The organism is Vibrio sp. SCP2 (assembly GCF_059295395.1).
Genome location: NZ_JCAFVV010000004.1, coordinates 1 through 115,343, shown reverse-complemented (window position 1 = coordinate 115,343; position 115,343 = coordinate 1). Strand labels below are relative to the sequence as shown.

Genomic DNA, 115,343 nt, shown 5'->3' with positions numbered 1-115,343 from the left:
TCTGCTAGAAGAGGTCAATGACCAGATGTCGACCTATCGCAAAGATTCTGAGTTAAGTCGCTTTAATCAACTGCAATCTTCTGAGTCATTCGAAGTGTCGCCTCAAACTGTCACTGTAGTGAAAGAAGCGATCCGTTTAAACGGTCTTACTCAAGGTGCGTTAGATGTGACAGTTGGTCCATTGGTTAACCTTTGGGGGTTTGGTCCTGAAGCTCGCCCTGAGGTAGTGCCAAGTGACGAAGAGTTGGCAGCACGTAAAGCGATGACGGGTATTGAACATCTTTCTGTTGAAGGCAATACACTCAGAAAAGATATTCCTAACCTTTATGTTGATCTATCGACAATTGCAAAAGGGTGGGGCGTAGATGTGGTTGCAGACTACATTCAATCTCAAGGCATTGAGAACTACATGGTTGAAGTCGGCGGTGAAATGCGTCTGAAAGGTTTAAACCGTGAAGGCGTGAAATGGCGAATCGCCATTGAGAAACCATCGACTGACGAGCGTGCAATTCAAGAGATTATTGAACCAGGCGATATGGCGGTAGCGACATCGGGTGATTACCGTATCTATTTTGAGCGTGATGGCGTACGATACTCGCACATCATTAACCCACAGACGGGTAAGCCTATTCGCCATAAGGTGGTGTCAGTCACTGTATTGGACAAGTCATCCATGACGGCAGATGGCTTGGCGACTGGCCTTATGGTTCTTGGTGAAGAGCTAGGTATGCAGGTGGCCAATGAAAACAATATTCCTGCGTTTATGATTGTTAAAACCCAAGATGGCTTTAAAGAGTTAGCTTCTGAAGCTTACAAGCCATTTATGAATCAATAATAAAATTACGAGCATGTCATTATGAGTACATTTTTAATTACCTTTGGTGTGTTTATGGCTGTGATTGCCGCTATGTCAATCGGCTATATCATCCAAAAGAAAGTGGTAAAAGGCAGCTGTGGCGGTCTGGGGGCAGTTGGTATCGACAAGGTATGTAACTGTCCTGAACCATGTGATGCACGTAAAAAGCGTGAAGCGCGTGAAGCGGCTAGAGCTGAAAAGCTAGCAGCATGGGAAAAAGATCGTATCGCCTAATGTAAGCGCTTTATTCCAAGTTAAACACCGACGTTATGTCGGTGTTTTTGTTTTTAGAGAAACTAGTTTTAGCTATAAATCGTGCAGTTTCTTCCTGCTGCTTTTGCTTCATAAAGCCTGTCATCTGCTAACTTTATTTGCTCGTTCAAGCTCGCGTTACTGTTACATACTCCAATACTGACAGTGACTTGAATACTATTGGAGTCATGCTTGATGAGTGTTTTTTCGATACGTAACCGCACATTTTCAATCCGGGTAATGAAATCATCAAAGGGGATATGAGATTGAATACAAAACTCTTCTCCACCGAATCTTGCCACTACTTCATCTGGGAAATAGATCTTTAGAATATTGGCAATGACTTTCAGTGCAGCATCTCCCCCATCATGACCATAGGTATCGTTAACTGCCTTGAAGTGGTCAATATCCAGCATTGCAATGCAACGATCTGTACACGTAGAGCAAGCTTGAGCAAACAGAAAACGCCGATTCCAAAGCCCGGTAAGCGCGTCTTGGTTAGCGAGCTTGTACAGCTCTTCCGTCGCTTCTCGCATATTGAGCAGTTGATGTACCCGGCAATAAAACTCTTCTTGGTTAAAGGGTTTAGTTAAAAAGTCATTAGCACCCGCTTTTAGAAACTGAGCAGTGAGAGTTTTAGAGTCACTGCCTGATAATCCTATGATACCTAAGCTGTTGTTGTCATGAGACTGACGCATTTCTTGGATCATGGTGATGCCATCTTTTTCAGGCATATCATGGTCAGTAATCACAAACGTGATGGAGGGATCTTGTTTCAACTTTTCTAGCCCTATGAGGCCATTTTCCGCTTGCGTCGTTTTGATGTACTGATGCTCCAGTAGCTGGGTAACATGTGCACGAACGGTGGGAGAATCATCAACAATCAAAGCATGATGCTTATCGTTGTTGAGTAGTCGCTTAGCGAGAGGGATGAGGTAAGCAACTGAAGCCATACTATTTTTTAGTAGGTAGTCGACAACACCTTTAGCAATGAAGCGTTCGCGCGTTTCATCATTGAAGGTTGCAGTTAGGACGATTACTTTATGCTGGTGTTCAAGTACGAGGTCTATAACTTCGCCATTCTCAGCATCCGGTAAACAATAGTCTAAAACGGCGAATCGGAACTCGCGATGCTGTTGGAGTAGCAGCTTGGCTTCTGCTAATGTTTCCGCGCTATAAACCTGACAACCAATCGCGGTTAACTGTTGGTTAAGGTAGTTTTGATACGCACGGCTATCTTCCACAACCAGTACTTTATTGTTCAAAGTCGTGCCTCTTGATCATAGTTATAGTTTTAATAATAAACCTATCTAACAATCTTGCTCGGATAATTTATCAACAATTTTTTCTATGAGAACCAGCTAAGATAAATTAAACTGTATTTATATACAGTTATGTATCAGGTGTATTGTCGGTAATGTCAGGTGAAAAAGTACGAAAAATCATCCATGTCGATATGGATTGTTTTTATGCTGCGGTAGAAATGAGAGACAACCCTTCTTATCGTGGGCGACCGCTTGCCGTAGGCGGCCATGAGAAACAGCGTGGTGTCCTAAGTACCTGTAATTATGAGGCAAGAAAATTTGGTATTCGTAGCGCTATGCCAACGGCTCGTGCATTGCAACTATGCCCACAGTTACTTGTCGTGCCAGGTAGGATGCAAGTCTATAAAGAGGTTTCAAAACAGATCCGCGAAATCTTTTCTCGCTACACTTCATTGATCGAGCCTTTATCTCTGGATGAAGCTTTTCTCGACGTGACAGAAAGTACTCAGTGTCAGGGGTCAGCCACTCTGATAGCTGAAGCCATACGCCGTGATATTTGGCATGAACTTTCGTTGACTGCTTCGGCTGGTATTGCTCCAGTTAAATTCTTAGCCAAAGTTGCCTCTGACATGAATAAACCCAATGGGCAATTTGTGATCCCGCCAGATAGCGTGCAAAAGGTGGTCGATAAATTGCCTCTAGAGAAAATACCTGGCGTCGGCAAAGTGAGTTTGGAAAAACTGCATCAGGCCGGTTTCTATACTGGCGAAGATATTAAAAATAGTAACTATCGTGATTTGCTGCTTAGGTTTGGTCGATTGGGCGCTTCACTGTGGAATAAGAGTCACGGCATTGATAACCGAGAAGTGGTTGTTGAGCGCGAGCGTAAATCGGTCGGCGTCGAGCGAACCTTTAGCCAAAATATTTCTTCCTATCAGGAGTGCTGGCAGGTTATCGAAGAAAAACTCTTTCCTGAGCTCGAAAAACGTTTAGAAAAAGCCTCGCCTGAAAAAGCCATCATTAAGCAAGGAATCAAGCTGAAGTTCGCTGATTTCCAATTAACCACTATTGAACATATTCACCCGCAGCTTGAACTGGAATATTTTAAACAGTTATTGAGTGATATTTTGAAGCGCCAACAGGGCAGAGAGATCCGCCTGTTGGGGTTAAATGTAATGCTTAAACCGGAAGAACAGGCGAAACAACTTAGCTTCTTTTAGTCTTAACTGTCTCTAGCTCTCTATGTGCTTAACTTGTGCTAGGACATCAGCGAATGGGGTCGACTCCAGTTTGGCAAATCCAGGCAAAGAGCGAGCTTTGATCTTAGTGAACAGTGGGGTGGTGATACCGCAAAGGAACTTAGTTTTCAGATGAGGTGAGAGTTTTTGTTTGGCTTTATCTTCGAGCGTCTTTAACCATGTCGATACCTGCTCAGGGTTGTACTCTTCTACGACTGGCCGAGGCAAAGTCGCGATAGCGCCACGACAAACACTACAATGACCGCATTCAGTCGGGGCGTTGTAATCTGAGAAATAGTGTGCAAGCCCTGCACTTAAACATTGCTCAGATTGAAAGTAGTTGAGTAGGTTGTGAATTCGTTCTACATCACTGCGTTCTTTATCTTTAAACAGTGACCACAAGCTTTGGCACAGCGTTTCTAGACTTTGCTCGGGTTTGTTGACTGTATAGACCTCGGTCATCAGCTTGCTTTCGAGCTCTATCCAACCTTTTTCATTAAAGTAATCGAGGGCGGCAACTGCGCGGTGTCGTTCACCTTGAAAGTGATTCCATAAAGCATCAAAGTCGACCTGGCACCAGATCTTTGCTTGGCTTGAGCAATCAAACAGAGCGGATACAAATTGCTGACGAGCTGGATCAAACTGATTGATGATAAATTGCTTGTCTTTGATAAATTTGAATCGATAATCGGCAAAGTAACTGAACTTGGCTTGTATAACACCAGCCATCTCCATATAAACCAACAGCGTTTTTAATGGCAGTTGACGAATATTGGTTTCCGCAGACAATCTTGAAAGGACCACTTCCCACTGTGGACTGTTGCTTAATGCTTGTTCGAGTACAGAGTGAATATCGCCTAATTCAGGAGTATCGCCATAGACAAAGTTTTCTAACGTGCTGAGTCCGTTTTGATTGGCGAGCAAAATACACTGAGACTGCTTGCCATCTCGACCAGCTCGACCAATTTCTTGAGCATAGTTCTCGATGGATTTTGGCAGGTCAAAGTGGATGACACGGCGAATATCCGATTTATCAACGCCCATGCCAAATGCAATAGTGGCAACAATGCAATCAATCTCACCGCGCATAAATTGGTCTTGGATCGATTCACGGATATCGGGTTTCATCCCTGCGTGATACGCGTGAGCATTGGCGCCGCCTTTGAGCAGCTGTTTAGCAACCGTTTCTGCGGTCTGTTGCAAAGTCACATAAACCACCGTTGGTGCGGTGGGTTCAGGGCCAATAAGGTTGAGCAACTGCTCTGCTTTGTCGTCCTCTTCACAAGGAACAACGCTAATATCTAAGTTTGCTCGGTAGAAGCCAGTCACAACCAGATCTTGCTCAGCGATCGAAAACTTATCGCGCATATCTTCAATAACCGACTGAGTCGCTGTTGCCGTTAACAGCAATGCTTGAGGAATTTGAAATTCTTTTAGGTACTGAGGTAGCTTTAGGTAGTCTGGACGAAAGTTATGTCCCCACTCTGAAATACAGTGTGCTTCATCGACAACCAACAGTGATATCGCCACTTGAGAGATAAACTGACGAAAACGTTCATTCTTCAGTCTCTCAACAGAGATCATGAGGATTTTAATCTCACCACGCCTAACTTGCTCCATCACTTGCAGCGTCTCTTCGCGGCTTTGGCTCGAATCGATCGAAGCCGCGGGTATTTGCTTGCTGTGTAAAAAAGCGAGTTGGTCTTTCATTAACGCGAGAAGAGGGGAGACGACTAAAGTGAGGTTTGGTAGCAGGGTAGCCGGTAGCTGATAACACAGAGATTTCCCTGAACCGGTAGGAAAAATCGCTGCGCAGGATCGCCCGTCCAAAATGGTCTCAATCGCTTGTTGCTGTCCACCCCTTAGGCTATCGAAGCCAAATGTATGTTGAAGGGTGTGTGCTATGGCTGAGTGGTGGGGCGAACTGTCCATTGGGCTATTCCTGCTATTCTCTTCTGCGTTGGTCACAGGTATTCTAATGGCTATAAGAGCAATGGAACACGATTTTAGTATGAATAAATTAGAGCTGCGGCAAGTAATACTCTCGCAACTGCAAAGTAAGTTAGAGATTGCAGTGAGCTCAGCACAAAGAGCGATCGAGTCCGCGACCGACGAAGAGACGGTCCCTGAGCACAAATATGATACGTTAGCGCTAGAGGCGTCTTATTTAGCGCATGGCCAAGCGATGCGGGTACAGGAGTGTGAACAAGAAATTCAGGCTCTGACCAATTTGGTACTACCGCAGGAACCGCAAGCCGTTGGGTTAGGTTGTTTAGTGTCACTGCTTGATGTAGAAGATGATCACCACTGGTTCTTTCTTTCCCCTTGTGCGGGTGGCCTCAAAGTCGAGTTTCAACAACATGTAATCGTGCTGGTAACGTTTGACTCTCCGCTTGGACAGGCTCTAAAAGCGAAACAAGTGGAAGATGAAATCAGTTATAGAATTGGTGACATCGAGCATAGCTACGAGATAGAAACCATCTGCTGACAAACTTTGAGCCATTTTTGATATGCTCGTGACCAATCAATTGAGTGGGATGACAATGAAGAAAGTAATACTTGCCTTACCGATACTGCTTTCAAGCCAAGCGTATGCTGCGCAATGTAAAGTGGATTTAAAAAATGAGATTCATCTCAATGGTGAGCGAATTGAAATCGTGCAGACCAGTGGTGAGAAAGCGATTGTCGATGCTGACAATAACTTACTTATTCACGGTGAGAAGATAGAACTGAACAATGAGCAGCAACAAGCGATTGCTCAGTATCGTGAAAATCTTAATGATTACTTACCGCGCGTGAGAAAGATCGCTCAGGACGGTTTAGCGCTTGCCAATGATATCGTTGATGACATGGCGGTGAGCTTTGATGCTCCAGAAGCGTTCGACAGCGTGAAGCAATCTATGAAGCAATTTTATGCGGATATGGAAGCGCGCTACTACAATGATGGCGATCTCGTACTGCCAGCAGATACTTTCGCTTCACTGCGCGAAACATGGGCAGAAGATTTTGAAAAAGCGAAAGCGCTGTTTAATGAAGAGTTCATTGCTAGCGCATTCGATGCGATGTCTGAAAAGATGAAAGCTGAAGGCGGCTTAAACTTAACAGAAATGGCGAATGCGATGAGTGAGCTGAAAGAGCGTATCGCGGAGCGCTTAAAGCAACATGCGGTTGAGGTTGAGCAGCAAAGCGAAGAATTTTGTGACTCGCTGGATCAGATGGCAGAACAAGAGCAGCAACTGCATAAGAAGATACCTGAACTTAAGGATTATCAGCTTTTTACGATCTAAGGTAACGATTGCTCAAGGTATGCGATCACATAACAGAGTGCTTATGGCACTCTTGTTATAGACAACTTGGTGAATAATGTGTTTAATTCTGGCTCTTGCTTTTAGGGTATGACGTTTAGATGCAGATATCCCACCTATCTCTCAAACAGTTAACGATCATTGCTTCGCTGATGATGGCGAGTGTTTTTGTTTTTTGTTATCTCTCTTTCCGCTATATCTGGACCTATGATGAGGCGGTTGAGCGTTTTGAGTTTCTGCAATCCGAGGAAGTGAATCGAGTTAAAACTGTCATCGATCTACAGAAATCTGAACTTGCCCGTTCGTTAATCAACTATGCGGCATGGGAAAGTATCACTGACTTTATTCATTCGCCTAATCAAGCGTTTACCGATCGCAGTATCAGCCCTCATACCTTTACCTCTCAGCAACTGAGTGGTGTATTCATTTTTGACCCCAATGTGAGTTTAATCTGGGGTCGTCATTACGATGTAAAGGCCCAGCAGGATCGTTCTTACGATGAAATCCGTTATAAATTTGGTGCATTGTTAGCCGATAGTTTGAAATCCAGAACCGACAAGATCACTCCGTTTGTTAAGTTTCTTGTTTTTGATGATCAGCCCGCTCTCCTTGCAACGTCAAGGATCTGTGATAGCGATGGTGCGGACTGTGACCGCGGTTATATGATGTTTATAAAGCCGATTGGCGGTAGCTTTGTACGAATGCTAAAGCAAGCAACGGGCATCAATGTCGAAATTTACACCAAGCAACAAGCAGAAGCTGCCGAGGTTGCTAATCGAGAGAATATAACCATTCTCGAACGGTTGGATTATCAGAACAATTCAACGGTTTGTATTGTGATTAATCACTCGGTCACTATGCCTCCGTTTATCACATGGGGTGAGTTGTCAGCTGTGCTCGCTTTTGCTGTATTTATGTTTGGTTTTAATTTGTGTGTTGTGCATGTGATGATTAAACCAATCAAGCAGGCGAGATTTGCGCTGTGTAATCTCAATAAAGATAGCCAAACTATCACTGAAGAAGATCAGTTTATTTCCCATGAAATGCGTGATTTTGCTAGTCGAATCAATGAGGTTTTTGGTGAGCTAGAACGAAATCGCAGCGAACTAGAATGGCTTTCGACCCATGATGCTCTGACCAAAGTCGGCAATCGTCGTCGACTCCAAGCCTATTGGCAGCAACTCAAGTCATGCTCTCAAAATCAGTATGTTAGTGTCGTCTTAATTGACATCGACCACTTTAAATCTTTCAACGATAACTATGGTCACCTTGAAGGGGATTTTATCTTAAGTGAAGTGGCGACCCATTTATCTAACGCCAAATCGAGTTGTGACAAGTTTATTGCTAGGTACGGCGGAGAAGAATTTTGTATCCTCCTTTCCTCCGAGCAACCGATTAACAATAAGCAGGAAGCGGATGCGTTGCTCTCGGCGATAAATACCCTCGCCATTACCCATGAACATTCGCCTACTGCGCAATATGTCACTGTGTCAGTGGGAGTCGCGGATTGCGCGTGTCAACCTCTCGATAATCAGCACGATATTTTCCTTGTGGCCGACAGTGCGCTCTATGAAGCTAAACACAGTGGAAGAAATAGAGCGAAGATTAAACCTTACTTAGTAGAGTCAACGCGTAAACTGAACGTTACGAGTTAAATCGGCTATAATTTAACCTTATCTACCTAACGATTTGCTATTTTAATTGTGAATATTGGCGTTTTGTATTAATGTACTAGTCAACTAGTTCATTGGTGCGATTTGAGTGGTATGGCACAAGTAGACAATTCTCAATCTCGCGAACATTTTGGTTCGCGTCTCGGATTTATTCTTGCCGCAGCAGGCGCCGCGGTTGGTTTAGGCAATATATGGGGTTTCCCTACTCAAGCGGCAAGTAACGGTGGCGGTGCCTTCTTACTGGTTTATCTAGTGATGATCCTAGTGGTCGCTTTTCCTATGTTGGTTGTAGAAATGGCGATAGGTCGTCATGGTCAAGCTAACCCTGTTGACAGTATGCGCTCTTTAACGGCGAACCCGGCTGGAAAACGCGTCGGTGCCGCTGTTGGTTGGATTGGCCTAAGTGTGCCAAGTGCCGTGCTAGCTTTCTATAGCATCGTCGGCGGTTGGTTGATTTGCTTCTTACTTGGTGCCATTACAGATGTTTTAGGTATAGAAGCCGCGACCGCTTGGTTTAAAGGCTTTAGTGTTGAGCGCAACCTTTTCGGTACGATTACTTTTTACGTCCTCACTGTGCTCATTGTTCAAGGCGGTGTTAAGCAGGGGATCGAAAAGTGGTCAACTCGACTGATGCCTGCACTATTTGTTTTGTTTGCTCTGCTATTCATCTACATCATGACGCAAAACGGTGCGATGGAAGGCTTGAAGCACTACTTGATTCCAGATTTTGAAAAAGTGATGGACCGTAAATTGATCTTAGCGGCGATGGGGCAGGGCTTTTTCTCGCTAACCATCGGTGGTTGTTCGATGCTGATCTATGGTTCTTATCTAAGTAAAAAAGAGAACCTGCCTAAGATGGCAATGAATGTCACTTTGGTTGATACCGCTGTTGCCTTTGTTGCTGGCCTTGTGGTTATGCCTGCCATGTTTGTCGCGATGCAAAAAGGGGTACAGATATACGCTGAGGACGGCTCACTGCTTAGTTCAGATACCCTAGTGTTTACCGTATTACCACTCATGTTCGATAGCTTGGGCTTGCTTGGCCAATTGTTTGCGATTGTATTTTTCTTACTACTGACCATCGCAGCACTAACATCGTCTATCTCTATGCTGGAGTGTCCGGTTGCTTTAGTTAGTGAGCGCTTTAACACCAAGAGAACACCAACAAGCTGGGTGTTGGGTGGTTTGATTGCATTGTTCAGTGTGGTGATTGTCTACAACTTTGCGGCCATGTTTGGCTTGGTGGCGATGGTCGCAACCCAATACCTTCAGCCAGCAGCGGCGCTCTTGTTCTGCCTATTTGGCGGTTGGGTATGGAATCGTCACTCTAAGATTAAAGAGCTAAAGCAAGGCTGTCCTGAATTTACTCAAGGCTGGTTTGGCAAACTGTGGCCTGCCTATGTGAAGTTCGTTTGTCCTATCTTAGTCGCCACAGTGATTTGGGCCTCTTTTGGTTAAATGAATAAATAAGATAGCCCGCAAAATGCGGGCTATTTTTTTACTCATTACACAGATTAAGACGGTGAGTTAATCTGGCCTGTGGTTAAGGGCTCCAAATCAGCATCGATCATTTCTTCGATAAACTCTTCAACCACCTGCTCAACTTCTTGATCGTCATGCTCAAAGTAAGCCAAATGGAAGATGGCGTCACCTTCGTTAACCAAAGGTAAAGTTTGCTGACCGATAACAATCCCGCCTTTGCGTGCGGTGAGTTCAATCTCACTGTGGCCTAATGGCGCACTGATGTAAGCCAGCACCTGACCTTTTTCTACTTTTTCGCCTAACGTCACCACAGTCCGCAGAATACCGTCACTTTCTGCGCGCAACCAGCTGGTGGACTTAGCGATCATCGGTGTTGGCAACTTTTTGCGACTTGAACGCAGCATACCAATTGCCTGCATGACACGCTGAACCCCGATAAAGCCAGCACTGATACAAATAGGCTCAAACCTTAGCGCTTCTCCCGCTTCATAGGTTAAAACCGGAATGCCCAGGCGTTCAGCCTCGCTACGCAGAGAGCCGTCTCGTAGTGGTGCATCAACGATCACTGGCGTAGCGAACGCCTGAGCAATACGAAGTGTTTCTGGATTACTTAAATCTGCGCGAATCTGTGGCAGGTTGGTGCGGTGAATGGCACCTGTGTGTAAGTCCAAAATGTAGTCACAGCGCTTAGCGACCTGAGAGAAAAAGGTGTTTGCCATACGTGAAGCAAGCGAACCTTTTTCACTACCCGGGAAGCAGCGGTTTAAGTCTCGTCTATCTGGCAGATAACGAGACTTATGAATAAAGCCGAACACGTTAACAATGGGGACAGCAATGATGGTGCCTTTGAGCTTGTTAGCATCAAGGGTGTTGATTAACTGTCTAACAATCTCAACGCCGTTAAGCTCATCACCATGAATCGCTGCGTTGACCATAAGAACGGGCCCAGCTTGTTTACCGTTTATGATCTCGACCGGGATCGATAAGGGTGAGTGGGTGTAAAGCTTTGCCGCTTCTAACTCAATCACCTTACGCTCTCCCGGCGAGATAGACTCGCCGAGAAATTCGAATGCGCTATTTTTTTTAGCCTTTGCCACGAGTTTTAGTCCTTTTGCTTGCCGCATTTTTCTCAATAAATTCGACAATCATTCCAGCAATGTCTTTACCAGTTGCGGCCTCAATACCTTCAAGACCTGGAGATGAGTTTACTTCCATGACTAATGGACCACGATCTGATCTTAGTAGATCAACCCCAGCCACATTTAGACCCATTATTTTCGCAGCCGCGACCGCAGTGCGTCGCTCTTCTGGAGTAATCTTAATTAACGATGCGCTGCCACCACGGTGGAGGTTAGAGCGAAACTCGCCCTCTGCACCTTGACGTTTCATCGCAGCGATCACTTTGTCACCAATCACAAAGCAACGAATGTCAGCACCACCCGCTTCTTTAATGTATTCCTGAACCATGATATTGGCTTTCAGGCCCATAAAAGCTTCAACTACACTTTCTGCCGCCTTACGAGTCTCAGCTAGTACAACGCCGATGCCTTGAGTCCCTTCTAGTAGCTTAATTACAACAGGCGCACCGCCAACCATCTCAAGCAGGTCTTTCACGTCATCAGGTTTACTCGCAAAGCCAGTGATTGGCATGCCGATACCCTTGCGAGATAGCAACTGCATAGAGCGAAGCTTGTCGCGTGAGCGAGTGATGGCTACCGACTCGTTGACTGGGTAAACGCCCATCATTTCAAATTGACGTAGTACCGCTGTGCCATAGAAAGTGACAGAAGCGCCAATACGAGGAATGATGGCATCGAAACCAGACAGCTCTTCACCTTTAAAGTGAATTTCAGGCTTGTCTGAGTTGATGTTCATGTAGCAACGAAGTGCATCGATGACTTTTACCTCATGGCCACGGTTTTTTGCCGCTTCAATCAAACGCTTGGTTGAGTACAAGCTAGCGTTACGAGATAAAATACCAATTTTCATTATTTGCTTTCCTCGAAAGGGACTAAAAACGATTCAACAGGGTCAACAACGATGCGGTTGTGCATTGCTGTACGGCCTAACAACATACGAAAAGCCATGTTTTCGCGATTGGTTAAAGTAATTTCAATTGGCCAAGTTTCGCCTCCGATGCTCAAATCAGAGCTGATCACATAACGCGATTCTTCATGGCCACCTGAGTCGCGAACGATACGCTCATCAATGACTTCAGACTCACACATAATTTCTACGTCCGTATTATGCTGAATTGGGTGGATCCAGAAGCGAACCCATTGAGCTTCGTCCTTCTTAAAGCTCTCTACTTTGAATGCGTGTAAACACGAGGTCTTGGCTCCGGTATCGATTTTTGCATTAATTTTGTCAATACCAAGGCTCGGTAGGCTGAGGGTCTCTCGCCAACCAACAAGTAGTTTTTCTTTCATCGCAGTAATAATAATTTAGAGAGTATTTAAGATGCTCGATTGAAGTGAGCATCCCCAACTTAACACGGTCGTTTTATGCCGAGTGTAGTGCCTGAAGAGGGCAGAGAATTTACCCTTAGGTGCTTCAAGGAGGGCGACTGTAGCAACCATGATTCGCGCTGACTAACGAAAAGAAATCACCGTGACGACAAAAAATATTTATGGTTTAGTGAGGGACAGAAATAAAAAAGCCAGCTTATGCAAGCTGGCTTTTAGGATTAGATTTAGTAATGGAAATTACGCTTTTTCAGGAATCGCTTCTAGTAGAGCAACCATTTGATCCCAGAATAGGGCAACCGTATCAATTTTCACTTTCTCATCTGGTGAGTGTGGGAACTTGATGGTAGGGCCAAATGATACCATGTCCATATTCGGGTAAGGTTCTTTGAACAGACCACATTCAAGACCAGCGTGAATAACCATGATGTTTGGCTTATGGCCGTAGATGCCTTCGTACATGTCACGGAAGATAGCCATGATCTCTGAGTCTGCGTCTGGTTTCCAACCTGGGTAAGCACCAGAGAACTCAATTTGAGCGCCTGCCAGTTCAGCAACAGAAGTCAGCATGCCTTCTACTTGTTGACGGCCAGAGTCAATCAAAGAGCGAACTAAGCACAACACTTGGATTTGGTTTGCTTCAGTGGTCACGACACCCACATTTAAAGACGTTTCAACTACGCCTTCAATTTCATCGCTCATGCGAATCACGCCATTAGGGCATGCATTTAATGCTGCGATGAAACGTTGCTGATCGGCAACCGCTAGTACCTGTGTCTCTGTGTCGATCGCTTCGTTGAATGAAACGATGTCTGTTTCTACTTTACCTAGTTCAGTGCGAAGTAGGTTAGTGTAGAACTCGAACAACTCAGCAAGCTTGGCTTCATTTTCTGCTGGTACTGCTACCGTTACGAACGCTTCACGAGGAATAGCGTTACGTAGGCTACCACCTCGGAACTCGACAAGACGAAGGTCAAGTTCTTGTGCGTGACCTGCTAGGAATCGAGCAAGTAGTTTGTTGGCATTGCCACGACCAGTGTGAATGTCACAGCCCGAGTGACCACCTTTTAAACCTTTTAGGATCAGTTGGCGAGTTGTAAAGCCTGCTGGAATCGCTTCGCGTTTGATATCGAAAGTCATTTCACCATCAATACCGCCAGCACAGCCCATGTAGACTTCGCCTTCTTGCTCTGAGTCAGTGTTAAGAAGAATATCACCTTCTAACCAACCCGCTTCAAGACCGAATGCACCTGTCATACCTGCTTCTTCGTCTACCGTTAGCAGCACTTCAATTGGACCATGCTTGATTTCTGTTGAAGCCAGTACCGCAAGACAAGATGCCATACCCATACCATTGTCGGCACCGAGTGTGGTTCCTTTCGCTGTTACCCATTCACCGTCAATGTACGGTTGAATCGGATCTTTTGTGAAGTCATGATCTGTGTCTTCATTCTTCTGTGGCACCATATCGATGTGTGCTTGCAGAACGACACCTTTCTTATTTTCCATACCCGGTGTAGCTGGCTTCTTGATGAAAACGTTGCCTGTTGGATCACGGCGAACATCTAAGCCTTGCTCTTTAGCCCAATCAACGATGTATTGTGCTAGGGCTTCTTCGTGTTTTGAAGGGTGAGGGATAGAACAGATCTTATCGAAAAATTGCCAAATTGGAGCAGGTGATAAGCTGCTGATTTCAGAATGGAATTCAGACACGGATGACTCCTTAAAAAGAATAACGCCAGATTATGTGTTTGGTTTCTGCCATTAATCTGGCACAAAAACCTAAATCTGACCTATTGGGTAGAGGAGCACAGAATAGCACTCCCTGACTAAAGGGTGTAGTAAAAGCGGCAAGCAAATGTTTCGGTGCAATCACAAATTGTAGATTCTGGTTGACACGCCCTGTGCAACTGAATGGGTAGTGTTTGTACTAAATCCAAACAATAAATTGATATAACTGTAATTAAATTACAATATTCATTTGATCTAAGTCAGTTTTTAAACTTTTTGTGACTTTTGTCACTTTTATGCTTGTAATTAAATTTCTTTGAGGTATATTTGTAACCAACTTCGAAAGCGAAGAGAAAATGCTCAAAGGATGAGTCCGATTTGTCGCCTCCACGGAACTGAGAAATCAATATTTGTAATCTGTTTTAATTGATTTAGAAGGTGATAGTTATGAAAGGTTTACCAAGTGCAGCGTTCTGGCTAAACAGCTCTGTTTACACAGGCAGCTTTACTTACCCAACAAGCTTCGGTTACTAAACTCTAGCTTGTGACACTCGAACAGTTTGTTCACCCCTATTATTGGAATTTTTTTACAGCCTTTAGTTGCTGACATGATTCAACCGCCACTCAAATTGAGTGGCGTTTTTTTATCTAAGCAAAAGTGCGCTCACAATTTGCCCACAAACTCTGTGGTTTCCCGTCGCTAACTCCTATCTCTCTATTTTATTCGCATAAACACATATTGCCTTACGCATAAATATCCCAAATGCCATTGAAAGTTTATGACATGGTATAAAAAAACACCTTTTTGAAATTCAAATCATCAATGATTTTACTTTATGAAATATAAAGTATTTTTCTTTATGCCATCATCTAGCCCTTGTTTGAAAGCGGCAATGAACAGTAGAAATATTGATTAGAGTCTTAATTCTATCTGGAATTTACTATTTGATGACTTTATAATTCGAGCCAATCGATTACGCAACCGTTTACTTTTTACCCTTTTAGGATTCGATTATGTTCGAAAAACTGTTCAAACTCAGTGAAAACGGCACAAACGTCAAAACTGAGATCATTGCAGGTGTGACCACCTTCTTGACGATGGCTTACATCATCTTTGTCAACCCTGCGATGCTTGCAGACGCTGGTATGGATAAAGGCGCTGTATTTGTTGCAACCTGTCTTGCTGCGGCGATTGGCTGTTTCATCATGGGCTTCGTTGCTAACTACCCAATTGCACTTGCACCTGGCATGGGACTTAACGCCTTCTTTACCTATGGCGTTGTTCTCGGTATGGGCCACTCATGGCAAGTCGCTTTAGGTGCCGTTTTTGTTTCCGGTATCATCTTCATGGCTTTGAGTATTTTCAAGGTTCGTGAGTGGATCATTAACTCGATTCCTATGTCATTACGTACGGGTATCTCGGCTGGTATCGGCTTGTTCCTTGCGTTTATTGGCCTACAAAACTCAGGCATTGTGGTTGATAACCCAGCGACATTAGTTGGTCTTGGTCATATCACTGGCCTGCAACCTGCCTTAGCGGCATTAGGCTTCTTCCTAACGATTGGCTTGGTTTACCGTGGTGTTCGTGGCGCGGTAATGATTGCGATTCTAGCGATCACAGCTTTGGGTTTGATCGTTGGTGACGTTCAATGGGGCGGTATTATGTCAGCGCCACCAAGTGTTGCTCCGACCTTTATGCAAATGAACATTGCTGACGTCTTCGAAGTTGGCATGATTTCAGTTGTATTCGCTTTCCTATTTGTCGACCTATTTGATACAGCGGGTACTTTAGTTGGTGTTGCGACAAAAGCGGATCTGATTAAAGAAGATGGCAAACTGCCTCGTCTAAGCAAAGCGCTACTTGCTGACTCGACAGCGACCTCTGTAGGCGCAATGATTGGTACGTCTAGCACCACTTCTTATGTTGAGTCTACGGCAGGCGTTGCCGCGGGTGGTCGTACAGGTCTGACTGCTGTTGTCGTTGGCGTGCTATTCCTTCTGGCTCTGTTTTTCTCGCCACTGGCTGGCATGATTCCAGCGTACGCTACCGCAGGCGCACTTTTCTACGTAGCTATTCTAATGATGTCTGGTCTGGTTAGTGTTGACTGGCGTGACTTAACAGAAGCGGCACCGGTTGTTGTAACTTGTCTACTTATGCCACTGACTTACTCAATTGCAGAAGGTATTGCGCTTGGCTTTATCTCATACGCTGCAATTAAACTACTGAGTGGCCGCGGTCGTGAAGTGTCGATCAGCGTATGGGTACTATCAGCAGTATTCATCATTAAGTATTTAGTGGCTTAATTTCCGCCTTAGCGAAATCGTTCGCTAAATGTCGGCAGCACACTATTTTTCGCCATAACGGAGTCTCTGTTATGGCGATTATTTTTGCCACAGGGATAAATTCCCCATTGGTATTGTATAGCGCCTGCGTTAAAATAAACGTTTGCGTAGCTTTTCCCCAGACTTGCCTGTTGCAATCGTCCAAACTTCAATGACGTGTTGAGGGGATGCAGATTTTAAAACTATTAGGTTATTACAATGAGTAAAAAATTCATTATCACTTGGGACCAAATGCACACACTTTGTCGTGAGTTGGCGGAAAAACAGATGCCAGCAGAGCAATGGAAAGGAATTTGGGCGGTTAGCCGTGGCGGTCTAGTACCGGGCGCAATCTTGGCTCGTGAGCTAGGTATTCGTCATGTTGATACTATCTGTATCTCAAGCTACGACCATGACCATCAACGTGATATGACTGTTGTAAAAGCACCAGAGGGTGACGGTGAAGGTTTCCTAATCGTTGAAGACCTAGTAGATAGCGGTGATACAGCACGTAAACTGCGTGAAATGTACCCGAAAGCAAAACTGATCGCAGTATGTGCTAAGCCAGCAGGTGTTGAGCTACTTGACGACTACGTGGTTGATATTGCTCAAGACACATGGATCGAGCAGCCATGGGATATGTCAATTCAGTACATTGAGCCAATCAATCGCAAGCAAAAGTAACTGATTGAGCAACATAGCGACACTTTCTTGATAAATGACCCTTTCTTGGGTCATTTTTTTTATTACTATTTAATAAACGTAATTATTTAGGTCATCGCCCATGTCTGAGGAAGTCAGTAAGAACCTCTCGGAGTCTCTGTTTGCTAATCATAAACAAGCCAAAGAGACTTCGGCGCTCACGCAATATATGCCAACCAGTGAAACCTTTTTAGATCAAAAGCGAGAAGAGGATGGCTTCAAGTGGTATCGCAACTTGCGTCGTATGCAATGGGCTTGGCAAGGCCTTGATCCTATCGAGATTGAAGCTGTGCTGGCCAAAATTGCTGCTTCCAAGCATTCGCGTACCCATGATGAGTGGCTCGATACCGTGATGGGGTACCACAGCGGTAACTGGACTTATGAGTGGATTAAATTGGGCATGCTGCACCAAAAGCGCTCTGCTAAGCTAAAAGGCGAAGAGGCCGCTGATGAAATGTTTAATGCCTCTTTGTGCTTTAGTATTGCGGGCTACCCACACTTAAAGAACGATAACTTGGCGACTCAGGCTCAAGTGTTAGCAAGCAGTGCTTACACCGAAGCGACAAACAAAACCAAGTACATAGTTAAGCGCATTGAAATCCCGTATCAGCGAAAAACCATCGTCGCTCACTTACACTTAACCAGCACAGATAAGCCTCAACCTGTGGTCATGGTCAGTGCAGGATTAGATAGCTTGCAGACGGATCTGTGGAACCTGTTTAAAAACTACCTCGCTGAAAAGAACATCGCGATGTTGACGGTTGATATGCCCTCAATAGGCCATAACACTCATTGGAATATGACTGAAGATACCTCTTGCCTTCATCAAGTGGTGTTAAATGAGTTGTACAACATTCCTTGGGTTGATCATCATCGTGTAGGCTTGATTGGTTTTCGCTTTGGTGGCAATGCGATGGTGCGTCTATCGTTTATCGAGCAAGAGAAAATTAAAGCCTGTGTCTCCCTTGGCGCGCCTATTCATGATGTGCTCTCTTCACCAGAAAAACTTAAGAAAATGCCCAAGATGTATTTAGACATGTTGGCATCACGTATAGGTAAGAATGCGGTCGATATTCATAGCTTGGCTGGGCAGCTAATGGCTTGGTCGCTCAAGGTGCAAGGTATTCTTGGTAGCCGTAAGACGCGCGTGCCGATCCTAGCGATGAGTTTAGAGAACGATCCTGTGTCACCCTACAGTGATAACCAAATGGTGGCGCTGTTTAGTGACTATGGTAAAGCGAAGAAAATTAGTGCCAAGACAATTACACAAGGATATGAGCAATCCCTCGATTTAGCGATCAAGTGGTTGGAGGAGGAGCTAATTAGATGACATTTCGACTAATTTAGACAACACTTAAATATACGGGCTACCCAGACTTTCTAGTCCGGAGTCGCTCTGTATAAAAATAAGGAAATGAATATGGAGATTCATTATGTCTGAACAGACGAAAAGTCCGACCCATTACCGCTTATTGTCGACACTGAGAGCTATTGGTCCTTACTTACGAGAATCACAAAGTAAGGAAGACGCCTATTTATTTGACTGCTTATCTGTATGCGTCAATGACAAGAAATCACCAGAGCAGCGTGAATTTTGGGGCTGGTGGTTAGAGCTGGAGCGCAATGGTGAAGCGTTTGAAGCGCGTTATCGCTCTGGCCTATACGATTCAACCGGTGACTGGCAAGAGAAGTCTCTGCCCAAGAAAGCGATTGAAGATGTGACTCGAACTCAAGAGGTGTTTCACCAGAAACTGGTCGATACACTAAACAACGAGTTTGAAATCGCCGTCAATATGCACGAAGAATCTGTCGAATTCGTCTAAATTTCTTTGCTTATCATTCTTCTTGACCAAAAAGGCGCTTTTTAGCGCCTTTTCTGCTTGTGAATTTATCAGTAGATTGCTAAAACATCAGGTCTAATCAATCTTTCTCGCCAATGAATGCGATTCTTGATTGTGACGATTTTTATTTTTTTCATAGTAGAAAGGCAATGACTAAACAAAGCGGAAAAGCCTCTCAGTCTCAGACTGTGGTGGTTAAACTAGGTACTAGTGTTTTAACTGGTGGCACATTGGAGTTGGATCGCGCTCATATGGTTGAGTTGGTTCGTCAATGTGCTGAGCTGAAAAAACAAGGCCACTCAGTGGTTATGGTTTCGTCTGGTGCAATTGCAGCCGGACGTGAGCACCTAGGATACCCCGCACTGCCCAACTCTATGGCAAGCAAACAGTTGTTGGCGGCGGTTGGCCAAAGCCAACTTATTCAAACGTGGGAATCATTGTTTGCTATTTATGGCCTAAAAATCGGCCAAATGTTGCTAACTCGAGCCGATCTTGAAGATCGCGAGCGCTTTTTGAATGCACGCGATACGATCAATGCACTGGTAGAAAATGACATTATTCCAGTGGTTAATGAAAATGATGCGGTCGCAACCAGTGAAATCAAGGTCGGTGACAACGATAACCTTTCTGCATTGGTTGGCATCTTATGCGGTGCAGACAAGCTTCTGCTGTTAACTGACCAGAAAGGGCTATTCACCGCGGATCCACGCAAAGACCCGAGTGCAGAGTTGATCAAGGAAGTAAAAACCATCGACGATACCTTACGCAAAATTGCCGGTGGCAGTGGTACTACGCTAGGTACAGGCGGTATGGCGACCAAACTACAGGCGGCAGACATTGCGCGTCGTGCGGGGATTGAAGTGATTATCGCTGCGGGTAGTGCACCAAATGTGGTGTTTGACTCACTGGGTGACAATCCACAAGGCACACGCTTCTTACCTTGTGCTGAAGCATTAGAAAACCGTAAACGCTGGATTCTTGCAGGCCCTGCGGCTTCTGGTGACATCGTGATTGATGATGGTGCGGTTAATGCTGTGGTGGGCAAAGGAAGTAGCTTACTTGCCAAAGGCCTAACCAAAGTCAGTGGACAGTTTGCTCGCGGTGATGTTGTACGCGTGACCGATAACAAAGGCACCTTGATCGCTCGTGGTATTGCAAGCTATTCAAGCCAAGACATGGCGAAGATAGTGGGTAAGCATAGTAAAGATATTATTGGAATTTTAGGCTACGACTACGGCAATGAAGTGCTTCACCGTGATGATATGGTCGTAATCCAAGAGTAAGGAAAGAGAAAGTGGAACTGATTTCAATGGGTAAAGCGGCTAAAGAAGCGGCTTTCCAACTAGCAACAGCGTCAACAGCGCAAAAGAACCAAGCTCTGGCAATTATCGCCGATGAACTAGAAGCGAATGCTGAAACCATCTTAGCCGCTAACGCAAAAGATATTGAGAAAGGCCGCGAAGCAGGGCTGACAGAAGCGCTACTTGATCGCCTATTGTTAAATACCGAACGCTTAACGGGCATCGCGAATGATGTGCGCAATGTAATTAGCTTAAATGATCCAGTAGGCAGTGAACTAGACAGTAAAGTGCTTGAAAATGGCATGTCCTTGTCTCGCCGCCGCGTGCCACTTGGCGTGGTTGGGGTTATCTACGAAGCGCGTCCAAATGTGACAATTGATATCGCAGCTCTGTGTTTGAAAACCGGTAACGCCAGTATTCTTCGTGGTGGTAAAGAGACCTTCTTCTCTAACATGGAGTTGGTTAAGGTTATTCAGTCTGCTTTGGCAAAAGCGGAACTGCCAGCGGCTTCGGTTCAGTACATCGAAAAACCAGACCGTGAATTGGTCTCTCAGCTACTAAAACTGGATGACTACGTGGATATGATTATTCCGCGTGGCGGAGCTGGCCTACACAAGATGTGTAAGGAAAACAGCACGATTCCGGTGATTATTGGTGGCTTTGGTATTAGTCATATCTTCGTTGATGAAAGTGCTGATCTCGCTAAATCTTTAGAAGTAGTCGAGAACGCGAAAGTACAGCGTCCTTCAGCATGTAATGCACTCGATACCTTACTTGTTCATGAGCAAGTCGCGGCAGAGTTCTTACCTATGTTAGCGGCGCGCTTAAATGACAAGGTGGTATTGGTCGCAGAGCCAAAAGCTAAGGCTCTACTTGGCGATGCAAAAGAGTTGCGTGATGCGGCTGAAGGTGACTTCGATACGGAATGGTTAAGTTTCACTTTAGGCGTAAAGGTCGTTTCTGGCGTTGAGGAAGCGATTGATCATATGCGTGTACACAATGCGAGCCACTCTGATGCGATCATGACTAACAGCCTAGAAAACTCGGAGCTGTTTATTAACTCGGTTGGTTCTGCTGCCGTTTATGTCAATGCATCAACGCGCTTTACTGATGGCGCTCAATTCGGTTTAGGGGCTGAAGTCGCGGTATCTACTCAGAAACTTCATGCTCGTGGTCCTATGGGTTTAGAAGAGTTAACCAGCTACAAGTGGGTAGGTAAAGCGAACTACTTGCCGCGCAGTTAACAAATCTTGCTACACATTGATTGAAAAAGGGGCTATCTAGCCCCTTTTGCTTTTGCTAGCTTTGTTTAATCCGGTAAACTGTCTGTCACTTATATGGAGGTGATATGCATTGTCCTTTTTGTTCCGAGAATGACACTAAGGTGATCGATTCTCGTTTGGTGGCTGATGGCCATCAGGTTCGCCGTCGTCGTCAGTGCTTAGCGTGTAGTGAGCGCTTTACGACTTTTGAAACGGCTGAATTAGTGATGCCAAGAGTGATCAAGTCGAATGGAAATCGCGAGCCGTTTAATGAAGATAAAATGGTCGGTGGTTTGCAGCGTGCTTTGGAAAAACGCCCAGTGAGCGCAGATGCCGTAGATGTTGCCATTAGCCTGATTAAATCTCAGCTACGTGCAACAGGTGAGCGTGAAGTGCCGAGTGAAATGATTGGCAACTTAGTGATGGATCAGCTTAAAGAGCTCGACAAAGTTGCTTATATTCGTTTTGCATCGGTCTATCGTAGCTTTGAAGATATCCGCGAATTTGGTGAAGAGATCGCCCGACTCGAAGATTAGACACGGACTCTTATGGCACAGTTTACTCCCCAAGATATTCAAATGATGTCGCGCGCGATTGACCTTGCGAAAGGCGGCATTTATACCACTGCACCTAACCCTAATGTCGGCTGCGTGATCGTTAATAATGATCAGATTGTTGGTGAGGGCTTCCATTTCCGAGCCGGTGAACCTCACGCTGAAGTCCATGCAATGAGAATGGCGGGTGAGAAAACAATTGGTGCAACTGCCTACGTGACTTTAGAGCCTTGTTCTCACTACGGACGCACTCCTCCATGTGCTGAAGGTTTGATCAAGGCGAAAGTGGCGAAAGTCATTTGTGCGATGCAAGACCCTAATCCTGTTGTTGCAGGACGTGGGATCAAAATGTTACGCGATGCCGGTATCGAGGTTGAGGTTGGTCTTTTAGAGCAAGATGCATTGGCGCTTAACCCTGCTTTTATCAAGAAGATGAAAACAGGCATGCCATTTGTGCAGCTAAAAATGGCTGCTAGCTTAGATGGTCAAACCGCTTTGAAAAATGGTCAAAGCCAATGGATTACATCGCCTCAAGCGCGTCAAGATGTGCAGAAATTTCGTGCCCAAAGTGGCGCTATCTTATCGACAAGCAAAACAGTGATTGAAGATAATGCTTCACTCAATGTTCGTTGGGATGATTTACCGCCTTCTCTCCAATCTCATTATGACCAAGCAAACCTACGCCAACCTGTTCGTGTTATCTTGGATCGACAGCAAACCCTGACTCCCGATCTTAAACTGTTTAAGGTGGATGGAGAGATCATCACAGTCGCACCAAATGGAGAGCTCACACCAGAGCTTGACGCGAGTCAGCAGTTGGATTTGAGCGCGACGTTTAAAGCACTTTCTCAACAGCATAATATCAACCACTTATGGGTTGAGGCTGGGGCAACATTTGCAAGCAGCTTGATTAAACAGAACCTTGTTGATGAGCTAGTTATTTATCTCGCACCCAAAATAATGGGAAGCGATGGTCGTGGTCTATTTGGTGCTCTAGGCTTAGAGTCTATGGCACATGTCCTTGACCTAAATATTCAAGATGTAAGGCAGGTGGGGAAAGATATCCGCATCATTGCCACGTTAAACAACAAAGAATCGTAATCATGTTTACAGGTATTGTAGAAGCAGTAGGCACTCTAACTGCGATAACGCCAAAAGGCGAAGACATCAGTGTGACGGTTGAAGTCGGCAAACTGGATATGTCAGATGTAAAATTGGGTGACAGTATCGCAACCAATGGCGTTTGCTTAACTGTGGTCGACTATAACGCAACAAGTTATAGCGCTGATTTGTCACTCGAAACCTTGCAAAAAACAGGTTTTACTGACTATCAAGCCGGCGACAAAGTGAACCTTGAAAAAGCCATGTTGCCAACCACACGATTTGGTGGACACATTGTCTCTGGTCACGTTGATGGTGTGGGTGAAATTGTTGAACGTAATATGGTTGGCCGCGCGATTGAGTTTTGGGTTGCGATGCCAGCGGACATTGCTAAATACGTTGCCGAGAAGGGCTCAATCACTGTTGATGGTATCAGCCTAACGGTCAACGATTTACGTAAAAACGCATTTAAGCTGACCATTGTTCCACACACTGGCGAAGAGACAACTATTGCGGACTTCCATGTTGGGCGTAAAGTTAATCTAGAAGTAGATGTACTTGCACGCTATATGGAGCGCCTGCTAACAAGCCAACAAGAACAACCTGAGTCCCGTATTACCATGGACTTCTTACAACAGAACGGTTTTGCGTAAAAAGTCATGTAAGCGTCGCCGACAATAAAACATATTCGCTCAAGCTATAACAATAGGAATACCAAAATGCCAATTAGTACGCCTCAAGAAATTATCGAAGATATCCGCTTAGGAAAAATGGTCATCCTAATGGATGATGAAGATCGTGAAAACGAAGGCGATCTGATCATGGCTGCCGAGCATGTTACCCCTGAAGCGATTAACTTCATGGCGACCCATGGTCGTGGTTTGATTTGTTTAACCATGACTAAAGAGCGTTGTGAGCGTTTGGGCTTGCCGCCAATGGTGCAAGACAACAATGCTCAGTACACAACCAACTTTACGGTATCTATTGAAGCAGCTGAAGGTGTTACCACGGGTATTTCTGCTGCCGATCGCGCGCGTACTGTGCAAGCGGCTGTCGCAAAAGATGCGAAGGCTTCCGATCTTGTACAGCCGGGTCATATCTTCCCGTTAGCAGCGCAAGAAGGTGGCGTGCTAACTCGCGCAGGTCACACTGAAGCGGGTTGTGATCTGGCAAAACTTGCTGGTTTGGAACCATCAGGGGTGATTGTTGAAATCCTAAATGATGATGGCACTATGGCGCGTCGCCCTGACTTAGAGATCTTTGCTGAAAAGCATGACATTATGCTCGGCACGATTGCTGACCTTATCGAGTATCGTAACAACACTGAGACAACCATTGAGCGCGTAGCAGAGTGTAAACTGCCAACGGAATATGGTGAGTTCGATCTTGTTACTTACCGTGACACTATTGATAACCAAGTTCACTACGCCCTGCGCAAAGGTGATGTGGAAAATGAAACGCCACTAGTCCGCGTGCACCTGCAAGACACCTTTACTGATTTACTGCGTAGTGACCGCAATGCTGAGCGTAGCTGGACACTAGATAAAGCCATGACTCGTATTGGCAAAGAGGGCGGGGTACTGGTCATTCTTGGTAATGAAGAATCAACCGATCTACTTATTCATCGCGTTAAGATGTTCGAAGCTCAAGATAAAGGCGAAGCGCCAACACTGGCTAAGAAACAAGGCACGTCACGTCGTGTCGGTGTCGGCTCGCAGATTCTGCAAGACCTTGGTGTACACGATATGCGTTTACTTTCGTCAACCAATAAAAAGTATCACGCATTGGGTGGCTTTGGTCTCAACGTTGTTGAGTACGTTTGCGAATAACAATTTACTTAAGGGAGCTTCGCGGAATCAAAACTTTAGCCGAAGCTCTTATTTTGTTGCTTCATTGTCAGGCAATGAAGCGAGACTTAATCTCTCGCTTGGAATTATTCGGCAACCCCATTTGTGCTAATTTCTATTAGATATTGCTCACAGATTTATGCTAGAATCCGGCGATTCTCACTTGATGAACATAGTTAAAGGAAGGCTTATGAAAGTGATCGAGGGTGGCTTCCCAGCGCCAAACGCAAAAATTGCTATCGTTATTTCTCGTTTCAACAGTTTTATTAACGAAAGTCTATTGTCTGGTGCAATCGATACTTTAAAACGTCATGGCCAAGTTAGCGAAGACAACATCACTGTTGTTCGCTGCCCAGGTGCAGTTGAACTTCCACTTGTTGCTCAACGTGTAGCTAAAACAGGCAAATTTGATGCAATCGTATCTCTTGGCACTGTTATTCGTGGCGGCACTCCGCATTTCGACTATGTTTGTAGTGAATGTAACAAAGGTCTTGCGCAAGTTTCACTGGAATACTCACTTCCAGTTGCTTTCGGCGTACTGACTGTTGATACAATTGACCAAGCAATTGAGCGCGCAGGAACCAAGGCTGGTAATAAAGGTGCAGAGGCTGCACTAAGCGCACTTGAGATGATTAACGTTCTTTCAGAAATCGATTCCTAATGGGGGCCAGTGTGAAACCAGCCGCACGTCGTAATGCACGTCGATTCGCTCTACAAGCGATCTACTCTTGGCAAATTACTAAAGAAAATGTTGCTACTATCGAGGAGCAATTTTTGTCAGGTGGTAAGTATGATGAAGAAGAACATCATGCTTCAGAGCCGGCACTTTCTACTCCAGACACAGACGTTGCATACTTCCGTGACCTACTAACAGGTGTTGTGCTAAGTCACACAGAGCTAGATAGTAAGATTCGTCCATACACAGCGCGTCCAATGCAAGACTTGGACATGATGGAGCTAGCATTGCTTCGTCTTGCTATGTATGAAATGACTCGTCGTGAAGACGTACCTTACAAAGTGGTAATCAACGAAGCGATTGAACTTGCAAAAGTATTCGCTGCAGAAGAGAGCCACAAATTCGTCAATGGTGTGCTAGATAAAGCAGCACCACACGTACGTAAGAAATAGTCGATTCAGATTATGAAAAGGTCAGCATTTGCTGACCTTTTTTATATGCAAAACTAATTCAGAAAAAGAAAGTTATGTCAGGTGAGTTTAATTTAATCGACAAATACTTTGTTGGTCGCCAGAGTCAGCGTAAAGACGTCTTGCTGGCTGCAGGTGATGATTGCGCTTTGGTTAAAGTGCCACACAGTCTTTCTGTCGCTATTAGTACCGATACTTTGGTGGCAGGAACCCACTTTCTTGCCAGCGCAAACCCTGCATGGGTAGCGCACAAAGCACTTGCTTCAAATATTAGTGATTTAGCGGCGATGGGAGCGACGCCTGCTTGGGTTTCATTTGCCCTGACAATGCCTGAGCCCGACGAAGCTTGGCTCGCGCCATTTTGTGACGCCTTTTTTGCGCTGGCTGATTATTTCGGTATCCAGCTGATTGGCGGCGATACAACCAAAGGTCCATTGAGTTTAACCTTAACTGTACAAGGCCTAGTTGATGCGGATAAAGCGCTGCGCCGGGATGGAGCGCAAGTCGGCGACTGGGTTTATGTAACAGGAAATTTAGGGGATAGCCAAGCTGGGCTAGATGTTATTCTTGATTCCAACCTGCGCAGCAAGCCCTTTGCGCAAGAGCTAGAACAGCGCCATTACCTGTCAGAGCCAAGAGTGCTCGTCGGTCAGGCTCTGCTTGATCTAGCCAGTTCGGCGATCGACATTTCTGACGGTGTTATCTCAGACATCAAACACATTTTGCAACGCTCTCAGGTTGGCGTTAGTCTTGACGTTTCAAGCTTGCCTATTTCTAATGAACTTGTTCAATTCTTAGGTTCGTATTCTCAAGCTCAGCAATATGCTCTGTCGAGCGGTGAAGAGTATGAGCTGTGTTTTACCGTACCAGAGCAGAACAAGGGTTCAATTGAGAGTGCTTTGGCCCACTGCGGCGCTAAGGTTACCTGTATTGGGCAAATTCGCCCACAAGGAACATTTGAACTCCATAACAGCGGCCAACCGATTGATTGGGATCTGAGTGGCTATGATCACTTCAAGTAAACAGTATTAACTATGACTAACCCTTTAACTCTTATTTCTCTAAAGAACCCGTGGCACTTATTGGCAACCGGATTTGGCAGCGGATTATCGCCCATTATCCCGGGCACAATGGGCACCTTAGCAGCTATTCCTTTTTATTTATTACTTGTTCAGCTGCCACTACCACTGTATGTGATTGCCGTTATTGCCTCGTGCTTTATTGGTATTAAAATTTGTCAAATCACCTCTGATGATATGGGCGTGCATGACCATGGTTCGATTGTCTGGGATGAGTTCGCAGGGTTTTGGATCACCATGCTGGTGGTGCCACTGTTTAATCATTCTGCGACTGATTGGAAGTGGTTACTGACAGGCTTTGTTCTCTTTCGTTTCTTCGATATGGTAAAACCTTGGCCTATTGGCTGGCTAGACAAGCGTGTTCACGGCGGTTTAGGCATTATGCTTGATGATATCGTCGCAGGCGTGATGGCTGGCGTGGCTCTTTATCTGGTCGGTAAATACGCGGGCTGGTTGATGTAAGGGAACGGGCGTTGCCCTATGGAACACTTCGTTTCTGGAAAACGGGATCGGGCTTCGCCCTGCTGGAAAACTAGAGTTGACTACTCTGCCATCGCGGAGCAACTTTAGTTATCCAGTTATCCAGTTATCCAGTTATCCAGTTATCCAGTTATCCAGTTATCCAGTTATCCAGTTATCCAGTTATCCAGTTATCCAGTTATCCAGTTATCCAGTTATCCATAGCGAAGCGTTCGCAAACAAAAAGGGGTGATGCTCTTACATCAACCCTATGAAATAATTAGATTTCTCGAAGCGAAGCGCTCTCGAATCCCGGAGCGCAGCGTTCCTTTACTTCAGCTTATCTAAATCCGCTTCAATCTCTGCAATCTTACTTGAAACAACTTTCTCTAGATGACGTAGGTCAGACAGTATCTTCTCTTTAACATCAACTTCGACCGCTTTTTCAGGTTTCGTCAGTTTGTTTAGCTCATCGATAACGAGGGTGAGGTTACGGTTAATTTCCGTGACTTCTTTGTACTTGTGACTGCCGCTGTCGACGAGGACATTTTTCACCTGTCGTGGGTACTTGAACTTGACGCTTTTCGCAAACAGCTCACCTTTTTGCTTACGAAAATAGATTTTTAACACATCCTTGTGCGCTTCTTGACGAAGGGAATAGCGCTCAATTTGTTTAGGATCGTGAATACCTAAACCAGTGAGGTGTGGATACATAGGCTACCTCTATTGTGTTGCAGTAATTATCCCTACCCCAAAAATGAGCAGGGAATGAACAATTCACTATTAATGTAGCAGCCTATGATCGTGGTAGATAGCGCTTTTTGAAACAAGTTAGCAACTTGTGGTCGAGATCGCTTAAGGTGCTAGTTCTGCGACGTTTTTTATGAGCTTATCTCTGAGCTCTTGTTGCTGCTCTTCACTCAACTTACCGCCACTTTCACTAGTGATGATGAATAAATCTTCAGCGCGTTCACCTATGGTGGTGATTTTCGCGGCATGCAGGTGAACGCCCGAGTCGGCAAAAGTCGCACCCACAGTGGCCAGTAAGCCTGGCGTGTCTAGGGCAACAAACTCGAGTAGGGTACGCTTCTTACTTTTAGTCGGTAAGAAATCGACCTTAGTTTTGACCTTAAAGTGCTGTAGGTTTCGAGGGACACGACGCGTCTTGATTTTGGTTGGTCGACCATCTTCAAGCACATGAGCAAGATGTTTGATAACCGCTTTATGTCGGCTTTCCTCCACCACATCACCATTTTGGTCGAGTACCATGAAAGTATCGAGAACATAGCCATCTTTACTGGTCATAACTTGTGCGTCATGGACGTTAAAGTTTCTTCGGTCGAGCTCTGCAACCACAGTGGCAAACAGCGCGTGCTGATCTTTGCTATAAACAAATACTTCTGTACCGCCGCGTGTCGCTTTCTTTGAAATTAAGATCAGAGGTTGTGAGTGATCGTCGTGACGCAGTAAATGAGAACAGTGCCAAGCGATTTGCTTATGGGTATGGCGTAAGAAGTAGTCAGCCTTGAATCTTTGCCACAGCACTTCAATTTCGCGCGCGTTAAACCCTTCTTTGCGTAATAGCGCTGACGCCAAGTGCTGGTTGTGGCGAATACGCTCTCTGACATCAACAGGATTTTCTAAGCCGCGGCGCAGCGCACGTTGGGTTGAATAAAAGAGCTCAGCAAGCAAGGTTCGCTTCCAACTGTTCCACAGCTCAGGGTTGGTGGCGCAGATATCGGCAACAGTTAGACAGACCAAATACTCTAAGTATTCTTCATCGCGAACTTTCTTGGCGAACTCAGTAATTACCTCAGGATCGTAGATATCACGACGTTGAGCGGTCACTGACATCAACAAGTGATGCCTAACTAACCAAGCAACTAGCTTAGCTTCCGGTTTAGATAACCCATGTTCGATACAGAAATCGTAGGCTTCACCTTCACCAATTACCGAGTGGTCACCGCCGCGGCCTTTACCAATATCATGGAAAATAGCTGCGATGATCAGCAGTTCTTTTTTCTGAATACGCGGGTAGACCTCGCAACAGATTGGGTGCTTACCATGATTGTTCGGATCGCTAAAAGTATTGATGTGTTTGAGTAGACGAACACTGTGTTCATCAACGGTGTAAACATGGAATAGGTCGAACTGCATTTGACCGACGATTTGGCTCCACTGAGGCAGGTAAGCAGCCAACACCCCCAGTTTGTGCATCAAGCTAAAGGCTTTATGCAGCGCATTAGGGTGACGGCATAAATCGAGAAACTTCTCTCTTGCTTCAGGAATCGTATGCAAGAACTTATTCAGTCTGCGCCTTGCAGTACGTAGCTGGCGCATGGTAGGAGGAGCAACGCCTTCTATGGTGGAATCGTTGGCGATATGTAGGAACATATCCAAAATCGTTTCCGGGCGAGCTTGGAACAAGGCAGGTTTGCGCGCTTCAATCAAATGGCCGCGGCGCTGGAAATCTTCGCTGAGAACGACTGGTTCAGCCTCGACGCCATTTTCTAAGATCGCTTGGTCAAATAGTTTGAGCAGCATTTTGTTGAGCTCTGCCACGCGGCGCAACGTGCGATAGAACTCTTTCATCATCATCTCAACGCCACGGTTGCCTTCGCCAGCAAAGCCTAAGCTTTCGGCGACTTGTGCTTGGTGAGCGAAGGTGAGGCGATTATCGTAACGTTTAAGCTCAATATGCAGTGCAAAGCGGACTCGCCACAGGAAGTCCTGACACTCTACGAGCTCACGATATTCTGCATCTGTTAGAAAGCCGTACTGGCTCATCTCAAGTAATGAAGTAGCTCCGAAATGGCGACGTGCTACCCAGCTTAGTGTATGGATATCTCTCAAGCCGCCTGGCGTGGATTTGATGTCAGGTTCAAGGTTATAGGTGGTGTCATGGTATCGCGCGTGACGGTCACGCTGCTCTTTGACCTTTGCTTTGTAAAACACCTCACTTGGCCAAAACGATTCTGAGTGAATAACCATCCTTAGCTGATGGAAGGTATCCTCGCAGCCACAGAGTAGGCGCGCTTCCTGTAAGTTAGTCGCTACGGTTAAGTCGTCTTTACCAATCTCGGCACACTCTTCAACGCTACGAACGGCGTGACCAACTTCTAGTCGTAAATCCCACAGTAAGGTGATGAACTCACTGACCTTGCCTTTTAGTGAGCCAGGAAGTGCTTTACGAGAGACGACGAGAATGTCGATGTCAGAAAGAGGGTGTAACTCACCTCGACCATAGCCACCTACAGCGACAAGACTGATATTCGGTAGGTTAGAAAAACCAAAGTGATCCCAGAGGCGGTTGAGCAGTAAATCAATATATTCGGCTCGACCGAGTACTAAATTGGTCACAGGGTGGTGAGCGAGAAACTCTTGCTTCTGATAGTTGGCAAAATTTTCGAGTTGGCTTTTTAGCTCACCAATTGAAATTTGTTGTTCTTCGAGTGTGAGCGGCGATTGAAAGGGCATACAGCGAATCCATGCAAAATAGTCCTAGTGAGAACTAATCTAACAAAATGGCATCAATAAAAAAATATCCCCGACGATGCGGGGATATTGCAAGGAGATTACGCGTTGTTCATCATGCGTGGGATTGTGTCATCGCTACGCAGTGTTAGCACTTCACAACCCGTCTTGGTGACGAGAATAGTGTGCTCATACTGAGCCGATTTCTTGCCGTCGCCAGTGTAGACTGTCCAGTCATCTTCGGCATCTACGCTCACACCGAATTTACCTGCGTTAATCATTGGTTCAATGGTAAAGCACATGCCTTCTTTTAGAACGCGGCGGTCATTGTTCTTGTAGTGAACGATTTGCGGCTCTTCATGGAACTCGTTACCAATGCCGTGACCACAGAAATCTTTAACAATAGAGAACTTATTACGTGGGTTCTTCTTGTTGTTTTCTTTGATGTACTTTTCAATCGCAGTGCCGATATCACCCACAGTTGCGCCAGGTTTTACCTTACGCATACCAACATACAGTGCCTCTTGAGTCACCATGCATAGGCGCTTATCTGCTGGAGAAACATCGCCAACAAAGAACATTTTTGATGTGTCGCCGTGGTAACCTTGTGGGCGAACGCTTAGGTCTGCACCTTCATCATCTGGAATGATAACCGTAATGTCGACGTTGATGATGTCGCCATTCTTAAGGATCGCAGGCTTTAGTTGACCGTTGCTACCCACTTCGTCCTCAGAGGCAGGGATACCATGGCAGACGATATGGTTGATTGAAGTACAGATTGATTTTGGAAATCCGTGGTAATCAAGTGGGGCAGAGTATGCGCCTTTTTCAATCCCGTAATCGTGACAAATCTGGTTCAATTCATCTGTAGTCACACCCTCTTTGATGTGAGGTTCGATCATCTCTAGGATCTCAGCGGCCAAAGCGCCCGCGAGTCTCATACGTTCGATTTCTTCAGCTGTTTTAATCTTGATTGACATTGGTTTTCTCTACTTAATTTAGTTGCACTCTAGGGTGCGAATGGGCGCATTCTATCAGGAACACCTCATAATGAGAATGATTCATATAATACGTGCTGTATTGGCAATAGTGCACTCAATAGAGGTGGGAAAGTTTTTTTACTAGCCAGGATGGGTGAAAATATGGTATAAAGCGCGCCGGAAATGTGGTCAGTTCTCTCTGCTAAGTTCATCTCAGTGGCGAAGCTGGTTACTTCCAACTAACTTATATCTTTAAATCACACACATTCCGTCACATATTCCGGGGTGCTGGGCAGAAGCCTAGTCGGAGTTATGGGGGATGTGGAGGCCTAACCCCATAGAGGATTTTAAAATGGCAACTGTATCAATGCGCGATATGCTAAAAGCTGGTGTTCACTTCGGTCACCAGACTCGTTACTGGAACCCAAAAATGAAGCCATTCATCTTTGGTGCTCGTAACAAGGTTCATATCATCAACCTAGAAAAAACTGTACCAATGTTCAACGACGCTCTAGCTGAACTAGCTAAAGTTGGCGAGAAGAAAGGTAAAGTTCTATTCGTTGGTACTAAGCGCGCTGCATCTGAAGCTGTTAAAGAAGCTGCAATCGCAAGCAACCAGTTCTACGTAAACAACCGCTGGTTAGGCGGTATGCTTACAAACTACAAAACTGTTCGTCAGTCAATCAAGCGTCTAAAAGATCTTGAAGCTCAAGCTCAAGACGGTACTTTTGATAAGCTAACTAAGAAAGAAGCTCTAATGCGTACTCGTGAAATGGAGAAGCTAGAGAAGTCTCTTGGTGGTATCAAAGATATGGGCGGCCTACCAGACGCTCTATTCGTAATCGACGCTGATCACGAGCACATTGCGATTAAAGAAGCAAACAACCTAGGTATTCCAGTTTACGCTGTAGTAGATACTAACTCTAACCCAGACGGCGTTGACTACATCATCCCAGGTAACGACGATGCGATCCGTGCAGTACAGCTTTACCTAAACGCTGCTGCAACTTCAGTAACTGAAGGTCGTAACAAAGACGTAGCTGTTGCTGCTGAAAAAGATGGTTTCGTAGAAGCTGAATAATAGCGGCTCCGAGTCACACTTAGATTATGTGCAACCCAGTTGTAGCATAAACTGAGTTATAGTTATCAGCAGGGGCCGAAAATGTAGGCCCCTGTTTTTTACCAAATACAGAATCAACTGAGGAATAGAGAATGGCTGTTACTGCTGCTCTAGTTAAAGAACTGCGCGAACGTACTGGCGCAGGCATGATGGAATGTAAGAAAGCGCTTGTTGAAGCAAACGCTGACATCGAACTAGCAATCGAAAACATGCGTAAATCAGGTGCTGCTAAAGCTGCTAAGAAAGCAGGTAACGTAGCTGCTGAAGGCGCAATCATCATCAAAGAAGAAAACGGTGTTGCTGTTCTTCTTGAAGTTAACTGCCAAACTGACTTCGTTGCTAAAGATGGTAACTTCACTGCATTTGCAGAGAAAGTTGCAGCTGACGCTCTAGCATCTAAAGCTTCTGTTGAAGAACTAGTAGCTAAATTCGAAGAAGAGCGTGTTGCTCTAGTTGCTAAGATCGGTGAAAACATCAACATCCGTCGCGTTCAATACGTTGAAGGTTCTGCTATCGCATCTTACCGTCACGGCGAGAAGATCGGTGTAGTTGTTGCTGGTGAAGGCGACGCTGAAACTCTTAAGCACGTTGCAATGCACGTTGCTGCTTCTAAGCCAGAGTACGTTAACCCAGAAGACGTACCAGCTGACGTAGTTGCTAAAGAGAAAGAAGTTCAAGTTGAAATCGCTATGAACGAAGGCAAGCCTGCTGAGATCGCTGAGAAGATGGTTGTTGGCCGCATGAAGAAATTCACTGGCGAAATCTCTCTAACTGGTCAAGCGTTCATCATGGAGCCTAAGAAATCTGTTGGCGAAATGCTGAAAGAAAAAGGCGCTTCTGTTGCTACATTCGTTCGCCTAGAAGTAGGTGAAGGTATCGAGAAAGCAGAAGAAATGAGCTTCGCTGAAGAAGTAGCTGCTGCTCAAAAAGGTTAATCCTTAGAGATACGCACAAAGTTTAGACCGTAGCCAAGGCTGCGGTCTTTTTACGACTAAAGGCACTACCTTTAGCTGTGATGGATGCAGACTTTTGATAAGTCTTTATCCATGACTGTTAATCAACAACTCTCTTTTGGAAGGTAAACTCCATGACTACGAACCCTAAACCAGCATATCAACGTATTCTGTTAAAACTAAGTGGTGAAGCACTTCAAGGCGAAGAAGGTTTTGGCATCGATCCAGCAATCCTTGATCGTATGGCCCAAGAAGTAAAAGAGTTGGTTGAGCTTGGTGTTCAAGTTGGTGTCGTTATCGGTGGTGGTAACTTGTTCCGTGGTGCTGGCCTAGCTGAAGCGGGTATGAACCGTGTTGTTGGTGACCATATGGGTATGCTAGCGACGGTAATGAACGGTCTTGCGATGCGTGATGCGCTGCACCGTGCTTACGTAAACGCGCGTGTAATGTCAGCAATCCCTCTAAAAGGTGTCTGTGATGACTACAACTGGGCAGATGCGATTCGTGAACTGCGTCAAGGCCGCGTTGTTATCTTCTCAGCAGGTACAGGTAACCCATTCTTTACCACAGATTCTGCTGCATGTTTGCGCGGAATCGAGATCGAAGCGGACGTAGTTCTAAAAGCGACAAAAGTAGATGGCGTATTTACTGCTGACCCAGTAGCAAACCCAGACGCAGAGCTGTATGATAAGCTTTCGTTCAATGCTGTTCTTGAAAAAGAACTGAAAGTAATGGATTTGGCAGCATTTACACTAGCACGTGACCACAAAATGCCAATCCGTGTATTCAATATGAATAAGCCAGGCGCACTACGTCGCGTGGTTATGGGTGAAGCAGAAGGCACGCTAATCAGCGACGCTGAGTAATTCTAATCGCCGCAGCATAAATCAATTGTGCTGCGGTATTGCCTTTTGAAGACTCCCTATTAAGCTTTCTTGAAGAAAGATTTACACATTAAGGTGATATTGTGATTAACGAAATCAAACAAGACGCTCAAGAGCGCATGGATAAGAGCGTTGAAGCGCTAAAAAACAACCTTTCTAAAGTTCGCACAGGCCGTGCACACCCAAGCCTACTTTCTGGCATTTCAGTCGAGTACTACGGTGCACCAACGCCTCTAAACCAGGTAGCAAACGTCGTTGCTGAAGATGCTCGTACGCTTGCAATCACAGTATTTGATAAAGAGCTAACGCCTAAAGTTGAAAAAGCGATCATGATGTCTGACCTAGGTCTAAACCCTATGTCTGCGGGTACTATCATTCGCGTTCCACTTCCACCGCTAACGGAAGAGCGTCGTAAAGACCTAGTTAAAATCGTTCGTGGCGAAGCTGAAGGTGGCCGTGTTGCTATCCGTAACATCCGTCGTGACGCGAACGGCGAGCTAAAAGCGCTACTAAAAGACAAAGAAATTTCTGAAGACGAAGATCGTAAAGGTCAAGACGAAATCCAGAAAATCACTGATGCAGCTGTGAAACAAGTTGATGAAGTGTTAGCAGCAAAAGAAAAAGAGTTGATGGAAGTCTAATTCTCCATAAACTTTCTCTATATAGAGCGCTGTGCTCGCTGCACAGCGCTTTTTTATGCTACTCTCTGTCCCCTGCTGATTAATAATCAACGTTTTATGCAAAACTCACAACTCTCTCCTGATTTACTCCCGAAACATATCGCAATCATCATGGATGGCAACGGTCGTTGGGCAAAAGCTCAAGGTAAGCCGCGCGTCTTTGGTCACAAGAATGGTGTCGCTGCTGTTCGTAAAGCGATTTCGACGTCTGCAAAACTTGGTATCAAAGCGATAACACTGTTTGCGTTTAGTAGTGAAAACTGGCGACGTCCAGAAGAGGAAGTGGGTGTCTTGATGGAGCTGTTTATTACAGTTCTCTCTACAGAAGTTAAAAAACTGCACAAGAACAACTTACGCCTACGCGTTATTGGTGACACTTCGCGCTTTAATGAGCGCTTACAAAAGAAGATTGCTCAAGCTGAGGCTTTGACCGAAGGCAATACGGGCATGGTGATCAATATAGCGGCCAACTATGGCGGTAAGTGGGATATTATGCAGGCGACGAAAGCAATTTCAGCTAAGGTTGCCGCTGGTGAGCTGAGTCAAGATGAGATTAGTGAAGAACTCATCACGCAGCACCTCACAATGGCAGATTTACCTGAAGTTGATTTAATGATTCGAACCAGTGGCGAATGCCGCATTAGTAACTTTATGTTGTGGCAGATGGCTTACGCGGAAATGTATTTCACACCGATTTACTGGCCAGAGTTCGATGAAAATAGCTTGATAGAAGCTGTGACTTGGTTTGTTAACCGTGAGCGCCGTTTTGGCTGTACCGGTGAGCAAGTTAAAGCTCTAATGGAAAGCGAATAAAGGATCAAAGTTTGAAACAAAGAATTATAACGGCACTTATTTTAGCGCCATTGGTAATATTAGGGATATTCAAACTTTCTCTCCCTCTATTTATGATTGCCATCGCGGCAGTGACCTTGATTGGTTTTTGGGAATGGACTCAATTTGTTGATGCTCCTTCGCGAATGATCGCACTGATTCCAACCGTATTAGTGAGTGCTGCGACAATTTGGTTAGTGCCCTCAGATGCACTGAGTCTGAATCTTATCACTCAACCCCATTACATCATTTTAGCCTTGGGCTGCATTTGGTGGTTGGCTGCCAGTGCGCTTGCCATTACTTATCCTAAATCATCGAGCCTATGGCAAAACTCCAACTTGCTTCGCTATAGCTTTGGTATTTTGACTCTATTGCCGTTTTTCTGGAGCGTACTCATGCTACGTGCAGAAGCGATTGGGGCTGATCCTTATCACGGTGCTAGACTGGTTTTATACGTTTGCTTTATTGTTTGGGCAGCAGACAGTGGTGCTTATTTTGCCGGTAAGAGCTTGGGCAAGAACAAGATGGCGCCACATGTGAGTCCAAATAAAACCATTGAAGGTTTAATCGGCGGGATTATTACGGCAATTCTCGTTGGTTGGGGAACGGCTTATTGGTTCGATATTCAGTTTGCCAATGGCTTGGTCATGGTCGGTATTACACTTGTTACTGTCGTTATTTCAGTGCTTGGAGACTTGGTTGAGAGTATGTTCAAGCGAGTGGCTGGTATTAAAGACAGCAGTAACATAATCCCGGGGCATGGTGGCGTTCTTGATCGTATAGACAGTTTAACCGCCGCTTTCCCTGTGTTTGCATTCCTCTACTTCACATTTTAAGGCAAGCTTCGGCTTGCCCTATTCATTAACGGTTTCTTGCTATGCGTAAGTTAACGATTTTAGGTGCGACAGGCTCAATTGGAGCAAGCACATTCAAAGTCATCGAGCAAAACCCTGAAAAGTTCTCTGTGGTAGCGCTTGCTGCTGGGCAGAACGTCGAAAAAATGCGTCAGCTGTGTCAGAAGTGGCAACCTAAGTATGCAGTGATGGCTGATGAACAAGCTGCATTGAAGCTAAAAGCTCAGTTAATCGATCTAAAAATTAACACCGAAGTGAGATCGGGTGTTGATGCCATGTGTGAGATTTCATCTTGTGATGAGGTTGATACCGTTATGGCAGCGATTGTTGGTGCAGCTGGCTTATTGCCGACTATGGCGGCAGTTAAAGCTGGTAAGCGTGTACTACTTGCAAACAAAGAAGCGCTAGTAATGTCTGGCAAGTTGTTTATCGATGCAGTTGAAAAGCATGGCGCTGAGCTTCTCCCTGTCGATAGCGAGCACAATGCTATTTTTCAGTGCTTACCTAGTGATATTCAAACCAATCTTGGCCGTTGCGATCTAAACGCACATGGTATCTCTCATATCTTGCTGACGGGCTCTGGTGGGCCATTCCGCTATAGCGATATTGATTCGCTGTCTAGTGTGACTCCGGAGCAGGCGATTGCTCACCCTAACTGGTCAATGGGGCCAAAGATCTCGGTAGATTCTGCGACCATGATGAATAAGGGTCTTGAGTACATTGAAGCTAAGTGGTTATTCAATACCGCTCGCGAGCAACTTAAAGTCTTGATTCATCCTCAGTCTGTGATTCACTCTATGGTGCAGTATCGAGATGGCTCGGTACTTGCTCAAATGGGCGAGCCAGATATGGCCACACCTATTGCCCTCACGCTCTCTTATCCTGAGCGTGTTAATGCAGGTGTAGCGCCATTAGATTTCACTAAAGTCGGTGAGCTGACTTTCCTTGAGCCTGATTTCGCTCGTTATCCTTGTCTTAAACTGGCGATTGATGCTTGTTACGAAGGACAACATGCGACCACCTTGCTCAACGCGGCGAATGAAGTAGCTGTTGAAGCTTTCTTACAACGCCAACTTAAATTTACCGATATCGCAGTGGTTAACGAACAAGTGTTAACCAAGCTGAGCGCATCTGTTAGTCCGTCACACTGCCGTGACTTGGAAAGCATTGTTGAGCTAGATAGAATGGCAAGAGAGTTAGCAGCCAATACCATAAGTGAGCGTAAGCTATGACGGGTATCATCTGGAATTTTGTTTCTTTTATCATTGCTCTTGGCATTTTAGTTGCCGTGCATGAGTTCGGTCACTTTTGGGTGGCCCGCCGCTGTGGAGTTAAAGTAGAAAAGTTCTCGATCGGTTTTGGTAAATCCATTTGGAGCAAGGTCGGGAAAGACGGTACTGAATACAGTATTTCAGTCATTCCGCTAGGCGGCTATGTAAAAATGCTTGATGGCCGTGTTGATGAGTTGGCACAAGGTGAGCATGAGTTTGCGTTTGACCGTAAACCACTTTGGAAACGTACGGCTATCGTTGCAGCAGGCCCTGTATTTAACTTTTTGTTTGCGATCTTTGCATACTGGCTAGTTTTCTTGATTGGCGTGCCTGCGGTTAAACCTGTGGTTGGCCAAGTGACCCCTTATTCAATAGCCGCTGAAGCAGGTTTAGAGTCTGGGATGGAACTAAAAGCGGTTTCTGGCGTCAAAACTGCGGATTGGGAATCGGTCAATATGGGTTTGATTTCTCATATTGGTGATAAACAGTTAACCATGACGGTTGCTCCGGCAGATGGTATCGGCGTCGAGCAAACTAAGGTTTTTGACTTAACCAATTGGAACTTTGACCCTGAGAAAGAGTCTGCTATGTCAGCGCTTGGGTTTGTTCCCTTTACACCACAAATAACCGCTAAGCTGACCAATGTTTCAGAAGGTGGAGCAGGTCAAAGGGCGGGGCTGATGAGTGGTGACTTACTGACCAAGATCGATGGTGTAGAAATCACTCAGTGGCAGCAAGTGGTTGAGAGCATTCAGAACAACCCTAATACTCCGCTAGCGCTTGAAATTGAGCGTGACGGAGAGCGTTTAGACTTAACGATTACACCCGATAGCCGTGAGCTATCAAATGACCGAGTGGTTGGTTTTGCTGGAATCACACCTGAGGTCGCAGAATGGCCAGAAAATTATCGCTTCGATCTTCAATTTGGTGTAATTGAATCAATCGGAAAGGCGGTTGAGAAAACTGGGCAAGTCATCGATTTAACCATCAGTATGTTGAAGAAACTGATTGTTGGGGATGTCGGACTGAATAATTTAAGCGGGCCTATTTCGATCGCGAAAGGAGCCGGAACAACAGCCGATTATGGCTTAGTTTATTTCCTAGGGTTCCTGGCATTAATCAGTGTGAACTTAGGGATTATTAACCTTGTACCGTTGCCAATGTTGGACGGCGGGCATTTATTGTTTTTTGCTATTGAGGCTGTAATAAGACGTCCAGTTCCAGAAAAAATTCAGGAAATGGGTTACCGTGTAGGCGGTGCAATTATCTTCTCTCTTATGGCAGTGGCAATTTTCAATGATTTTGCCCGTCTGTAATCGGGTAAAGGTTGAAGAAAGGAATAACTAGAACAAAATGGCGATGAAAAATATTCTGTTTGCGACCCTGTTAGCGACAAGCGTGAGCGCAAACGGTGCCGAAAACTTTGTAATTCAAGATATTAAAATTGAAGGCTTACAGCGTGTGGCACTTGGTGCTGCGCTATTGAAAATGCCAGTACGTATTGGTGACTCTGTTGATAGCCAAGATGTCTCTGAGGTGATTAGAGCCCTGTATGCGACGGGTAACTTTGAAGACATTAAGGTACTTCGTGATAACGACGTGCTAGTTGTACAAGTCAAAGAGCGACCGACCATTGCCAGTATTTCATTTTCGGGCAACAAGGCAATCAAAGAAGAGCAGTTACAACAAAACCTCGATGCTTCCGGTATTCGTGTTGGTGAAGCGCTTGACCGTACAACGCTGTCGACAATTGAAAAAGGCCTAGAAGATTTCTACTACAGTGTGGGTAAGTACAATGCGACCGTTAAAGCGGTTGTGACGCCACTGCCTCGTAATCGTAGCGACCTGAAGTTTGTCTTCACTGAAGGTGTATCTGCCAAGATTAAGCAAATCAACTTTATCGGCAATGAAAAATTTGCTGACGAAGAGCTATTAAGCCGATTTGAGCTAAATGTGGATGTAGCATGGTGGAACTTCCTTGCCGACGATAAGTACCAGAAGCAAGTCCTTGCGGGTGATATCGAAGCACTGAAATCCTACTACCTAGACCGCGGTTATCTTAAGTTTCAAATTGACTCAACTCAGGTTGCGATCTCGCCAGACAAGAAAGGCGTTTACATCACGCTTGGTTTGAACGAAGGATTACCTTACACCGTTGAGGATGTGAAATTCCGTGGTGAGTTACTGGGTAAAGAAGCTGAGTTTGAACAATTAGTGACGTTTGAGCCGGGTGAAACTTACAACGGCTCAGCGGTAACAAGCCTAGAAGAGAACGTTAAGCGACTGTTAGGCGAAGCGGGTTACGCATACCCTCAAGTACGCACTATCCCTGAGTTCGATGATGAAAACCAATCGGTATCACTAGTGGTCAACGTTGAAGCGGGTAAACGTATCTATGTACGCGATATTCGCTTTGTGGGTAACAATGCTACCAAAGATGAAGTTCTGCGCCGTGAAATGCGTCAGATGGAAGGCAGCTGGTTAAACTCTAAATCGATCGAAACCGGTAAGAACCGTCTTAACCGTTTAGGTTACTTCGAAACCGTAGACGTACAAACCGTGCGTGTGCCTGGTAGCGAAGACCAGGTAGATTTGGTTTACAACGTTAAAGAAGCCAACTCGGGTAGTATCAACTTTGGTGTTGGTTATGGTACTGAATCAGGTATCAGCTTCCAAGTTGGCCTGCAGCAGGATAACTTTGCCGGTAGTGGTAACCGCGTAGGTATTAACGCGATGATGAACGACTACCAGAAAAATATCAGCTTAGACTACCGTGACCCATATTGGAACCTAGATGGTGTCAGCCTTGGTGGTAAGATCTTCTACAATCAGTTTGAAGCATCTGAGGCAAACATTGTTGACTATACCAACGAAAGTTATGGTGCGAGCTTAACTTGGGGCTTCCCATTCGATGAGCTAAACCGTTTTGAATTTGGTGTAGGCTTGACCCATAACAAGATCGGTAACGTACCAACATACGACCAAGCGCAGTTGTTTGCACAAAGTATCGGTCAACCAAACGGCGATATTATTACAAACGACTTTGATGTGAACGTCTCATGGACACGTAACAACTTAAACCGTGGTTACTTCCCTACAGCAGGTAACTACCAGCGTGCTTTTGCTAAAGCGACTGTACCAAGCTCTGATGCGCAGTATTTCAAGCTGCAATATGATGTTAGACAATATGTGCCGCTGACCAAGAAACATGAATTCACCTTACTGATGCGTGGTCGTTTAGGCTACGGTAATGGTTATGGCAAAACAGATGGCAACGATAACTTGTTCCCATTCTATGAAAACTACTATGCAGGTGGCTTTACTACACTACGTGGTTTCCGTTCCAATAGCGCAGGCCCGAAAGCGGTGTACACGGTTAACGGCAATCCAGGAAGTTGTAATACAGACTCTTGTTTGACCGCGACTGATGACTCAGTGGGTGGTAACGCAATCGCATTGGCAAGTATGGAGCTGATTGTTCCAACTCCGTTTGTTTCGGATGACTTTAGAAGTCAGATTCGTACCAGTATGTTTGTCGACGCAGCAAGTGTTTGGGATACAGAGTTTGTCTACGATCCTAAATACGCTGGTGATCGCTACTATAACGACTACTCAGATCCAACTAACTACCGCGCATCTTACGGTGCTGCGCTACAGTGGATGTCTCCAATGGGGCCGTTAGTCTTCTCGATTGCGAAACCAATTAAATCTTACGAAGGTGATGATGAAGAGTTCTTCACTTTCACCATCGGCAGAACCTTCTAAATTTAAAGGAAAATACAGTGAATAAAACAATTAAAGCGGCTGGTCTTGGCCTTCTAGTAATGACGTCTTCTTTCTTTGCTAATGCTGCTGAAGCTGCGCAGAAAATTGGTTATGTAAACACTGCTCAAGTATTCCAAGCTCTTCCACAACGTGAAGTGGTAGCGCAAAAGCTTCAAGATGAGTTCAAAGACAAATCTGCAGAGCTTCAAGCGATTCAAGCTAAAGGTAAAAGCAAGGTTGAAAAGCTAAAGCGTGATGGCGAACTAATGAGCCAAGATGATATCGACAAGCTACGTCTAGAAATTGGTCAATTAGAGAATGAACTTAAGCTAAAAGCCCAGTCTTTCGAAAAGCTACGACAGCGTCGCCAAGCAGAAGAAGAGCAAAAACTGTTTAAAACAATTCAAGATGCAATTAATAAGGTTGCTGAGAAAAAAGGCTTTGATATGGTTCTAGAGCAACAAGCAGTACGCTTCTCTAAGCCAGAAAACGATATTTCTAAAGCTGTTATTGACTCACTAAAATAAACGATTTATGACAACTCTTTCTTTGGCCGAATTGGCTACGATTACTGGGGGCGAGCTACATGGTGACGCGACAGCCGTTGTCACTATGGTAGCGCCGATGGACGCTGCGCAGGAAGGTCATGTGACTTTCCTGTCCAATCCAAAATACGCCAAACATCTTGCTGAGTGTAAAGCGACACTTGTGATGGTGAAGGAAGCACAACGTGAGCTTTGTTCAGGTAATGTACTTGTTGTTGATGACCCTTACGTTGCTTTTGCTAAAGTAGCGCAAGCGCTTGATACTACACCATCGCCAGCCGATGAAATTGCTCCTTCAGCGGTCATCGCTTCTGATGCCAAATTGGGTGACAATGTTTCAATTGGTGCCAATGCAGTGATTGAATCGGGTGTCGAGCTAGGTGATAACGTTGTTATTGGTGCGGGCTGTTTTATTGGCAAGAATGCTAAGATTGGAGCTAACACCAAGCTGTGGTCAAATGTCTCGGTTTACCATCAAGTGTCGCTCGGGTCAGACTGTCTGGTTCAAGCAAACACAGTCATTGGCTCTGACGGTTTTGGTTACGCTAATGAGAAAGGCGAGTGGATTAAGATCCCTCAGCTTGGTTCTGTGCGCATCGGTAATCGCGTAGAAATTGGTTCATGTACGACGATTGATCGCGGTGCGTTAGACGATACCGTAATTGAAGATAACGTCATTCTTGATAACCAACTGCAAATCGCTCACAACGTACACATCGGATATGGTACAGCTATGGCGGGTGGTACGATTGTCGCGGGCAGTACTAAGATTGGTAAGTACTGTATTATTGGTGGTGGTGCCGTGATCAATGGTCACATTGAGATTGCCGATGGTGTGACCATTACTGGCATGGGCATGGTCATGCGTGGCATTGAAGAGAAAGGTATGTACTCTTCCGGTATCCCACTACAGCCAAACAAAGAGTGGCGCAAAACAGCTGCGCGTGTTCATCGTATTGATGACATGAATAAACGCCTTAAGGCGCTTGAAAAGCAGCTTGAGAGCGATAAAGACGCTTAGCTCTAGGTTGGATCAAAAAGGCTCGCGTATTGCGGGTCTTTTTCATCTATAATGCCCGCCAGATACAAAATTAGCATTCAACATAGGAATATGACTTTGACTACTGAAAACAAAACGATGAACATCACTGAAATTCAGGAATTGTTGCCGCATCGCTACCCATTCTTACTAATTGATCGCGTGATTGATTTCCAAGAAGAGAAATACCTAACGGCGATTAAGAATGTTTCAGTGAATGAGCCTCAGTTTACAGGTCATTTCCCTCAACTACCTGTATTTCCAGGTGTACTGATCCTTGAAGCAATGGCACAGGCAACTGGTCTATTGGCATTCAAATCATTCGGTGCCCCTTCTGACAACGAGCTATACTATTTTGCAAGTGTAGACGGTGCTAAATTCCGCAAGCCAGTGGTTCCTGGTGACCAGTTGGTTATTGAAGTCGAATTCTTAAAAGAGCGCCGTGGCATTGCTGCATTCAAAGGCACAGCAAAAGTTGACGGTGAAGTAGTATGTTCTGCTGAACTAAAATGTGCTCGTCGAGAGTTTTAATATGATTCATGAAACGGCTCAAATTCACCCTTCTGCTGTCATTGAAGGTGATGTTAAAATCGCAGCGAATGTGACTGTTGGTCCATTCACCTATATCTCGGGAACGATCGAGATCGGTGAAGGTACTGAAGTGATGTCTCATGTTGTGATCAAAGGTCATACAACCATAGGTAAAGAGAACCGTATTTTCCCCCACGCTGTGATTGGTGAAGAGAACCAAGACAAGAAATATGGTGGAGAAGAGACTACGGTAGTGATCGGTGATCGCAACGTAATCCGCGAAGCGGTACAAATCCACCGTGGCACGACTCAAGATAAAGCAACCACTGTGATTGGTAATGATAACCTGCTGTGTGTTAACGCGCATATCGCCCATGACGTTATTGTTGGTAACCATACTCACGTTGGCAACAATGCTATCCTTGGTGGTCACGTTACCCTTGGTGACTATGCCGGTGTCATGGCTCTTTCAGCGATTCACCCATTCTGTAATATTGGTGCTTACTCATACACAGGCGGCTGCTCTGCTGTTGTTCAAGACGTACTTCCGTACGTACTTGCGCAAGGTAACCATGCAACACCATTTGGTTTAAACCTTGTTGGCCTTAAGCGTAACGGCTTTGAGAAGCCAGAAATCCGTGCTTTGCAGAAAGCGTATAAAGAAATTTACCGTTCAGGTAAAACGCTTGAAGACGCAAAAGCAAGCCTAGTTGAAATGGCGAAAGAGTTTGAATCAATCAAACCTATGCTAGAGATGCTAGAGATTTCTGAGCGCGGTATTATTCGCTAATAACACTTGTGCAGCTGCATAAAAGATCGCAATCTTACGGTTGCGGTCTTTTTTACTTTTTAAAGCAACAAATTAGGTAGGTCATTCAGCAATGGAAAAACCACTACGTATTGGCATTATCGCCGGCGAGCTGTCAGGAGATACTTTGGGTGAAGGCTTTATCAAAGCGATCAAAGCTCAATATCCAGATGCAGAGTTTGTTGGCATTGGTGGTCCGAAGATGATTGCTCAAGGCTGTGAGTCTCTGTTTGATATGGAAGAGCTCGCTGTTATGGGCTTGGTTGAAGTGTTGGGGCGACTACCAAGGCTGTTAAAAGTGAAAGCTCAGTTGGTAAAGTATTTTAGCGATAATCCACCGGATGTCTTTGTCGGTATTGATGCGCCAGATTTCAACTTACGCCTTGAACTTGATTTGAAGAAAAAAGGCATCAAAACCGTGCATTATGTCAGCCCTTCTGTCTGGGCATGGCGTCCAAAACGTATCTTCAAAATTGATGCGGCGACCGATCTTGTGCTGGCATTTTTACCGTTTGAAAAAGCCTTTTACGATAAGTACCAAGTGGCGTGTGAGTTTGTTGGTCATACCTTAGCGGATGCTATCCCGCTTGTACCGGATCAACAACAGGCGAGAGCCTTGCTTGGCATTGAGCAAAACAAACAGTGGTTAGCGGTGCTGCCTGGCAGCCGTGGTGGTGAAGTGGGCCTGATTGCGGAGCCCTTCATTCAAACCTGTCGTGAAATTAAGCAAAAGCATCCAGACATTGGCTTTGTCGTGGCTGCGGTGAATGATAAACGTCGCCAGCAGTTTGAAGAAATTTGGCAAGCAGTGGCACCAGAACTCGATTTTGTCATTGTCCAAGATACAGCACGTAACGTTATCACTGCCTCTGATGCCGTGTTACTCGCTTCAGGTACCGTGGCACTAGAATGTATGTTGCTCAAGCGGCCAATGGTAGTGGGTTATAAAGTGAATCGACTTACAGGTTGGTTGGTACAGAAACTGGCAATTACCAAGTACGTTTCTTTGCCTAACATCTTGGCAGGAGAAGAGTTGGTGAAGGAATTTATTCTTGATGAATGTGATCCTGAATACTTAGTTCCTGCCGTCGATAAGATGCTAACTAGTGATAACCAAGAACTTATCGACCGCTTTACTGATATGCACAAACTGATTCGCAAAGATGCCGATGTACAAGCCGCTAACGCTGTACTTAAGCTCATCGGCAGAGATAAACAAGATGACTAAACAAAATAAAGAATTGCCGCCTTTTGAATATCCTGAGGGATACCTTCGGATCGCTGGTGTTGATGAAGTAGGGCGCGGTCCTTTAGTCGGTGATGTGGTGACCGCTGCGGTCATTTTGGACCCGAATAATCCGATTGAAGGATTAAACGACTCGAAAAAATTGTCTGAGAAGAAACGTTTGGCGTTGCTGCCTGAAATTAAGCAAAAAGCACTAGCTTGGTCGGTAGGTCGTTGTTCTCCAGAGGAAATTGACGAACTGAACATTCTTCAAGCCACTATGGTCGCAATGCAAAGAGCTGTCGCAGGCTTAGAAGTTCAACCAGATTTGGTATTGATTGATGGCAACCGCTGTCCCCAATTACCTATGCAATCGCAAGCCGTGGTTAAGGGAGATTTGCGTGTTGCGGAGATCAGTGCTGCTTCGATTATTGCTAAAGTGGTTCGTGACCAAGAGATGGAGGAGCTAGATAAGCTTCACCCTGAATTTGGTTTCGCTAAGCACAAAGGCTACCCAACTAAAGCGCATTTTGAAGCGATTGAACAACACGGCGTTATTGATCAGCATCGTAAGAGTTTTAAACCCGTTAAGCGTGCGCTTGGCATTGAGTAGCAATACTGTTTCAGGGGTATATAAGTCGAAGTTTTTCACTTAAAATACCCCAAATATCTCCATCAATTATAACCGTTTCGGACTCTATCCATGTCAGACCCTAAGTTTATCCACCTTCGAGTTCATAGTGACTTTTCCATGGTCGATGGCCTTTCAAAAGTGCCACCCTTGGTTAAGAAAGTGGCCGAGTTGGGCATGCCTGCGATGGCGCTGACTGACTTTACTAACTTATGTGGTCTAGTGAAGTTTTACGGCACCGCCCACGGTTGTGGCATCAAGCCGATCATAGGTGCTGACTTCGTGATGCAATCACCGGAGTTTGGTGATGAGCTGACTAAGCTGACCGTGATTGCAGCAGATAACGTCGGTTATAAGAACCTGACTTTACTGATCTCAAAAGCCTACCTACGCGGCCACGTTCAGCATCAACCAGTGATTGATAAAGAGTGGCTGGCTGAGCTTTCCGAAGGGGTAATTATACTTTCCGGGGCTAAGAGTGGTGAAATAGGCAAAGCGCTGTTAAAGGGTAACCAGAAAGTTGTCGAGCAGTGCGTTGAGTTTTACCAAACCCATTTTCCAGACCGTTTCTACCTTGAATTGGTTCGTACTGGCAGAGCCGATGAAGAAACTTACCTTCACTTTGCGTTAGAGCTGGCAGAGCAACATGACTTACCCGTTGTAGCCACCAATGATGTGGTGATTCTTGATGAGACACTGTTTGATGCGCACGAGATTCGTGTTGCGATTCATGATGGTTATACACTAGAAGATCCTCGTCGACCAAAAAACTACAGCGCTCAGCAATATCTTCGTACTGAAGAGGAGATGTGCGAGCTATTCTCAGACATCCCTGAAGCATTAGAAAATAGTGTAGAGATTGCTAAGCGTTGTAACGTGACAGTCCGTTTGGGTGAATACTTCCTACCTGCATTCCCAACCGAAGGGATGGAAGAAACCGAGTTCTTGGTTAAAAAATCTGAAGAAGGTCTGGAAGAGCGACTAGAGTTCTTGTTCCCTGATCCGGCGGTACGTGCAGAAAGACGACCTGAATACGATGATCGTCTTAAAATTGAACTGGAAGTAATCAATAACATGGGATTCCCAGGTTACTTCTTGATCGTAATGGAGTTCATCCAGTGGTCAAAAGATAACGCCATCCCTGTAGGCCCAGGCCGTGGTTCAGGTGCCGGTTCTTTGGTGGCTTACGCGTTAAAAATCACCGACCTCGACCCACTAGAATACGATCTTCTGTTTGAGCGATTCCTTAACCCAGAACGTGTTTCCATGCCCGATTTCGATGTCGACTTCTGTATGGATAAACGTGACCAAGTAATTGATCACGTTGCAGAAATGTATGGTCGTGATGCGGTATCGCAGATCATTACTTTCGGTACTATGGCAGCGAAGGCGGTAATTCGTGACGTAGGTCGTGTACTTGGTCATGGTTTCGGCTTTGTTGATCGTATCTCGAAACTGGTTCCGCCAGATCCGGGCATGACGCTAGAAAAAGCATTCAAAGCAGAACCTGCACTGCCTGAGCTGTACGAAAACGACGAAGAAATTAAAGAGCTGATTGATATGTGTCGCATCCTCGAAGGGTGTACACGTAACGCAGGTAAGCACGCGGGTGGTGTTGTAATATCGCCAACCACTATCACTGACTTTGCGCCGATTTATGCTGATGCGGAAGGTCACTTCCCGGTAACTCAGTTCGATAAAAACGACGTTGAAACCGCGGGTCTAGTTAAGTTTGACTTCTTGGGCTTACGTACGCTGACCATTATTGACTGGGCGTTGGGCTTGATTAACCCACGTTTAGAGAAGGAAGGCAAAGACCCAGTCGCCATTGAGTCTATCCCATTGGAAGACCAAGCTTCCTTCAATTTGTTGCAAAATTCAGAAACCACTGCGGTGTTCCAGCTTGAATCGCGTGGTATGAAAGAGCTGATTAAACGCCTACAGCCAGACTGTTTTGAGGATATTATCGCACTGGTTGCTCTGTTCCGTCCGGGGCCGCTTCAGTCAGGCATGGTAGATAACTTCATCGACCGTAAACATGGACGCGAAGCGGTTTCTTACCCAGACGAACAGTGGCAGCACGAGTCTCTGAAAGAGATTCTAGAGCCAACCTACGGCATTATCCTCTATCAGGAGCAGGTAATGCAGATCGCTCAGGTTCTTTCTGGCTATACGCTTGGCGGCGCAGATATGCTTCGTCGTGCTATGGGTAAGAAAAAACCAGAAGAGATGGCCAAGCAGCGTGCGACGTTTGAAGAAGGCGCAGTCGCCAACGGCGTAGATGGCGAATTGGCGATGAAGATCTTCGACTTGGTAGAAAAATTCGCAGGTTACGGCTTCAACAAATCGCACTCGGCTGCATACGCATTGGTTTCTTACCAAACGCTGTGGCTCAAAACTCATTTCCCAGCGGAATTTATGGCTGCGGTAATGACCGCCGATATGGATAACACGGAGAAAGTCGTCGGTCTGGTCGATGAGTGTTTCCGCATGAAACTCAAAGTGTTGCCGCCAGATATCAACGCAGGTTTGTATCGCTTTAATGTCGATGAAGATGGGGCGATTGTTTACGGTATCGGTGCTATCAAAGGGGTGGGTGAAGGTCCAATTGATGCCATTCTCGAAGCACGCAACAAAGACGGCCACTTTAAAGACCTATTCGATTTCTGTGCTCGCATCGACCTGAAAAAGGTTAATAAGCGAGTCATTGAGAAACTCATTTACGCAGGCGCGTTGGATCGCCTTGGTCCGCATCGTGCTGCAATGATGGCTTCACTGAACGATGCTGTTAAAGCGGCGAGCCAACATCACCAAGCAGAAGCCTTTGGTCAAACCGATTTGTTTGGCGTGTTGACCGAAGCACCTGAAGAAGTTGAGCACAAATACACCAAAGTTGAACCTTGGCCAGAAAAAGTGTGGCTCGAAGGTGAGCGCGATACTTTAGGTCTTTACTTGACCGGGCACCCAATAAATGCCTACATAAAGGAACTTGGTAAGTACACCAGTTGTCGATTAAAAGACGCAACACCAACCAGACGTGATCAAAGTGTTACTGTCGCAGGCCTGGTAATCGCGGCTCGTGTGATGACGACTAAGCGTGGAACACGTATTGGTATTATGACACTGGATGATCGAAGCGGGCGTATGGAGGTGATGTTATTCTCCGATGCGTTAGATCGATATGCAGAATTGTTAGAAAAAGATAAAATTTTGGTTGTTTCTGGACAGGTCAGCTTTGATGATTTCAATGGTGGTCTTAAAATGTCCGCGCGCGAGGTTATGGATCTCGGGACTGCTCGTGAAAAATATGCACGAGGATTATCAGTTTCCATCGATCAATCGCAAATCAATGACCGATTTTTTGAGCGTTTTAGTCAAATACTAGAGCCTCATCGGGCGGGGAGCGTTCCTGTCCATGTATACTACCAACGCTCTGATGCACGAGCGCGTTTGACGTTGGGTACAGAATGGCGAGTGACGCCAAGTGACGCATTATTAGATGATTTAAAACAACTACTTGGGAAAGGCCAGGTAGAACTCGAATTTAACTAAGTTCGGTAAAACGCCACCGAATCATAAAGGATCTATAGATGAGCCTGAATTTTTTAGAATTTGAAAAGCCAATCGCAGAGCTAGAAGCAAAAATTGAAGCACTTCGTGACGTATCTCGTCATGGCGGTGAGTCTGGTGTTGATCTTGAAAAAGAGATTGAACAGCTAGAGAAGAAAAGCCTAGAGCTTAAAAAGAAAACATTCAGCGATCTTGGTGCTTGGGAAACTGCCCAGCTTGCTCGTCACCCACAGCGTCCTTACACGCTTGATTACATCGAGCACGTATTTACAGAGTTTGATGAGATGGCGGGTGACCGTCACTACGCAGATGACAAAGCGATCGTAGGTGGTATGGCACGTCTTAATGGCCGTCCGGTAATGATCATTGGTCACCAAAAAGGTCGTGAGACTAAAGAGAAAGTAAAACGTAACTTCGGCATGCCTAAGCCAGAAGGTTACCGCAAAGCGCTGCGTTTGATGCAAACGGCAGAGCGTTTTAACATGCCAATCATTACTTTCATCGATACAGCGGGTGCCTACCCAGGTGTTGGTGCAGAAGAGCGTGGTCAATCAGAAGCTATCGCGACTAACCTAAAAGTGATGGCGGGTCTTAAAGTACCAGTTATCTGTAACGTTGTCGGTGAAGGCGGTTCTGGTGGTGCACTTGCTATCGGTGTAGGCGACTACGTCAACATGCTGCAATACTCAACCTATTCTGTTATCTCTCCAGAAGGCTGTGCTTCAATCCTATGGCGTGATTCAGATAAAGCGCCACAGGCAGCAGAAGCGATGGGTCTGATTGCTCCACGTCTTAAAGAGCTAGAGCTGATCGATGAGATCATCGACGAGCCTCTAGGTGGTGCACACCGTGATCACCTGCAGATGGCGCAGAACATGAAAGCGACCCTAGTTCGTCAGCTTGAAGAGCTAGAAGCGTTTGATAACGACACCTTGCTAGAGCGTCGTTACCAGCGTCTAATGAGCTACGGTTACTGTTAATCGGCACAAATGTTAGAAAAAGGCTGAACTTAGGTTCAGCCTTTTTTATTGCCAGTGATAAACTAGCGCTAACAACTACAAATGTTACTCGCTATGAAGCTCGAATCTATTTTTCAACACTCTCTAGACCAACACTATCAAGCCGGTAGCCGAATTGTCCTTGCCCTAAGTGGTGGGCTTGATTCTCGGGTTATGCTTGAACTGATGGCAAGCTACTGTAAATCGCGCAAGCTCGAATGTCTGGCTGTCCATGTTCACCATGGTCTAAGCGAGAATGCAGACAGTTGGGCTGAGCAATGTGAACATTGGTGTCAGGAGCTTGGTGTCCCATTCGTGTTAGAAAAGGTTCAAATAGCGACTCAAGGCAGAAGTATTGAAGAGAGTGCTCGTGAAGCTAGATATACAGCACTTAAAAAACATCTGCAGGATAATGATTTACTACTCACTGGTCAGCATGCTGATGATCAGCTCGAAACTTTTTTCCTTGCTCTCAAGCGCGGCAGCGGCCCGAAAGGTTTGTCCTCAATGGCGCAGAGTATGCCAATTGGTCACGCGAATTTGCTCCGTCCGCTGTTGACTATCTCACGTCACGAAATTGAAGAGTTTGCTCACGCTAAGCAATTGGCTTGGGTAGAAGACGAGAGTAATCAAGACCAGAGATTTGAGCGTAATTTTGTTCGTCATTCACTAACGCCATCTTTAGTGGAGCGTTGGCCTCATATTAGGCAAGCAGTTCAACGTACAGCCGAACTCTGCTCTGAACAGGAACAGTTGTTAGATGAACTGTTGGCTGAGAAGTACCAGCAATGTATATGTGACGATGGCAGCCTATCTATTGCGATGCTGGAAAGTGCCTCAACTCTGATCCGCAGTCGATTAATTCGCATGTGGCTTGAGCAAAATCACCTGCGTATGCCTGCTCGTGAGCAATTGAGTAAGGTGTGGTTAGAGGTAGCGATGGCGAAAGCGGATGCCAATCCGCAGCTGCAGCTTCCTGAGGTGCAAGTACGCCGCTATTTAAACAAGCTCTACATCGTTAGAGATTGGCAATCACTGGCCGAGTGGCAGCAACCCCTCGATATTGATAAGCCTTATCCTTTGCCTGATGGATTAGGAAGCTTGGCGCTCGTCCCTTCGAGTAAGGGGAGATTGTCTCAACAGGCGTTAGCTCAGAGTCCGCTGCGCGTCACTTTTAACCCAGAAGGACTAAGCGCGCACCCAGCAGAGCGTGGGCATAGCCGTAAACTGAAAAAGCTTTTCCAAGAATATGGTGTGCCAAGTTGGTTACGACGTAGAACCCCTATCTTGATGTGTGGTGATAGGGTCGTTGCCGTCGGGGATTTGTTTATTGATCGCCACTTTATAGGTCAAGATTGTGAACTTGTCTGGGACAAGGGATCACGCTTTATGTAAAATTGTATACATAAAAACGTACAACTAGCATGGAATTATAAGGAAGAGCAATGAAGAAAATCGCTATAGGACTGGTAATTGGAATGGGTCTACTCAGTGGTAATGTGCTAGCGGCAGGTGATGTTGCAGCAGGACAAGCAAAAGCGGCTATCTGCGCTGCTTGTCATGGTGCTGACGGTATCGCTGTAATCCCTGGTTATCCAAACCTAAAAGGTCAAAATGAGCAGTATCTTGTTACCTCGATCAACGCATATAAGAACAAAGAGCGTAACGGTGGTCTTGCGGCCGTAATGCAAGCGCAAGCAGCGATGCTAAGCGATGCCGATGTTGCTAACCTAGCGGCTTATTACGCTAGTTTGAAGTAGTCGATGAGATAGATTGCGAGCCCGAGCAACAAAGCTCGGGCTTTTTATTAGCCATTTAACATGGGATAATGACGCTAGTTACAATAGTTTAAGGGAAGAACATGAAAAAGATTGAAGCCATCATTAAGCCGTTTAAGTTAGACGACGTACGTGAAGCACTCGCTGAAGTGGGCATTACAGGTATGACAGTGTCTGAGGTTAAAGGCTTTGGTCGTCAGAAAGGTCATACTGAGCTATACCGTGGTGCTGAGTACATGGTTGATTTTCTACCTAAGGTTAAGCTTGAAATCGTAGTTACGGATGACGTGGCTGATCAATGTGTTGATACCATCATCGAAACGGCGCAAACTGGAAAAATCGGTGACGGTAAGATCTTTATCACTGATGTGGAGCGTATTGTCCGTATTCGTACTGGCGAAGAAGACGAAGACGCCATCTAACCCATAAGTATTTTTTAAAAAGAGCCGTAAGGCTCTTTTTTGTTTAGGTAATGCAATGAAGAAAAGCGCTTACTTCATCATCATGTCTCTGATCTTATCCTTAGTGATCGTTGTCGGCTATCAATCGATTTTTAGCTTTACTCAGCAAGCTCAGATCGTGTCTATTTCAGGCAATAATGTCGCGTTATCTTTGCAATGCTATCGTAATGAACAAGCGCCTGTTTTGGATAATCGCGGTGAGCTCAAGCTACTGGTCTGGAACATCTATAAGCAAAATAGAGAAAATTGGCAGCAAAGTTTAGCCGAGCTGTCGGATGGAAAGCAGTTGGTCTTGTTGCAAGAAGCGAGCATGACACCTGAACTCATCGATTGGGTGGCGAAACAGGGTTGGTTCGGTAGTCAAGTTGATGCGTTTAAAGCGTTTGATACTTCTGCAGGGGTATTGAATTTGTCTCTGAATACGCCAAGCAAAGCTTGTGCTTACACTGAACTAGAGCCTTGGCTACGTTTGCCTAAATCGGCACTATACGCCCTTTATCCACTCTCTTCAGGGGAGCAGTTAGCTGTGGTCAACATTCATGCGGTTAACTTCACCTACGGTACCAAAGAGTACCATCGTCAGTTAACGGTATTGACTAAAGAGCTGAGTCAGCATCACGGCCCGATAATTGTTGCCGGAGACTTCAATAGTTGGAGTGAAGAGCGCTTTGCTGTGATGTCAAAAGCGCTAACGTCACTAGGATTAAAAGAAGTCGATTATCAACCAGATAATCGCACTCAGTTTGTGACTGGCTTGCCACTTGATCATGTCTTTTATCGTGGCTTAACGCTAGAAACAGCAGAGGCGCCAATCTCTGACGCCTCTGATCATAATCCAATTTTAGTTAGCTTTCGCTTAGCACTTTAGAATATCAGGATGTAAAGTGCCCAAATTAGGTAGTAAGCAAGCCAAGGCAGCGCGGAAATAACCAGTGCCTGGCCGCGTTCAAATTCAGTCCAAGTACCTACCGCAGCGTAACCTAAGGCAATGTACCAAGGCAGTAATAGTGGGAATGAGCTAGCAAATTGTGACCATTCGTTGGTTAGTGGCAGCTTTAACAACCCGTTGAGGCTATTTAAATCAGCGGCGTACACCATGACTTGGCCATGTTTTAGTAGCGCACTCACATAGCTTGCCAAGTCACCGATAATCGCAGGGAAAGTGATCACCGCGCTGGCTGCGAACCATTTCCAGAAACCATGCTGATGCTGGCTTGGTTTTGTCGCGAGATTGAACCAGAAAGCAAGCATCAAAACTGTCAGCGTTCTACCAGCAATATCACTAATGATTTCACTCGCCATCAAGGTATTGGCATCAAGCAGTTCTAGCTGTTTTGGGTTGGTTTCTGCCAGTTGCGCTGCAAGCCCTTGCCTTAGCCACTCGAAATCAACCATGTCGAAGTAAGCGCCCCAGAAAAGAAACGGGGAAAGTACCAAGAAAATGTACGGCTGCCAGCCCCAAGCACCACGTTGGTAGAGGGCTAAGAAACAGGCGCTAGGCGAACGGAAAATGTCGACTAGCATAATTAACGGGTTACTTGACGGGTTCATACACTTACCTTAGTTACGTCTACATACAGCTTAAGTTTCTGACCTGGCTTAAGGTACTTCTGTCTGCTGAGATCGTTCCATTTAACGATGTCGTTCGATTTGACTTTAAATTTGCTCGCAATGCCACTGATGGTGTCACCAGTGCGTACGTTGTAGAACACAGTGCGGATAATGGTGCCGTCTGAGCTGTTTTTCCAAATCACCAGTTTTTGACCAACGCGCAAGGTGTCTCTTGGTCCCATACCATTCCACTTCGCTAATGACTGATGTGAGACCTTGTTGGCGCGAGCAATCGACCATAAGCTATCGCCAGAGCGAACTGTGTGCGTGAGCTTAAATTGACCACGAGACTTAGCTTGTGTCTTAGCTAAACGGTTCGATGCGCTAAGGGCATAAGCTTTGTCGTCACGTGTCGAAGTTGGGATCATCAAGTGTTGGCCGACACGAATGTTGTTGCCACTGAGGTTATTCGCGGTACGAATGACGTTAGCAGTGGTATTGTACTTTTGTGCTAAGACACTCAGGCTATCGCCGGACTTCACCTTATAGCGAACGACCTTTATTCCTTTACCACGGTTTTCTGTTACCGCTTGATTGAACTTAGCGACGCTATCTTTTGGAAGAAGTAATTGGTGAGGCCCGTCCGGTGCTGTCGCCCATTGGTTGTATGCTGGGTTGAGGCCTTGCAGCTCTTTAACACTGATACCCGCGTAGTTAGCGGCTATGGCGAGATCAAGTTGCTCTTTAGGGTCAACAAGTTCAACGACAGGCTTGTTAGCAATCGCTGGAATATTGATACCATACTTTTCTTGGTTAGCGACAACGTCAGCTAGAGCAAGTAGCTTTGGTACGTAACCACTGGTTTCTTTAGGCAAATCAAGTGAGAAGAAATCCGTCGGTTTGCCAAGTTTGGTGTTTTTGCGAATTGCACTAGACACTCGTCCGCCGCCACTGTTGTAGGCAGCAATGGCGTGAGTCCATTCTCCATCAAAACGTTTGTTGAGATAGGTTAGGTAATCTAGCGCGGCATCAGTTGAAGCCGCGACATCACGACGTCCGTCGTACCAAAAGTTTTGCTTTAGGCCTTGTTGCTTACCAGTTCCCGGAACGAATTGCCATAAACCCGCAGCACTGCCATGAGAGTAGGCGAAAGCATCAAAAGAGCTTTCTACCACAGGCAATAGTGCGAGTTCTAACGGCATATCACGTTGCTCGATCTTCTCGGTAATAAGATACAAGAAAGGTTCGGCACGTTGTGAGACAGTCTTTAGGTGGTTAGGGTGTTTCAGATACCATGTACGGTAGTAATCAACGAGCTTGTGGTCAGGGATAGGCATCTCTAATTGCATAGCGATACGCTTCCAGACATCTTGTTGTGTCTGTGGAGTCACCACTGGCTCGGATTTGACGATAGGTTTTGCTGGTTGAGCGCTTGGCTCAGTTTGCTTAACTGTTGGATTGTTTGTTTCCGGAGAGACGGCTTCTCCAGAGTCAGTCGGCTGGGTAAGCTGACAACCTGATAATAATAGCGCTAATACCCAGCTGTGTTTCACTCGCATTGCACAGCCCTTTTTTTATTTGGCTGCTGATAATACTTGCCTCAATTAGTAGGTGACAAGCGGCAAAACGTTAAAAATCGTTCTTCCACTCACGTAATGCGCTAAAAATCGCGAGTGAGTCGCTTTGAACTGTACGATTTGCGACAGAACGGATGACAGTTTGCTGATCGGTACGCAGAAAAGGGTTGATCCATTTCTCGCGTCGAATTGTTGTCGGTAAGGTGGGCTTGTTCTGTGCTCTGAGCCGATTAACCTCGTCACGATACTGCTGTAGAAGCTCATTGTCTGGCTCTACCGCAAGAGCGAAAGCAACATTACTTGCAGTATATTCGTGTGCGCAGTAGACCTCGGTTTCTTCTGGCAGAGCGGCTAGTTTGGTGAGGGAGGTGTGCATCTGCTTCATCGTACCTTCAAAAACACGCCCACAACCGGCTGAAAACAGCACATCACCACAGAAAAGTTTACCGTCACCTACATAACCGATATGGCCGCGAGTATGACCTTCTAAGCCAAGCACAAAGAAGACTTCATCAAACAGCTCTATCTGGTCGCCGGCATCAACAGCATGCGTCAAGGTGGGTACGGGTTCATTAGCTGGGCCGACAACGTCCACGTCTGGAAACTGTCTTACTAATTCTGGTACACCGCCGATATGGTCATTGTGATGGTGGGTGATTAGAATCGCTTCTAAACTCAAGTTATGCTCTTTGAGATACGCCAAAACAGGCGCAGAGTCACCTGGATCGACAACAGCACAACGGCGATCGCTATTTTCGATCAGCCAGATGTAATTATCATTAAATGCAGGTATGCTTTTGATATTCAACATGGTTGTGTCTCCAGTATATCGGTCAACAGACGCTTGGGTGAAGCAGGTAACTATGAAGCCAGCACGTAGCAGCAAAAAGCTTGAAAAGCCTCATTCATGGTCTCAGCTTAAAAATGGTCAGTGGGTGAATGAATCGATTCAAACCCGCGTTGACGAATGGTGTCCTAAGCTGTTCGGTTATCATTTGCTAAAGCTGGGAGGCTTGAGCTGCGAGTTAACCAGTTTCAATTGTAATATTCAACATCAAGTTCATCTAGATATCCAGAACCCGTTGCATAATGTCATCGCAGATGGCTACGATTTGCCCTTTTTAGAAAAAAGTTTCGACGCAGTTTTGATGGCACACCAGCTCGATTACTGTAATGACCCGCATCGAATGTTACGCGAAGTGGATAGGGTGATGATTGATGATGGCTATGTGATTATCACTGGATTCAATCCAATCAGCTTTACGGGCTTGGCGAGCTTGATGCCGTGGAGAAGGAACAACCTTCCGTGGAGTGGTAGGATGTTTACACCAAATCGCATTAGAGATTGGCTAGGGTTACTCAATTATCAAGTGATTGAGTGCGATAGCTATGCCCTGTTCCCGATGCAGAAATATCGCACGATGTGGACATGGCTTGAGAATAGCCTGGGTGATTGGGCATCGCCGATGGGCAGTTTGTATTTTATCGTCGCACGTAAACGAACTTATCCACTTAAGCCGATTAAGCCACATTGGAAGTTAAAAAGAAAATTGACGCCAGTTAGCGTCAATTACAAAGTATCGAATAAGCAAAGTCATTGAGTTTTGCTAGCTGGGTTTGTAGCCGCTGTCTTCTTCAGTCGGATTTTCTGCGGCTGCTCTTGCTAGCTCGTCACACATTTCGTTTTCGCGATGGCCAGCGTGACCTTTAACCCAACGCCAGTCAACGCTGTGACGTTCGGTTTCTTTGTCGAGTGCTTGCCAAAGATCGGCGTTCTTGACGGGTTTTTTATCTGCGGTTTTCCAGCCGCGTTTTTTCCAGTTATGAATCCACTGGGTAATGCCTTGGCGAACATACTGGCTATCTGTGGTGAGAATCACATCGCATGGCTCTTTAAGGGCTTGCAGTGCAACAATGGTCGCCAACATCTCCATGCGGTTATTGGTCGTGAGTGTATAGCCTTTAGCCAAAGTTTTCTCGGTTTGCTTGTAGCGAAGAACCACACCGTAACCACCAGGGCCAGGATTGCCTAAGCAGGAACCATCAGTGAAAATTTCCACCTGTTTCGTCATGATTTGATACTATTGGGTTAAGCACATTATTGGCATAGTCTGACACACATTTTGTTATGAATACTAGCAACAATTCTAAGCAACACCGTATCGTGGTACTCGATACCGAAACAACCGGTATGAACCGCGAAGGCGGGCCTCATTACCAAGACCATCGCATTATCGAGATCGGTGCGGTTGAAATTATCGACCGCAAGCTGACTGGACGACACTTTCATGTGTATATTAAGCCAGATCGAGACATTCAACCTGATGCAGTAGAAGTCCACGGTATTACCGATGAATTCTTGGTCGACAAGCCAGAGTACCAAGATGTTCACGCAGAGTTTCTTGAATTCATCAAAGATGCTGAGCTGGTGGCGCACAACGCGCCCTTCGATACCGGCTTTATGGATTATGAGTTTGGAATGCTCGATCCGCAGATTGGTAAAACGGTCGACTACTGTAAGGTGACCGATACGCTCGCCATGGCGAAGAAGATCTTCCCAGGCAAGCGAAACAACCTTGATGTGTTATGTGATCGATACGGCATTGATAACTCGCACCGTACGCTCCACGGGGCTTTGCTCGATGCGGAGATTCTGGCCGACGTATACCTGTTAATGACAGGTGGGCAGACCTCTTTGCAGTTTAATGCCGGAAATGGCAGTGAAGAGGGCGGTGAAGCGATAAAACGTGCGGCAAGTGGACGAAAAGCGCTAAAGGTTTTACGTGCAAGCGCCGATGAAATAGAAGCCCATCAAAGTAGATTAGATATCGTCGAGAAAAGCGGAAGCTGCCTCTGGCGTCAATAGGAGAAAGGATGTTGAGGATTTGGATTGCCATAGTCGCTATGTTGTTTAGCGCGTTAGGTTATAGCGCTGAAGAGTCCTCAATGTCGTTATTGGATAACCGTTTTAGAGTTGATCCCTCGATCAAACAGATTACCTTCGTTATCTATCGCGCAAAAAGCTCTCAGCCAGTGGTCCTTGTTAGACCTGATGGTAAAAAGTATTACGCGTGGCGTAGCCCAGATAATGTTCGTTGGTATCAAGAGTCCTCAATGGATATCGTCTCGATTGATAACCCAATGCCCGGGCCGTGGCAAGCGATTGGTCGAGTCACACCGAAGAATAAAATTAAGCTCATCTCTCACCTAGAGTTGACTACCGACCAACTCCCTAATCGCCTTTTCCAAGGGGAGTCAATTAAGTTTAACGCCAGATTGACGTCAGATGACCAACCTTTGGTACTGCGTGACTTCCTTGACCGGGTCAAACTTAAAGTGACCTTTACCAAATATATTGAAAATGAAGATGAGCTGATTAAAGAAGCCAAACCTATCCCAGAAGTGATTGGTGAATTTGCCGATGATGGGCAAGGGCTTGATGAAGTAGCGGGTGACGGTATATTCACGGTCTCTTTGCCGATTACGAGTGCTCCGGGTAAGTATCGAGTAAGAATTACTTCGGGTAATGGTGTATTTCTGCGTGCTCAAGAGCAAGAAGTGCTAGTGTATCCGACACCTTTACAAACCACCTTTATCCAGTCTCGCGACGCAATGAGTCCTAACCGTATTGTTATGGCTGGCGAGCAGGGAATGATTTTGCCCGGCTCAATCGCAGGCCATGTTGAGCATACTTCCCCTAGTGGTGAACTAACGTCTGTGCAAGGTTCGGCACAAGCGGAAAGCAATAAACTTGAACTGGAAATTCCGTATAGTGAGGCGATTGGCCTTTATTCATGGACTGGCGAAGCGTTTGCGACAGAGATGGGTTCAGAGCGACCGCTGATTTTCCCTTTAACAGATCACACCTATAGTGTGGTGGCGGAAGTTGATATGGCGGAGACGCGCCGATTGCAGGAAGAAGAGCGCCTTAAACAGCAGAAGCTGTTAGAAGAAATGCAATTGATTCAAATGCGCGAAGAAAAGCGTACTCGTACTATGATTGTTATTGGCGTCGGTAACGTTGTGGTGGTTATTCTCGGCTTAGTGGTCTGGTTCGTTAGACGTAAGCTTAAGGCGAGTAAGCAAGCGATTCCTGAGATGCAATTGGAAATGCCGAAGAAGTAATATTTTTCGCGTACGAACCGTCGTATCCAACGAATAAAAACGCCGATGATGTTAGTTGCAACTAATACTCGCAGTAGTAACTAACATTGGGGTGATAATAAAAGGGCTGCAAATGCAGCCCTTGTTCGTAATTATGTGTTTCGTTTTAAGTAAAGGTTTACGCGACTTCATCCATTGCTGAAGAAAGCTGCGGTTGAGGCTTTGCTGCTAGCTCCTCAGGGCTGAAGTCATCAACATTGATGACGTATAGTCGTTGTTCTTCAGCTTCACGCAGCAGTTTCGCTTGGTTAGTATCGATAATCCCTTTTTCTAGCCCGATTGCTGCAACCTCATCTAGACGCAAGAATGGGCGGCGTTTACCTGTCTCTTTACAAATCTTATCGAAAACAGGCTCTGCTTTAAGGATGATTTCAAGTGCTTGTTCGATACGACCAACGGCATTGAATTCACTCGCTTCAAAATACTGGTAACGACCAATGCGAGAGCGAGTTTCGCTTGGCGTTTGTAGGATCTGCGCTACTTGGCTATCTAGCTTGTCGCTTGGTGCTTTGCGTACTCGACCAAATGGCATAATTAAAACGCGCAGTGCTTTACCCAACCATTTATTCGGGAAGTTGGCTAAGAACTCATCGACAGCGATTTCAGTCTGTTTCAGACTATCTTGTAGGCCCCAGTGTACAAGCGGAAGATCTTCTACAATACGACCATCACTTTCATAGCGTTTTAGCGTAGCTGAGCTTAAGTACAGTTGACTTAGAATGTCGCCTAAGCGTGCAGACAAGCGCTCTTTACGTTTTAGTGAGCCACCTAGAACAGCCATTGAAATATCAGATAGGAAAGCGATGTTAGCGCTGTAGCGGTTCAACTGCTGGTAGTAACGAGTGGTTGAATCTTTCACTGGCGCATCAGAGAAACGACCATCGGTCAGACCTAACCATAGGCTGCGAACGAGATTACTCATCGTGAAGCTCACGTGGCCTGCCAATGCACTATCAAACTTATCTAGAGCATCAGAGGAATCTGAGTAAGCGGCGTTCATTTCTTCTAGAACATATGGATGGCAGCGAATCGCGCCTTGACCATAGATAATCATAGAGCGGGTTAAGATATTTGCGCCTTCAACAGTAACGGCAATTGGTGCACCTTGATAGCCACGCGCAAGGAAGTTTGCTGGCCCCATACAGATACCTTTACCACCAACAATGTCCATCGCATCAATAACGCTACGCTGCATTCTGTGTGTACAGTGATATTTGACGATCGCTGAGATAACTGATGGTTTTTCGCCAAGGTCGATACCTGCAACGGTCAAGGTACTTGCCGCGTCCATTACGTAGGCATTACCACCTAAACGTGCTAACGGCTCTTCAACCCCTTCCATGTGACCAATAGGTTGTTTGAACTGACGACGAATTCTTGCATAAGCTCCTGTTGCTAATGCAGCTGTTTTAATCCCACCGGTAGAGTTTGACGGTAGAGTGATGCCTCGACCTACTGACAGACACTCAACCAGCATACGCCAGCCTTGTCCGGCCATTTTCGGGCCGCCAATGATAAAGTCGAGTGGCACAAATAGGTCTTCACCGCGTGTTGGACCGTTTTGGAATGGAACGTTAAGCGGGAAGTGACGATTACCGATTTCAACACCTTTTAGATGAGTCGGGATCAAAGCACAGGTGATGCCTAGATCTTGTTGCTCGCCAAGTAATCCTTCAGGATCGCGTAGTTTAAAGGCTAGACCTAGAACAGTCGCAACAGGCGCTAAAGTAATGTAACGCTTGTTCCAAGTCAGGCGCATACCTAACACTTCTTTGCCTTCCCATTGTCCTTTGCATACCACACCGAAATCAGGAATAGAGCCTGCGTCAGATCCAGCTTCAGGGCTAGTTAAAGCAAAACATGGAATCTCTTTACCTTCTGCAAGACGAGGTAGGTAGTAATCTTTTTGCTCTGTTGTACCGTAGTGTTGCAGCAGTTCGCCAGGGCCTAATGAGTTAGGTACGCCAACTGTCGAAGAAAGCACGCTAGAGACACCTGTTAGCTTTTGCAGTACCAGAGATTGAGCGTAAGCTGAAAACTCAAGGCCGCCGTATTTCTTCTTAATGATCATGGCAAAGAACTTATTGTCTTTTAGGTATTGCCAAACTTCAGGTGGTAAGTCGGCTAGCTCGTGAGTCACTTTGTAGTCATTGACCATAGCGCAGACTTCGTTCACTGGGCCATCTAAGAAGGCTTGCTCTTCGGCGCTTAGCTGAGGCTTTTGAATGTCGTGCAACTTTTTCCAGTCAGGCTTACCTTTGAACAACTCTGCTTCCCACCAAACTGTACCGGCATCAAGCGCTTCTTTTTCTGTCTGCGACATGGCAGGAAGCACCTTCTTAAATAGAGCAAGGGCTTTTTTACTAATTAGCGACTGTCTGATGGATGGTACTGCTAGGGTTGCAATGGCAGCGATGAATAAGATCCAACTAAGAGAGCCAGCACTACCAAAGATAGAGAGCACAACCATTGTGGCAGTTAATGCTGCGATGGAGAGCAGCAGTGAACTGCGGTGATACAAGCAGATCGCGAGAACTGCGGTAAAGCCAAGTAGAGAGAGCAAGATGTCCATATTTATGTTCCTTATTACGGCGGAATTTAATCTGTTTTATGCCGATAACATGTAAGAGGTCTAACCAGTTAAGTGTAATCAAAATATTAATAAAATGTAAAACCGGTATTTGCTTAAAAAGTGATCTAAGTAGAGTGAAAAGTCTAAAAATGATGGGCTATGCGGTTTTTGTGAACCAAGATTTGCAACAAAGCGGGAATTGTTATTAGCAAGCTATCGACAGTGAGAATTGTTTGAGTAAACTCTGTAGGTAACGTTTTCTGTATTTCACACAGAACTATTTATTACAAAAAATTAGAGATTAACCTATGTACCAGGACCTAATTAAAAACGAATTGACTGAAGCTGCTGACGTTCTGAATAAGTTTTTAAGCGATGAAAACAACATTGCGCAAATTGAAGCGGCAGCGAAGATGCTGGCTGATTCATTTAAGCAAGGTGGTAAAGTGCTTTCTTGTGGTAACGGCGGTTCACACTGTGATGCCATGCATTTTGCAGAAGAGCTAACGGGTCGCTATCGCGAAAATCGTCCGGGTTTACCAGGTATCGCTATATCTGATCCAAGCCACTTATCATGTGTAAGTAATGACTTTGGTTACGACCACGTATTTTCTCGTTATGTTGAAGCTGTGGGTGCCAAAGGTGATGTGCTATTTGGCCTATCAACCTCGGGTAACTCAGGTAACATCTTAAAAGCGATTGATGCAGCGAAAGCTAAAGGCATGAAAACCATCGCCCTAACGGGTAAAGATGGCGGTAAAATGGTAGGCCTAGCGGACATCGAAATCCGTGTTCCTCACTTTGGTTACGCTGACCGAATTCAAGAGATTCACATCAAGATCATCCACATTGTGATTCAACTGATCGAAAAAGAGATGGAAAACGCTTAATTGTCGAAAGCATCTTTTATATAACTATAAGCGCTAGCGAATTCGCTGGCGCTTGTGCTATTAAAGAAGAAACCGCACGCAAGGATTAAGGGAGTGTAGTAAACCATGTGTGAACTGCTCGGAATGAGCGCCAATGTGCCAACCGATATCTGTTTTAGTTTTACCGGGCTGATGCAGCGCGGCGGTAATACCGGTCCGCACCGTGATGGTTGGGGAATCACTTTCTACGAGGGCAAAGGCTTTCGTAATTTCAAAGATCCGAACCCAAGTTGCGATTCAAAGATCGCTGAGCTGGTACAGAATTATCCGATTAAAAGCTGTGCGGTGATAAGCCATATTCGTCAGGCGAATCGCGGTGCAGTGAATCTTGAAAATACCCACCCCTTTACCCGTGAACTGTGGGGACGTTATTGGACCTTTGCTCATAATGGTCAATTGAGCGATTACCAAGACTTAGTAACGGGTAGACATCGCCCAGTTGGGCAGACAGATAGTGAGCTTTCATTCTGTTGGTTGCTAAAGCAGATGGAAGATGAGTATCCAGAGCCACCGCAAGATATGGTGGGGGTGTTTCGTTTTGTTGCCGAGTGCTGTGACAAGCTGAGAGAGAAGGGCGTGTTTAACATGCTGCTTTCAGACGGTGAGTATGTCATGACCTACTGTACTAACCACCTTTATTGGATCACCCGTCGTGCGCCATTTGGTAAAGCCGCGTTACTTGATGAAGATGTGGAAATCAACTTCCAAGAAGAAACAACGCCTAATGACATCGTGTCTGTCATTGTGACTCAACCGCTGACGGGGAATGAAACTTGGCACCGAATGAAGCCGGGCGAGTTTGGCATTTTCCATTTTGGTGAGCTGATCGATGGTAATGCCGATGAACTGGCTGACGTCGCTTATGCGCCCAAAAAAGTGGCCAGTCAGGCACCTACCGAACCGTTAGAGTAATAATCCAAATTTCGAGATGTGCTTCTAAAATCATTGAGAACAAGTCGAAAGTTTATATTTAACCCATTGATATAAAAATAATATCAATGGGTTTTTTATTATTTAAGGTAGGTGTTTATGAGAGGCTTTTTACTGTCCATTGTGCTGTTCAGCTCGTCAGTACTGGCACAGCAGCCAGAGGCATTTTCTAACTTAGTCGCCAGTTATAAGTATGCGTCTAATCCCGAGTTACGTTACTCATTAGCTGAACGAATGGCGTTTTGGCAGATCCCCAGTGTGAGTGTTAGTACATTCAAAGAGGGTCAAAAAGAGTGGCAATTCAGCCATGGTTTGAGCCATAAATCAGGTCAACTAGCTAGCACTGATACCCGCTATCAAGTGGCCTCAATGAGTAAACCCGTCACCACTCTGATCACTTTGAGAGCCATGGAGAAAGGTTTACTAACGTTAGATGAGTACATCCAGCCCCTGCTTGCACCGGAGTTTGCAAAAGTAGTAACGTCTCCTGTTACGCTGCGTCAGTTATTGTCACATAAAGCGGGTTTTAACCATACAGGTTATATGGGGGTCGAGAGCGATCAAGCGCTCCCTAAGCTGAATATCTTTACTCGTAGCGATTCCAAGCTTGGTGTTTTAAAGCAAGAGTTTGTAGTGGGGGACTATCATTACTCCAATGGCGGTTACATTCTCGTCCAGCACATTCTTGAACAGGTTTACGATAAGCCGTTCGAAGTGATAGCGGATCAGGAAGTGTTTGAGCCATTAAAAATGGTCAACTCTAGTTTTGTTCAGCCTACAGAAAATCAAGAGAACACAAAGTTTGCCCACGCTCACCGATATGGCGAATGGGTTGCAAAAGGGTGGCACAAATACGCGGCTAAAAGTGCGGCTGGTTTGTGGACAACGCCTACAGATCTGACTCGTATGCTTCTGGCCGTTCACCAAGCGTACATTGGAGACGATGAGTCCTGGCTAAGCCAAGAGAGTATCCAGCAAATTGATTACCCTGGGACAAGCTTTATGGGACTTGGCTTTTTCCGTAATCATAGTAGCAAAGAAGGCTATGTGTTCCACGGCGGAATCAACCACGGCTTTGAAGGGCACTTTGTCCTCTATCCGAAGCTTGGTACCGGGGCGGTAGTTTTGACCAATGGTCAAAGAGGCGATCAGCTTGCGCAAGAGATATTACGCGCGGTTTCGCTTACAGAAGGTTGGATTGACTTTCCACTCTATCAAACCGAAGTGTTGAAAGTAGACCTCGAAGAGTTAAAGCCACTGATTGGAAGATATCAATACAGTGAAGATTTTTATGCTGATGTCTTTATTCGTAATGGGTTGCTCTATATTCAAGGTTACCAGCAAGACGCCTATGCGTTACACAAAGTAGCAGAAAATCATTTCAAGCCACTGGAGTTTGAATCGACGTTTTACTTTAAGTTCAGTAAAACTGGCAAACTGACAGGGCTAACCCAAGAGGCGCCGTTTTATAATGGCTTTGCCAAAAAAGTAAAATAGAAAAAAGGCCGATGTCTCCATCGGCCTTCTGTATTTCTAGGGGCTAACTTACGCTAGCTGAGCTTTAACATGCTCAACGATATCAGCCATTGCAACAGCGGTTTTCTCACCAGAACGGCGGTTCTTGTACTCGAAGTTACCTTCTTTCATTGAACGGTCGCCAATGACGATAGTGTGAGGAACGCCGATTAGCTCCATATCAGAGAACATTACGCCAGGGCGCTCTTTACGGTCGTCGAATAGCACTTCGATGCCCATTGCCGTCAGTTCAGCGTACAGCTTCTCAGCAGCTTCTTTCACTTCTTCTGACTTGTGCATGTTCATTGGAACGATCGCGACTTGGAAAGGTGCAAGTGCGTCAGGCCAGATGATGCCGTACTTATCGTGGTTCTGTTCAATTGCAGACGCAACAACACGAGAAACACCGATACCGTAACAACCCATTTCTAGGATAACGTTTTTACCGTCTGGACCAAGAACGCCACAGTTCATTGCTTGAGAGTAAACATTACCTAGTTGGAAGATATGACCTACTTCGATACCACGTTTCAGTGCGATGGTACCTTTACCACAAGGGCTTGGATCACCTTCAACTACATTACGTAAGTCTTCAACTTGGCCAAGCTCAACATCACGACCCCAGTTGATACCGAAGTAGTGCTTGTCGTCTACGTTAGCGCCTGCGCCAAAGTCACTCATTACAGCAACAGTGCGGTCAACGATGAATGGCAGTTTAAGACCTACAGGGCCTAGTGAACCAGGGCCAGCGCCGATTAGGGCACGGATCTCTTCTTCTGTTGCCATCTCTAGAGGAGCGGCAACTTGAGGAAGGTTTTCCGCTTTCACTTCGTTCAGTTCGTGGTCGCCACGAATGATAAGCGCGATTAGGTCAGCGTCAACGTCATCAGATGCTTTAACAAATAGCGTCTTAACCGTCTTCTCGATTGGCAACTCAAACTGTTCAACAAGCTCAGCAATTGTCTTTGCGTTTGGCGTGTCAACTAGCGTCATCTCTTGAGTTGGAGCCGCAGCTTCGTCAGCCAGAGCAAGTGCTTCGGCTTTTTCGATGTTCGCCGCGTAGTCAGACTCAGTAGAGAAGGCAATTAGGTCTTCACCACTTTCCGCAAGTACGTGGAACTCTTGAGAACCGCTACCACCGATAGCACCTGAGTCAGCCAGTACTGGGCGGTACTCAAGTCCCATACGGTCGAAGGCTTTACAGTAAGCATCGTGCATTGCATCGTAAGACTTCTGTAGACCTTCTTTATCAATATCAAAGCTGTACGCATCCATCATGCAGAATTCGCGTGCACGCATTACGCCAAAACGTGGGCGACGCTCATCACGGAACTTAGTTTGGATTTGGTACAGGTTTAGCGGTAGCTGTTTGTAAGAGCTCACTTCATTGCGCACTAGGCTAGTGATCACTTCTTCAGCTGTTGGGCTAAGAACAAACGGACGAGTGTGTCGGTCAGTAAAGCGAAGTAGCTCAGGACCCATCTTCTCGCTGCGGCCTGTCTCTTCCCATAGTTCAAACGGCTGAACAACGGGCATCAATGTTTCGACTGCACCTGCATTGTCGATCTCTTGACGAACGATGTTTTCGACTTTACGCAGTACACGTAGACCAGTAGGTAGCCAGGTGTAGAGACCTGAAGCCAGCTTACGGATCATACCTGCACGTAGCATGAGCTGGTGGCTCACTACTTCTGCGTCGTTTGGAGTCTCCTTCAGAGTAGAAAGAAGATAATTACTGGTACGCATTTAACTTATCCGTTTATTAAAGTTAGATACTCAAGCCAGAATGGACAGGAGTATGGAAGTCCCACGAGGGGAAAATTGTTAGCCGCTTATAATATCAGCCAAATGCCATTGTCAAAAGCTTTCAATCGCAGTAACCGTTATTAAGTTATCGTTAACGGTAAACTTCACATTCATATCGAACAAATTTACCGCATATTCTTTACTATCAGGCTTGTTCTTTTTGTACGCAGGGCGAGGGTCTTGTGCCAGAACCTGCTCGATCACCGTTTTGACATACTCAGTATCGCCACGCTTTTCGAGTGCTGCCAGAGCGACTGGAGAGAAGTCGACCTGTGATTTTTCAGGTTCGTCTGCTGCATAGCCACCTTGTGCCTCTGCAATAGAATCTGAATAGGGGATGTATGGCTTGATATCAACAATTGGCGTGCCATCGACCAAGTCCACGTTACCCAGATCCAAATAGATCTGATCGCCTTCCTTGCTGATACCTTTAACTTCTACTGCTGACATACCAATGCCATTCGGGCGAAAAGTCGAACGTGAAGCAAACACACCAATACGCTCATTGCCGCCCAAACGAGGTGGGCGCACTGTTGGTTTCCATCCGGCTTCTAAATTCTGATCAAACAAAAACAATAACCAAGCATGGGAGAATTGTTCCAATCCGCGCACAGCCGCTGGACTATTCGTCTCTCCAACTAGTTTTACTCGCGATCGAGCAGCAGGCACTAAGCTCGGTTGTCGAGGTACGGCGAACTTCTCTTTATATGGGCTTTCAATAAAACCGATTGGCGCTATGGAATACATCTCTTTTCTCTCAATTTGGTGATGCGGAAAAAGTATCACAAAAAAGCCTAGTAAAACTTGTTGATAATGATTATTATTTAAAATGTTATAACATAACAGTTTCTATTGAGGTAATTATGCAACCCAACATTCACCCTGAATACCGAACCGTGGTTTTCCATGATACAAGCATTGATGAGTACTTCCTTATCGGTTCAACATTGCAAACTGACCGCACTATTGAGTGGAAAGATGGCAAAACCTATCCGTACTTTACGATTGAAGTCTCTTCTAAATCCCACCCTTTCTACACAGGTAAGCAGCGTGTCATTCATCAGGAAGGTCGTGTCGCTAACTTTAAGCGTCGATTTGGTCAATTTTCTAAAGGGGACAAGTAAATGAAGGTCGTAAAATCTCTTAAGAGTGCTAAAAATCGCCATCCTGATTGTCAAATCGTCAAAAGAAGAGGGCGTTTGTACGTTATCTGCAAAACCAATCCAAGATTTAAAGCGGTGCAAAAGTAGCCTCCAATCTCAACAGGATAAAGCTCTCATTTTTGACTATCGCAGTTTGAGGCTTTTCCCCCTCTCTTAAACCACCAGAGTGCTTGGTTATAGATAAGCGTAATTTATGCCTCTCTTTGGTGGTTGAGTTTCCTCCTTATACCAATCAACGACTTAAAGGCCATTAAATAAACAGAATGAATGTATTTATATAAATTATAATTCTGTTATTTGGTTTTGTTTTGGTGATATTTGCTAATTATTTGTGCAAAATGCGTTAAATAATATGATTTGTTACACACTTTGTAACATTTTGCATTTCTAATTGAGTATTTTGTCGAGTACCCTGCGCTGGCATTTGGAACATTTTTGTCACATTTGCGCAGGAATAACTACAAGGAGGGAACAGATGAGTTCATCTGCTTCAATTAAACAAAATTCACCTAAGAAACCGCTATTTACGCGTTTCTTAGACGCTGTTGAATATTTGGGGAACCTATTACCCCATCCTATCACTCTATTCGCCATCTTCTGTTTAGCTATCTTAGTCCTATCTGGTATTGCAGGTTACTTTGAAGTATCTGTTATGGACCCGCGCCCTGAAGGTGCGAAAGGTCGTGCAGCAGACGGCATGATCCACGTTGTCAGCCTTTTAAATGCTGATGGTTTGGAGCTAATCGTTACTAACCTAGTGAAAAACTTTGTTGGTTTTGCACCGCTAGGTACTGTGCTAGTTGCTATGCTAGGTGTCGCTATCGCTGAACACTCTGGTCTATTATCGGCAGCAATGCGCGGTATGGTAATGGGCGCATCTAAGCGCATGGTTACTGTAACGGTTGTATTCGCAGGTATCATTTCTAATACGGCATCTGAGCTAGGTTACGTGGTACTTATCCCGCTAGCTGCAATGCTATTCCACTCTTTAGGTCGTCACCCTCTAGCCGGTCTTGCTGCGGCATTCGCTGGTGTTTCTGGTGGCTACTCTGCAAACCTGCTAATCGGTACTGTTGACCCACTGCTATCTGGTATTACAGAAACTGCAGCGCAAATGATTGACCCAACCTACACAGTTGGACCTGAAGTTAACTGGTACTTCATGTTTGTGTCGACTTTCTTTATTGCAATCACTGGTGCTTTTGTTACTGAAAAAATCGTTGAGCCTAAGCTAGGTAAATACAATGATGAAGAAGCGTCAGAAGACCTATCTCAAGATAAAATGGGTGGTCTAACTGCTGTAGAGAAAAAAGGTCTTAAGCTTGCAGGTCTTGTGGTATTAGTTGTTTCAGCGCTTCTTGCTTGGACAGTCGTTCCAGCAGACGGCATCCTTCGCTCTGACGCAGGTACCATTGCTGGTTCACCATTCCTGAAGAGTATCGTAGCCTTTATCTTTGTATTCTTTGCTGTACCTGGCTTTGTTTACGGTAAAGTTGTTGGCACGATGAAGACAGATCGCGATGTTATCGATGCAATGTCTAAGTCTATGTCTTCAATGGGCATGTACATTGTACTGGTATTCTTCGCAGCTCAATTTGTGGCATTCTTCAAGTGGACTAACTTTGGTCAAGTCTTCGCTGTTGCAGGGGCAAGCTTCCTACAAGAGATTGGCCTAACTGGCCCAATGCTGTTCTTCGCCTTCATTCTTATGTGTGGCTTCATCAACCTAATGATAGGTTCAGCATCTGCACAATGGGCAGTAACAGCACCAATCTTTGTTCCTATGTTGATGCTGGTTGGCTACGCGCCAGAAACTATTCAAGCGGCTTACCGTATCGGTGATTCTACTACTAACATCATCACGCCTATGATGAGCTACTTTGGTCTTATCCTTGCTGTAGCAACGCGATACATGAAGAACCTAGGTATCGGTACGCTTATTGCGACCATGCTACCTTACTCAATCGTGTTCATCGTGGGTTGGAGTTTACTGTTCTACGTTTGGGTGTTTATCTTAGGTCTACCTGTAGGTCCTGGTGCGGCGACGTACTACACGCCTTAATCACACGTACTTTATTGAACGATTTAGCCGGAGCTCATTGCTCCGGCTTTTTTGTACCTATAGATTTTCTGAACAGTCTGAGGAGTTGACAAGTGATAGTGGTGAACTTTACTTATCGGTAGAGCGCTATGCCTTGGAGGTAAAATGATTCAACAAACTCAGCTCTTTCCAATCCCGAGCTTTCTTCAGGCTCATATCATTCCGTAATACAAGCCAACGAGCATGGGTAAGCTTTGGGCTTTGTCGCTATTGATATGGTTGTGCTCTCTTCCCGCAGTCAGTTCAACCACAGTGCAGTTAGTCACGCTTGACTATCCACCCTATATCGTCCATCGCGAAGGGGAGTTATCTGGTGTGGCCGTCGAGCTTGTTGAGGCCGTGTTTGATGAACTCGATGTCCAGATATCAATAGAAGTTTTACCTTGGGCACGAGCCTTGAGTAATGTTCAGTTTGGTCGTGCCGACGCTATCTTTACCGCATTTAAAAATCCAACACGCGAAAAGTTTGCCGATTACTCTAATGAGATCTTGTTTACGCAGAATATCAGCTTAGTGGTAAAAAGAAGTAGTAAGATAAGTAGCTACGACTTTTTATCCCGTGATGTTTCGTCTGTCGCTATCTGCGCTGTCAATAGGGTCAGTTATGGTAAACAGATGGATGCCTTATTGGCAGGTGGACGTTTTAGATTAGTCTTTTGGCGCAACCGAACTGAAGATTGCGCTCGCTTGGTCAGGACGGGGCGTGCTGATGTGTGGGTAAATAATGATTTTGGTGCGCGAAGCATTCTGGCTAGTGAACAAATGGAACAAGCACTGGAAATACTCTCGCCGCCAATCGAGGCCACGCCAAGTTACATCGCGTTTTCTAAGCTGAAAGAGCATCAGTGGTTAAGAGACCAGTTTGACCAAGTGCTAAGAGAAATGAAGGATGACGGACGTTATGAAGCCATCATTGATGACTATTTCGAGCGGCTAAGAGCTGCGCCGCCAAAAGAAAAGGGCTGACATTACGTCAACCCTTGAGAGCTTATGTCAGCAAAAGTAAGTGATTACCAACCTTTAACTACGCCACCTTGGAAAATGTCAGAAGCCGCTGTGTAAACTTCTTCAGTCTGGTACGACTTAACAAAGTTTTGGACGTTTTCCGCTTGTGCGTTGTCTTCACGCGACACGATTAGGTTTACGTATGGAGACTCTTTGTCTTCAACGAATACACCGTCTTTTTGTGGTGTTAGGTTGATAGAGCTTGCGTAAGTTGTGTTGATAACAGAAAGCGCAACGTCATCTAGAGAGCGTGGTAGCTGTGCTGCGTCTAGCTCTACGATAGTGATGTTTTTCGGGTTTTCAACAATGTCGCGCACTGTTGCTAGTAGACCAACGTTTTCACGTAGTTTCAGCAGTCCTTGTTGCTCAAGTAGAATCAGTGAACGACCTAGGTTTGTTGGGTCGTTAGGTACTGCGATACGAGCACCTTCTTGAATTTCGTCTACCGCTTTCACTTGCTTAGAGTAACCTGCGATTGGGTAAACAAACGTGTTACCCGCGATAGTCAGTTTGTAACCGCGATCGGCAACTTGCTGATCTAAGTATGGCTTGTGTTGGAACGCGTTGATGTCGATAGAGCCATCGTCTAGTGCTGCGTTTGGTGTTACGTAATCAGTAAAAGTAACCAGCTCTACATCTAGGCCGTATTTTTCTTTAGCGACTTTAGCAGCAACTTCAGCCACTTGTGCCTCTGCACCAGCCATAACACCAACTTTGATCTTGCTAGTATCTGCTTCTTTTTCACCACAACCTGCTAGTACCAATGCTGATGCAGCAGCTGCGATAGTTAATAGACCTTTAAGACTGAATTTCATCACTATCTCCTTATAAATTAAATCTGTGAGTATTCTTTATTGTGTTCTTAGCGGTGATCGACACGACGAACAATCGCATCACCAATGGATTGAATGATCTGAACTAGCACGATAAGCATTACCACAGTCACGGCCATAATGACCACGTCATAGCGGTGGAAACCGTATCGAATGGCGACGTCACCGAGACCGCCACCGCCAACCGTTCCTGCCATTGCTGAGTAACTGACAAGCGTGACGAGTGTAATGGTTACCGAGTTAACGATGGTAGGCATTGCTTCAGGAAGCAGTACCTTAGAAATAATTTGAATCGGAGTTGCGCCCATCGATTGCGCTGCTTCAACTAATCCCGTTGGGACTTCAAGTAGAGCACCTTCGATAAGGCGAGCAACAAATGGGATCGCGCCGATTGTAAGAGGCACGATGGCTGCTGTTGTACCGATAAATGTGCCGACTAACAGTTTAGTAACTGGAATAATAGCCACCATCAGTACTAGGAAAGGAACGGAACGACCCACGTTAACAATAGCGCCGAGTACACTGTTTAGTTTCGTGTTCTCAAGTAAGCCACCTTTCTTGGTGATATGCAGAATCACACCGAGTGGAATACCAACGGCAAAGCCAACAATGCCCGCCACAGCAACCATGTAGATAGTATCCCAAGTCGCGCCGATAAGTAGATTGCTGTTTAAGCTCAGCCACTGTGAAATTTCATTAAAGGACATAGCCTAGCACCTCTACTTTTACCTTGTGCTCACGCAGGAACTCAATCGCTGCATTGTCATCTTGTTCATTACCAAATAGTTCTGCGACCATCATGCCGAATTTCACACCACCGGCGTAATCGAGGTCAGAGCTGAGAATGCTGACATCAATGTTGAATTTACGGGCAATTTGCGTCATCAGAGGAGCATCGACTGTTGCACCAGTGAACTCTAGACGAACCAATGGGTAACTGCCTTCAACACGCGTTGCTTGCAAGCGAACTTGGTAATCTTCTGGAATCGACAAGTCGAGTGTAGAACGAATGAATTGATGCGCCAGTTCTGTTTTAGGATGAGCGAAAATTTCACCGACAGTCCCTTTTTCGACCAGCTCGCCATCACCAATGATCGCTACTTCGTGACAGATGCTTTTTACCACGTCCATTTCGTGAGTAATCAAAAGCATAGTGATGTTAAGCTTGCGGTTGATCTCTTTTAGCAGCTCTAGAATCGACTGAGTGGTTGCCGGATCCAATGCGCTAGTCGCTTCATCACACAGAAGAACTTTTGGATCAGACGCAAGAGCGCGTGCGATCGCAACACGCTGCTTTTGACCACCACTTAGGTTTGAAGGGTAGCTTTCATGCTTATCTTCAAGGCCGACCAGTTTTAGCAGCTCAGTCACTTTAGTGCTGATGTGCGCTTTATCTTTGCCTGCCAGCTCAAGTGGCAGAGCAACGTTGTCAAAAACCGTACGCGATGACAGTAGGTTGAAATGTTGGAAGATCATACCGATGTTACGGCGAGCTTCGCTAAGTTGCGATTTACTTAGTGTTGTGAGATCGACACCATCAACAACAATCGAGCCTGTTGTCGGTGCTTCTAACATGTTTACACAACGAATAAGCGTACTTTTCCCTGCTCCCGATGAGCCAATAACACCAAAGATTGTTCCCTGTGGAATATGAAGGTTGATCTCCTTTAAGGCATGTATTTCCTTACTGCCTTGGTAGAACACCTTATTTACTTGATTAATTTCAATCATCGAGAGACCCGCTATCAGATTAGATGAAGAGCAGCAGATAATGTTGAGCTACATCTCATTTAGTAGATGATGCTATGGTCTTACATGTTTTCTGTCAATAGATATTTTTACGTCTAGACGTCTAAACGTATCTTTTGCTCAATCGATTAGTAATTAGATAGTGATGAAAGAAATAAAGCGTGCAATAATTCTTGTAAAGTAAAGTACATAGAGAAGCATATTTTGGCAAAACCAGCAGTCTTTTTAGACCGAGATGGCGTGATTAACATCGATCACGGCTATGTTCATGATGAGCACGATTTTGAGTTTGTTGATGGCGTATTTGAAGCGACCAAGAAACTGAAAGATATGGGCTACCAACTGGTATTGGTGACAAACCAGTCGGGGATTGCTCGTGGTATGTTCAGTGAAGATCGTTTCCTATCTTTGACCCAATGGATGGACTGGAACTTTGTCGATAACGGCGTTGAGTTTGATGGTATTTACTACTGCCCGCACCATGCTGAACACGGTCAAGGCAAATATAAGCAAGATTGTGATTGCCGTAAGCCAAAGCCTGGGATGTTTATCTCAGCGCGTGACTTCTTGAAAATTGATATGGCGAACTCTGTTATGGTCGGTGATAAAGCCGAAGACATGATGGCAGCCGAAGCTGCCGGTGTTGGCACCAAAATCCTTGTCCGTACAGGCAAACCTGTTACAGAGAAAGGCGAAGCTATCGCGTCTGTGGTACTCGACAGTATTAAAGAAGTCCCAGCGTATTTAGCGAAATAAACTGAAAAAGGCTGCCAAGGGCGGCCTTTGTTTTGTTTGGAGGGAATCATGAGATATCGGTTGTTATTTGCAGTCGCATTAGGGCTGAGCGTGTCAGCGTGCTCTTTCACTTCGATGGAACGTGAAAACCACTACCAAGGTGATTTTCTATTCTATCAATGTAGTGGTGGCGAAACCTTCAAGCTAGCCTTAATGCCCAATGATTATACGGCACTGCTAAGGTTACCTAAGAAAGATTATCGCATGATCCAGGTTCCCTCTGGCTCTGGCACTAAATACATTCTCCATGATGGCACCGCAGAAATACAAAACCCAGTGACCCTCTATACCAAAGGCAAAGAAGCCCGCTTAGAACTTGGCCACTTGGTGTATAAAAATTGCATTACCCAATAGATCTTTTACGATAGCGTGTCTGGAGGCATATCGCCTCCTTGCAACGTCCAACTACTAGACCCACGACTTTATGAGCAAAAAACTAACCATTCTTGATATTGCCCGGTTATCCGGTGTTGGAAAATCGACCGTCTCTCGTGTTCTGACCAACGATCCTAAAGTTAAGCCAGAAACACGTGCTAAGGTCGAACAGGTGATTCAGGAATCTGGTTATGTTCCTTCAAAATCGGCGCAAGCTATGCGTGGAGGAAGCCAAAAAGTGGTGGGGGTCATTATCTCTCGTCTCGATTCTCCATCAGAAAACAAAGCCGTGGGCAGTATGCTTAATACCTTGTACAGCGCGGGCTATGATGTTGTCATTATGGAGAGTCAGTTCGATCGAGCAAAGACCAACGACCATTTGGATGTGCTGAAAAAGCGCAATGTTGATGGTGTCATTGTGTTCGGTTTTAGTGACTTTGATATTGCTAAGCTGGCGAGCTGGCATAATCGCACTGTGGTTATCGCGATGGACACCGATAAAGTTTCGTCAATCAACTACGACAATAGACAGGTCATTGTTAAGGCGTTGCAGTTCTTAGAGCAAAAGAGCCTCAAGAACGTCGCATTTATTGGTGTCGATCCGAGTGATAAAACTACGGGCAAGTTACGTTTAGACGCTTACCTCGATTGGTGCCAATCTCACTCTATTTCACCGAACTATCAGACAGGGCAACTAAACCACGAGAGCGCTTATTTGCTGGTGGACGATGTCTTGAACCAAGACGTTCAAGCGATTGTTTGTGCCAGTGACACCTTAGCTTTAGGGGTCATTAAGCGTTTACAAGAGCTTAATCGTGAAGATGTGGTTGTCACTGGTGTGGGTGGAAATGAACTGCTTTCCTTCCTGTTTCCCAAAGTATTTAGTATTGACCCAGGTTACTCTTTAGCCGGCGAAAGGGCTGCTAAGTTGCTGATTTCTCAAATTAATGGTGAGCTTGAGCAAGTTCATATCACTCAAGAACCTATCTCAATCTAAGCCATTATTTTCAAAGTGATTTAAAATTATACTGTGATCTCTTTCAATTAATGGGATTGTTCCCATTTTTATCTGTAAATAGATCTGACAGTATAATAAGCACATTTGGGAATGTTCCCATAAATAGAAAAACAACAAGCTTAGTCAGTTTGAAACGTCAACATTGTTGACAACAGATGAATGAGAATCCAATTAGGGTGGACATGGATATGAGTAAGATTGCGAAACAAGAAGTTGAGCGTCTGATTGAATTAGTTGGTGGTCGCGAAAACATCGCGAGTGTAAGCCACTGTCTAACTCGCCTTCGCTTTGTACTGAATGATACCGATAAAGCAGACGAGAAAGCGCTAGAGGCGTTGCCAATCGTAAAAGGTTGCTTTACCAATGCGGGTCAGTTCCAGGTAGTGATCGGAACTGAAGTTGATGAAGTGTATAAAGTGCTGATTGAGCTATCAGGTAAGAGCGAAGCGTCAAAAGACGAAGCGAAACTTGCTGCTCGCCAAAACATGAACGTATTGGAACGTGGTATTTCCCATCTTGCTGAAATCTTTGTACCACTACTTCCTGCAATCATCACTGGTGGTTTGATCTTAGGTTTCCGTAATGTGATTGGTGACATCAAGATGTTTGATGGCCAGTCGCTAACTGAAATTAGTCAGTTCTGGGCAACGGTTCATAGCTTCTTATGGTTAATTGGTGAAGCGATCTTCTTCTTCCTGCCTGTTGGGGTATGTTGGTCAACAGTGAAGAAGCTAGGAGGCACACCAATTCTAGGTATCACTTTAGGTGTGACTCTGGTCTCTCCGCAGTTGATGAATGCCTATCTTATCGGTAAGCAAGCCCCAGAAGTGTGGGACTTTGGCCTGTTCGTGATTGAAAAAGTCGGTTATCAAGCTCAGGTGATTCCTGCGATGTTAGCGGGTATGGCGCTGGCGTTTATTGAGACTAACCTGAAACGTATTGTTCCTTCTTACCTTTACTTAGTTGTTGTTCCTTTCGTTTCTATCATTGTTTCTGTGGTATTGGCTCACTCTCTAATTGGTCCGTTTGGCCGTGTATTAGGCGATGGTGTGGCATTTGCAGCGAAAGCGGCGATGACTGGAGACTTCGCGGTAATAGGTTCGATGGTATTTGGTTTCCTATACGCACCACTTGTTATCACTGGCATTCACCACACGACTAACGCCGTCGATCTGCAACTAATGCAAGACCTAGGTGGTACGCCAATTTGGCCATTGATCGCTCTATCAAACATTGCTCAAGCTTCAGCGGTTGTCGGCATTATCATCATCAGTAAAAAACATGGTGAGCGCGATATTTCAGTTCCAGCGGCGATTTCTGCTTACTTAGGTGTAACTGAGCCTGCGATGTACGGTATTAACTTGAAGTACAAGTTCCCAATGCTAAGCGCAATGATTGGTAGTGCAATTGCAGCAGCGATCTGTGGTAGTGCGGGCGTTATGGCGAACGGTATTGGTGTGGGCGGTCTACCGGGTATCTTATCTATCCAACCACAGTTCTGGGGCATTTTTGCAATCGCAATGCTAGTGGCAATTGCCGTACCTGCCGCATTGACCCTGTTCTTCTACAAGCGTGCGCAAATGAAAGGCGAGTTAGAGCCAGCGAACGCGTAACCCATCATTTTTTGGAGCGGCATTTCGTCGCTCCTTTTTCAAAGTTTATTATTTTTTTGGTAAGTGAGTTTAGCAATGACAACAATCGCTAATGATGCAAATTGGTGGAAAACCGCCTCGATCTATCAGATTTACCCTAAGAGCTTTTGCGACAGTGGCAGTAAAGGAACAGGGGATATTCAAGGCATTATTTCTAAGCTTGATTACTTGAAACTATTGGGTGTTGATGCGATTTGGCTAACACCCGTTTATCAGTCACCAATGATTGATAATGGTTACGATATCTCGGACTACTACGCGATCAATCCAGATTTTGGCACCATGGATGATTTTGACCAGCTTCTCGCTGAAGCTCATCAGCGTGGTATTCGCATTATTATGGATATCGTCGTCAACCATACATCGACTGAGCATGAGTGGTTCCAGTCTGCGCTCGGTGATAAAAACAGTCCTTATCGTGATTACTACATTTGGAAAGATCCGGTTGATGGCGGAATCCCTAACAACTGGCAATCAAAATTTGGTGGCAGTGCTTGGGAGCTTGATGAAAAAACGGGTCAGTACTTTATGCATCTCTTCGCCAAAGAGCAGGCCGACCTAAACTGGGAAAACCCGAAAGTTCGCGGCGAAGTCAAAGAAGTGATCAGCTTCTGGGCTGAAAAAGGTGTAGATGGCTTCCGTCTAGACGTAATCAACCTAATTTCTAAACAGCAGGACTTCCCCAATGATCACCTTGGCGATGGTCGACGCTTTTATACCGATGGACCTCGCGTACACGAATATCTGCAAGAGATTAGCGAGGCGGTATTCCAGAAGTACGGCAGTGTGACGGTGGGTGAAATGTCTTCGACGACCCTAGAACATTGTCAGCAATATTCATCGCTTGATAACAAAGAGTTGTCGATGGTGTTTAATTTCCACCACTTAAAGGTCGATTATCCAAATGGTGAAAAGTGGACCAAGGCGCCATTCGATTTCTCCCAGTTGAAGCAGATCTTTAATCATTGGCAGACAGGTTTAAATGGCAAAGGGTGGGGCGCGCTATTCTGGTGTAACCATGACCAGCCACGAGTGGTAAGCCGATTGGGTGACGACAAACACTATCGTTTAGAATCCGCCAAAATGCTCGCAGCTTCAGTGCACATGATGCAAGGGACGCCATATATCTACCAAGGTGAAGAGATCGGTATGACCAACCCAGGTTACACCTCTATCGAGCAATATCGTGACGTAGAAAGCACCAATATGTATGACATCATGGTTAATGAGCAAGGCGTTGAACATCAAGAAATGATGGCGATTTTGGCACAAAAATCTCGTGATAATTCTCGTACGCCGATGCAGTGGAATGGGGAGCAGTATGCTGGTTTCTCAAAAGCGCAGCCTTGGCTTGAAGTGGCAAGTAACTATGCAGAAATTAACGCAGATAAAGCAGTAGCAGATAAAAACTCAGTATTCTATTTTTATCAGCAGTTGATTCAGCTACGTAAAGAGATTGAAGTGATCACTACAGGTAGCTATGTCGATCTCTATCCTGAGCATAAGGCGGTGTTCGGTTATCAGCGTAAATCACAAAGTCAGACCCTAATTTGTTTGAATAACTATTACGCAGCCGAAACAGAATGTGTCTTACCTGAAGGGTTTGATTGCGATAAAGCACAATACGTTTTGGGTAACTACGAGCTTTCTGGAGAAAATGTATCTCAGCATCAAGTGCTTCGCCCTTATGAAACACGCATTATTCTTTTAGAAAACTAACCCCCCTATAGTTGTTAGTTTGTTTAGCCCCGCAGGACGGGGCTTTTTTTATGCTTGCAAGAATAGAGAATAGAGAATAGAGAATAGAGAATAGAGAATAGGAGTGCGCTTAGGCTTTCGATAGGTACAAAAAAACCAGCTCAATGAGCTGGTTTTCTGTATATGGTGGAGGGGGACGGATTCGAACCATCGAAGGCAGTGCCAGCAGATTTACAGTCTGATCCCTTTGGCCACTCGGGAACCCCTCCAGGGTATTTTTATACTTGGTAGTGTTTTCCCAACACACTATTCAAGTGTTTCTCACAACTTATTGAATGGGTTATCCACTCAGAGCAGTCATAAGAAGAAATATGGTGGAGGGGGACGGATTCGAACCATCGAAGGCAGTGCCAGCAGATTTACAGTCTGATCCCTTTGGCCACTCGGGAACCCCTCCAGGGTATTTTATACTTGGTAGTGTTTTCCCAACACACTATCCAAGTGTTTCTCACAACATATCTAACGGTTTATCCACCGAACAGACTATTATAAGAAAATATGGTGGAGGGGGACGGATTCGAACCATCGAAGGCAGTGCCAGCAGATTTACAGTCTGATCCCTTTGGCCACTCGGGAACCCCTCCAGGGTATTTTATACTTGGTAATGTTTTCCCAACACACTATTCAAGTGTTTCTCACAACTTATTGAATGGGTTATCCACTCAAAGTAGTCATAAGAAGAAATATGGTGGAGGGGGACGGATTCGAACCATCGAAGGCAGTGCCAGCAGATTTACAGTCTGATCCCTTTGGCCACTCGGGAACCCCTCCAGGGTGTTTTCCTATTCTCAATCAAGGAATAGGCTTAAGTGATGTTTTCCCAACACATCTCTCAAGTGCGGAGCGCATCATAGCAAACTCGTAAAAGCTGTAAAGCGTTTTCTTATAATTTTGAATTGAATGATGCCTTTTTGGGCAAAGATGGCAGGAATTAACCATAAAGCTCAAACAATCAACGGCTTTACTTACATAATATTTCTCGCTCTTTACATTAGTTGACGTTCAGAATGCGAATTACCGGATACAATATGTCTAGTTTATCTATGCAGAATCTAACCATGAAAAATAAAATTGTTCTGAGTTTATTGTCTCTGTCTATTTTGGCTGCTGCTCCTACATCGTATGCCAAGAGACAAGGTCCATCGAAGGTAACTGTTGTCACTGAGCAAGTACAAACCCATCAAGTATCCCAGTCTCTTGTACTCGTCGGTAAATTGGATGCAGAGCAGTCCGTTATCATTTCTCCTGAAGTGGCTGGTAAAGTTGACGTGATTGCCGTTAAAGCCAATCAAGTTGTTCGAGAAGGGCAACTGTTGATTCAACTTGACGATGACAGAGCTAAGGCTTCAGTGGCTGAAGCGAAAGCGTATCTCAAAGATGAGCAACGTAAACTTAAAGAATTTGAGCGTTTGGTTAAGCGTAATGCGATTACTCAAACAGAGATCGATGCGCAAGAGGCAAGTGTCGACATCGCCAAAGCGCGTTTAGATGCTGCTAATGCTGATCTTAACGATTTATATATCAGCGCACCGTTTTCAGGAACGGTGGGTTTTATTGATTTTAGCCGCGGTAAGATGGTGAGCGCGGGCACAGAGCTATTGAGCTTAGATGATTTATCGATCATGCGTTTGGATCTTCAGGTGCCAGAGCGTTATTTGTCGCAACTTTCTAATGGTATGCAAGTCACCGCAACGACGGCAGCGTGGCAAGGTCAATCCTTCAGTGGTGAAGTGGTCGGTATAGACTCTCGCATTAACCAAGAAACCTTGAACCTGCGGGTTCGCATTCACTTCTCTAATCCAGAGCAGCAGTTAAAGCCGGGTATGTTAGTTTCGGCTGCAATGGACTTTCCTGCCATTGAAGCACCTATCATTCCGGTTCAAGCTCTCGAATATTCGGGAACCAAGCGTTTCGTCTATGTCGTAACTGAAGAGGGGACGGCAACACGTACAGAAGTTATTTTGGGTGCGCGCGTCGATAACCAAGTCGTCATTGAAGAAGGGCTTTCTATCGGCGATAAGATCGTTGTGCAAGGTATCGTCAATATGCGTGATGGTGTAGCTGTTTCTGAGTTAGGCAGCGATGGCCGCCCTAAAAACGCGCAAAAGAGCCAAGAAGGGTCTAACTAATGCTGTTATCTGATGTTTCAGTAAAGAGGCCTGTTGCTGCGGTTGTACTCAGCCTTCTACTGTGTGTGTTTGGTATCGTCTCATTTAGCAAGCTTGCGGTGCGCGAGATGCCAGATATCGAAAGCCCTGTGGTCTCGATCAACACACGTTACGATGGGGCCTCGGCAACCATCATTGAAAGCCAGATAACGTCGGTACTTGAAGATCAGCTTTCGGGTATCAGTGGTATCGATGAAATTTCCTCAACAACGCGTAATAGTAGTTCGAGAATCACTATTACGTTTGAGCTAGGCTACGATCTGAATACGGGTGTCAGTGACGTTCGAGATGCGGTAGCAAGGGCTCAGCGCGCATTGCCTGATGAAGCCGATGACCCGGTTGTTTTTAAGAACAACGGTTCCGGTGAAGCCTCTCTTTATATCAACCTAAGTTCATCCGAGATGGATCGGACACAGTTAACCGATTACGTTGACCGAGTGCTACTTGACCGTTTTAGCCTTATCTCAGGGGTGAGCTCAGTTGATGTTTCCGGCGGCTTGTATAAGGTGATGTACGTTAAGCTTAAACCTGACCAAATGGCAGGGCGGGGCGTGACGGCATCCGATATTACAACCGCCTTACGCAGTGAGAACGTTGAAAATCCAGGCGGTGAAGTGCGTAACGATCAAATCGTTATGTCTGTTCGTACTGCTCGCAGCTATAACCAAGCTGAAGACTTTGAGTATTTGGTCGTCAAGCGCGCTTCAGATAACTCGCCAATCTATCTGAAAGATGTGGCGGATGTTTTCATTGGCGCAGAGAACGAAAACTCGACCTTTAAAAGTGATGGTGTCGTTAACGTAAGTATGGGTATCGTACCCCAATCGGATGCGAACCCGCTTGAGGTTGCGACGAGAGTGCACAAAGAAGTCGAGAATATTCAACAGTTCTTGCCTGAAGGAACGCGCTTAGCCATCGATTATGATTCAACTGTGTTTATCGAGCGTTCAATTGCGGAAGTCTACAGCACGCTGTTTATTACCGGTGGTCTTGTTATCTTGGTGCTGTACATCTTTATCGGCCAAGCAAGAGCGACGTTAATCCCAGCCGTAACCGTTCCTGTTTCTTTGATTTCATCTTTTATCGCCGCTTACTATTTTGGTTTCTCGATCAACCTCATCACCTTAATGGCTTTGATCCTATCGATTGGTCTGGTTGTAGATGATGCGATTGTGGTCGTTGAGAACATCTTCCACCATATTGAGCGTGGAGAGAAACCCCTGCTCGCTGCTTACAAAGGGACGCGCGAAGTGGGTTTCGCGGTTGTAGCGACGACCTTGGTGCTAGTCATGGTCTTCCTGCCAATTTCCTTTATGGATGGCATGGTCGGCTTACTGTTCACGGAGTTCTCGGTACTGTTGGCGATGTCGGTGATCTTCTCCTCGTTGATCGCATTAACCTTAACGCCAGTTTTAGGCAGCAAGCTGCTAAAAGCCAATGTTAAACCAAACCGCTTTAATCTGTTTATCGACAATATGTTTAGCCACCTTGAATCAGGCTATCGTAAGGTTCTGAAAGGGGCGCTGAGTTGGAAATGGGCGGCGCCTCTTGTCATCATGGCGTGTGTCGGCGGTAGTTGGGGACTCATGCAGCAGGTTCCTGCTCAATTAGCGCCTTCAGAGGACCGCGGTGTTATCTTTGCTTTTGCTCGCGGTGCTGATGCAACCAGTTACAACCGTATGGCGGCAAACATGGATATCATTGAAGAACGCTTGATGCCTCTGCTTGGGCAGGGCTTCCTCAAATCCTTTAGCATTCAATCGCCAGCTTTTGGCGGTAATGCGGGCGACCAAACGGGCTTTGTTATCATGATCCTTGAAGATTGGAATGATCGTGATATCACCGCACAGCAAGCTTTGGGCGAAGTTCGCAAAGCGCTAGCGGGTATCGCTGATGTTAGAGTATTCCCATTTATGCCAGGTTTCCGTGGTGGCTCTAGCGAACCTGTTCAGTTTGTTCTCGGTGGTTCTGATTATGCTGAACTTAAAACTTGGGCGGAAAAACTAGAGCAACTTGCTGAAGACTCGCCATTTATGGAAGGCGCAGACATCAACTACTCGGAAAGAACGCCTGAGCTAGTTGTGTCAGTAGATAAACAGCGCGCAGCCGAGCTTGGGATTAGCGTGGAAGCGATCTCGGAAACACTTGAAATCATGTTGGGTGGTAAGAGTGAGACGACCTTTGTTGAGCGCGGTGAAGAGTATGACGTTTACCTGCGTGGTGATGAGAACAGCTTTAACAATGCCGCGGATCTGAGCCAAATTTATATGCGAACCGTTTCTGGTGAATTGGTCACTCTTGACGCGGTCACTAAGATTGAAGAAGTTGCCTCCTCGATTCGTCTATCGCACTACAATAAGCAGAAGGCCGTGACGATTACAGCCAACCTTTCTGACGGTTATACCTTAGGGGATGCGCTCGATTTCTTAGATCAACAAGCGATAGAACTATTACCGGGTGACATTTCGGTGAGCTACTCTGGTGAGTCAAAAGATTATAAAGAGAACCAGTCGAGTATCTTAGTTGTGTTTGGTTTAGCGCTGCTGGTGGCTTATCTCGTTCTTGCTGCGCAGTTTGAAAGCTTTATCAACCCATTAGTGGTTATGTTTACCGTCCCTATGGGAGTGTTTGGTGGCTTCCTTGGACTGTTTGTGATGGGACAAGGCCTCAACATCTATAGCCAGATTGGTATGATCATGTTGATCGGTATGGTAACTAAGAACGGTATCTTGATTGTTGAGTTTGCTAACCAGCTTCGCGATCGCGGCATTGAGTTTGAGAAGGCTATTGTTGATGCGTCTGCGCGTCGCCTGCGCCCTATCATGATGACGGCCTTTACGACTCTTGCTGGCGCTATACCGCTAATTATGTCGACGGGGGCGGGCTATGAAAGCCGAGTGGCTGTAGGTACGGTGATCTTCTTTGGTATGGGTTTCGCAACTTTGGTAACTCTGTTCGTTATCCCTGCTATGTACCGCTTGATTTCAGCTACGACTCAGTCGCCGGGTCATGTGGAAGCAGAGCTAAACAAAGAACTAAGCCACGATGTGAAAGCACGTGTCTCGCACGGAGAGTTGGAGTAAAGGGGCCGGAACGGGCGTTGCCCTATGGAACACTTCGTTTCGGGAAAACGGGATCGGGCTTCGCCCTTCTAGAGTTTTTCGTTCCCGCATCCCGAATCCATAGCGAAGCGTTCCAAAATAAAAAGGGTTGATACCATGTATCAACCCTCAAAAACTTTCCAGTTATCCAGTTATCCAGTTATCCAGTTATCCAGTTATCCAGTTATCCAGTTATCCAGTTATCCAGTTATCCAGTTTCTAACCGTAATTCACACTATAACGGGTTGGCTTGTGGTTCATTGCCAACACAAGGTTAAGTGCAATGGCACCAATGATAGAAAGCACGATAATTTGCGGTGACACGAAGAAAAACGATGCGACTAAAATTGTAAAATCGATAGCTAACTGAGATTTTCCAACCGAAATGCCGAATTTATCTTGGATAAACAGACATAGAACATTGAAACCGCCCAAACTAGAGCGATGGCGGAAGAGTATCAACATCCCCAATCCCATTAATAAACCACCTGCGACTGCACAGTAGACTTCGTTAATGGTATCTAAGCTAATCACTAAATAGAGGTGATCGGCAAATACAGAGACCAAGGCGCCAGAAATCGCACTATTAAAAGCAAAACGCGAACCGAATCGTTTCCATGCCAAAAGGTAAAAAGGACAATTGGCAATAAAGTAGAGAGTACCAAAAGAGAACGAAACAAACTGGCTAGCTAACAGTGCCAGTCCGGTTGTGCCGCCAGTGAGCAATGACGCTGATTGTAAAAAGAAAACCCCTTGGGCAACCAGAAAAGTCCCGGTCAGAATTGCGATCCAGTCTTCTCTTCTTGAGTGTTTTTCCATCAATTTAAAATTTAACTGCTGAATATTGGCGTGCATACTATTTAAAAATTGAGGATTTCGGTAGCTTGAGAGGGAAAATTAAGGTAAACCTATGTAATTATCGTTTTACGGAGTGTAAAGGATAAAATTGACACTTTTCTAAGTCATCATTTGGAGAAATGTTCAATATGACATTCCTTGTAAAGCATTATGAAAAAACTGCATGAGAAAAATTTCAATTTTCTCTTTATGACCTAGATCAAATTATGTAGAATGCGCGTCATTAGCTTAATGCAAACGTTTGCGTCAGGTAAAAACGTCGGTATTGAGGTCATAAATCAGTTTTTTAAAACTTTAAGTCTTAATCTGAGTCAGGAGATACAGATGCTAAAGCGTGATATGAACATCGCAGATTACGATGCGGAACTGTTCGCAGCAATCCAAGAAGAAACTCTTCGCCAGGAAGAACACATTGAACTAATCGCTTCTGAAAACTACACAAGCCCACGTGTAATGGAAGCTCAAGGTTCTCAGCTAACTAACAAATACGCTGAAGGTTACCCAGGCAAGCGTTACTACGGTGGTTGTGAGTACGTAGATAAAGCAGAAGCTCTTGCTATCGACCGTGCATGTGAGCTTTTCGGTTGTGAGTATGCAAACGTACAGCCACACTCTGGTTCTCAAGCAAACAGTGCTGTTTACATGGCACTTCTAAACCCAGGCGATACAGTTCTAGGTATGAGCCTAGCGCACGGTGGTCACCTGACTCACGGTTCACCAGTAAACTTCTCTGGTAAGCACTACAACGTTATTCCTTACGGTATCGACGAAGCGGGTCAAATCAACTACGACGAAATGGAGCAACTGGCTCTTGAGCACAAGCCTAAGATGATTATCGGTGGTTTCTCAGCTTACTCTCAAATCGTAGATTGGGCTCGCATGCGTGAAATCGCAGACAAAGCAGGTGCTTGGTTGTTTGTTGATATGGCTCACGTAGCAGGTCTAATTGCTGCAGGTGTATACCCAACGCCAGTGCCACACGCTCACGTTGTGACAACAACGACACACAAAACGCTAGCAGGTCCACGTGGTGGTCTAATCCTGTCTAACGCTGGCGAAGAGATGTACAAAAAACTGAACTCTGCTGTATTCCCAGGTGGTCAGGGTGGTCCTCTAATGCACGTTATCGCGGGCAAAGCGGTTGCATTTAAAGAAGCAATGGAGCCAGAGTTCAAAGAGTACCAAGCACGCGTTGTTAAGAATGCAAAAGCTATGGTTGCTCAGTTCCAAGAGCGCGGTTACAAAATCGTTTCTAACGGTACAGAGAACCACCTGTTCCTAGTTGATCTGATCGACAAAGACATTACAGGTAAAGATGCAGATGCAGCACTAGGTGCAGCAAACATCACCGTAAACAAAAACTCAGTACCAAACGACCCACGTAGCCCATTCGTTACTTCTGGTATCCGTGTAGGTTCTCCAGCAATCACTCGCCGTGGTTTCACTGAGGACGATGCAAAAGATCTAGCGAACTGGATGTGTGACGTTCTAGATAACATCGGCAACGAAGAAGTTATCGAAGCGACTAAAGCTAAGGTTCTTGAAATTTGTAAGCGTCTACCAGTTTACGCTTAATTAGGTTTCTGCTTAATCGAAAACACCTCCTGCTGGAGGTGTTTTTTTATGTCTCCAATACCAACCAGAATCAATGTCTGAGCACCTGTTTTTCTGATAGGTACAAAACAAAAACGGCAGCCTTGTTGGGCTGCCGTTTCAGATCTTAGTTCAGCTTATTTGTTTACGCTGATTGTCTCACCAGATTTACAACGGAACTGGTAGTACTTAGTGCTTTCGTTGAACTTAGATAGACCTTCACCACTACAGTAGTCAGCGTTGATATCACGCATAGTATCTAGCGTTGCTTCTGTGCGAAGAGCAAACTTAGAGCCATCAGCACATACAATGCGTACTCGACCATCGTCACTGACTGAGTAAGTTTTCACTTCAGTGTTACAAAGTTCGAAAGAAGCGTCCATGTAGTTGTCTTGCTGAGTGGGTTCAGATGCACAACCTGCAAGAGTAATAGCCACAACAGCGGCAGCAAAAATGTTTTTCATGCGTCTATCCAATATTTCGAGTATTTAAGCCAATCCCATCATTTATCTGAACATAACGTTATTGGCATGAACAAAGTTTGATTTAGGTATTATATCAAACCTAGAGTTTCATTCTAGTATCAAAGTTGTTTCAATACTTGATATGGTAGTGGATTGTGGCGGGTGAGTAAAATCGCTACAAATAAAATATGCCTCACGTTCAAAAACGAGAGGCATAGATAAGTGATTGTCTTACTGTAATTTAGCTTACTTCTACGCCTTGTGCTTGTAAGTCAGCATGGTACGAAGAACGCACAAATGGACCACAAGCTGCGTGAGTAAAGCCAAGCTCAAGAGCGATTTCTTTTAGCTCATCAAACTCTGACGGTGGAACGTAACGTTCAACCGGTAGGTGATGGCGGCTAGGTGCTAGGTATTGGCCTAACGTCAGCATAGTGACACCGTGAGCACGAAGATCTTTCAATACTTCGACGATCTCTTCTTTTGTTTCACCCAAGCCCATCATAATACCTGACTTAGTCGGAATATTTGGGTGTTGTTCTTTGAATTTTTGTAGCAGCTGCAATGACCACTTGTAGTTCGCACCTGGGCGCGCTTTACGATACAGACGAGGTGCTGTCTCTAAGTTGTGGTTGAAAACATCCGGTGGATTGTCTTTTAGCAACTCAAGAGCAACGTCCATACGACCACGGAAGTCTGGTACAAGCGTTTCAATCTTAATGTTCGGATTTAGTTCGCGGATCTCACGGTTACAGTCGGCAAAATGCTGCGCACCACCATCTCGGAGATCGTCACGGTCAACGGAAGTAATAACCACGTACTTCAGTTTCATGTCTTGAATAGTTTTAGCCAATTTCTTCGGCTCATCTGCTTCAGGAGTCAGTGGACGTCCATGAGCAACGTCGCAGAATGGGCAACGACGGGTACAAATTGCACCCAAAATCATAAAGGTTGCAGTACCGTGGTTAAAACATTCTGCAAGGTTAGGGCATGAAGCTTCTTCACAAACGGAGTGTAAGTTGTTTTTACGCATTGCCGATTTAATATCTTGAATGCGCTGGCTGTCCGCAGGTAGCTTGATCTTCATCCAGTCTGGTTTACGAAGAACTTCTTTTTGCTCTGTAGGCATGTTCTTTACTGGAATCAGTGCCATTTTATCAGCGTCGCGGTACTTAACGCCTTTTTCCATTTGGATTGGTTTACTCATGCTTCTCTTACTTCTCGTTATTGTTGGTCTTGTGGCCTGCTTGTGTGTCGACACTAACCTGTTCATAGTTAAGTAAATCAACCAGTTCTTCGACTAGTTTTGTCTCTACTTGAGTCATGTCGTCAGGTCCGCCAAGTTGGCTGACTTGAACCATTTCCATTCCAGCATAACCACAAGGGTTGATACGTAGAAATGGTGTAAGATCCATATTCACATTTAGTGCTAAGCCGTGGAACGAACAACCTTTACGGATTCGTAATCCTAAGGAACAGATTTTCTTCCCATCTACATAGACACCTGGTGCATCAGGGCGTGCAGCTGAGTCGATATTGTATGCTTTTAGGGTATTAATTACGAGATTCTCAATATGAGTAACAAGATCTCGTACTCCCATTTTTTTACGACGAAGGTTAATCAGAAAGTACGCAACAAGCTGACCTGGCCCGTGGTAGGTGACTTGGCCACCACGATCGCTCTGTACAACGGGGATATCACCCGTATTAAGTAGGTGTTCCGCCTTACCTGCTTGCCCTTGTGTGAAGACTGGATTGTGTTCAACAAGCCACACCTCGTCAGCGGTGTCTTCTGTCCGGTTATCTGTGAAGTCATGCATTGCTTGCCAAATTGGCTCGTAATCTTGTCTTCCTAGATGTTTCACAACAAGCTGGTTTTGCATTCCGCTTTCCATCGTCGGTTAATAAAGTTAACGGATTATAAACTGCTTCTGGTCAAGGGACTATATACCAGTAACACATTTTTAACCCTAGACTTTTTGTAGGATAATTATCTGTTTGATATCTAAAAAGAAAGCAGCTTTCGCTGCCTTCAAAAAAAATTGAGTTAACTCAAATTTTTTATAGCACCATGCGTACAATGTCGATCTCACCGAGCTCTTTGTAAAGCGTTTCAACTTGCTCGATAGAAGTTGCAGTGATATTGACAGACACTGAGTGGTAATTGCCCTTAGCACTAGGTTTTACGGTTGGGCTGTAATCACCTGGAGCATGGCGTTGGATGACTTCAAGAACCTTTTCAGGAAGCTCAGGCTTTGCATAGCCCATGACCTTGTAGGTAAACGAACAAGGGAACTCAAGCAGGTCTTTCAGTTTTGCATCTGAATTAATGTTCAGCATTTTGAAACTCCAAGTTGGGAAGTCGTTGTTAGCAGCGCGGAATAGTACTGTCTATCGAGGATGAACTCAAGATACCCTCTGCGCTATGTCGAAAGCGTGAAAAACAAAAAAAGCCGCACTAGGCGGCTTTTCAAAGCTAAGTACTCGAATTACAAGAAGCTTTTGAACAGCATTACAATGTAATCCCATAGGCGGCTGAATAGGCTACCTTCTTCCACATCTTCTAGTGCAAGAAGTGGGTACTCTGCAATATCTTCACCTTCTAGTTGATAGTATAGCTTACCAACTACGTCACCTTTCATAATTGGGGCTTCTAGCTCTTTTTCAAGGATGAAGCTTGCCTTAAGGTTTTTCGCTTGGCCGCGAGGTAGTGTTACATAGGTATCTTGGTCCAGACCTAGTGCAACCGTATCTTTGTTACCCATCCAGATCTTTTCTTCAACGAAGGTTTCACCGGCTTTGTGAGGAGCAACTGTTTCGAAGAAACGGAAACCGTAGCTTAGAAGCTTTTTGCTTTCAGATTTACGTGCATTCGCATTTTTAGTTCCCATAACTACCGCAACTAGGCGCATTTTGCCTTCTGTCGCAGAGCTAACTAGGCTGTAACCTGCGTTGCTCGTGTGTCCAGTTTTGATGCCGTCAACGTTCATGCTCTTATCCCAAAGCAGACCGTTACGGTTGTATTGGGTGATGCCGTTGTAAGTGAACTTTTTGTCTGAGTAGATACGGTACTCGTCTGGCACGTCACGGATAAGCGCGCTACCCAATAAAGCCATATCGTAAGGCGTTGAGTATAGGTTCGGGTTATCTAGACCATGCACGTTAGCAAAGTGCGTGTCTTTCATGCCGATAGTATCTGCCCAAGCGTTCATAAGATCGACAAATGCGTCTTCTGAACCTGCGATGTGCTCTGCCATGGCAACACAAGCATCGTTACCAGACTGAACAATGATACCGCGATTTAGGTCTTCTACTTTTACCGTAGTACCCACTTCGATAAACATTTTTGAAGAATCAGGAAAGTTCTTCGCCCAAGCGTTTTTACTGATAGTGACATCATCTTGAAGTGAGATGTTGCCACGCTCTAATTCTTGGCCGATGACATAACTGGTCATCATCTTAGTCAAACTTGCTGGAGATAATTTGGTGTTCATCTCTTTTTCAGCAAGTACTTTACCTGAATGGTAATCCATCAATACGTAGCCTTTAGCTGCGATTTGAGGTGCGTCAGGAACCACAATTGGTGATGCGAATGCAGAAGATGCGAAAGTTGCAGAAAGCGCAATAGAAGACGCAAAAGCTGATTTAATTAGCGTTGTTTTTTTCATATTGACTACAGAATTATCGTTTACTGTCCATATCTTAACAGAATCAATCTCTCAAGCCAGTGTAGGTGTTTGGATACACTGGATTGAGGACTAGTGGGATTTTATGAAAGCACTGGTGTAACCCAAGTCTTTCACTTGCTCAAGTGCTTTTTGACTATGCATATAGTCGCTAAATGGGCCTAAAAACACTCGGTGAAGCTTGTCGCCAGAACTGACATAACTCTTAACCGAAAGTTTTTGACTCAAATCTTGCGCTAAAGTTTCAACTCGGTCTTGATGTTGTGATGAAGCTACCTGAACGACAAACTTTGGCAAAGCCTCTTGTTTGTGTGCTTGGGTTGGTCTGTCGACAGTTATCACTTCAATAGCAACGTTGGCGGTGCCGGTGCGAATCACGTCGAGTTTTAGCGCCGCCGCGTAGCTAAGGTCAATGATTCGCCCTTCATGAAAAGGACCGCGGTCATTGACTCGGACAATGGCAGTTTTGCCGTTATCCTTGTTGGTGACTTTGACATAGCTCGGAATCGGCAGCTCTTTATGCGCAGCCGACATTGAGTACATGTCATAGATTTCACCGTTAGAGGTTAAGTGGCCGTGGAATTTCTTGCCATACCAAGAAGCGATACCTTGTTGTTGAAAGCCTTTTGGCTCTTTTATGATGGTGTAATCTTTACCTCTTAGGGTGTAATTACTGTTCCCCCCAAGGCTATACGATTCATACATAGGTGTGGCATCTTCAATATGCTCAACACTGATTGGCGCATCAGGGGCAATGTCGTCGTCAATGGTGTAGCGCTTTGACGGTGCTGAAGAGCAGCCAGCCAAAATGAGGCTGGTGGCTGCTGCTGTGAGCAATAATTGCTTGTTTATCATTTAGATTGCCTTAGAGAATGCTTTTCTATGGGTATGGATCGACATCAAGATGCCAAAGCCTGCCATGAGGGTCACCATTGAGGTACCACCATAGCTAATAAGAGGCAGTGGGACACCTACCACGGGTAATATGCCACTTACCATGCCGATGTTGACAAAAACATAGACGAAGAAGCTGAGAACAATACTACCCGCCATCATACGACCAAAAGCTGTTTGGGCTTTACTTGCTAGAACAAGCCCACGTCCAATGATAAATAGGTAGAGGCTAAGGAGAATAAGGATACCAATTAGCCCCCACTCTTCTGCTATCACCGCGAAAATAAAGTCGGTGTGGCGTTCTGGAAGAAACTCCAACTGGGATTGCGTCCCTTGCAGCCAACCCTTTCCTGAGATACCGCCTGAACCTATGGCGATTTTACTCTGGATAATATGGTAACCCGCACCGAGAGGATCGGATTCTGGGTTAAACAGAGTCCTCACGCGAACTTTCTGATACTCGCGCATCAAGAAGAACCACAGAATAGGGAGGAAAGCGCCTAATCCACACGCCGCAGCAAAGATGATTTTCCAGCTAATACCCGCTAAGAAAATAACGAATATGCCCGATGCAGCAATAAGGATTGAAGTGCCTAAGTCTGGTTGTTTCGCGATCAAGATAGTTGGTACAAACACCATCACCAACGACATGACCAGAGTCTGGAAAGTCGGGGGAAGAGGGCGTTTACCAATGTAGCGAGCAATCATCAGTGGCACCGCGAGCTTTAATAGCTCGGAGGGCTGAAAGCGAACAAAACCTAAGTTTAGCCAACGCTGCGCCCCTTTGGAGGCTTCACCAAAGAACAGTACGCCGAGTAGCAAAACAACGCCACCGACAAACATCAGGGGCGCAAGAGCCTCATAGGTTCGAGGTGGAATTTGAGCGAGGATTAACATGACGCCTAGCGAAAGCGCCATACGCATCGCTTGTCTGTCCATCATAGCTAAACTTTGTCCGCTCGCACTGTACATAACGACGAGACCAAAGCCCATTAGCACCAATATTCCCAGCAACATAGGGAGATCGAGGTGGAAACGTTCAAACAGAGCGCGGTTTTGACCGGTTGCAGGGTTCAAATCCATGGTTATTTCGCCTCTTGATTGTCTACGAGAACGTGGTCAAATAGTCTTCTTACTACCGGAGCCGCTTGAGAGGAACCACCGCCAGCATTTTCTAAAACGATAGTGACTATCAGCTGTGGATCTTCAATCGGAGCGAAACCGGTAAACAGAGCGTGATCGCGTAGGTGTTCAGCAATTTCGTCAGCATTGTATTCTTCGTCTTCACCGAGGCCAAAGACCTGAGCAGTACCTGACTTTCCGCCACTCATATAAGGCGTTTTATAGAAGGCGCGACGTGCCGTCCCTTTTTTGCCATGGTTTACCAAGCGCATGCCTTCAATAGCTAAGTCCCAGTAACGTTTTTTAACGCCTTCAATCGGAGGGTAGGTATACGTTTCTAATGTCGACAGTTCATGTCTTTCAAACTTTTCACCATTAACTATGGTCGCCCTGAGTAGGTGCGGTGCAACGCGCTTGCCTCGGTTAACCAAAACAGACGTCGCTTTGGCTATCTGCATCGGTGTTGCTGTCCAGTAGCCTTGTCCGATACCAACAGGAATCGTGTCACCTTGGTACCATGGCACACGGTGGCGAGCCATTTTCCACTCACGAGTTGGCATATTGGCTTTGCTCTCTTCGTGGATATCAATACCCGTATAGTCTCCGAAACCAAACATCATCATCCAGCGGGATATGCGGTCAATGCCCATGTCATAAGCAATTTGATAGAAGAAGGTATCGACAGATTCCTCGATCGACTTAACGATATCAACTTTACCATGTCCCCATGCTAACCAGTCGCGGAAAGGTCGTGTTTTTGAATTTGGTATTCTCCAATAACCTGGGTCGTTACGCGTTGTATAAGGCGTGATAACCCCTTCTTCCAAAGCGGCCACGGCCATAAACGGTTTGATGGTTGAGGCAGGAGGATAAATACCAAGCGTCGCGCGGTTAACCAGTGGGCGGTTCTTGTCGTTTAAGAGAGCACTGTAGGCCTTGCCCGAAATACCATGTACAAAGGCATTAGGATCGTAGCTTGGGCTCGATACCATTGCTAAAACACCATTGTCTTTAGGATCTAAAACAATTGCGCTACCACGACGATCGGCAAGCAGTTCATGGATATAGAGCTGTAAATCAATATCGAGGTTTAGAACGATATCTTTGCCAGGAACAGGGGGCACATATTTAAGCGTTCGAATCACTCGACCACGGCTGTTCACTTCAACTTCTTGGTAACCAGCGGTTCCATGCAGTAAGTCTTCGTAGAAGCGTTCAATACCTAGCTTACCGATGTCACGTGTCGCTTGATAGTTTGCTTCTTTTTCTTCACGGATCAGGCGTTGAATGTCTCGGTCATTGATTCGAGAGACATAGCCAATCACATGAGTAAGCACTTCACCATAAGGGTAGTGACGCTTAAGGGCGGCATTAATCGATACCCCAGGGAAGTTGTGCTGGTTGACCGAGAACTTCGCGGCTTGCTCTTGAGTTAACTGAGTCAGGATAGGGACGGATTTAAAGCGACGTGTCTGACGACGTTCACGCTTAAAACGCTCTATCTGTTCGGGGGTAATGGTTAGGATCTCTTGTAGACGACGGATAGTATCGTCCATATCCTTAACTTTCTCTGGGGTGATCTCAAGACTAAACACTGGACGGTTCTCTGCCAGTAGCTTTCCATTGCGATCATAGATCAGCCCGCGGTTAGGGGCGATAGGTACAACCTTAATCCGGTTGTCATTAGAGCGAGTTTTATAGTCTTGGTACTGATTGATCTGGATGTTGTATAGGTTGGTGATCAACACGCCTACTAGTGCCACAATACCAATGAAAGCGACGATAGCACGACTTCTAAACAGTCGTGCTTCTTCATGGTAATCCCTTATCCGGGTACGCTTCCTTAACATTAATCGTTATTCTCGATGGTAAGGGTGGTTAGCAGTGATGCTCCACGCTCTATATAAACTCTCAGCCATGACAATGCGTACTAATGGGTGAGGCAAGGTTAATGCTGATAAAGACCAGCTTTGATCGGCTGCGGCTTTACATGCAGGGGCGAGACCTTCAGGACCACCGATTAGAATCGATACGTCTCTTCCATCCAACTTCCAGCTCTCTAGTTGCTGCGCTAATTGTGGGGTATCCCACTTTTTGCCAGGGATGTCGAGAGTAACAATTCGATTGCCTTTTGGCACGGCTGCCAACATGGCTTCGCCTTCTTTTTGCAGAATTCTTGCAATATCGGCATTTTTTCCGCGTTTTCCGGCGCTTATTTCGACAAGCTCAAGTGGCATATCATGAGGAAAACGGCGGCGATACTCTTGGAAGCCCTCTTCGACCCACTTTGGCATCTTGGTTCCAACGGCAACGAGCTGTATTTTCATCGCTTAGCCCCAAAGCTTTTCCAGTTGGTAAAGCTCACGATGCTCTTCTTGCATCACATGAACAATAGTGCTGCCCATATCCAATACCACCCATTCTCCCTCGGCTTCACCGTCTATACCTAGTGGCTCCAGACCTGCTAGTTTTGATTCTTTAGCAACATGCTCGGCGATAGAAACAACGTGGCGCTTTGACGTGCCAGTACAAACGATCATGAAGTCTGTAATACTTGATTTACCCTGAACATCGATGGTTTTGATATCTTGAGCTTTCATGTCGTCAGCTTTGTCAGCAAGGAAGTTGTTTAACTCTTCAAATTGCAAGGTGTTGTCCTCGTTGGTGTTGTGCATATACACAGGGTTGATTGTTTGCGGCGGCGAAGTATATCACGCTTTTTAAAGCTTCACTTGCGGCAAGCAAATCTCAGTACTCAACTGGTGTAATAGTGGCCAGCTAGACTGGTCGTATTTTGTTTTTACCAATAGCTCGATTTTTGCGAGCAACTGGAGAAGCTGCATGATTTTTTCGGGCTGCAAGCGGTTTAAAGCTGACGAGTACAGTGGGCGTTTTGATTGCCAAACACGGTAGCTTTCAAAAACTTGGCCAATGGGCTTAGTTTTAATTTGGATCGCCATGTTGAGAAGCTGAGTGAGCTCTTTTTGTATCGTACGCGCGAGTATCACGCTCTCAATTCCTTCCGCCTCAAGTTGGCGTAAAATACGCTGTGAGCGCTTGGCCTTACCCGCTAATAAGGCATCTACCCAATGAAAAGCGGTGAAGTGGTTGTGGCGGCTGAGAGATTCCTCTAAACGCACCAAATTCAACACGCCATCAGGATAGAGTAATGCGAGCTTTTCGAGGCTTTGAGTCAAAGCAAACAGATTGCCCTCATGCCATTGGACGAGCATCTGTACTGCTTCTTGATCTGGCTTAAGGTTGAGTGCTCGGCAACGTGCTTGGACGAATTGCGGCAATCTTTGGATATCAGGTGTTAAGCAATTCACCCAACAACCTTGGGCAGACAGCGCTTTAAACCATTTTGCGTTTTCTTGAGTTTTGGTCAGTTTGCTACCAATGACAACTAACAACACATCGCTATGAATCAATTCAGCAACAGCAACTAGCTCTTTAGCGATCGCGGCATTGACCCCTGACTCAGGCAGTTCCAGTTCAATGACTTGTCTGGCTGAAAACAAGCTCATGGCCTGACAGCTGTCATAAACAAGATTCCAGTCAAATGAACTATCGATAGCAAAGCGGTGTCTTTCTTCGAATCCTTGTGCAAAGGCGGCTTTTTGAATCGACTGGCGAGACTCTTGGATAAGGAGTGGTTCGTTGCCAAAGATAAGGTAAGTAGGGTGGAGCTGCTTGGTAAGCTGCTCCACTAAACGGTCGGCGAAGATTCGCATAATGGTAATTAGTTAGCTGGGACTTCAGAAGTGACGTTACCCTGAGCATCTTCAGCGTAAAATGTTTTCACGCGGTATTGCTCTTCTTCCACTTTTAGTAAAGCTTCTTGTTCTTCTTCCAACAGCTCGTTTGCTTCGATGTCTGCTTTCAAGCGAGCCATTTGACGAATGATCTGTGAAGCGGCTAGCTTACGCATTTCATCTTCAATCATGTCTCGTTCTACTGACTTAGCAAGTGCGGTTAATGGGTTATCTAGGTAGCTACGCGTTACGCTGGTAGAGAAGGTCTTTGAACCTAGCTCTGGAACCGTCACGCGGTAAGAGGCACGGAAGGTAAGCTCGATTTCCGCTGCACGAGTGTTTTGGTAAAGCGATAGTGTACGCTCACCCACACCTTCGCTCAGTAGGTGTAAGTTAGGAATGTTAGCGGCTGGCGGAACGACATTAATTTCGCTCATACGCAGTTGCCCTTTCATCATACGTGTAAAGCTGCTGTATTGGTCGTAGCTGGTAAGAGACATGGTTTCTAACTCTTCAGGAACCGAGTAGTCACCACGTAGATGGAAACCACAAGCAGACAATAAACTTGCCATTAGAACAACACTGGTGAGTTTTACAGAAGAAAATGAAATAAGGCGCGACGCACTACGAAACATGGATTTAGGGCTCTCGATTATTGGAATACTTATCTTAGGGTTCTAATACCTAGAATAGCTGATAAAACACTAAGATAAGTAAAGCAGGGTAACAATATACCCTGCTTATGACTTAAGAAGCGACGATTAGTTCGCAACAATGTTTAGAAGTTTACCCGGTACGTAAATCACTTTACGAATCGTTTTATCTTCTGTGAACTTAGTAACGTTTTCATCGTTTAGACCTAGAGCTTCAATATCTTCTTTAGAGATATCCGCTGGTACAGTCAGTTTCGCACGTAGCTTGCCGTTTACTTGAACGATGATCAGCTTCTCGTCTTCAACCAGTGCTTTCTCGTCGTGAGTTGGCCATGCTGCGTTGTCGATATCTTCTTGACCCAACGCTGCCCACATTTCGAATGAGATGTGCGGAGTGATTGGGTAAAGCATTGCAACAACTGCTTTCAGAGCCTCGTCAAGGATTGCACGATCTTGCGCTGATTCTTGAGGTGCTTTCGCTAGCTTGTTCATCAGTTCCATGATTGCTGCGATTGCTGTGTTGAACGTTTGACGACGAGCGATATCGTCAGTCACTTTAGCGATAGTCTTGTGAACGTCACGACGAAGTGCTTTTTGATCGCCAGACAGTGCTGATGCATCAACAGCTTCTGCCGCGCCTTTCGACGCGTGCTCGTTAACAAGTTTCCAAACACGTTTTAGGAAGCGGTTAGCACCTTCTACGCCAGATTCTTGCCACTCAAGCGTCATGTCTGCAGGTGATGCAAACATCATAAATAGACGTACTGTGTCAGCACCGTACTTGTCTACCATCTCTTGTGGGTCGATACCGTTGTTCTTCGACTTAGACATCTTGATCATGCCTGAGTGTGTTACGTCACGACCTTCGTTGTCTTTAGCAGAAGTGATGCGGCCTTTACCGTCACGCTCTACAGCAACGTCAGTTGGAGCAACCCACTCTTTACCGCCTTTGTCGTTCTCGTGGTAGAACGCATCTGCTAGTACCATGCCTTGACATAGTAGTTGCTTGAATGGCTCGTCAGATGTTACGTAACCTGCGTCACGTAGCAGTTTGTGGAAGAAGCGCGAGTACAGTAGGTGCATACAAGCGTGCTCGATACCACCGATGTACTGGTCTACTGGTAGCCAGTAGTTCGCTTTTTCTGGGTCTAGAATGTCATCAGCTTGTGGTGAACAGTAACGTGCGTAGTACCAAGAAGACTCCATGAAGGTATCGAACGTATCTGTCTCACGTAGAGCAGGCTCGCCGTTAAAGGTAGTCTTCGCCCACTCTTTATCAGCTTTAATTGGGCTTGTTACGCCATCCATTACCACGTCTTCAGGAAGAATTACTGGCAGTTGGTCAGCTGGTACTGGGTGAACTTCACCATCTTCAGTGGTGACCATTGGGATTGGTGCGCCCCAGTAACGTTGACGAGATACACCCCAGTCACGTAGACGGAAGTTAACTGTCTTAGTGCCTTTGCCTTCTGCTTCTAGCTTGGCTGCGATTGCATCGAATGCTGCTTGGAATTCAAGACCGTCGAATTCACCTGAATCGAACAGTACGCCTTTCTCGGTGTACGCTTCTTCAGAGATGTTCAGCTCGCTGTCGTCAGCAGGTTTGATCACAGGTACGATATCTAGACCGTACTTAGTTGCGAATTCGTAATCACGTTGGTCGTGTGCAGGTACTGCCATTACAGCGCCTGTACCGTAGTCCATCAGTACGAAGTTAGCGACGTACACTGGAACTTCACGACCGTTCAATGGGTGAACAGCAGTAAGGCCAGTCGCCATACCTTTCTTCTCCATTGTCGCAAGCTCAGCCTCTGCTACTTTGTTGTTCTTACACTCTTCGATGAACGCTGCAAGCTCAGGGTTGTTCTCAGCTGCGATTGCCGCTAGAGGGTGACCTGCTGCGATACCAACGTAAGTCACACCCATTAGTGTGTCAGGACGTGTGGTGTAAACTTCTAGATCTTGTTGACCCTTAACTTCAAACTTAAGCTCAACACCTTCAGAGCGACCGATCCAGTTGCGCTGCATGGTCTTAACCATTTCAGGCCAGCCATCTAGGTTGTCTAGATCGTCTAGAAGCTCTTGAGCGTATTCAGTGATCTTGATGAACCACTGTGGAATCTCTTTTTGCTCTACTGGAGTATCACAGCGCCAGCAGCAACCATCTTCAACCTGCTCGTTTGCAAGAACAGTTTGGTCGTTTGGACACCAGTTAACTGAAGAGGTCTTTTTGTAAACTAAGCCTTTGTTGTAAAGCTTAGTGAAGAACTCTTGTTCCCAACGGTAGTACTCAGGCGTACAAGTCGCGAACTCACGGTTCCAGTCGTAACCAAAGCCTAGAAGTTTAAGCTGGTTTTTCATGTACTCGATGTTTTCGTAAGTCCATGGTGCAGGCGCTGTGTTGTTCTTCACAGCCGCGTTTTCTGCCGGTAGACCAAATGCATCCCAACCGATTGGTTGCATTACGTTTTTACCTTGCAGGCGTTGGAAACGAGAGACTACATCACCGATAGTGTAGTTACGCACGTGACCCATGTGCAGTCGGCCACTTGGGTAAGGGAACATGGATAGACAGTAGAATTTTTCTTTATTTGGGTCTTCACTTACAACAAAGGTCTTATTGTTGTCCCAGTGCTGTTGAACTTTTTGTTCAATATCTTGCGGGTTGTATTGTTCTTGCATCGATGATGTCCGGTTATCTTGGAATTTGTGAGTTCGGTTAGAACAGACTTAAATAGATCGTCATAGAATACCTAAAGGAAAGGTGCACAACAATAGCCAATCCATACTCTCCTTAGCTTTAAATGGTTAGGGGGCGACCTTGAGTCGACATATCGAGTTTGTTTGTGAGATTCATTACGGAGGTCAGCGATGCCAAAAAGAAAAGCAGGTTATGAAGAGATGCTTGAAGACGTTGTGGAAACGCTCAAGCACAGCCCAGATGAAGTTAATAATGTTATTGAAACTTCAGGGAAAGTAGCGCAAGCCGCCAATGATCTCACTAAAGATGAGTTGGCTTTGGTTTCGGCGTACGTGAAGTCGGATTTAAAAGAGTTCGCTGATAACTACGAAGAATCCAAAGGTGGACCATTCTATTTGATGGTCGCTGACTCGATTTGGCAGGGTCTGTTAGATATTACTGACCGGACTAAAGTGGAGTGGGTAGAGCTGTTCCAAGATCTCGAACATCAAGGTCTGTATCAGGCTGGTGAAGTGATTGGATTAGGGGTATTGGTCTGTGATGAATGTGGACATAAGACACAATATAACCACCCAACGGTGATCATCCCTTGTACCAATTGCGGACATAAAGGGTTTAGCCGTCAGGCGCTTAAGCCTTGAAGAGATGGAACGGACTTCGTCCTACGGGATGCGGGAACGGACCTTCGTCCTATGGAATACTTCGTTTCGGGAAAACGGGATCGGGCTTCGCCCTTCGAGAGGAGAGCGACGCTATATGACGTCATTCCCTAGACTGACGAAGGAAGGAGTAGGGAATCTCTTAATGTATTCGACTCGCTTCTAGAGATCCCCAACTCGCTCGTCCCTCGCTCTTGAGGATGACTGAGTAATTTATTGAAAATAAAAAGGGTTGATACCATGTACCAACCCTCAAAAACTATCCAGTTATCCAGTTATCCAGTTATCCAGTTATCCAGTTATCCAGTTATCCAGTTATCTGTAGGACGAAGTCCGTTCCCGCATCCCGCTTCCATAAGCGTAGCGTTCCCTAACTCGCTATTGTCCTAGCTCTCCACCCAACAACTAAACTCAACACAACCCAAATATACATCGGCCAGGTGCCAAACTGACGGTAAGGGGTTTCGCCGGATGTCGATGGGATCTCGGCGCGTAAAACAGCGGTTTCGAATTGCGGTACTTGAGCTGTGATATGACCTTTATGGTCTGTCACGGCTGTGACACCGTTATTGGTGGCGCGAATAACAGGTTTACCAAGCTCAAGTGCTCGCATACGGGCGATTTCCATATGTTGCAGCGGGCCAATTGAGTGTCCGAACCAAGCGTCGTTAGACAGAGTGAGGATAAAATCTGTGTCTTGATTGACGTTTTGTCTTACCTGCTCATTAAAGATGATTTCATAACAAAGAGCTGGGGCCATTTGTTTGCCATTGGCGTCAATGTTGGGTTGGACAAAATCACCACGGCTAAATGAAGACATCGGTAGATTAAAAAACGGCGCGATTGGTCGCAGCACTTCTTCGAATGGGACAAACTCACCAAACGGCAGTAGGTGATGCTTATGGTAACGAAGGCTCATGTCGTAGCTGTAATCCCCATTCGGGTTTTTACCGAGTGTGAGAATGCTGTTGTAGAACTTCTTATCTTCGCCTTGATTGACGATTCCTGTTATCACCGCACTGTTATTCATACGCGCTGCGGAATCGAGATTACTTAGGAAAGAGGAAATCTCGTACTCAAGCGCTGGTATCGCGGCTTCCGGCCAAATGATGATGTCCGCATCCCAGTTCTCACGAGTAAGGTCGGTGTACTTCAGAATGGTTGGCCATCGTTGGCTTGGCTGCCACTTTAACTCTTGTGCGATGTTACCTTGAATGAGCGCAACTTTGGTGGTTTGCTCAGGGTTTGGTGTTACCCACTGAGCAGACTGCAAGCCAAAACCTGTCATAAAGATAGCTGATGGGATGAGTAGCAGTAACCATTGGCGATGTAAGCTGGCATAAGCGATGGCTCCTGCACTGACAACCATTAGTAAGGTTATAAACTCTACGCCGCCAAGGGGAGCGAAATTACCCAAAGGACTGTCTATTTGGCTGTAACCTAGCCATAACCAAGGGAAACCCGTCATGACCCAACCACGGAGCCAGTCACAGATAAGCCATAGCGCAGGTGCGACCAACATGTATCGAGTACGTGTTGATGCAGGGAAGAAGCGATTAAGACTCCAAGTGAATAGGGCTGAGTAGATGGCTAAGTAACCGACTAGCAGCGCCATGAGAAAGACACTAGCAATTTTCGGCATACCGCCAAAATTATCGATGCTGACATGAACCCAGCTGATGCCAGTCGCAAATTGACCAAGCCCCCATGCATAACCAATCCAAAGTGCACGTTTCGCTGATTGCTGGTGGATGAGTAAAAGAACAATGGCAGGGCTAACAATCGCTAGCGGCCATAATTGATAAGGTGCAAATGCAAGTGTGGTTAAAGCGCCAACAAAAACGGCCGCAAGCGGCCGTTTTAGGCGATGAAAAAGGGAATTTATCATCGTATATATTATCTCTTCCCCTAAGGGAGGTTAGCGTTACTCTTCAGTAGAGTCTGCAATGAGCTCTTCGTCAGGAATGGTAACTTGTAGCTGCACAACACGACGGTTATCTGCTGAAGTCACTTTGAAGTTATACCCTTCAATTTCTACCACCTCGCCACGAGAAGGTAGATGACCAAATGCTGTCATAACCATACCACCTACAGTGTCGACTTCTTCGTCGCTGAAAGAGGTTCCAAACGTATCGTTAAATTCTTCGATAGTGGTTAGAGCCTTCACTGCAAAAGTGTGTTTGCTTAGCTTGCGAATATCCAGTTCTTCTTCATCGTCGAATTCATCTTCGATTTCTCCAACGATTTCCTCAAGGATGTCCTCGATGGTGACAAGACCAGATACGCCGCCAAATTCATCAACAACGATAGACATATGATAACGTTCCTCACGGAACTCTTTGAGTAGGCGATCGACACGCTTACTCTCAGGAACAACGACCGCTGGGCGGATAACTTGCTCGATATCAAATGGCTCGCTGCCAGAACCTAAGTATTTAAGTAAGTCCTTCGCTAACAGAATACCTTCAACATGGTCTTTATCTTCACTGATTACTGGGTAGCGAGAGTGCTGAGCATCAGTGATAAGGTTGATCAGTGCGTCTAAATCGTCACTGCGGTCAACCGTAACCATTTGCGAACGCGGTAACATGATGTCACGCACACGCATTTCAGAGATCTCCATAACACCTTCAAGCATGTCTCGGGTGTCGTGGTCGATCAGGTCATTTTCTTCAGAGTCACGGATCACATCCACAAGCTCTTGGCGATCTTTTGGTTCACCTTGAAAAAGTTGACCTAGGCGTCCGAAGAAGGACTTTCTACTCGGACCTTCAGATTTTTCTTTCTTACCTTCTAGAGAAGAGGGCGAATTGTCTTCGTTCATTGTTTCTCATTTAAGTAACGCTATCAGATGTGTGATAGCTCACGTTGGTAAAACCGAGTTGAAAACAGCCTCGATTTTACGCTTTCTCATCAATGTAGGGGTCTTCGAAACCCATACCTTGCATGATTTCTGTTTCGAGTGACTCCATCTCTTCCGCTTCGTCATCATCGATATGATCATAACCTAGCAGATGCAGGCTACCATGTACAACCATATGCGCCCAGTGAGCCATTAGAGGTTTGTTTTGCTCTACCGCTTCACGTTCTACAACTTGTCGGCAGATGATCAGATCTCCGAGCAAATCCATCTCAATACCCGGAGGCGCTTCAAATGGAAAAGAGAGCACATTGGTCGGCTTATCTTTGCCACGATAGTCATGGTTAAGTTGATGGCTTTCTTGTTCATCAACCAAACGCACAGTCACTTCGGCTTGCGGTTGGAATTTTGTCACCGCTGAGCTTAACCAGAGATGAATATCATCAAAACTTGGTAAGCCTTTTTCATCTTCGACCGCTAATTGTAGATCTAGTTCGATACTCATGACTTACCTTCAGCTGTTTCAGCTTGTACTTTTTTTGAAAGCTCAGCTTTAGCCGTTTCGATCAATTGTGCTTCGCGCTCTTCACGACGTTTCTTTTCGAACTCTTTGCGTTCTTTTTGATCTTTCGCTTCCCATTTCTCATACGCGTTAACGATACGTGCAACAACTGGGTGGCGAACAACGTCGTCAGACTGGAAGAAGTTAAAGCTGATGTCATCAACTTCGCTCAACACCTCAATGGCATGGCGTAGCCCAGACTTAGCACCTCGCGGCAAGTCGATCTGGGTGATATCACCTGTGATCACGGCGCGCGAGTTAAAACCAATACGCGTTAGGAACATTTTCATCTGCTCCACGGTAGTGTTTTGGCTTTCATCCAAGATGATGAAAGCATCATTGAGGGTACGACCACGCATATAAGCCAGTGGTGCAACTTCAATCACGTTGCGTTCAATCAGTTTTTCAACCTTTTCGAAGCCGAGCATTTCGAATAGGGCGTCATAGAGCGGACGAAGGTATGGGTCGACTTTCTGGCTCAAATCACCCGGTAAGAAGCCGAGTTTCTCACCCGCTTCAACCGCAGGGCGAGTCAGTAAGATGCGACGAATTTCTTGACGCTCTAAAGCATCTACCGCAGCCGCAACCGCCAGATAGGTTTTACCTGTACCCGCAGGACCGATGCCGAAAGAGATGTCATGCGTCACCATGTTCATCAGGTACTGACCTTGGTTTGGTGTACGTGGTTTGATGACACCCTTTTTGGTCTTGATGAACACTTCTTTACCGTGCTCGAAGCTTGACTCAAGGTCTTGCTCTAAAACACCTGTCTCTTTGATCGCAAGGTGAATTTCATCTGGTTCTACATCTGGAATATTGCCACGAACAGGAGCGGTATTGACGTAAAGTGTTTTGATGATTTCAAGTGCTGCAGCGCTAGTGTGTGGTTTACCAACGATAGTAAAAAAGTTGCCACGGTAGCTGATTTCAACGCCTAAACGACGCTCTAAGTGCTTGATATTGTCATCGAAAGGACCGCACAAACTGGCTAAGCGGCGGTTATCAGAAGGTTCTAGATTGATTTCTAGAGTTACAATTTTATTGCTCAAAGTTGCCTCTCAAAATATGCCATTCGAAAGAAGCCCGATTTAGACCGGGCTTCTAATGGCGATCGTTACCTATCTCTAAGATGGTAACTTATACAGCTATTTTCAAGCTTAAGGCGTAAAAGTCGCTACACCTAGCTCATCTTCACGTTTGGTGCGAGCCATCATTTGAGTTGGTGAAATGATAGATCGTAGGTCCATATCTTTTTCAGTACGAACCAATTCGCCACGTAGTGAGTTAGCGAAAACGTCAGTGATCTTCACATCAACAAACTGACCGATTAAGTCTGCGCTGCCTTCGAAGTTAACCACGCGGTTGTTCTCTGTACGTGCGCGAAGTTCCATTAGATTCTTTTTCGATGGGCCTTCAACAAGAACGCGTTGTTCAGTATCAAGCATTAAGCGAGAGTAACGCATAGCTTGCGTGTTTACGGTTTGCTGCAGTTCGTATAGACGTTCTTTCTTTTCTTGCTCTGGTACATCACATGGATAGTCCGCCGCTGGCGTTCCCGGACGAGGAGAGAAGATAAAGCTAAAGCTCATATCAAAATCAACGTCTTTGATTAGCTTCATCGTATCTTGGTGATCTTTCGCCGTTTCGCCTGGGAAGCCAACAATGAAGTCAGAACTGATTTGAATATCAGGACGCGCTTTACGCAGCTTACGAATGATCGACTTGTATTCAATCGCTGTGTGTGGACGCTTCATCATCGTCAGAATACGGTCACTACCACTTTGTACAGGTAGGTGCAGGAAGCTCACAAGCTCAGGAGTATCTTCGTAAACGGCGATGATGTCGTCAGTGAATTCTAGTGGGTGACTAGTTGTGAAACGAATACGGTCGATGCCATCAATAGAGGCAACTAGGCGTAGTAACTCTGCGAAAGAGCAAATATCGCCTTCATGGGTTGGACCACGGTACGCGTTTACGTTCTGGCCTAATAGGTTTACTTCACGTACGCCTTGATCAGCAAGCTGGGCGATTTCGAATAGAACGTCATCCATAGGACGGCTAACTTCTTCACCGCGAGTGTACGGTACTACGCAGTAAGTACAGTACTTAGAACAGCCTTCCATGATTGAAACGAACGCGGTTGCACCTTCAGCACGAGGCTCTGGTAGACGGTCAAACTTCTCGATCTCAGGGAAAGAGATATCCATAACAGGCGCTTCATTTGACTGTGACTGTTTGATCATCTCTGGCAGACGGTGCAGTGTCTGTGGGCCAAAGATAACGTCAACAAATGGCGCACGCTCGCGGATGTGGTCACCTTCTTGAGTAGCAACACAGCCGCCAACACCAATTACCACACCTTCTTTTTTATCTTTTAGCGTTTTCCAACGACCAAGCTGGTGGAATACTTTTTCTTGCGCTTTTTCGCGAATTGAACAGGTATTAAGAAGTAGTACATCTGCCTCTTCTGGTTCTTCCGTCAGCTCATAGCCGTTAGCCGCGTTCAGTAGATCCGCCATTTTTGATGAATCGTATTCGTTCATCTGGCAGCCCCAGGTTTTGATTAGCAGTTTCTTACTCATTTTGTTCGCTCGATCGTTAGTTTAAATTAAGGGAGCAAATCGCCCAATGTTTCCAGTAAGTCATCCATTTGAGTTTAATGTATGACTAAATTTTGTGCCTATAGATTGGCAAGCGGCGTATTGTACTGGTTTAAAAACCTACTGACTAGTGTTGCTGTAAAATCTATTCAAAGCGTTATCAATCAAGGGATTTGCCCATAGTGCGCCTGAGGTTTTTCGTTACATTTTAGTAATGAAAACGTACAATAAAAAACAGCCAAATAATCAATATGATGAAGTATAAATTATGACCAAGTTTGATGTTGCAGTGATTGGTGGTGGCATGGTTGGAGCGGCTACTGCTATCGGGTTTGCCAAGCAGGGTAGGAAAGTTGCGCTTGTCGAAGGTTTCGCGCCAAAAGCTTTTTCTCCAGAGCAGCCAATGGATATTCGTGTTTCTGCTATCTCTGAGCATTCGGTTTCCATACTCGATGAACTTGGTGCTTGGCAAAAGATTGAGCAAATGCGCGTCTGCCCATATCGCCGCTTAGAAACGTGGGAACACCCTGAGTGCCGCACTCGTTTTCACTCTGATGCTCTTAACATGCAGCAACTTGGTTATATCGTTGAAAATAGACTGATTCAGCTTGGTTTGTGGCAACAACTAGAGCAGTTCGAAAATATTACGCTGTATTGCCCAGACACGTTAGAAAGCATCAAGTTTGATGAGGTCAATCGAGTCGAACTAACGTCTGGAGAGAGCTTCGACGCTGAATTGATCGTTGGTGCTGATGGAGCGAATTCTAAAGTACGTCACTTGGCAGGAATCGGTATTACCGCTTGGGATTACAGGCAGCATTGTATGTTGATTAATGTCGAAACGGAGCTTGCTCAACAGGACATTACTTGGCAGCAGTTTACCCCGCATGGGCCTCGCTCTTTTTTGCCTTTAGCGACATTAGCTTCTCAATCACAGGGAACAGGACAAGGTTCATTAGTCTGGTATGACAGCCCGAAGCGCATAAAGCAGCTCTGTTCGCTGACGCCTGAACAATTGAGAGAAGAAGTCTTAACCCATTTTCCTGCTGAACTTGGCGATATTAAAGTGCTGCAGTTTGGTTCTTTTCCTTTAACTCGTCGTCATGCGCAATCCTATTCTAATAAGAATTGTGTGCTGGTAGGTGACTCTGCACACACCATTAATCCATTGGCAGGGCAAGGCGTCAATCTTGGATTTAAAGATGTCGCAATCTTGCTTGCAGAGTGTGAGGGTAAAACCTCTATTGATGACTCGGTACTGAAGCAATATGAGCGCAAACGCCGACCAGATAATCTGTTAATGCAATCAGGAATGGATCTGTTCTACAAAGGGTTCAGTAACGATATTGGTCCACTAAAACTGGTTCGTAATGCGGCACTTAAAATCGCGGAGAATACCGGGCCTCTTAAAACACAGGTTCTCAAATATGCCTTGGGTTTGAAGTGATTAAACGTGAGATAGATAGAAAACAAAAACGCAGCCTATTGGCTGCGTTTTTTGTGCGTTGCTAAGTAGGAATTACTTAGTTACACGTAGTACTGGAGTTTCACCAACAGTTACAGAACCAGAAAGCTTGTTCAGCTCTTTGATTTCGTCCATGTTAGAGATAACAACAGGAGTTAGAGTAGACTTTGCCTTCTCTTCTAGTAGCGCTAGATCAAACTCGATGATAGTGTCGCCAGCTTTAACTGATTGACCTTCTTCAGCGATACGCTTGAAGCCTTCGCCTTTTAGCTCAACTGTGTCGATACCGAAGTGAACGAATAGTTCAACGCCATCGTCAGACTCGATAGAGAATGCGTGGTTAGTTTCGAAGATCTTACCGATAGTACCGTTTACAGGAGCTACCATCTTGTTGCCAGCAGGCTTGATCGCGATACCGTCACCAACGATTTTCTCAGCGAAAACAACATCTGGCACATCTTCGATATTTACGATTTCACCAGATAGAGGTGCGATAATTTCGATTGCACCTGCTTCTGCGCTGTCGTCAGATACTAGCTTCTTAAGTTTGTCAAACAGACCCATTGTGTCATGCTCCTAACGTTTTATTTAATTCTGTCGAATTATAGTATACCAATCTCAGAAGATAGACGACAATTTTTGCCGCCTATCTTATTGGAATTAGCTGATTATTGAGTTTTCTCTGCGATGAATTTTTCTACAACCGCTTCAATCTCTGCTGCTGTTGGTAGTGAAAGTGCTTCTTCAGCCATTGCTTTCACTTCAGCAAAGTTAGAGTTACGGATGACTTTCTTCACTTTAGGGATAGAGATGCCGCTCATTGAGAACTCGTCTAGACCCATACCTAGTAGAAGAAGTGTTGCACGCTCATCACCTGCAAGCTCACCACACATACCAGTCCATTTACCTTCCGCGTGTGATGCGTCGATAACTTGCTTGATTACAGTCAGCACTGCTGGTGATAGTGGGTTGTATAGGTGAGAGATCATCTCGTTACCACGGTCTACCGCTAGCGTGTACTGAGTTAGGTCGTTCGTACCGATAGAGAAGAATGCCACTTCTTTTGCTAGGTGGTGCGCGATAGCCGCTGCTGCTGGAGTTTCAACCATAACACCGATTTCGATTTCTTCATCGAATGCGTGGCCTTCAGCGCGTAGCTCTGCTTTGTACTCTTCGATTGCTTTCTTAAGCTCACGAATTTCTTCTACAGAGATGATCATTGGGAACATGATACGTAGTTTACCGTGTGCAGAAGCACGTAGGATGCCGCGTAGCTGGTCACGAAGGATTTCACGACGGTCTAAGCTGATACGTACTGCACGCCAGCCTAAGAATGGGTTCATCTCTTGTGGAAGATCCATATATGGAAGATCTTTATCACCACCGATGTCCATTGTACGGATGATTACTGATTCACCGTTCATTGCTTCCGCAACTTCTTTGTACGCTTGGTACTGCTCTTCTTCAGTTGGTAGAGCATCACGGTCCATAAATAGGAACTCAGTACGGTACAGACCAACACCTTCACCACCGTTACGGATGATACCGTCACAGTCTTTAACAGTACCGATGTTACCGCAAACTTCTACGCGGTGACCGTCAGTTGTTTCAGCGTGTAGGTCTTTCAGCTTCGCTAGCTCTTCTTTTTCAGCGATGAAGGCAGCTTTAACTGCTTTCGCTTCTGCTAGTTCGCCTTCAGAAGGGTTGATAACGATCTTGTTGTTCATCGCATCAAGAATCAGCATGTCGCCGTTCTTAACTTGTTTAGTGATGTCGTTAGTACCCACAATCGCTGGAAGCTCAAGAGAGCGCGCCATGATAGAAGTGTGAGAAGTACGACCGCCGATGTCACAAGCGAAACCAAGAACGTAGTCTAGGTTGATTTGTGCTGTTTCAGATGGCGTTAGGTCGTAAGCAACTAGGATAACTTCTTCGTTAATATCGCTTAGAGAAACGATATTGATACCTAGTGCGTTTTTAACAAAGCGCGTGCCGATATCACGGATATCTGTTGCACGTTCTTTTAGGTATTCGTCGTCTAGAGATTCTAGAGCAGATGCTTGCTCTTCGATAACAGTGTGGATAGCGTTATCAGCGTGCATCTTGTCATTTTTGATTAGCGCTAGGATTTCTTCCTCTAGCTCTTCGTCTTCAAGAAGCATGATGTGACCTTCAAAGATCGCTTCTTTTTCTTCACCGAAGGTTTCAAGTGCTTTCTGCTTGATAGTTTCAAGCTGAGCAGATGATTTGTTACGCGCGTCGAAGAAACGGGCAACTTCTGCTTCTACTTGATCATCAGAAATAGTGTTTGTGTTTAGGACAATTTCATCTTCTTGAAGTAGTAGTGCTTTACCGATAGCAATACCAGGAGATGCTAGGATGCCTGAAATCATAGCCTTACCTTAAATTGGTCAACTTTAAAACGGGAGAATAATGAGTGCGCTAACGAATATTTGTAGCTTATATTTGGCCCTATTTCCAACAAAGCCATTTTGCTTTCACAAAATGGCTTTGAAAATAGGAGACCGGATTAGTGTAGTTGATCCATTAGAGCAACTAGGTGGTCAACAGCTTGTTGAGCTTGTGGGCCCTCAGCTGAGATAGAAACTACTGTACCTTTTACTAGGCCAAGAGTTTGTAGCTTGAAAAGGCTCTTAGCGCTAGCGCTTTTACCGTTAGAAGTCACAGTGATGTCCGCGTCGAATGCTTTAGCTTCTTTAACGAACTGTGCAGCTGGACGAGTGTGAAGACCGTTTTCTGCAGTGATTTCTACTTGCTTCTCGTACATGTTATATACCCCAATTGATTTATATTTTGATAGTTTCTTAACCAGATTTAGCTTAACGGTAAATGTACTATTCTGCTAGGCGCATAACGTTCATTTCGTGTCAGAACTGATACTGGTTGTAAATTTAACAATCGCGTCGCCAGTCTATGCTGTTGTTCGCCATTGAGAGAAATTCTCATCTAGCACTTTATTTTGATGCTAGAAATAAAACAGTCCTGATATTACCAAAGGTGAGGCAGGGATCAACAAAAAAGCCCCTGAATGGGGCTTTTTTAGACGAAAAATTGATTTGAACACATATTACTGTTCGTTCTCTTTCTCGGTAAAGATGCCCGCAAACAGGGCTGTGCTTAGGTAACGTTCACCTGAACTTGGAAGAACTGTAACAATTGTTTTCCCTGCAAATTCAGGGAGTTCTGCTAAGCGGTTTGCTGCAACAACAGCTGCACCTGATGAGATACCGGCTAGGATACCTTCTTCTTCCATTAGGCGACGAGCCATCGCGATTGCTTCTTCTGATGTAACCGCTTCAACACGGTCTACAAGTTCTAAATCTAAGTTGCCAGGGATAAATCCAGCACCGATACCTTGGATTTTATGCGGAGCAGGTTGAATTTCGTCACCTGCAAGCGCTTGAGCAATCACTGGAGACTCTGCTGGTTCTACGGCAACAGAAACAATGTTTTTGCCTTTCTCGCCTTTAATGTATCGGCTTGTACCTGTGATAGTACCACCTGTACCCACACCCGCTACGAATACGTCAACTTCACCGTCTGTTGCATCCCAGATTTCAGGACCAGTCGTCTTCTCGTGAATTTGTGGGTTTGCAGGGTTGTTGAACTGTTGTAGTAGTAGGTATTTTTCAGGGTTGCTAGCAACAATCTCTTCTGCTTTAGCAATCGCGCCTTTCATACCTTTTGCTGCTTCCGTTAGCTCAAGGTTTGCACCTAGTGCTTTAAGTAGCTTACGACGCTCTAGGCTCATTGACTCAGGCATTGTTAGCGTTAGCTTGTAACCACGCGCAGCAGCAACGAAAGCCAGTGCCACACCAGTGTTACCACTTGTAGGTTCAACAAGCTCTACGCCAGGCTTAAGTGTGCCAGCCTTTTCCGCTTCCCAAATCATGTTGGCACCGATACGACATTTAACGCTGAAGCTTGGGTTACGTGCTTCAACTTTTGCTAGTACTTTGCCGTTACTAACTTTGTTTAGGCGTACAAGAGGTGTGTTACCAATAGTTTGAGAATTGTCTTCGTAGATTTTACTCATGGTGTGATCCTTCATCTCTGTTCTGTTTCAAGTCTATTTCAAAGCAAACGCTTCAAATAGATGCAGTTCTAGTGAATTGATTTGTAGGATAGAGATTAGGCTAGGTTAAAAAACGAGAAAAGGATTAAATAGTTATATGATATGAAAGGGTGGTGGCTGGGAACGGGCGTTGCCCTATGGATCACTTCGTTTCTGGAGAACGGGATCGGGCTTCGCCCTGCTGGAAAACTAGAGTTGACTCCTCAACCATATCGGAGCAACTTTAGTTATCCAGTTATCCAGTTATCCAGTTATCCAGTTATCCAGTTATCCAGTTATCCAGTTATCCAGTTATCCAGTTATCCAGTTATCCAGTTATCCAGTTATCCAGTTA

At 45.4% G+C, this 115,343-nt stretch carries 106 protein-coding genes and 4 tRNA genes (1 of these 110 running past the window's edge); 64 read left to right on the top strand and 46 right to left on the bottom strand.

Going from position 1 to position 115,343, the window contains the following annotated elements:
- Window positions 1-835: the 3' portion of an FAD:protein FMN transferase gene (locus tag AC5O63_RS13875; RefSeq protein WP_272785589.1), read on the top strand. It extends 170 nt beyond the left edge of the window; only the last 835 of its 1,005 coding nucleotides appear in the window; its start codon lies off the left edge, out of view; it ends in the stop codon at window positions 833-835.
- 21 nt (window positions 836-856) lie between these two features.
- Window positions 857-1,090, top strand: a complete 234-nt coding sequence (nqrM, locus tag AC5O63_RS13870; protein WP_004744900.1) for a (Na+)-NQR maturation NqrM — start codon at window positions 857-859, stop codon at window positions 1,088-1,090.
- Window positions 1,091-1,158: 68 nt separating this feature from the next.
- On the opposite strand, the gene AC5O63_RS13865 is transcribed toward nqrM, so the two are convergent.
- Window positions 1,159-2,373: a GGDEF domain-containing response regulator gene (locus AC5O63_RS13865; RefSeq protein WP_494505374.1), complete on the bottom strand. Its 1,215-nt coding sequence runs from the start codon at window positions 2,371-2,373 to the stop codon at window positions 1,159-1,161.
- 152 nt (window positions 2,374-2,525) lie between these two features.
- Here AC5O63_RS13865 and dinB point away from each other — a divergent pair, with 152 nt between their 5' ends.
- Complete coding sequence (gene dinB, locus AC5O63_RS13860) at window positions 2,526-3,593, top strand: DNA polymerase IV (RefSeq protein WP_494505373.1); 1,068 nt, start codon at window positions 2,526-2,528, stop codon at window positions 3,591-3,593.
- A gap of 12 nt (window positions 3,594-3,605) precedes the next feature.
- Here dinB and AC5O63_RS13855 read toward each other — a convergent pair whose 3' ends face one another.
- Window positions 3,606-5,543 (bottom strand): RecQ family ATP-dependent DNA helicase, encoded by a 1,938-nt coding sequence (locus tag AC5O63_RS13855; protein WP_494505372.1) that lies wholly within the window; start codon window positions 5,541-5,543, stop codon window positions 3,606-3,608.
- Between the two features lie 79 nt (window positions 5,544-5,622).
- Between AC5O63_RS13855 and AC5O63_RS13850 the strand changes: the two genes are divergently transcribed.
- The 4 genes from AC5O63_RS13850 to AC5O63_RS13835 all read left to right on the top strand — a co-directional run bounded on the left by AC5O63_RS13850 (window position 5,623) and on the right by AC5O63_RS13835 (window position 10,047).
- Entirely contained in the window at window positions 5,623-6,099 is a 477-nt protein-coding gene (locus AC5O63_RS13850) for a transcription elongation factor (protein ID WP_494505457.1), read from the top strand.
- A gap of 55 nt (window positions 6,100-6,154) precedes the next feature.
- Entirely contained in the window at window positions 6,155-6,898 is a 744-nt protein-coding gene (locus tag AC5O63_RS13845; RefSeq protein WP_494505371.1) for a YggN family protein, read from the top strand.
- A 119-nt stretch (window positions 6,899-7,017) separates the two neighbouring features.
- Window positions 7,018-8,571, top strand: a complete 1,554-nt coding sequence (locus AC5O63_RS13840) for a sensor domain-containing diguanylate cyclase (protein ID WP_494505370.1) — start codon at window positions 7,018-7,020, stop codon at window positions 8,569-8,571.
- 111 nt (window positions 8,572-8,682) lie between these two features.
- Window positions 8,683-10,047 carry a sodium-dependent transporter gene (locus tag AC5O63_RS13835; RefSeq protein ID WP_494505369.1) on the top strand — a complete coding sequence of 455 codons (1,365 nt, stop codon included), beginning with the start codon at window positions 8,683-8,685 and terminating at the stop codon, window positions 10,045-10,047.
- 56 nt (window positions 10,048-10,103) lie between these two features.
- On the opposite strand, the gene AC5O63_RS13830 is transcribed toward AC5O63_RS13835, so the two are convergent.
- The 4 genes from AC5O63_RS13830 to AC5O63_RS13815 all read right to left on the bottom strand — a co-directional run bounded on the left by AC5O63_RS13830 (window position 10,104) and on the right by AC5O63_RS13815 (window position 14,249).
- The gene (locus AC5O63_RS13830) at window positions 10,104-11,195 is read right to left on the bottom strand and encodes a succinylglutamate desuccinylase/aspartoacylase family protein (protein ID WP_494505368.1); all 1,092 of its coding nucleotides are present in this window, start codon (window positions 11,193-11,195) and stop codon (window positions 10,104-10,106) included.
- Window positions 11,155-12,060: a 30S ribosomal protein S6--L-glutamate ligase gene (gene rimK / locus AC5O63_RS13825; RefSeq protein ID WP_272785581.1), complete on the bottom strand. Its 906-nt coding sequence runs from the start codon at window positions 12,058-12,060 to the stop codon at window positions 11,155-11,157. Before rimK ends, AC5O63_RS13830 begins: the two co-directional genes overlap by 41 nt.
- Complete coding sequence (locus tag AC5O63_RS13820) at window positions 12,060-12,500, bottom strand: ATP-dependent zinc protease family protein (protein ID WP_239825204.1); 441 nt, start codon at window positions 12,498-12,500, stop codon at window positions 12,060-12,062. Before AC5O63_RS13820 ends, rimK begins: the two co-directional genes overlap by 1 nt.
- Before the next feature lie 276 nt (window positions 12,501-12,776).
- Window positions 12,777-14,249 carry an aminoacyl-histidine dipeptidase gene (locus AC5O63_RS13815; protein WP_494505367.1) on the bottom strand — a complete coding sequence of 491 codons (1,473 nt, stop codon included), beginning with the start codon at window positions 14,247-14,249 and terminating at the stop codon, window positions 12,777-12,779.
- Window positions 14,250-14,714: 465 nt separating this feature from the next.
- Here AC5O63_RS13815 and vcdP point away from each other — a divergent pair, with 465 nt between their 5' ends.
- The 15 genes from vcdP (at window position 14,715) to pgpA (ending at window position 27,884) form a co-directional block, all read left to right on the top strand.
- Window positions 14,715-14,801, top strand: a complete 87-nt coding sequence (gene vcdP / locus AC5O63_RS13810; protein ID WP_486679393.1) for a small protein VcdP — start codon at window positions 14,715-14,717, stop codon at window positions 14,799-14,801.
- Window positions 14,802-15,281: 480 nt separating this feature from the next.
- The gene (locus tag AC5O63_RS13805; RefSeq protein WP_004744888.1) at window positions 15,282-16,571 is read left to right on the top strand and encodes an NCS2 family permease; all 1,290 of its coding nucleotides are present in this window, start codon (window positions 15,282-15,284) and stop codon (window positions 16,569-16,571) included.
- Window positions 16,572-16,808: 237 nt separating this feature from the next.
- Window positions 16,809-17,273 (top strand): xanthine phosphoribosyltransferase, encoded by a 465-nt coding sequence (gpt, locus tag AC5O63_RS13800; protein WP_004744887.1) that lies wholly within the window; start codon window positions 16,809-16,811, stop codon window positions 17,271-17,273.
- A 100-nt stretch (window positions 17,274-17,373) separates the two neighbouring features.
- On the top strand, window positions 17,374-18,621 hold the full coding sequence (gene frsA, locus AC5O63_RS13795; protein ID WP_494505366.1) for an esterase FrsA: 1,248 nt from the start codon (window positions 17,374-17,376) through the stop codon (window positions 18,619-18,621).
- Window positions 18,622-18,724: 103 nt separating this feature from the next.
- On the top strand, window positions 18,725-19,114 hold the full coding sequence (gene crl / locus AC5O63_RS13790) for a sigma factor-binding protein Crl (protein WP_367938191.1): 390 nt from the start codon (window positions 18,725-18,727) through the stop codon (window positions 19,112-19,114).
- Window positions 19,115-19,281: 167 nt separating this feature from the next.
- On the top strand, window positions 19,282-20,415 hold the full coding sequence (proB, locus tag AC5O63_RS13785) for a glutamate 5-kinase (RefSeq protein ID WP_239853924.1): 1,134 nt from the start codon (window positions 19,282-19,284) through the stop codon (window positions 20,413-20,415).
- 11 nt (window positions 20,416-20,426) lie between these two features.
- Window positions 20,427-21,677, top strand: coding sequence for a glutamate-5-semialdehyde dehydrogenase (locus tag AC5O63_RS13780; RefSeq protein WP_494505365.1), 1,251 nt, complete (start codon window positions 20,427-20,429; stop codon window positions 21,675-21,677).
- A gap of 104 nt (window positions 21,678-21,781) precedes the next feature.
- Window positions 21,782-22,231 (top strand): transcriptional regulator NrdR, encoded by a 450-nt coding sequence (gene nrdR, locus AC5O63_RS13775; protein WP_004744882.1) that lies wholly within the window; start codon window positions 21,782-21,784, stop codon window positions 22,229-22,231.
- A 12-nt stretch (window positions 22,232-22,243) separates the two neighbouring features.
- Window positions 22,244-23,350 (top strand): bifunctional diaminohydroxyphosphoribosylaminopyrimidine deaminase/5-amino-6-(5-phosphoribosylamino)uracil reductase RibD, encoded by a 1,107-nt coding sequence (gene ribD / locus AC5O63_RS13770; RefSeq protein WP_494505364.1) that lies wholly within the window; start codon window positions 22,244-22,246, stop codon window positions 23,348-23,350.
- A gap of 2 nt (window positions 23,351-23,352) precedes the next feature.
- The gene (locus AC5O63_RS13765) at window positions 23,353-24,003 is read left to right on the top strand and encodes a riboflavin synthase (RefSeq protein ID WP_171322962.1); all 651 of its coding nucleotides are present in this window, start codon (window positions 23,353-23,355) and stop codon (window positions 24,001-24,003) included.
- 66 nt (window positions 24,004-24,069) lie between these two features.
- Window positions 24,070-25,179 carry a bifunctional 3,4-dihydroxy-2-butanone-4-phosphate synthase/GTP cyclohydrolase II gene (gene ribBA, locus AC5O63_RS13760; protein WP_494505363.1) on the top strand — a complete coding sequence of 370 codons (1,110 nt, stop codon included), beginning with the start codon at window positions 24,070-24,072 and terminating at the stop codon, window positions 25,177-25,179.
- A gap of 208 nt (window positions 25,180-25,387) precedes the next feature.
- Window positions 25,388-25,858 carry a 6,7-dimethyl-8-ribityllumazine synthase gene (ribH, locus tag AC5O63_RS13755; RefSeq protein ID WP_004415274.1) on the top strand — a complete coding sequence of 157 codons (471 nt, stop codon included), beginning with the start codon at window positions 25,388-25,390 and terminating at the stop codon, window positions 25,856-25,858.
- Window positions 25,858-26,325: a transcription antitermination factor NusB gene (gene nusB / locus AC5O63_RS13750; protein ID WP_005473507.1), complete on the top strand. Its 468-nt coding sequence runs from the start codon at window positions 25,858-25,860 to the stop codon at window positions 26,323-26,325. The genes ribH and nusB overlap by 1 nt, the downstream gene beginning before the upstream one ends.
- Window positions 26,326-26,399: 74 nt before the next feature.
- Complete coding sequence (gene thiL / locus AC5O63_RS13745) at window positions 26,400-27,365, top strand: thiamine-phosphate kinase (RefSeq protein ID WP_494505362.1); 966 nt, start codon at window positions 26,400-26,402, stop codon at window positions 27,363-27,365.
- 12 nt (window positions 27,366-27,377) lie between these two features.
- Window positions 27,378-27,884: a phosphatidylglycerophosphatase A gene (gene pgpA, locus AC5O63_RS13740; protein ID WP_494505361.1), complete on the top strand. Its 507-nt coding sequence runs from the start codon at window positions 27,378-27,380 to the stop codon at window positions 27,882-27,884.
- A 327-nt stretch (window positions 27,885-28,211) separates the two neighbouring features.
- On the opposite strand, the gene AC5O63_RS13735 is transcribed toward pgpA, so the two are convergent.
- From AC5O63_RS13735 to map, 3 genes are all read right to left on the bottom strand, one after another.
- The gene (locus AC5O63_RS13735; RefSeq protein WP_004744783.1) at window positions 28,212-28,595 is read right to left on the bottom strand and encodes a DUF3461 family protein; all 384 of its coding nucleotides are present in this window, start codon (window positions 28,593-28,595) and stop codon (window positions 28,212-28,214) included.
- Between the two features lie 141 nt (window positions 28,596-28,736).
- Complete coding sequence (gene glnD / locus AC5O63_RS13730) at window positions 28,737-31,358, bottom strand: bifunctional uridylyltransferase/uridylyl-removing protein GlnD (RefSeq protein WP_494505360.1); 2,622 nt, start codon at window positions 31,356-31,358, stop codon at window positions 28,737-28,739.
- A gap of 98 nt (window positions 31,359-31,456) precedes the next feature.
- Window positions 31,457-32,335: a type I methionyl aminopeptidase gene (gene map, locus AC5O63_RS13725; protein ID WP_272785573.1), complete on the bottom strand. Its 879-nt coding sequence runs from the start codon at window positions 32,333-32,335 to the stop codon at window positions 31,457-31,459.
- A gap of 352 nt (window positions 32,336-32,687) precedes the next feature.
- On the opposite strand from map, the gene rpsB reads away from it, so the two are divergent.
- From rpsB to AC5O63_RS13620, 21 genes are all read left to right on the top strand, one after another.
- Window positions 32,688-33,416, top strand: coding sequence for a 30S ribosomal protein S2 (rpsB, locus tag AC5O63_RS13720; protein ID WP_004744786.1), 729 nt, complete (start codon window positions 32,688-32,690; stop codon window positions 33,414-33,416).
- Window positions 33,417-33,547: 131 nt separating this feature from the next.
- Window positions 33,548-34,390, top strand: a complete 843-nt coding sequence (gene tsf / locus AC5O63_RS13715) for a translation elongation factor Ts (RefSeq protein WP_004744787.1) — start codon at window positions 33,548-33,550, stop codon at window positions 34,388-34,390.
- Between the two features lie 152 nt (window positions 34,391-34,542).
- Complete coding sequence (gene pyrH / locus AC5O63_RS13710) at window positions 34,543-35,274, top strand: UMP kinase (protein ID WP_004744788.1); 732 nt, start codon at window positions 34,543-34,545, stop codon at window positions 35,272-35,274.
- Between the two features lie 101 nt (window positions 35,275-35,375).
- A complete protein-coding gene (frr, locus tag AC5O63_RS13705; RefSeq protein ID WP_004744789.1) occupies window positions 35,376-35,933 on the top strand; it encodes a ribosome recycling factor in 558 nt (185 codons plus the stop codon).
- A gap of 78 nt (window positions 35,934-36,011) precedes the next feature.
- The gene (gene uppS / locus AC5O63_RS13700; protein WP_494505456.1) at window positions 36,012-36,785 is read left to right on the top strand and encodes an undecaprenyl pyrophosphate synthase; all 774 of its coding nucleotides are present in this window, start codon (window positions 36,012-36,014) and stop codon (window positions 36,783-36,785) included.
- Between the two features lie 11 nt (window positions 36,786-36,796).
- Entirely contained in the window at window positions 36,797-37,639 is an 843-nt protein-coding gene (locus tag AC5O63_RS13695; RefSeq protein ID WP_494505359.1) for a phosphatidate cytidylyltransferase, read from the top strand.
- Window positions 37,640-37,680: 41 nt separating this feature from the next.
- The gene (gene ispC / locus AC5O63_RS13690; protein WP_494505358.1) at window positions 37,681-38,889 is read left to right on the top strand and encodes a 1-deoxy-D-xylulose-5-phosphate reductoisomerase; all 1,209 of its coding nucleotides are present in this window, start codon (window positions 37,681-37,683) and stop codon (window positions 38,887-38,889) included.
- Window positions 38,886-40,244: a sigma E protease regulator RseP gene (rseP, locus tag AC5O63_RS13685; protein WP_494505357.1), complete on the top strand. Its 1,359-nt coding sequence runs from the start codon at window positions 38,886-38,888 to the stop codon at window positions 40,242-40,244. Before ispC ends, rseP begins: the two co-directional genes overlap by 4 nt.
- A gap of 37 nt (window positions 40,245-40,281) precedes the next feature.
- Window positions 40,282-42,693, top strand: a complete 2,412-nt coding sequence (bamA, locus tag AC5O63_RS13680; RefSeq protein ID WP_171322941.1) for an outer membrane protein assembly factor BamA — start codon at window positions 40,282-40,284, stop codon at window positions 42,691-42,693.
- Window positions 42,694-42,710: 17 nt separating this feature from the next.
- The gene (locus AC5O63_RS13675; RefSeq protein ID WP_272785567.1) at window positions 42,711-43,220 is read left to right on the top strand and encodes an OmpH/Skp family outer membrane protein; all 510 of its coding nucleotides are present in this window, start codon (window positions 42,711-42,713) and stop codon (window positions 43,218-43,220) included.
- A 7-nt stretch (window positions 43,221-43,227) separates the two neighbouring features.
- Entirely contained in the window at window positions 43,228-44,259 is a 1,032-nt protein-coding gene (lpxD, locus tag AC5O63_RS13670; RefSeq protein WP_494505356.1) for a UDP-3-O-(3-hydroxymyristoyl)glucosamine N-acyltransferase, read from the top strand.
- A 96-nt stretch (window positions 44,260-44,355) separates the two neighbouring features.
- Window positions 44,356-44,808 carry a 3-hydroxyacyl-ACP dehydratase FabZ gene (gene fabZ, locus AC5O63_RS13665; RefSeq protein WP_139152290.1) on the top strand — a complete coding sequence of 151 codons (453 nt, stop codon included), beginning with the start codon at window positions 44,356-44,358 and terminating at the stop codon, window positions 44,806-44,808.
- Window position 44,809: 1 nt separating this feature from the next.
- Window positions 44,810-45,598 (top strand): acyl-ACP--UDP-N-acetylglucosamine O-acyltransferase, encoded by a 789-nt coding sequence (gene lpxA / locus AC5O63_RS13660; RefSeq protein ID WP_239853844.1) that lies wholly within the window; start codon window positions 44,810-44,812, stop codon window positions 45,596-45,598.
- Window positions 45,599-45,689: 91 nt separating this feature from the next.
- Complete coding sequence (gene lpxB / locus AC5O63_RS13655; protein WP_494505355.1) at window positions 45,690-46,844, top strand: lipid-A-disaccharide synthase; 1,155 nt, start codon at window positions 45,690-45,692, stop codon at window positions 46,842-46,844.
- On the top strand, window positions 46,837-47,454 hold the full coding sequence (rnhB, locus tag AC5O63_RS13650) for a ribonuclease HII (RefSeq protein ID WP_239853840.1): 618 nt from the start codon (window positions 46,837-46,839) through the stop codon (window positions 47,452-47,454). The genes lpxB and rnhB overlap by 8 nt, the downstream gene beginning before the upstream one ends.
- A gap of 90 nt (window positions 47,455-47,544) precedes the next feature.
- Window positions 47,545-51,024, top strand: coding sequence for a DNA polymerase III subunit alpha (gene dnaE, locus AC5O63_RS13645; RefSeq protein WP_486795359.1), 3,480 nt, complete (start codon window positions 47,545-47,547; stop codon window positions 51,022-51,024).
- Window positions 51,025-51,062: 38 nt separating this feature from the next.
- The gene (accA, locus tag AC5O63_RS13640; RefSeq protein ID WP_004744802.1) at window positions 51,063-52,022 is read left to right on the top strand and encodes an acetyl-CoA carboxylase carboxyl transferase subunit alpha; all 960 of its coding nucleotides are present in this window, start codon (window positions 51,063-51,065) and stop codon (window positions 52,020-52,022) included.
- A gap of 93 nt (window positions 52,023-52,115) precedes the next feature.
- Window positions 52,116-53,435 (top strand): tRNA lysidine(34) synthetase TilS, encoded by a 1,320-nt coding sequence (tilS, locus tag AC5O63_RS13635; RefSeq protein WP_494505354.1) that lies wholly within the window; start codon window positions 52,116-52,118, stop codon window positions 53,433-53,435.
- Window positions 53,436-53,485: 50 nt separating this feature from the next.
- On the top strand, window positions 53,486-53,800 hold the full coding sequence (locus AC5O63_RS13630; RefSeq protein ID WP_494505353.1) for a c-type cytochrome: 315 nt from the start codon (window positions 53,486-53,488) through the stop codon (window positions 53,798-53,800).
- A 101-nt stretch (window positions 53,801-53,901) separates the two neighbouring features.
- Window positions 53,902-54,240: a nitrogen regulatory protein P-II gene (gene glnB / locus AC5O63_RS13625; protein ID WP_004744805.1), complete on the top strand. Its 339-nt coding sequence runs from the start codon at window positions 53,902-53,904 to the stop codon at window positions 54,238-54,240.
- 55 nt (window positions 54,241-54,295) lie between these two features.
- Window positions 54,296-55,147: an endonuclease/exonuclease/phosphatase family protein gene (locus tag AC5O63_RS13620; RefSeq protein ID WP_494505352.1), complete on the top strand. Its 852-nt coding sequence runs from the start codon at window positions 54,296-54,298 to the stop codon at window positions 55,145-55,147.
- Here the strand turns inward: AC5O63_RS13620 and AC5O63_RS13615 are convergent.
- The 3 genes from AC5O63_RS13615 to gloB all read right to left on the bottom strand — a co-directional run bounded on the left by AC5O63_RS13615 (window position 55,144) and on the right by gloB (window position 58,218).
- Window positions 55,144-55,830, bottom strand: coding sequence for a YIP1 family protein (locus AC5O63_RS13615; protein ID WP_494505351.1), 687 nt, complete (start codon window positions 55,828-55,830; stop codon window positions 55,144-55,146). The two genes, AC5O63_RS13620 and AC5O63_RS13615, sit on opposite strands and share 4 nt — an antisense overlap.
- Window positions 55,827-57,389 (bottom strand): LysM peptidoglycan-binding domain-containing protein, encoded by a 1,563-nt coding sequence (locus AC5O63_RS13610; protein WP_494505350.1) that lies wholly within the window; start codon window positions 57,387-57,389, stop codon window positions 55,827-55,829. The genes AC5O63_RS13615 and AC5O63_RS13610 overlap by 4 nt, the downstream gene beginning before the upstream one ends.
- A gap of 70 nt (window positions 57,390-57,459) precedes the next feature.
- Window positions 57,460-58,218, bottom strand: a complete 759-nt coding sequence (gene gloB, locus AC5O63_RS13605) for a hydroxyacylglutathione hydrolase (protein ID WP_494505349.1) — start codon at window positions 58,216-58,218, stop codon at window positions 57,460-57,462.
- Between the two features lie 52 nt (window positions 58,219-58,270).
- On the opposite strand from gloB, the gene AC5O63_RS13600 reads away from it, so the two are divergent.
- Window positions 58,271-59,008: a class I SAM-dependent methyltransferase gene (locus AC5O63_RS13600; RefSeq protein ID WP_494505348.1), complete on the top strand. Its 738-nt coding sequence runs from the start codon at window positions 58,271-58,273 to the stop codon at window positions 59,006-59,008.
- A gap of 6 nt (window positions 59,009-59,014) precedes the next feature.
- Here AC5O63_RS13600 and rnhA read toward each other — a convergent pair whose 3' ends face one another.
- Window positions 59,015-59,479, bottom strand: a complete 465-nt coding sequence (gene rnhA / locus AC5O63_RS13595) for a ribonuclease HI (protein ID WP_171322916.1) — start codon at window positions 59,477-59,479, stop codon at window positions 59,015-59,017.
- A 56-nt stretch (window positions 59,480-59,535) separates the two neighbouring features.
- Between rnhA and dnaQ the strand changes: the two genes are divergently transcribed.
- Entirely contained in the window at window positions 59,536-60,273 is a 738-nt protein-coding gene (gene dnaQ, locus AC5O63_RS13590; RefSeq protein WP_494505347.1) for a DNA polymerase III subunit epsilon, read from the top strand.
- Between the two features lie 8 nt (window positions 60,274-60,281).
- Window positions 60,282-61,532 (top strand): TIGR03503 family protein, encoded by a 1,251-nt coding sequence (locus AC5O63_RS13585; RefSeq protein ID WP_004744813.1) that lies wholly within the window; start codon window positions 60,282-60,284, stop codon window positions 61,530-61,532.
- Between the two features lie 157 nt (window positions 61,533-61,689).
- Here the strand turns inward: AC5O63_RS13585 and fadE are convergent, their stop codons facing one another.
- On the bottom strand, window positions 61,690-64,143 hold the full coding sequence (fadE, locus tag AC5O63_RS13580) for an acyl-CoA dehydrogenase FadE (RefSeq protein WP_494505346.1): 2,454 nt from the start codon (window positions 64,141-64,143) through the stop codon (window positions 61,690-61,692).
- A gap of 308 nt (window positions 64,144-64,451) precedes the next feature.
- On the opposite strand from fadE, the gene lpcA reads away from it, so the two are divergent.
- The 3 genes from lpcA (at window position 64,452) to AC5O63_RS13565 (ending at window position 67,499) form a co-directional block, all read left to right on the top strand.
- Complete coding sequence (gene lpcA / locus AC5O63_RS13575; protein ID WP_494505345.1) at window positions 64,452-65,033, top strand: D-sedoheptulose 7-phosphate isomerase; 582 nt, start codon at window positions 64,452-64,454, stop codon at window positions 65,031-65,033.
- Between the two features lie 105 nt (window positions 65,034-65,138).
- Complete coding sequence (locus AC5O63_RS13570) at window positions 65,139-65,984, top strand: class II glutamine amidotransferase (RefSeq protein WP_239825229.1); 846 nt, start codon at window positions 65,139-65,141, stop codon at window positions 65,982-65,984.
- A gap of 117 nt (window positions 65,985-66,101) precedes the next feature.
- Entirely contained in the window at window positions 66,102-67,499 is a 1,398-nt protein-coding gene (locus tag AC5O63_RS13565; RefSeq protein WP_494505344.1) for a serine hydrolase domain-containing protein, read from the top strand.
- A gap of 48 nt (window positions 67,500-67,547) precedes the next feature.
- On the opposite strand, the gene AC5O63_RS13560 is transcribed toward AC5O63_RS13565, so the two are convergent.
- Window positions 67,548-69,263, bottom strand: a complete 1,716-nt coding sequence (locus tag AC5O63_RS13560; protein ID WP_494505343.1) for a proline--tRNA ligase — start codon at window positions 69,261-69,263, stop codon at window positions 67,548-67,550.
- Window positions 69,264-69,374: 111 nt separating this feature from the next.
- Entirely contained in the window at window positions 69,375-70,070 is a 696-nt protein-coding gene (gene tsaA, locus AC5O63_RS13555) for a tRNA (N6-threonylcarbamoyladenosine(37)-N6)-methyltransferase TrmO (RefSeq protein ID WP_494505342.1), read from the bottom strand.
- 116 nt (window positions 70,071-70,186) lie between these two features.
- Here tsaA and AC5O63_RS13550 point away from each other — a divergent pair, with 116 nt between their 5' ends.
- From AC5O63_RS13550 to AC5O63_RS13535, 4 genes are all read left to right on the top strand, one after another.
- Window positions 70,187-70,447, top strand: a complete 261-nt coding sequence (locus tag AC5O63_RS13550; protein WP_004744820.1) for a type B 50S ribosomal protein L31 — start codon at window positions 70,187-70,189, stop codon at window positions 70,445-70,447.
- The gene (ykgO, locus tag AC5O63_RS13545; protein WP_004744821.1) at window positions 70,448-70,573 is read left to right on the top strand and encodes a type B 50S ribosomal protein L36; all 126 of its coding nucleotides are present in this window, start codon (window positions 70,448-70,450) and stop codon (window positions 70,571-70,573) included.
- Window positions 70,574-70,961: 388 nt separating this feature from the next.
- Window positions 70,962-72,548, top strand: a complete 1,587-nt coding sequence (locus AC5O63_RS13540) for an AbgT family transporter (RefSeq protein ID WP_494505341.1) — start codon at window positions 70,962-70,964, stop codon at window positions 72,546-72,548.
- Window positions 72,549-72,770: 222 nt separating this feature from the next.
- Window positions 72,771-73,553, top strand: a complete 783-nt coding sequence (locus AC5O63_RS13535; protein WP_494505340.1) for a substrate-binding periplasmic protein — start codon at window positions 72,771-72,773, stop codon at window positions 73,551-73,553.
- 44 nt (window positions 73,554-73,597) lie between these two features.
- On the opposite strand, the gene AC5O63_RS13530 is transcribed toward AC5O63_RS13535, so the two are convergent.
- Genes AC5O63_RS13530 through metN form a run of 3 tightly spaced genes read right to left on the bottom strand, consistent with a single transcriptional unit; the run spans window position 73,598 to window position 76,156 of the window.
- Window positions 73,598-74,407 (bottom strand): MetQ/NlpA family lipoprotein, encoded by an 810-nt coding sequence (locus tag AC5O63_RS13530; RefSeq protein WP_239853806.1) that lies wholly within the window; start codon window positions 74,405-74,407, stop codon window positions 73,598-73,600.
- A gap of 47 nt (window positions 74,408-74,454) precedes the next feature.
- Window positions 74,455-75,132, bottom strand: coding sequence for a methionine ABC transporter permease (locus AC5O63_RS13525; protein WP_004744825.1), 678 nt, complete (start codon window positions 75,130-75,132; stop codon window positions 74,455-74,457).
- A complete protein-coding gene (gene metN, locus AC5O63_RS13520; protein ID WP_494505339.1) occupies window positions 75,122-76,156 on the bottom strand; it encodes a methionine ABC transporter ATP-binding protein MetN in 1,035 nt (344 codons plus the stop codon). The genes AC5O63_RS13525 and metN overlap by 11 nt, the downstream gene beginning before the upstream one ends.
- A 222-nt stretch (window positions 76,157-76,378) precedes the next feature.
- Here metN and gmhB point away from each other — a divergent pair, with 222 nt between their 5' ends.
- The 5 genes from gmhB to treC all read left to right on the top strand — a co-directional run bounded on the left by gmhB (window position 76,379) and on the right by treC (window position 81,733).
- Window positions 76,379-76,930 carry a D-glycero-beta-D-manno-heptose 1,7-bisphosphate 7-phosphatase gene (gmhB, locus tag AC5O63_RS13515; RefSeq protein WP_494505338.1) on the top strand — a complete coding sequence of 184 codons (552 nt, stop codon included), beginning with the start codon at window positions 76,379-76,381 and terminating at the stop codon, window positions 76,928-76,930.
- Between the two features lie 48 nt (window positions 76,931-76,978).
- Complete coding sequence (locus tag AC5O63_RS13510) at window positions 76,979-77,323, top strand: MliC family protein (protein WP_494505337.1); 345 nt, start codon at window positions 76,979-76,981, stop codon at window positions 77,321-77,323.
- Window positions 77,324-77,393: 70 nt separating this feature from the next.
- Window positions 77,394-78,341, top strand: coding sequence for a trehalose operon repressor TreR (gene treR, locus AC5O63_RS13505; protein ID WP_239853800.1), 948 nt, complete (start codon window positions 77,394-77,396; stop codon window positions 78,339-78,341).
- Between the two features lie 209 nt (window positions 78,342-78,550).
- Window positions 78,551-79,975 (top strand): PTS trehalose transporter subunit IIBC, encoded by a 1,425-nt coding sequence (gene treB / locus AC5O63_RS13500; protein ID WP_171322892.1) that lies wholly within the window; start codon window positions 78,551-78,553, stop codon window positions 79,973-79,975.
- A gap of 75 nt (window positions 79,976-80,050) precedes the next feature.
- Window positions 80,051-81,733 carry an alpha,alpha-phosphotrehalase gene (gene treC, locus AC5O63_RS13495; RefSeq protein WP_494505336.1) on the top strand — a complete coding sequence of 561 codons (1,683 nt, stop codon included), beginning with the start codon at window positions 80,051-80,053 and terminating at the stop codon, window positions 81,731-81,733.
- A gap of 163 nt (window positions 81,734-81,896) precedes the next feature.
- Here the strand turns inward: treC and AC5O63_RS13490 are convergent.
- The 4 genes from AC5O63_RS13490 to AC5O63_RS13475 all read right to left on the bottom strand — a co-directional run bounded on the left by AC5O63_RS13490 (window position 81,897) and on the right by AC5O63_RS13475 (window position 82,543).
- A tRNA-Tyr gene (locus AC5O63_RS13490) sits at window positions 81,897-81,981 on the bottom strand.
- A 103-nt stretch (window positions 81,982-82,084) separates the two neighbouring features.
- A tRNA-Tyr gene (locus AC5O63_RS13485) sits at window positions 82,085-82,169 on the bottom strand.
- Between the two features lie 102 nt (window positions 82,170-82,271).
- Window positions 82,272-82,356 (bottom strand) — tRNA-Tyr (locus AC5O63_RS13480).
- Between the two features lie 102 nt (window positions 82,357-82,458).
- Window positions 82,459-82,543 (bottom strand) — tRNA-Tyr (locus AC5O63_RS13475).
- 287 nt (window positions 82,544-82,830) lie between these two features.
- Here AC5O63_RS13475 and AC5O63_RS13470 point away from each other — a divergent pair.
- Both AC5O63_RS13470 and vexH read left to right on the top strand, forming a co-directional pair.
- Entirely contained in the window at window positions 82,831-83,901 is a 1,071-nt protein-coding gene (locus AC5O63_RS13470) for an efflux RND transporter periplasmic adaptor subunit (RefSeq protein WP_494505335.1), read from the top strand.
- On the top strand, window positions 83,901-87,023 hold the full coding sequence (vexH, locus tag AC5O63_RS13465; protein WP_494505334.1) for a vibriobactin export RND transporter permease subunit VexH: 3,123 nt from the start codon (window positions 83,901-83,903) through the stop codon (window positions 87,021-87,023). Before AC5O63_RS13470 ends, vexH begins: the two co-directional genes overlap by 1 nt.
- 237 nt (window positions 87,024-87,260) lie before the next feature.
- Here the strand turns inward: vexH and AC5O63_RS13460 are convergent, their stop codons facing one another.
- Window positions 87,261-87,860, bottom strand: a complete 600-nt coding sequence (locus AC5O63_RS13460; RefSeq protein ID WP_004746253.1) for a YitT family protein — start codon at window positions 87,858-87,860, stop codon at window positions 87,261-87,263.
- Window positions 87,861-88,223: 363 nt separating this feature from the next.
- Here AC5O63_RS13460 and glyA point away from each other — a divergent pair, with 363 nt between their 5' ends.
- A complete protein-coding gene (gene glyA / locus AC5O63_RS13455) occupies window positions 88,224-89,474 on the top strand; it encodes a serine hydroxymethyltransferase (RefSeq protein WP_004746252.1) in 1,251 nt (416 codons plus the stop codon).
- Between the two features lie 155 nt (window positions 89,475-89,629).
- Here glyA and AC5O63_RS13450 read toward each other — a convergent pair whose 3' ends face one another.
- The 13 genes from AC5O63_RS13450 to leuS all read right to left on the bottom strand — a co-directional run bounded on the left by AC5O63_RS13450 (window position 89,630) and on the right by leuS (window position 102,748).
- Window positions 89,630-89,956, bottom strand: coding sequence for a hypothetical protein (locus AC5O63_RS13450; RefSeq protein ID WP_171325355.1), 327 nt, complete (start codon window positions 89,954-89,956; stop codon window positions 89,630-89,632).
- 241 nt (window positions 89,957-90,197) lie between these two features.
- Window positions 90,198-91,163, bottom strand: coding sequence for a lipoyl synthase (gene lipA / locus AC5O63_RS13445; protein ID WP_004746250.1), 966 nt, complete (start codon window positions 91,161-91,163; stop codon window positions 90,198-90,200).
- Window positions 91,164-91,170: 7 nt separating this feature from the next.
- Entirely contained in the window at window positions 91,171-91,839 is a 669-nt protein-coding gene (gene lipB, locus AC5O63_RS13440) for a lipoyl(octanoyl) transferase LipB (RefSeq protein WP_494505333.1), read from the bottom strand.
- A 178-nt stretch (window positions 91,840-92,017) separates the two neighbouring features.
- The gene (gene ybeD, locus AC5O63_RS13435) at window positions 92,018-92,296 is read right to left on the bottom strand and encodes a DUF493 family protein YbeD (RefSeq protein ID WP_004415161.1); all 279 of its coding nucleotides are present in this window, start codon (window positions 92,294-92,296) and stop codon (window positions 92,018-92,020) included.
- A 149-nt stretch (window positions 92,297-92,445) separates the two neighbouring features.
- Complete coding sequence (locus tag AC5O63_RS13430; protein WP_004746248.1) at window positions 92,446-93,624, bottom strand: serine hydrolase; 1,179 nt, start codon at window positions 93,622-93,624, stop codon at window positions 92,446-92,448.
- Between the two features lie 90 nt (window positions 93,625-93,714).
- Window positions 93,715-94,497 (bottom strand): septal ring lytic transglycosylase RlpA family protein, encoded by a 783-nt coding sequence (locus AC5O63_RS13425; protein WP_486795379.1) that lies wholly within the window; start codon window positions 94,495-94,497, stop codon window positions 93,715-93,717.
- Window positions 94,498-95,619 (bottom strand): rod shape-determining protein RodA, encoded by a 1,122-nt coding sequence (gene rodA, locus AC5O63_RS13420; protein WP_494505332.1) that lies wholly within the window; start codon window positions 95,617-95,619, stop codon window positions 94,498-94,500.
- A gap of 2 nt (window positions 95,620-95,621) precedes the next feature.
- Window positions 95,622-97,508, bottom strand: coding sequence for a penicillin-binding protein 2 (gene mrdA / locus AC5O63_RS13415; protein WP_494505331.1), 1,887 nt, complete (start codon window positions 97,506-97,508; stop codon window positions 95,622-95,624).
- Between the two features lie 6 nt (window positions 97,509-97,514).
- Window positions 97,515-97,985: a 23S rRNA (pseudouridine(1915)-N(3))-methyltransferase RlmH gene (rlmH, locus tag AC5O63_RS13410; protein ID WP_171325349.1), complete on the bottom strand. Its 471-nt coding sequence runs from the start codon at window positions 97,983-97,985 to the stop codon at window positions 97,515-97,517.
- A 3-nt stretch (window positions 97,986-97,988) separates the two neighbouring features.
- Window positions 97,989-98,333 carry a ribosome silencing factor gene (gene rsfS, locus AC5O63_RS13405; RefSeq protein ID WP_494505330.1) on the bottom strand — a complete coding sequence of 115 codons (345 nt, stop codon included), beginning with the start codon at window positions 98,331-98,333 and terminating at the stop codon, window positions 97,989-97,991.
- Between the two features lie 45 nt (window positions 98,334-98,378).
- The gene (gene holA / locus AC5O63_RS13400; RefSeq protein WP_494505329.1) at window positions 98,379-99,392 is read right to left on the bottom strand and encodes a DNA polymerase III subunit delta; all 1,014 of its coding nucleotides are present in this window, start codon (window positions 99,390-99,392) and stop codon (window positions 98,379-98,381) included.
- Window positions 99,393-99,400: 8 nt separating this feature from the next.
- On the bottom strand, window positions 99,401-100,048 hold the full coding sequence (locus AC5O63_RS13395; protein ID WP_494505328.1) for an LPS-assembly lipoprotein LptE: 648 nt from the start codon (window positions 100,046-100,048) through the stop codon (window positions 99,401-99,403).
- Between the two features lie 126 nt (window positions 100,049-100,174).
- Window positions 100,175-102,748, bottom strand: a complete 2,574-nt coding sequence (gene leuS, locus AC5O63_RS13390) for a leucine--tRNA ligase (protein WP_494505327.1) — start codon at window positions 102,746-102,748, stop codon at window positions 100,175-100,177.
- Window positions 102,749-102,937: 189 nt separating this feature from the next.
- Between leuS and AC5O63_RS13385 the strand changes: the two genes are divergently transcribed.
- Window positions 102,938-103,408, top strand: a complete 471-nt coding sequence (locus AC5O63_RS13385; protein ID WP_171325340.1) for a zinc ribbon-containing protein — start codon at window positions 102,938-102,940, stop codon at window positions 103,406-103,408.
- A gap of 388 nt (window positions 103,409-103,796) precedes the next feature.
- Here the strand turns inward: AC5O63_RS13385 and lnt are convergent, their stop codons facing one another.
- The 5 genes from lnt to miaB form a co-directional block, all read right to left on the bottom strand.
- Entirely contained in the window at window positions 103,797-105,314 is a 1,518-nt protein-coding gene (gene lnt, locus AC5O63_RS13380) for an apolipoprotein N-acyltransferase (RefSeq protein ID WP_494505326.1), read from the bottom strand.
- Between the two features lie 36 nt (window positions 105,315-105,350).
- Complete coding sequence (gene corC / locus AC5O63_RS13375; protein ID WP_004746237.1) at window positions 105,351-106,250, bottom strand: CNNM family magnesium/cobalt transport protein CorC; 900 nt, start codon at window positions 106,248-106,250, stop codon at window positions 105,351-105,353.
- 76 nt (window positions 106,251-106,326) lie between these two features.
- A complete protein-coding gene (gene ybeY, locus AC5O63_RS13370; RefSeq protein WP_004746236.1) occupies window positions 106,327-106,791 on the bottom strand; it encodes an rRNA maturation RNase YbeY in 465 nt (154 codons plus the stop codon).
- A complete protein-coding gene (locus AC5O63_RS13365) occupies window positions 106,788-107,897 on the bottom strand; it encodes a PhoH family protein (protein WP_004746235.1) in 1,110 nt (369 codons plus the stop codon). The genes ybeY and AC5O63_RS13365 overlap by 4 nt, the downstream gene beginning before the upstream one ends.
- Window positions 107,898-108,005: 108 nt before the next feature.
- Window positions 108,006-109,430, bottom strand: a complete 1,425-nt coding sequence (gene miaB / locus AC5O63_RS13360; protein WP_494505325.1) for a tRNA (N6-isopentenyl adenosine(37)-C2)-methylthiotransferase MiaB — start codon at window positions 109,428-109,430, stop codon at window positions 108,006-108,008.
- A gap of 286 nt (window positions 109,431-109,716) precedes the next feature.
- On the opposite strand from miaB, the gene AC5O63_RS13355 reads away from it, so the two are divergent.
- The gene (locus AC5O63_RS13355; RefSeq protein ID WP_494505324.1) at window positions 109,717-110,895 is read left to right on the top strand and encodes a 2-octaprenyl-3-methyl-6-methoxy-1,4-benzoquinol hydroxylase; all 1,179 of its coding nucleotides are present in this window, start codon (window positions 109,717-109,719) and stop codon (window positions 110,893-110,895) included.
- A gap of 72 nt (window positions 110,896-110,967) precedes the next feature.
- Here AC5O63_RS13355 and crr read toward each other — a convergent pair whose 3' ends face one another.
- From crr to cysK, 4 genes are all read right to left on the bottom strand, one after another.
- Entirely contained in the window at window positions 110,968-111,477 is a 510-nt protein-coding gene (gene crr, locus AC5O63_RS13350) for a PTS glucose transporter subunit IIA (protein WP_004746232.1), read from the bottom strand.
- Window positions 111,478-111,581: 104 nt separating this feature from the next.
- Window positions 111,582-113,306, bottom strand: a complete 1,725-nt coding sequence (ptsI, locus tag AC5O63_RS13345) for a phosphoenolpyruvate-protein phosphotransferase PtsI (RefSeq protein ID WP_171325316.1) — start codon at window positions 113,304-113,306, stop codon at window positions 111,582-111,584.
- A gap of 137 nt (window positions 113,307-113,443) precedes the next feature.
- Window positions 113,444-113,701: an HPr family phosphocarrier protein gene (locus tag AC5O63_RS13340; protein ID WP_004415108.1), complete on the bottom strand. Its 258-nt coding sequence runs from the start codon at window positions 113,699-113,701 to the stop codon at window positions 113,444-113,446.
- Between the two features lie 300 nt (window positions 113,702-114,001).
- Window positions 114,002-114,970, bottom strand: a complete 969-nt coding sequence (gene cysK, locus AC5O63_RS13335) for a cysteine synthase A (RefSeq protein ID WP_004746230.1) — start codon at window positions 114,968-114,970, stop codon at window positions 114,002-114,004.
- A gap of 141 nt (window positions 114,971-115,111) precedes the next feature.
- On the opposite strand from cysK, the gene AC5O63_RS13330 reads away from it, so the two are divergent.
- Window positions 115,112-115,343 (top strand): hypothetical protein (locus AC5O63_RS13330; RefSeq protein ID WP_494505323.1); only part of this gene is annotated, 232 nt, incomplete at its 3' end.

Excerpts from the sequence above, each read along its gene's own strand:
- nqrM (WP_004744900.1), top strand. The coding sequence starts at position 857 with ATGAGTACATTTTTAATTACCTTTGGTGTGTTTATGGCTGTGATTGCC.
- dinB (WP_494505373.1), top strand. The coding sequence starts at position 2,526 with ATGTCAGGTGAAAAAGTACGAAAAATCATCCATGTCGATATGGATTGT.
- AC5O63_RS13855 (WP_494505372.1), bottom strand. The coding sequence starts at position 5,543 with ATGGACAGTTCGCCCCACCACTCAGCCATAGCACACACCCTTCAACAT.
- AC5O63_RS13850 (WP_494505457.1), top strand. The coding sequence starts at position 5,623 with ATGAATAAATTAGAGCTGCGGCAAGTAATACTCTCGCAACTGCAAAGT.
- AC5O63_RS13845 (WP_494505371.1), top strand. The coding sequence starts at position 6,155 with ATGAAGAAAGTAATACTTGCCTTACCGATACTGCTTTCAAGCCAAGCG.
- AC5O63_RS13840 (WP_494505370.1), top strand. The coding sequence starts at position 7,018 with ATGCAGATATCCCACCTATCTCTCAAACAGTTAACGATCATTGCTTCG.
- AC5O63_RS13835 (WP_494505369.1), top strand. The coding sequence starts at position 8,683 with ATGGCACAAGTAGACAATTCTCAATCTCGCGAACATTTTGGTTCGCGT.
- AC5O63_RS13830 (WP_494505368.1), bottom strand. The coding sequence starts at position 11,195 with ATGCGGCAAGCAAAAGGACTAAAACTCGTGGCAAAGGCTAAAAAAAAT.
- rimK (WP_272785581.1), bottom strand. The coding sequence starts at position 12,060 with ATGAAAATTGGTATTTTATCTCGTAACGCTAGCTTGTACTCAACCAAG.
- AC5O63_RS13820 (WP_239825204.1), bottom strand. The coding sequence starts at position 12,500 with ATGAAAGAAAAACTACTTGTTGGTTGGCGAGAGACCCTCAGCCTACCG.
- vcdP (WP_486679393.1), top strand. The coding sequence starts at position 14,715 with ATGAAAGGTTTACCAAGTGCAGCGTTCTGGCTAAACAGCTCTGTTTAC.
- AC5O63_RS13805 (WP_004744888.1), top strand. The coding sequence starts at position 15,282 with ATGTTCGAAAAACTGTTCAAACTCAGTGAAAACGGCACAAACGTCAAA.
- gpt (WP_004744887.1), top strand. The coding sequence starts at position 16,809 with ATGAGTAAAAAATTCATTATCACTTGGGACCAAATGCACACACTTTGT.
- frsA (WP_494505366.1), top strand. The coding sequence starts at position 17,374 with ATGTCTGAGGAAGTCAGTAAGAACCTCTCGGAGTCTCTGTTTGCTAAT.
- crl (WP_367938191.1), top strand. The coding sequence starts at position 18,725 with ATGTCTGAACAGACGAAAAGTCCGACCCATTACCGCTTATTGTCGACA.
- proB (WP_239853924.1), top strand. The coding sequence starts at position 19,282 with ATGACTAAACAAAGCGGAAAAGCCTCTCAGTCTCAGACTGTGGTGGTT.
- nrdR (WP_004744882.1), top strand. The coding sequence starts at position 21,782 with ATGCATTGTCCTTTTTGTTCCGAGAATGACACTAAGGTGATCGATTCT.
- ribD (WP_494505364.1), top strand. The coding sequence starts at position 22,244 with ATGGCACAGTTTACTCCCCAAGATATTCAAATGATGTCGCGCGCGATT.
- AC5O63_RS13765 (WP_171322962.1), top strand. The coding sequence starts at position 23,353 with ATGTTTACAGGTATTGTAGAAGCAGTAGGCACTCTAACTGCGATAACG.
- ribBA (WP_494505363.1), top strand. The coding sequence starts at position 24,070 with ATGCCAATTAGTACGCCTCAAGAAATTATCGAAGATATCCGCTTAGGA.
- ribH (WP_004415274.1), top strand. The coding sequence starts at position 25,388 with ATGAAAGTGATCGAGGGTGGCTTCCCAGCGCCAAACGCAAAAATTGCT.
- nusB (WP_005473507.1), top strand. The coding sequence starts at position 25,858 with ATGGGGGCCAGTGTGAAACCAGCCGCACGTCGTAATGCACGTCGATTC.
- thiL (WP_494505362.1), top strand. The coding sequence starts at position 26,400 with ATGTCAGGTGAGTTTAATTTAATCGACAAATACTTTGTTGGTCGCCAG.
- pgpA (WP_494505361.1), top strand. The coding sequence starts at position 27,378 with ATGACTAACCCTTTAACTCTTATTTCTCTAAAGAACCCGTGGCACTTA.
- AC5O63_RS13735 (WP_004744783.1), bottom strand. The coding sequence starts at position 28,595 with ATGTATCCACACCTCACTGGTTTAGGTATTCACGATCCTAAACAAATT.
- glnD (WP_494505360.1), bottom strand. The coding sequence starts at position 31,358 with ATGCCCTTTCAATCGCCGCTCACACTCGAAGAACAACAAATTTCAATT.
- map (WP_272785573.1), bottom strand. The coding sequence starts at position 32,335 with ATGTCAATCAAGATTAAAACAGCTGAAGAAATCGAACGTATGAGACTC.
- rpsB (WP_004744786.1), top strand. The coding sequence starts at position 32,688 with ATGGCAACTGTATCAATGCGCGATATGCTAAAAGCTGGTGTTCACTTC.
- tsf (WP_004744787.1), top strand. The coding sequence starts at position 33,548 with ATGGCTGTTACTGCTGCTCTAGTTAAAGAACTGCGCGAACGTACTGGC.
- pyrH (WP_004744788.1), top strand. The coding sequence starts at position 34,543 with ATGACTACGAACCCTAAACCAGCATATCAACGTATTCTGTTAAAACTA.
- ispC (WP_494505358.1), top strand. The coding sequence starts at position 37,681 with ATGCGTAAGTTAACGATTTTAGGTGCGACAGGCTCAATTGGAGCAAGC.
- rseP (WP_494505357.1), top strand. The coding sequence starts at position 38,886 with ATGACGGGTATCATCTGGAATTTTGTTTCTTTTATCATTGCTCTTGGC.
- bamA (WP_171322941.1), top strand. The coding sequence starts at position 40,282 with ATGGCGATGAAAAATATTCTGTTTGCGACCCTGTTAGCGACAAGCGTG.
- lpxD (WP_494505356.1), top strand. The coding sequence starts at position 43,228 with ATGACAACTCTTTCTTTGGCCGAATTGGCTACGATTACTGGGGGCGAG.
- lpxA (WP_239853844.1), top strand. The coding sequence starts at position 44,810 with ATGATTCATGAAACGGCTCAAATTCACCCTTCTGCTGTCATTGAAGGT.
- lpxB (WP_494505355.1), top strand. The coding sequence starts at position 45,690 with ATGGAAAAACCACTACGTATTGGCATTATCGCCGGCGAGCTGTCAGGA.
- rnhB (WP_239853840.1), top strand. The coding sequence starts at position 46,837 with ATGACTAAACAAAATAAAGAATTGCCGCCTTTTGAATATCCTGAGGGA.
- dnaE (WP_486795359.1), top strand. The coding sequence starts at position 47,545 with ATGTCAGACCCTAAGTTTATCCACCTTCGAGTTCATAGTGACTTTTCC.
- accA (WP_004744802.1), top strand. The coding sequence starts at position 51,063 with ATGAGCCTGAATTTTTTAGAATTTGAAAAGCCAATCGCAGAGCTAGAA.
- tilS (WP_494505354.1), top strand. The coding sequence starts at position 52,116 with ATGAAGCTCGAATCTATTTTTCAACACTCTCTAGACCAACACTATCAA.
- AC5O63_RS13630 (WP_494505353.1), top strand. The coding sequence starts at position 53,486 with ATGAAGAAAATCGCTATAGGACTGGTAATTGGAATGGGTCTACTCAGT.
- glnB (WP_004744805.1), top strand. The coding sequence starts at position 53,902 with ATGAAAAAGATTGAAGCCATCATTAAGCCGTTTAAGTTAGACGACGTA.
- AC5O63_RS13620 (WP_494505352.1), top strand. The coding sequence starts at position 54,296 with ATGAAGAAAAGCGCTTACTTCATCATCATGTCTCTGATCTTATCCTTA.
- AC5O63_RS13615 (WP_494505351.1), bottom strand. The coding sequence starts at position 55,830 with ATGAACCCGTCAAGTAACCCGTTAATTATGCTAGTCGACATTTTCCGT.
- AC5O63_RS13610 (WP_494505350.1), bottom strand. The coding sequence starts at position 57,389 with ATGCGAGTGAAACACAGCTGGGTATTAGCGCTATTATTATCAGGTTGT.
- gloB (WP_494505349.1), bottom strand. The coding sequence starts at position 58,218 with ATGTTGAATATCAAAAGCATACCTGCATTTAATGATAATTACATCTGG.
- AC5O63_RS13600 (WP_494505348.1), top strand. The coding sequence starts at position 58,271 with ATGAAGCCAGCACGTAGCAGCAAAAAGCTTGAAAAGCCTCATTCATGG.
- rnhA (WP_171322916.1), bottom strand. The coding sequence starts at position 59,479 with ATGACGAAACAGGTGGAAATTTTCACTGATGGTTCCTGCTTAGGCAAT.
- dnaQ (WP_494505347.1), top strand. The coding sequence starts at position 59,536 with ATGAATACTAGCAACAATTCTAAGCAACACCGTATCGTGGTACTCGAT.
- AC5O63_RS13585 (WP_004744813.1), top strand. The coding sequence starts at position 60,282 with ATGTTGAGGATTTGGATTGCCATAGTCGCTATGTTGTTTAGCGCGTTA.
- fadE (WP_494505346.1), bottom strand. The coding sequence starts at position 64,143 with ATGGACATCTTGCTCTCTCTACTTGGCTTTACCGCAGTTCTCGCGATC.
- lpcA (WP_494505345.1), top strand. The coding sequence starts at position 64,452 with ATGTACCAGGACCTAATTAAAAACGAATTGACTGAAGCTGCTGACGTT.
- AC5O63_RS13570 (WP_239825229.1), top strand. The coding sequence starts at position 65,139 with ATGTGTGAACTGCTCGGAATGAGCGCCAATGTGCCAACCGATATCTGT.
- AC5O63_RS13565 (WP_494505344.1), top strand. The coding sequence starts at position 66,102 with ATGAGAGGCTTTTTACTGTCCATTGTGCTGTTCAGCTCGTCAGTACTG.
- AC5O63_RS13560 (WP_494505343.1), bottom strand. The coding sequence starts at position 69,263 with ATGCGTACCAGTAATTATCTTCTTTCTACTCTGAAGGAGACTCCAAAC.
- tsaA (WP_494505342.1), bottom strand. The coding sequence starts at position 70,070 with ATGTATTCCATAGCGCCAATCGGTTTTATTGAAAGCCCATATAAAGAG.
- AC5O63_RS13550 (WP_004744820.1), top strand. The coding sequence starts at position 70,187 with ATGCAACCCAACATTCACCCTGAATACCGAACCGTGGTTTTCCATGAT.
- ykgO (WP_004744821.1), top strand. The coding sequence starts at position 70,448 with ATGAAGGTCGTAAAATCTCTTAAGAGTGCTAAAAATCGCCATCCTGAT.
- AC5O63_RS13540 (WP_494505341.1), top strand. The coding sequence starts at position 70,962 with ATGAGTTCATCTGCTTCAATTAAACAAAATTCACCTAAGAAACCGCTA.
- AC5O63_RS13535 (WP_494505340.1), top strand. The coding sequence starts at position 72,771 with ATGGGTAAGCTTTGGGCTTTGTCGCTATTGATATGGTTGTGCTCTCTT.
- AC5O63_RS13530 (WP_239853806.1), bottom strand. The coding sequence starts at position 74,407 with ATGAAATTCAGTCTTAAAGGTCTATTAACTATCGCAGCTGCTGCATCA.
- AC5O63_RS13525 (WP_004744825.1), bottom strand. The coding sequence starts at position 75,132 with ATGTCCTTTAATGAAATTTCACAGTGGCTGAGCTTAAACAGCAATCTA.
- metN (WP_494505339.1), bottom strand. The coding sequence starts at position 76,156 with ATGATTGAAATTAATCAAGTAAATAAGGTGTTCTACCAAGGCAGTAAG.
- AC5O63_RS13510 (WP_494505337.1), top strand. The coding sequence starts at position 76,979 with ATGAGATATCGGTTGTTATTTGCAGTCGCATTAGGGCTGAGCGTGTCA.
- treR (WP_239853800.1), top strand. The coding sequence starts at position 77,394 with ATGAGCAAAAAACTAACCATTCTTGATATTGCCCGGTTATCCGGTGTT.
- treB (WP_171322892.1), top strand. The coding sequence starts at position 78,551 with ATGAGTAAGATTGCGAAACAAGAAGTTGAGCGTCTGATTGAATTAGTT.
- treC (WP_494505336.1), top strand. The coding sequence starts at position 80,051 with ATGACAACAATCGCTAATGATGCAAATTGGTGGAAAACCGCCTCGATC.
- AC5O63_RS13470 (WP_494505335.1), top strand. The coding sequence starts at position 82,831 with ATGAAAAATAAAATTGTTCTGAGTTTATTGTCTCTGTCTATTTTGGCT.
- vexH (WP_494505334.1), top strand. The coding sequence starts at position 83,901 with ATGCTGTTATCTGATGTTTCAGTAAAGAGGCCTGTTGCTGCGGTTGTA.
- AC5O63_RS13460 (WP_004746253.1), bottom strand. The coding sequence starts at position 87,860 with ATGGAAAAACACTCAAGAAGAGAAGACTGGATCGCAATTCTGACCGGG.
- glyA (WP_004746252.1), top strand. The coding sequence starts at position 88,224 with ATGCTAAAGCGTGATATGAACATCGCAGATTACGATGCGGAACTGTTC.
- AC5O63_RS13450 (WP_171325355.1), bottom strand. The coding sequence starts at position 89,956 with ATGAAAAACATTTTTGCTGCCGCTGTTGTGGCTATTACTCTTGCAGGT.
- lipA (WP_004746250.1), bottom strand. The coding sequence starts at position 91,163 with ATGAGTAAACCAATCCAAATGGAAAAAGGCGTTAAGTACCGCGACGCT.
- lipB (WP_494505333.1), bottom strand. The coding sequence starts at position 91,839 with ATGCAAAACCAGCTTGTTGTGAAACATCTAGGAAGACAAGATTACGAG.
- ybeD (WP_004415161.1), bottom strand. The coding sequence starts at position 92,296 with ATGCTGAACATTAATTCAGATGCAAAACTGAAAGACCTGCTTGAGTTC.
- AC5O63_RS13430 (WP_004746248.1), bottom strand. The coding sequence starts at position 93,624 with ATGAAAAAAACAACGCTAATTAAATCAGCTTTTGCGTCTTCTATTGCG.
- AC5O63_RS13425 (WP_486795379.1), bottom strand. The coding sequence starts at position 94,497 with ATGATAAACAAGCAATTATTGCTCACAGCAGCAGCCACCAGCCTCATT.
- rodA (WP_494505332.1), bottom strand. The coding sequence starts at position 95,619 with ATGGATTTGAACCCTGCAACCGGTCAAAACCGCGCTCTGTTTGAACGT.
- mrdA (WP_494505331.1), bottom strand. The coding sequence starts at position 97,508 with ATGTTAAGGAAGCGTACCCGGATAAGGGATTACCATGAAGAAGCACGA.
- rlmH (WP_171325349.1), bottom strand. The coding sequence starts at position 97,985 with ATGAAAATACAGCTCGTTGCCGTTGGAACCAAGATGCCAAAGTGGGTC.
- rsfS (WP_494505330.1), bottom strand. The coding sequence starts at position 98,333 with ATGCACAACACCAACGAGGACAACACCTTGCAATTTGAAGAGTTAAAC.
- holA (WP_494505329.1), bottom strand. The coding sequence starts at position 99,392 with ATGCGAATCTTCGCCGACCGTTTAGTGGAGCAGCTTACCAAGCAGCTC.
- AC5O63_RS13395 (WP_494505328.1), bottom strand. The coding sequence starts at position 100,048 with ATGTTTCGTAGTGCGTCGCGCCTTATTTCATTTTCTTCTGTAAAACTC.
- leuS (WP_494505327.1), bottom strand. The coding sequence starts at position 102,748 with ATGCAAGAACAATACAACCCGCAAGATATTGAACAAAAAGTTCAACAG.
- AC5O63_RS13385 (WP_171325340.1), top strand. The coding sequence starts at position 102,938 with ATGCCAAAAAGAAAAGCAGGTTATGAAGAGATGCTTGAAGACGTTGTG.
- lnt (WP_494505326.1), bottom strand. The coding sequence starts at position 105,314 with ATGATAAATTCCCTTTTTCATCGCCTAAAACGGCCGCTTGCGGCCGTT.
- corC (WP_004746237.1), bottom strand. The coding sequence starts at position 106,250 with ATGAACGAAGACAATTCGCCCTCTTCTCTAGAAGGTAAGAAAGAAAAA.
- ybeY (WP_004746236.1), bottom strand. The coding sequence starts at position 106,791 with ATGAGTATCGAACTAGATCTACAATTAGCGGTCGAAGATGAAAAAGGC.
- miaB (WP_494505325.1), bottom strand. The coding sequence starts at position 109,430 with ATGAGTAAGAAACTGCTAATCAAAACCTGGGGCTGCCAGATGAACGAA.
- AC5O63_RS13355 (WP_494505324.1), top strand. The coding sequence starts at position 109,717 with ATGACCAAGTTTGATGTTGCAGTGATTGGTGGTGGCATGGTTGGAGCG.
- crr (WP_004746232.1), bottom strand. The coding sequence starts at position 111,477 with ATGGGTCTGTTTGACAAACTTAAGAAGCTAGTATCTGACGACAGCGCA.
- ptsI (WP_171325316.1), bottom strand. The coding sequence starts at position 113,306 with ATGATTTCAGGCATCCTAGCATCTCCTGGTATTGCTATCGGTAAAGCA.
- AC5O63_RS13340 (WP_004415108.1), bottom strand. The coding sequence starts at position 113,701 with ATGTACGAGAAGCAAGTAGAAATCACTGCAGAAAACGGTCTTCACACT.
- cysK (WP_004746230.1), bottom strand. The coding sequence starts at position 114,970 with ATGAGTAAAATCTACGAAGACAATTCTCAAACTATTGGTAACACACCT.